The organism is Pseudomonas sp. HPB0071 (assembly GCF_000478505.2).
GTDB lineage: Bacteria > Pseudomonadota > Gammaproteobacteria > Pseudomonadales > Pseudomonadaceae > Chryseomonas > Chryseomonas luteola.
Genome location: NZ_KI517368.1, coordinates 452,850 through 552,505, shown reverse-complemented (window position 1 = coordinate 552,505; position 99,656 = coordinate 452,850). Strand labels below are relative to the sequence as shown.

The following is a 99,656-nucleotide window of genomic DNA, read 5'->3' as shown; positions in this document are numbered from 1 at the left end:
CCTGATCCATCTCGATCAGGAACAATTCCTTACGGGTCTGCTTGCGCTTGCTGGCGTACTCGGCGTCGGCGAAGGTCATCTGCTTCATGGAAAAACTCGGCTGGCGGGATCGGCGTATTTCACCAGATTCGGGAAGTCTTTTTCAGACCTTCCTTAGCCGAAGTGCACTGTTTTCCTACTTCGGACTTTCGAATTTTTACTTCTGGAAGGATACGGATGGCTATTTTTCATCCAGTAGCCATGAAGTCCCTTTGCTACATACCTGGTCACTGGCGGTTGAAGAGCAATACTACTTCGTCTGGCCTTTACTTTTTCTGCTCGGCTACCGTCTATTAGGTAAACGACTGTTCAACTGGGCGATCCTTGCCGTACTGGTCGTTGCCATTGTCATCTCCGAGCTAGGCGCGCTATACAAACCATTGTCCGCCTACTATCTCTTGCCGACACGGGCCTTTGAGCTGCTGATTGGAAGCGCTTTGGCCATGCACTGGAGAACACTGGGTAGTCCCGGCAAACACTTGTCTACCCTTGCAGGTCTGGCAGGTCTTGCTCTGATCCTGATACCGGCGTTGGTACTGGACAAGGCAAGCCCTTTCCCAGGGCTGAATGCACTCTGGCCATGCCTTGGAGCAGCACTGCTTATCTGGTCCGGCGGTCACCATCGTACCGTAGCGTCTCAGTTGTTGTCGTTGCGGCCGCTGGTATTCATTGGCCTGATTTCCTATTCCTTGTACCTATGGCACTGGCCGCTGATCGCTTTTCATAACTATGTTCATGGAAAGATTACGGCGACAGATCAGATCATGCTGGTCAGCATTTCCCTTGCGCTGGCATACCTCAGCTGGCGCTTCGTAGAGCAGCCTTTCCGTACTCAGATCAAATTCAAGCCGCAAAATACCTTCGCGTTTCTTTATCTCTTGCCGGTACTGATGACCACGTCCTTTCTGGTGGTAGCTGCCAAGCTGGAAGGCTTTGCGTCCAGGTACGACAGTACGCTGCTGACAATGGATAAAAACGTCAAGGAAGTCTTCCCCAAGCTAAGGGCAGGCTGTTTCAACGGCGCGGACCTGTTGAATCCATTATCTGCAGATCAGTGCAAACTCGGTGTTCAGGACAAGAAAGAAGTAGATGTTCTGCTGGTAGGTGATTCGCACGCCGGGGCAATTACCGGCATGATCGATGTCATGCTCAAGGAGGCCAACCTCCGTGGATACGACATCACCCGCTCCAACACTATTTATCTGCCAGATGTGGCGGGTGTTCATGTGAACCCACGCCGTAATCATGTCGACAAGTCGATTGAGCTGACCTCCCCAGTCATCAGTAACCTGATTGAAAAGAGTCAGTTCAAGTACGTCATTCTGTCCGGGCGCTGGGCCATGTATCTGTATGGCTTGAACGAGCCGGGGATGACGGATTTCTACCGTATCCGCCCCGACGCGCCTAGTGACGACTTTATCGCCATGAACACGCTGCAGACCGGTCTTCAAAACGCAGTGGCCAAGATTGTGGCGTCTGGTGCTACGCCTGTCATTATTGAGGACGTTCCAGAAATGGGCGAAGACCTGCACCGCTGCGATATCAAGAAGCTGGCCTTCGAACTGGATGGCGACTGCTCTATTCCAGTCGTTGCGGTGAATGAGCGGCAAAAGGACTTCGACACGATTATTGATAACCTGAACAAGGTACATCCAGGCATTGTTGTGATCGACCCGAAAAGGGTGATCTGTGATACCGAACGCTGCTACTCGTCGCTCGAGAATGTACCGCTCTATATGGATGGGGACCACTTGAACACGGTCGGCTCCTCACTCATTGGGCGCAAATACATCACGGCTTATGGCAATCCGTTCAAGGTGCCTCAAGGTCTGCTGCAGACATCCAACGCTGCGAGCAGTCAATCCAGTACCGTTATACGATAGAAAGAAGATGGCCCGCCCAAACGGCGGGCCACTTCAGACACTATCCTTAAAGCTGATTACCTGTTTTTAGCACCGATGCTGTCTTGGTCAGTAGCACTCTTAAATAGGCTGGTATTATTGACTTCTAATGGCCTAGAAGTAGTTATCAAGTCTCGCTTAGCGCCGCTACCCGGTTTTTAAATCAGATAAGCTCAAAGCAAATAATGCGGGAAGGTGTAGGCATACGCAGCTCGCAGGGTCAAAGTTTCGCCTAGCCATGCGCAGCGTGTCGAACACACCAATAAAACGAAACGGGTATTGGACGCAATCAGCCAGAGCACGGCGTGCAACGACACGAATACCAAGCGCTCTCCCCTTACTGTTCGCCCTGAAATTCATCCAGCTGTATCTATAGTTAAAAGGTGTTACCACCTAAGGTACAAACCATGGGGCCAGTCAGGGATGCCAGACCGGCTTTATTTCGCAGCCTGCGGCTGCCTCATCTGGATAACGGGTTGCACATGTCCCCTAAGGATCTGCTTCTAGCCCTGGTCGTCATTGTGGCGTGGGGTCTTAATTTCGTGGTTATCAAGATCGGACTGCATGGCGTACCTCCCATGCTGCTTGGCGCGCTGCGCTTTACCCTGGCTGCCTTACCGGCAGTTTTCTTCGTCAAGCGACCCGCCATTTCATGGAAATGGTTGCTGGCCTACGGCGCCACCATTTCATTGGGCCAGTTTTCCTTTCTGTTTTCGGCCATGTATGTGGGTATGCCCGCAGGTCTTGCCTCTCTGGTACTTCAAGCCCAGGCATTTTTTACGTTGCTGATGGCCGTTCTGTTTCTGGGCGAGCGCTTCCGCCCCCAGAACCTCATCGGCCTTATCATTGCTGCAGGTGGACTGATTTTCATTGGGATGGAAAGTGGCGGTAACCTGAGCGTATTGGGATTTGTCCTCACCCTCTGCGCGGCCGCCATGTGGGGGATGGGAAATATCGTCACCAAGCGTATTGGTCAGGTCGAGATGCTGGGGCTGGTCGTATGGGGCAGCATTGTTCCACCGATCCCCTTTTACCTGCTGTCGTACTGGCTTGAAGGTCCTGATCGGATAGTCAGCGCCCTACAAGGGATCAGCACATCATCGATTCTGGCCGTCATTTATCTGGCCTTCATTGCAACCTTGCTGGGCTACTGCCTGTGGAGCCGTCTGCTCTCGCGTTATCCGGCAAGCCAGGTTGCACCGTTTTCGCTGCTGGTGCCGATTATCGGTATCGCTTCGGCAGCTGTATTTCTGGATGAGCAGCTCACGTCCTTCCAGCTGGTCGGTGCCCTGCTGGTCATGGGGGGCCTAGCAGTCAATGTGTTTGGTGGCCGTCTGTTTGCACCGCGGCAACGTGTATTGAACTGACACACCTGTTCCTGCTGTTTTCTTTAGCGAGCCGTCCTCCAGCGGTTCGCTTTTTTTTGTAAAAACCCGTAAATCCGGCAACAGTTAAACGCACCTTCCGCCGATACCTTTTCATCAAACTGCCACTTATGGCATTGCTGGAAAGGTTTCATGTTCAAACGTTCGAAAGCCACCAGCCAACGTACTCATCGAGTCGTATGGCCCTTCATCTTTATCGTCTGCCTGCAGGCGCTGGTGGCTGTTGCCAGTCTGAATCTGCTGTCGACTGTCAGAGGCTATGTGACGGCTGAGAGCTTATGGAGCAAAAGCCTGGGCAACGCCATGCTGGCGTTGAACACTTACATCGATACGGGCGAGCCGAGCCACTACCAGATGTTTCTGGACTACTTCAAGGTCAATCAGCTCGATCGGCAGGCGCGTGACCTGCTAGCGGCACGTGGCAATCCTGAAGAGGCTTATAGACTGCTGGTTGCGGCGGGCAATCACCCTGCTGACATGCCGGGTATGATCCGCCTGTTTCGCTGGGCTCATACTGTCGATCCACTTCGGCAAGTTATCAATCACTGGCATGTGACCGATCCTCATATGGATGAGCTTCAGGCTTTGGCTCAAACGGTATACGCCCGCTCAGCGGACGCGTCGCTGCGAGACCGTGAGCACTGGAAGCAACAATTGCTCATGCTGCATAACCGTATGCTGCCGGAAACCATTGCCTTTTCTCGTGTGCTAGGGGAAGCCTCACGTCACTTCATTCACGTCCTGCTTCTCATCAATTTGGGAACTGCTCTGCTGCTGGTGGGCCTGACGACCTGGCGGATGCATACGCTGGTCATGCAGCGCCGCGCGTTCGAGCAAGCACTTCAAAAAGAGAAAGAACGGGCACAGATTATCCTCGCCTCTATCGTCGATGCCGTTATGGCAGTCAATGCCAATGGGCGTCTGGAATATCTCAATCCGGCCGCGGCGCGCCTGATTGGTCATACAGCGGAAGCGGCTGTAGGAAAGCCTGTCGATGCGCTACTGGATATCCAGACTGAAGACAGTGGCACCTCGACCCCAGTGCCTGTCAGCACTCGGCTATTTGCAGGCGAATGGCAATCCAGCGACGTAACCACGCACTACACCTTGCGCAGCAGTAACGGCAAGTCACTTCCCGTTGCCCTTGCCAGCGCTCCATTGGGACAGGTGAATGGACAGGCGGGCGCTGTCCTGGTGTTGCATGACCGGACTCGCGAACGGGAATACCTTGATCAGCTGGCATGGCAGGCCGCTCACGATCCTTTGACAGGGTTGCTTAACCGACGCGAGTTCGAGCGGCGACTAACACTGCTGCTGGAAAACACACAGGACAAGCACGCGTCTCTGCTTTTTTTCGATGTAGACCAGTTCAAGATCGTCAATGACACCACCGGCCACTTTCAGGGCGACCGCCTGCTGCTGCAGCTCTGCACCTCTCTTCAAAGCCTCTTGGATGCCAACGACACGTTGGCAAGACTGGGAGGTGATGAGTTTGGTGTATTGCTGGAAAACTGCACCCCTGAGGCTGCCGAGTCCCTTGCCGAGCGCTTGCGGCTGCTGGCCCGCAGTCAGGACTTCCAGGCAGCAGGCCAATCCTTCAAGGTGGGCCTGAGCATCGGTATCGTCCATCTGGGTGGCCGGGAACTCAGTAGTGAAGATGCCCTACGCATGGCGGATCTTGCCTGCTATGCCGCCAAGGACAAAGGCCGCAACCGGATCCAGGTCTACACCTATGATGATAAGGAAATGACCCAGCGTCAGGGCGAAATGACCTGGGTGCAGCGAATTCACAAGGCGCTGGACGAGGATCGCTTCTGTCTGTACGCCCAGCCTATCTATGGAGTTGGCCCACAGACTGCACATGATCGCCATGTCGAGGTCCTGCTCCGGCTTCACGACGAACAAGGCACGCTGATAGGCCCGTTCGCGTTCATTCCTGCTGCCGAACGCTACGGCCTCATGGGGTTATTGGATCGTTGGGTCATCAACGAGGCCTTTGCTATCTGCGCCACCTTGCCGCCGAAGCTGTTAAGCGTATGCGCCATTAACCTGTCAGGCTCGTCATTGGGCGATATGTCCCTGATCGATTACATTCAGGATCGTTTGGCCCTTCACGCAGTTACGCCCAACCGGATCTGCTTTGAAATTACCGAAACCCACGCCATAGCCAACCTCAATGCCGCACGTACGTTTATCGAGACCCTAAGAGAGTTGGGTTTTCGCTTCTCTCTGGATGATTTTGGCGCAGGGATGTCTTCGTTCACATACCTCAAACATTTGCCGGTGGACTATCTCAAGATCGATGGCAGCTTTGTGAAAAACCTGCTGGAAGATCCGGTCGACCGAGCCACTGTTGATGTGATCAATCGTTTGGGTCATCTCACCGGCAAACGCACCATTGCCGAATTTGCAGAGACTTCTGCCATTATCGAGGCCTTGAAAGTGCTCGGGGTGGATTATGTACAGGGTTATGCCGTCTCCCACCCTCAGCCATTCACCCGTCAGATATGCGCTCAATGGGCTAACGAACTATGGGCGCCTGAGGAGCCTCAGGCAGACACAAAGTCTGTTCATTTCAACTGAATCCCTCACTGCCCCAACGGATCGGTTGGGGCACGTTGACTTTTAATCCCCTTCAGGTGCGTGGTTACACTTATAGACTGGCTGCGTAGCTCGGCCTAACTGATCTCGCTACTGTAAAAGGCACAGCTGGAGAAGCATTGATTCGTCCTAAACGATCCTGTATTGTTATGTTATAACATTTGTAGGTTATTTCTTATGAACGAGCATGAGCTCATTGCACAACCTGTAGAAGCCTATATGAGTGAAGCCCAACAGGCTTTTTTCAAACAGCGGCTGGAGACCGAACGGAAAGAGTTGTCTCGCCAGATCGATGCTGAATTCCAGGCCCTACGAACGCTTGAGTATTCTGCAGATGCCGCGGACATCGCCACCCGGGAAGAGCAGCAGCAGTGGCAGCTACGCCAACTGGAGCGCCAGAAAAAACTGATCGACAAGATCGACGCCGCTCTCGATCGCTTGGCTCAAGGTACCTACGGCTGGTGCGAGGAAACGGGTGAGCCTATAGGCCTTGGCCGGCTCCTGCTACGCCCGACAGCCACCCTTTGTATCGAAGCCAAGCAACGACAGGAACAACGTGAACGCCATGTCCGCCAGGATTGATCCTTCCCCTTCTCTTTCTTCATTGCCTGTAACGGTACTGTCCGGCTTTCTCGGTGCCGGCAAGAGCACCTTGCTGAACCATATCCTTAAAAATCGTGAAAACCGGCGGGTTGCGGTCATCGTTAACGACATGAGCGAAGTCAATATCGACGGAAGCGAAGTGCAACGTGACGTCAGCCTCAATCGCGCGGAAGAAAAACTGATCGAAATGAGCAACGGCTGCATCTGTTGCACGCTGCGTGAAGACCTGCTTGAAGAAGTCAGCCGCTTGGCACGTGAAGGCCGCTTCGACTACCTGCTCATCGAGTCGACTGGCATTTCCGAGCCGCTTCCGGTTGCCGAGACGTTTACCTTCCGAGACGAACAGGGTACCAGTCTTGCCGATCTCGCACGGCTCGACACATTGGTCACCGTTGTAGATGGTGTCAACTTTCTGCAGGATTACCAGAATGCCGACAGCCTGGCTTCGCGCGGTGAGACGTTGGGTGACGATGATGAGCGCTCCATTACCGACTTGCTGATTGAGCAGGTAGAGTTTGCAGACGTCATTCTGATCAGCAAGATAGACCTGATCAGCCAGGCCGAACGTGAAGAACTCGTTGCGATTCTGAAGCGACTCAATACGCATGCCCGTATTCATTCAATGGTAATGGGTGACGTCCCACTGGATATGATTCTCAACACCGGCCTTTTCGATTTTGAACGCGCCGCACATGCGCCGGGCTGGCTCAAGGAAATGCGTGGCGAGCATATTCCTGAAACGCAGGAGTATGGCATTGCCTCTACGTCCTATAAGGCACGCCGCCCCTTTCATCCCCAACGTTTCTTCGACTTTCTGAATCAGGATTGGCATAACGGGCGACTGCTTCGCTCCAAAGGATACTTCTGGCTGGCCTCCAAGCCAGAAGAAGCCGGTAGCTGGTCTCAGGCGGGAGGGCTTATGCGCCATGGCCCGGCGGGCCAATGGTGGCGCTTCGTCCCTAAAACGTCCTGGCCTCAGGATGAAGAAAGCCTGGCGAGCATCATGGCTTGCTGGAACCCGGAGGTAGGCGACTGCCGCCAGGAACTCGTGTTTATCGGTCAGAATGTGGACTTCAACCTATTGAAGAATGAGCTTGACTGTTGCCTGCTAACCAATCAGGAGTTTGCACTAGGGTCGCACGTCTGGCGTACCTGGCCCGATCCTTTTGGGGACTGGACAGACGATCAGGCAACCAACTGATCGGCACCACAGTAGATTGTAGAAGCGTGCTTCGCTCTTTCATGCCGAACATTACTTGGTCGCACCGTTGTGCCTGAGTGTAGAACCTGCCTTAAACCCTTTACGTTATTCAGGCTCAAGCATGGATAGCGGCTTGAGGGTTATCATGGGCGTTTAATGGGACGTGTCATCCCTTACAAGGAATATCATGCGGTTTGCTTGCGTTAAATCGGCGATGCCTGCTCGTCGACTCATTCCACTGCTGGGATTACTTCTGGTATCAGTCACCTCATTTACCAGCGTTGCCTTGGCTGAAAACCATACGACCTATCCGCTTACCATGAACAATTGCGGACATACACTGACCTTTGCGGATTCGCCCAAGCGAGCCGTTACGCTGGGACAGGCCAGTACAGAGTTGTTGCTCTCACTGGGCCTGGCTGATCGTATGGTGGGAACAGGCATCTGGTTCGGTCCGATTCAGCCCACCCTCAAGGCCGATAACGATAAGATTCCTCGGCTTGCTGATAACGCACCCAGCTTTGAAGCGGTCGCCAACACATCGCCGGATTTCGTCGCTGCGCAATACACCTACCATGTTGGTCCGAATGGCGAAGTGGCCACGTTCGAACAGCTGGCGTCACTGGGTATCCCTGCCTATATAGCGCCGAGCGATTGCGAGGGGAAAGAGGTAACGGCTACGTCCAATGCCGACGGTAGCCGCACCAAACCGTTCACGCTCGATCTGATAACCCAGGAAATTCACGAGCTTGCACGTATTTTTGATGTCCAGGCGCGCGGCGATGCCCTGGCCCATCAGTTGGATGAGCGCTTGAAGCAAGCTATTGCCCAAGCCGGGCAACACACGCATATGCCTCAGTCGGTCGTGTACTGGTTTTCCAGCTCACGCCTGGAAGGTGATCCATGGGTAGCCGGTCAGCAGGGTGTCCCGGCGTATATTTCAGAGGTGCTCGGCCTGAATAACGTTATCCAGAGCAACGATGAATGGCCCAGCGTCAGCTGGGAGCAGATTGCCGCCCAGGATCCGGATCTGCTTGTCATCACGCGGATGGAGAGACGCCTCTATCCGGCAGACGATGTGGAGAAAAAACTTGCCTTTCTTCGCAGCGATCCCGTAACACGTCAGCTCAAGGCCGTCCGGAATAATCAGATTATCGTTGTGGATGCGCAGTCACTTAATCCTTCGATGCGCGTTCTGGACGGTATCGAGGCGATTTCCAATGCTCTGGAAACGTCTCACTCCAGGCCAGTCCAATGATACAACCGCTGTCCAATGATCGCGGCAGGCCCTGGCGCCTGCTGTTTGCGTTGCTGTCACTGGTTTCGCTGGGCGTTTCGATATTAATGGCGGCATCGCTGGGAGAAATGCAGATTCCCTTCGATATTACGCTGAAGGCCATCCTCAATGGGCTGGGCTGGGGAGACTATGCACTTAACCCAATTCAGCAGGGCATTGTCTGGGAATATCGACTGAGCCGCGCTCTGGTCGCTGCATCTTGCGGTGCCGGATTGGCATTATGCGGTGCGATTCTGCAAGCTCTCCTACGCAATGCGCTGGCCGAACCCTACGTGCTGGGCATTTCGGCGGGTGCGTCTACCGGAGCGGTTGTCGTTATGTTGCTGGGCATAGGTGCCGGCACCCTAAGTCTCTCAGTTGGTGCATTCCTAGGTGCAGTGCTGGCCTTCGTACTGGTTCTGCTTCTGGCAGCAAAGCTCAACAGTGGACCGACCCGCATTTTGCTGGCAGGCGTGGCAGGCTCCCAGCTTTTCAACGCCCTGACGGCGTATATCGTGTCAACGTCCGCCAACGCCGAGCAGGCTCGAAGCGTGATGTTCTGGCTCCTGGGGAGTCTGGGCGGTATCCGCTGGCCGGACGTCACCCTAGCCGTGGGTGCGGTCGGCATTGGCCTGGTAGCCTGTCTGTTTTTTGCCCGTACGCTGGATGCGTTCTCGTTTGGTGAAGAAACCGCAGCCTCTCTGGGTGTTCCGGTAATCGCCGTGCGCCTGATTCTTTTTGCGCTGACAGCACTGATTACCGCTACGATGGTCAGCCTTGTAGGCGCGGTAGGGTTTGTAGGCCTGGTCATTCCCCATGCCGCACGCTTTCTGGTAGGTCCGTCGCACACTCGACTTCTGCCCGCATCCATTTTGCTGGGTGCCAATTTTCTCGTGCTGGCGGATATCGTCTCTCGCATACTGGTTCCCCATCAGGTCCTGCCTATCGGGGTCGTGACCGCGCTGGTAGGTGCGCCGGCCTTTGCGCTGATCCTGTATCGTACGAGGACATCACCATGACCCTGGCTGCACATCGCGTCTCCTGGTCGGTGAGTCGTCGCCTGCTGGTGGATGGCGTAACGCTGGAAATTCCCAAGGGAGGCGTCATAGGTCTGATCGGCCCTAATGGGTCGGGAAAATCTTCGCTGCTCCGGTTGCTGGCAGGCTTGCGCACCCCTACGGACGGCAGTGTCACGCTGGATAACGACCCGGTAAGCCGCCTGCCTCGCCGTACGGTGGCGCGGCGAATCGCTATGGTCGAGCAGCACGCTTCGACCGAGGCTGACCTATCGGTCCTGGAAACGGTACGCCTGGGCAGAACGCCTCACCGAACAGTACTCTCGCCCTGGACAGCTAGGGATGACCAAGTGGTGGAGCAAGCGCTACAGCATGTTGGCATGCACAACAGCCGGCATCAGCGTTGGCACACGCTTTCCGGTGGTGAGCGCCAGCGGGTACAGATTGCTCGCGCCCTGGCCCAGGAGCCAACCGAACTGTTGCTGGACGAGCCGACCAACCATCTGGATATCCAGCATCAGCTCGAGCTGCTTTCACTGATTCATCGCCTTCCACTGACCTGCGTCCTGGCCATCCATGATCTGAACCTGGCGGCTATGTTTTGCGATACGCTGGCCGTTCTACACAAGGGCCGCTGCATTGCCTCGGGACGGCCGCAGGAGGTGCTTACGGCAGAACTTATCCATTCGGTATATGGCGTCAGAGCAGAGGTAGCACCTTCCGCCTATCACGGAAGACTCCATATTCAATACCTGATATGAGTCGCGCCACGTCTCAAGTATCGAGGGGCCGGAATAACGCCTGCCTGTCAGCCCGAACCATAGCCAGTTTCAACAGCCATCTCACCCTGTGTATGTCTTCTTTATCCGACTGATACAGCCAGTACCGTCACCATCGCCAACCCACTCGGCAATGCCGCCTTACTAGATCGCTTGTAAAAATTACGTGAAAAAAATGTTTAACCTTTGTGGACGATTCTGAAAACGGGATCTTTTTGAGTGAAAGGAATCACACTCTCAAAAACATATTGGCTTTGAAAGGAACTAACCCCATTTTTGCCCCCCAATGCAATTCATGTTTGGGCAACTGCCTGCTGTGTTTGCATCGCAGGGCTAGCAGTGTCCAGCTTTAACTCAGTTACCGCTATGCAGTAAGGACACCTAATGGAATGGTTCCACGTATTAATCCTTTCACTCATTCAAGGGATTACCGAGTTTCTACCTGTCTCCTCCTCCGCACACCTGATTCTACCCTCCCAGCTCTTTGGCTGGCCGGACCAGGGGCTCGCCTTTGATGTGGCCGTACATGTAGGAACCCTTCTTGCGGTGGTTCTGGCCTTTCGTCATGAGGTTCTGGCGACAGCCATGGGCTGGACCCGACAAGTCGTAACGCGCCAGTCGAGCCCGGAAAGCCGGCTTGGCTGGGCGATCATTATCGGTACTATTCCAGCGGCACTGGCAGGCCTCATGCTGGAGCATTACATCGAAAGCTATGCCCGTGCAGCCTTGGTAATCGCGACCTCCACCATCGTTTTCGGCTTGATCCTGTGGTGGGCGGACGCCAAAGGCAGCCGTACCCGGGACATGGATAGCCTGAGTTGGCAATCAGCCCTGGTGATTGGTCTGGCGCAAGCACTAGCGCTGATTCCCGGCACATCACGCTCCGGTATCACCATGACCGCAGCGCTACTGCTTGGTTTTACGCGTCAGGCAGCAGCCCGTTTCTCCTTCCTGCTGTCGATTCCGCTCATCCTGGCTGCTGGCGGACTCAAGACCGTTGAACTGATCCAGACGGGCACCGATGCACAATGGGTCGATATTGCCTGGGGTGTCGGGCTGTCGTTCATCTCAGCATTGCTGTGCATCAAGCTGTTCCTGAAGGCCCTCGACAAAATCGGCATGCTGCCATTTGTGATCTATCGCCTCGCGCTTGGCGCAGTGCTGTTCGCCTTGTTCATCTAAATCACTCACACAGGGCGGTCTGCTACAGACGGGCTGCCCTGGTGAAAACTAGATGTTTTCATCGCAAAAACAAAAACCCGCCGAAGCGGGGTTTTTTACTCACTCTCTCTGCATCCTGCAGAGCAGCCATCCTGGCTAATCAATCATCCGTGATCTGATGCAGCACATCCTGTGCTCAAGTGATGCGCATAGAATACAGAGCAATACAGGAACGCCATAGCGCCAACCCTGGACACAGCGTGTAAGCCTTTTGCTATACCGAGCGGGAAATAGGCTGACGCGATCCCCCCGCTCCCAGCATTGGCAGATGGCAGAGCTCAGTTGCCGCTGGGAGCCTGACTTCCCTTTAGCCAGCAGAAGGACTCAGGACGAAGCATAAGTACCTGCCCTTGGGGAATCAGCAGATGTGGCGCCTGTTCGTATGGAATACATCCATATAGTGCCATCAGCGTTCGGATAATGCCCGCATGGGCAACCAGCACGGTGTCTTGCTTCAGATCTTCTCGAAAATAAGCCAGCCGAAGCAGGGCCTGGGCATAACTTTCGCCCTCTTCGAACTGGAAGTTAAAGGCGTCCTTTCTCCAGTGGGTAAAGGCCTCAGGATAGCGGCCCTCAATCTCATCCCAACGAAGCCCCTCCCATGTACCAAACGAAATCTCAGCAAGGCGTTCGTCGGCACGATACTGCTCGGGTGGCAACGTGAGCTGGGCCCGAACGATCTCCATTGTTTCACGGGCGCGAATCAGAGGACTTGAAGCGAAGTCCAGCGCACCAGGACTGGGTAACAGCCAATCGAGCAGAACCCCCACCGCCTGTGCCTGCTCTCGACCCTTGGCGTTGAGCGGTATGTCTCGGCGGCCCTGCATGCGACTCTCAACGTTCCAGTCGGTCTCTCCATGCCGGATCACATAGAGCGTTGGTGCCTGAGCAGTCATCACATGCTTCCTTATCGGATCAGTTAAGCGGCGGGACCACAAGCCTATCACTTCACCTCTTCATATAAACACCTTATGGCCTCTTGCCGTATCGGTAGCCTGAAAGAGCGCTTGATGGATGCGTCTACTATCAAAAGAGATCCAGCTGAACATCGATCAACCTGGCGAACCGGTCATTCACGAAAGGCAGGATAGCGTCAGCGATGGGCTTGAGCTGGCGCTCGATGTAATGGTCATAATCCACCGGCGATCGACGCGCTTCGAGCGGTTCCGGGCCGGCTTTCGTCATCAGGTAACTGATCCATCCGCCGTTCTGGTACTGCCTCGGTCGACCTTTTTCGTCGTTGTAAGCATCTGCCATGCGGGCCGCTCGTACATGCGGTGGCACATTGCGCTGGTAGTCATCCAGGCGACGGCGCAGGCGCTTACGATAGACCAGCAGCTCGTCCAGTTCGCCTGAGAGGGTCTGGCTGACATAGCGCTGGACGTAATCCTGGTAGGGCTCGGCATTGAAGATGCGTAGATAAAGCTCCCGCTGAAAGCGCTGGGCCAATGGCGACCAGTCGGTGCGTACCGTTTCGAGCCCTTTAAAGACCATCTCGTCCGTGCCGTCAGCGCCTTTTATCAACCCCGCATAACGTTTTTTACTACCCTCTTCAGCACCGCGAATGGTGGGCATGAGAAACCGATGGAAGTGCGACTCGAACTGCAACTCAAGGGCACTGGCAAGGCCGTAGGTCTCCTGTAGATGCTCGCGCCACCAACGATTGATGAGTTGGACAAGAGACCGACCTATTTGCTGAGCCTCGGCCTCGGCATGGGGCCGACCGAGCCAGACAAAGGTCGAATCGGTATCGCCGTAGATGACGGTATACCCCTGGGCCTCGATCAACTCGCGCGTCTGGTGCATGATTTCATGTCCGCGCATCGTGATTGATGACGCAAGACGGGTATCGAAAAATCGACAGCCGCTTGATCCCAATACACCGTAAAACGCATTCATGATGATCTTCAGAGCTTGGGAAAGCGCCTTGTTCTGTTCCCGCTTGGCCGCCTCACGCCCTTCCCACACACGCTCCACCATCGCGGGCAGACAATGCCGGGTGCGGGAAAAGTGCGCACCCTTGAAACCAGGAACAGCGTAGTCATCGCCGGGTTGGCGCAGCCCCTCGATCAGCCCCACCGGGTCAATCAGAAAGGTCCGAATAATCGACGGATACAGGCTTTTATAATCCAGTACGAGCACAGAATCATACAGCCCGGGCCGCGAGTTCATGACGAACCCTCCCGGGCTCGCCTCCGGCACCTTTTCGCCCAGATTGGGCGCAACGAAACCCTGCCGGTGCATGAGTGGCAGGTAAAGGTGCGTAAAGGCTGCCACCGAACCACCGCTACGGTCTACCGGCAGGCCCGTTACGCTGGCTCGCTCCAACAGGAAAGGCAGAAGCTCCGTCTTTTCAAAGATGCGGGTAACCAGCTCGCAGTCCTTGAGGTTGTAGCGTGCAAGCGAAGGTTTATCCTGCGCGAACATGCGATTGATCGATGCCATCCGTTGATAGGGATTATCGATGGCTTTGCCTTCGCCCAAGAGGCTCTGGGCAACATTCTCCAGGCTGTATGAGGAAAAGGACCACGTAGCTGAACGCAACGCTTCAATTCCATCGAGTATCAACCGTCCCGGTGCTGATACGAAATAGTGCCTATGTTCGCTCCCCTGCTCCCTCCATTCGACGGCCTCGTCACCACGCCCCAGCATGAGCGGCATTCCGAAGCGTTGCGCATGCTCCCGCAGGATGCGTAGGTCGAACTGTACGAGGTTCCACCCAATAATGGCGTCGGGATCATGCAAGGTGAGCCAACCATTGAGCCGCTCAATCAGCTCGGCACGTGTCTGGCAGTATTCCAGGCAGAAATCGACTGCCTCGGCGTCACCGTTAGCGGGTCCGAGCATATAGACCTGCCGCTGGCCACACCCGTGCAGACCTATGCAATACAGATCGCCTCGTTCATTAGTTTCGATATCCAGGGAGACCAATTTTAAATGCGGTCGGTAGTCAGGGGCGGGCTTGAGCTGGGCCCGCAGGACTACGCCGTGCGCATCAGGAGTACCGGAGAACCAGACAGGAGCTGTAATGAAGCGCTCCATCAGATATCGCTCGGGTGGCCGGATGTCCGCTTCGTAGATATCCAGCCCGGCGTCCTTGATCTGTCTGGCAAGCTGGATCAGCTGTCGATGCTGGTGGCAATAAAGCCCCAGGACTGGCCGATGACGAAAATCGGACAGCGCCAGCGGGCGTAGTTCCACCTCCCGCTCGTGCTCAATCAGTCGACGAATCGGCTCAACCTGTTCCAGCGGCACAAATGCAACGGAACGCTGCATGGCCAGGCGTACCCGCCGTGGTCCCTGATCGGTCGCCAACCAGAACTCTACTTCCGTACCGGCCGCTGTATCACGCCAGTGGCGGGTCAGAACGAAACCCTGTTGTAGATCCACCGCTACTTCCTCAGTACTAACCGCCGCATTCTACCCAGCTGCCGCGTCATGCCTGTATTGGTAACTCACGTGAACAAGGGATAGAGTTGGATACATGCGCCACGTGCGTTGGGAATCTTTTCGCGTCAGGGAGAAGCCAATGATACAAATTGCTGTGATTTCATAGCTCGCCGGTGGTCAGTACCGAAGAGAACACCCTGCACTACACGATCGCCTCGGCGATCATCATCCTGATGTTACACGCGTTAGCGTGGTGGTATTCGTCATAAGGAATCAAGCATGGCTCCAAGACACGTTATCAATGCCTCCGTCAGCCCCAAGGGGAGCCTGGAAACACTTTCGCAACGCGAAGTACAACAACTGAGTGCTGCCGGTTCAGGAAGCGTCTACACCCTGTTCCGCCAATGCGCCTTGGCGATCCTCAACACAGGCGCCCATAGCGATAATGCCAAGACCATTCTTGAGGCTTATCAGGATTTTGAGGTTCGCATCCATCAGCAGGATCGAGGCGTACGGCTGGAGCTGATCAACGCACCGGCAGATGCCTTCGTCGACGGCGAAATGATTGCCAGCACTCGTGAGATGCTGTTCAGTGCACTACGGGATATCGTCTACACCGAAAGCGAGCTGGAAAGCGTTCGGATCGACCTGAATACCTCGCAAGGCATTACCGATTACGTATTCCACCTGCTACGTAATGCCCGCACCCTGCGACCCGGTGTAGAGCCTAAGATGGTTGTCTGTTGGGGCGGCCATTCAATCAGCACCGAGGAATATAAGTACACCAAGCGGGTCGGTCATGAATTGGGCCTACGCAGCCTCGATATCTGTACCGGTTGCGGCCCGGGCGTGATGAAAGGCCCAATGAAAGGCGCCACGATTGCCCATGCCAAGCAGCGGATCTCGGGCGGTCGCTATCTGGGTCTGACCGAGCCAGGCATCATTGCCGCCGAAGCCCCCAACCCGATCGTTAACGAGCTGGTGATCCTGCCGGACATTGAAAAGCGTCTGGAGGCTTTCGTACGGGTTGGCCACGGCATCATCATCTTTCCAGGTGGAGCAGGCACGGCGGAAGAGTTTCTCTACCTGCTCGGTATTCTCATGCATCCCGAAAATGCCGGCCTACCATTTCCGGTGATCCTGACCGGCCCAAGCAGCGCTGCACCGTACCTGGAACAGCTACATGCCTTCATTGGCGCCACATTGGGCGAAGCGGCGCAAAAGCATTACAAGATCATCATTGATGATCCCTCTGAAGTGGCGCGTGAAATGGCCAAAGGTCTCAAAGCCGTCAAACAGTTCCGTCGCGAGCGTAACGATGCCTTTCACTTCAACTGGATGCTCAAGATTGAAGAGGGCTTCCAGCGCCCCTTCGATCCAACCCATGAAAATATGGCGAGCCTCACCTTGAGCCGCGAGATACCGCCCCATGAGCTGGCCGCCAATCTGCGTCGGGCGTTCTCAGGCATTGTGGCAGGTAACGTCAAGGACAAGGGTATCCGGTTGATCGAGCAATACGGTCCCTACACAATTCATGGTGACCCGGCCATCATGAAACCGCTGGATCATCTGTTGCAGGCCTTTGTGGACCAGCATCGGATGAAGCTGCCCGGTGGCGCGCCCTATGTACCCTGCTACCGTGTCGTCACCTGAGCCAGATCTGGGAGAGCAGCCCATGCTCTCCCAGCCCTCGAACAACAGGATGTTCCACGTCCGCTCACCCGTCATCCTTTTGTCATATTCTTTGGCTTTACTCAGCGATTTATTACTCCTCCGTTTTGGGCTGGCATGGATCAATCGCTGCTTTCAGGCGTGCAATACTCTGACCTTTCCGGAATCCTGTATGGATTCATATTCCGCCCCGGCGAGCCTGGCGAACAGATCGACACACTTCGAGTAACGGAGGCACTTGAGCGACTAGAGGAGCGAGACGAGTTTGTCTGGTTGCATCTGAACCTGGCCCATGCCGCTTGCAAACGCTGGATGATGACCCACCTGGATCTGCCCGACTACTTTTTTGAAATCCTGAGTGAAGGGTCACGCTCTACTCGTCTTGAACATGTCGATGCAACCCTGCTCGCGGTTGTCAACGATGTCGTCCTGAACTTCGGACAGGCTTCCTATGATGTAGCCACGCTGTATGTCTGTGCCAACCGGCGCATGCTGATCAGTGTACGGCATCAACCGCTTCGGTCGGTGGACCGCCTGCGCGCGGCGGTCAAGAAGGGCGAGGGTTTTCGCTCCCCGCTGGAACTCCTGATCCACCTGCTGCGTGACCAAGAAGAGGTACTTACCCAGATCGTTCGAGAAACCAACCTGAGTGTTGATCGTATCGAAGACCGCCTACTTTCTACCCGACTTGCCGACAACCGCGCCGAGCTTGGCAACATGCGTCGTACCCTGGTGCGAATCCAACGCCTGCTGGCCCTAGAACCCAACTCCCTGATGCGGCTGCTCAATCGCCCGCCGCGCTTTCTCATGGAGGAGGATGTAAGGGAGCTACGGGCAGCGACCGACGAGTTTTCACTGGTTATCAGCGACTTGGCCGTGCTGATTGAGCGGATCAAACTCATTCAGGAAGAAATCGCCGCACAGATCAACGAACAAACCAGCCGCACCCTTTTCACCCTGACACTGGTCACGGTGCTGGCCTTGCCGATCAATATCGTGGCAGGTTTCTTTGGAATGAACGTGGGCGGCATCCCCCTCGCCGATGCGCCTCACGGCTTCTGGATATTGGTCATCCTGGTTGCCAGCTTTACCTTATTGGCAGGACGCTGGGCCTTCAGGAAAAGAAACGACTATTGAGCGTCTTATTAGCGCGGGCTGACCCCGGCGATCAAAGGTGTTCCGCTAACCGGATCCTTCAATAGAACACAGCGGACGCCATATAAGGTCTCAACAAGCTCAGGGGTGACAATGTCGGCCGGGACACCTTCAGCAATAATACGACCAGACTGCATGGCGACCAGATGATCGGCGTAGCGGCAGGCCTGAGAGAGGTCATGTACCACCATGACCACCGTCTTGCCCGCATTGGCCAGCATGCGAATCAGCTCAAATACCTCCAGTTGATGCCCAAGGTCCAATGCAGAGGTTGGCTCATCAAGCAGGAGTAGCGGCGTCTGCTGAGCAATGGCCATGGCAATCCAGGCACGCTGGCGCTGCCCACCCGACATCGAGTCAAGCGGCCGCTCGGCCAGTTCAATCAGATCCGCTGCTTTTAATGCCGCATCAACAACAGCTTCGTCATCTGTAGACCATTGCCTTAGCAAGCCCTGATGAGGCTGCCGGCCAAAGCGGATTAGGTCAGATACGGTCAATCCATCCGGTGCGCTGGCATCCTGGGGCAGCAGTGCAAGCTGTCGGGCAACCTGCCGGGAAGGCAGCTCACCAATGACCTTCCCATCGAGTAGAACCGCACCCGCACGCGGCTTGAGCAGTCGAGCAAGACCCGCCAGAAGCGTAGACTTCCCGCACCCATTGGGCCCTACAATAGCGGTGACCCGCCCCGGCTGGATTTTAAGATTAAGCCCATTGATAATGGTCGTCTGACCATGAGCAAGCTCGAGAAGACGGGTCTCCAAAATAACCGAATGCTCGTTAGTCGCCATCAGCAACGGTGAAACAGTACTACTCATAACGACTTCCGGACAGGTTGACGCAGTAAAATCCAGAGCAGGTAAGGTCCGCCGATGACAGCAGTCACTACACCTACTGGAATTTCGATAGGAGCAAACCAGGTTCTTCCCACCCAGTCTGCCAGGATCATCAGAAGGGCTCCTGCTAATGCAGAGGTCACGATAGGGACACCGCGTTGTCCGACCAGATAGCGGGCCGCTTCGGGTGCCAGCAAGGCGATAAGCCCAACAGGACCGGCAACCGCGACCGCTAACGCCGTGAGCAGAACAGTTAGCATAAGAATCTGTACCCGGGCCAGGCGTATACGCACGCCCAGCCCGATGGCGACCGAATCGGAAAACCTGAGAACCTCTAGGGTGCGTCCCAAGATCTTGGCTAGCGGTAAACCTATCAGCAAACCAATAGCCAACAATTGAATCGAGGCTGGAGAGCGCGCGTTAAGACTGCCAACCGTCCAGGGATAGGCCTGGTTGGCCGCATCGATGGACGAACGTGCCAGCATCAGATTAGTCAAGGCGCCAAACAATGCACCAACTCCGATTCCAACAACAATGAAGCGATACCCACGTGCGCCTGCACCACCGCCCAAGGCAAACGCCATGGCCGCTGCGGTTGCCGCACCACTCAAGGCAAGGGCTGATGGCGCGAGGCTTGTCGAGACAGCAACGATGGAAGCGACAGCAAAGGCCGTTGCACCATTGTCGATACCAATAACCCCGGGCGTTGCAAGCCGATTACGTGCCAGGGTTTGTAACATGCACCCTCCCAACCCGAATGCGGCCCCTGTCAAAAGTCCAGCCAGGAGCCGGGGAAAGCGAAGCTCTTGAATCAAAAATAAATGCATGGGATCGCCGTGCCCGATGACAGCCTTCAGCGCCAGCCAGGGATTAAGCCCGGTTACGCCATACGCCAGGCTGATACCGCTCATGAGGATCAACAGCACCGTCAGGCACAGCGCAACGACACTGCCTCTCCGCGAGACGAGTACACTCACCTGACGGCCTGCCTGTAGCCACCAAAACCGAGCTGTAACTGGAGATGAAAAAGGTTTGGTCATAGGGAAGGCAGGCGATGTTGACGGACGACTATCATCAGGATTGGCGCACCGATGAAGGCAGTCACAACACCAATGGGAAGCTCGTAAGGTTTGACCAAAAGGCGCGACAAGATATCAGCCAATAGCAGCACCGCGGGCCCCAGGACAAGTGATAATGGAAGGACACGGCGGACATCAGGCCCGACCATTCTCCGCGCCAGGAACGGCACAACCAATCCGACAAAGCCAATAGGCCCAGCTACTGCAGTGGCAGTCCCTACTAAAATGGCAACGCCTAGTAGTGCGATCAATCGGGTCAATTGAGGGTGATGCCCTAATCCAATGGCCATACGCTCTCCCAAGCTCAAGGCGGCCAGGGGTCTGACCAAAGGGGCCACGACCAACAGGCCTGCCAGTGTGCCCGGCAGCGCCCAGGACAGGGTATCTGCGGGCCTGCCTGCCAAGGCGCCAATGACCCAAAACCGAATTTCATCGGCAGTACGCTGGTCATACAGGAGCAGTAAGGTACTGGCGGCGCCCAGAATTCCTGTGAGCGCCATTCCCGCCAGGATCAAGCGAACAGGGTCGGCGTCAAATCCGCGCACTTGAGTCACCGCCACAACGAGCAGGCATCCAAGCATGGCTCCAGTAATGGCCATGCCAAGATTGACAGTAGCTGCGCTGGCGCCGAGCGCAATGGCAACCACCATGGCAAAGGATGCACCAGCGCTAACACCCAGGAGTCCGGGCTCCGCAAGCGGATTGCGGGTTGCCGTTTGCAAAACGGCTCCACCAACGCCAAGGGCCATACCCACCAGAAGTCCCAGTAACGTGCGCGCCCCACGCAGCTCGAGGACAACAAAGCGAGCTTCATCGTCCCCACCCCCAAGCAAGACATTGATGCTACGGAGCACGGAAACTTCCCCAGCACCAAGCAGCAAGCTGGTGAGCAGAATCACCAGCAGCGTTAGACAACAGGCAATGAACGGAACACCCAAACGAGGCGAAGCGGACACCTTCATTTGAGAACGATACGCTCCACGTCATCCAGTACACGCTCAGCAGCCAGCGGACCTGACCCGCTGCTCCACACCTGCCCATCAACCGTGGCCACCTGCTTCGCCTGAACGGCCTTCAAGCGAGTAAAGGCAGGCTGCTTGCGAGCAGCCTCCAAGGCCTCGTCACCCTTCTCATTCAAGGTAGCCAGGAAAATCCAGTCTCCATCAGCGCTTGACAGGTTCTCAAGGCTCAAGATATCGCTATGAGGACGATCTTTGAGCTCTGAGGCCAGTTGCGTACTGGCAAAGCCTAGTTGCTCCAGTAACTGGCCTGCAAAGAGATGGCTCGACATGACCATCGGTCCCTGAGGATTCCAACGAACAACCGACAACACTTGCCCTGGTTTGACTTGCGTCTTCAATTTGGCAACACGCTGGTCTATCTGATCGAACTGCTTTTTCAATTCATCACTACGGTTGAGCGCCTGGGCATAAAGCTCTGCGTTGGCTCGCCAGTCAGCTAACGACTCCCCTCCTTTTGGTACTACCGTCGGAGCAATCAGGCTAAGTTTGGCATATTGTTCTTGCGGTAAATCCTGTCGCGCCAGGATAAGGTCCGGCTTCTGGTTGAAAACTGCCTCCAGATTAATTTCACGAGCCGTACCCACGATAGCGGGCTGCCCCGCCTGATCCTGCAGATAGTTTGATACGCTGGTGCCACCACGACTCGCCAGCGTAGCGACTGGTTTAATACCTACTGCCAGCGCGGTATCCATAGCCGCCTCATCCAGCACCACGACCCGCTTAGGTGTATCCGGGGTTTTCAGCTCGCCGTGGGCAGTGGAAACAGTAGCCGCCAAAGCCGAACCTGCTGTGGTAGTTAGCACGAGACTGCACAAAAGAACACTAAGACGGAAAATACTGGAATCAACACGCTTCATGACACAACTCCACAATAGAAATACGGCACGGGCAGCGGGTTAGCCAGGCGGCCCGATTTAATAACATTAAAACGAGGCGGTAAAGGAAGCAAAATACGCACGACCCGGCTCGTTGTATGTAACCGCACCGGCGCTCGAAGCGTTGCCCTCTCGATAGATGCGCTTGTCGAACAGATTATTCACACCAAAACGCACTTTGTAATGCTCGTTAAACTCATAACCACTGCTGACGCCTACCAACGTATACGGATCAATGTCCTTCTGGGCAGCAGCCTCATAATCCGTATTGGTACGCCGAGAGTATGAAGGAGCCTCCTGCTTTCCATAATGGGTAACATTAAGCTGTGCAGAGAGTTTTTCAGTGACGTACCAGTCCAGCGTACTGTTGATGGTGTATTTGGGAATAATGCTTAAAGGATCGCCTGTCTGCTTGTCCTTGGATTCGATCATATAGGTAAAGTTGGTGTTCCAATCCACGGTATCAGTCAGCGGAATGAACAGGTTGCCTTCAACCCCTTGGACAACCGCCTTACCGGTGTTCTCCCACTCCAGTACACGAGGCCCGGTGTCGCCCAATCGATAGATAAATTCGTTTCCGCCCACGATTTTGTTTTTGTAATCGTTACGGAAATAGGTCGCACTGGCTCTCCATGTTCCGACATCATAAGCCAGACCCAGCTCCTTATTGATGCTGATTTCAGGCTTTAAGTTTTCGTTACCGACCAGATAGCAGCCTCCGTTTCCAGACGTAATCGCTGTACAGCCGTTACCACGGCTGTACAGAAGATAGTTTGGATTGCTCTGATACAGATTCGGTGTTTTGTAAGCACGCGCAATCCCACCCTTGAACGTCAGTCGGTCCGTGATCTCATGGGACAAGTTAAGACTTGGGCTCCAATTATCACCATAGGTCTGATGGTCATCGAAGCGTAGTCCAGGGGTCAGCACCGTCCGGTCTGTAACCTGCACATTATCTTCAACATAAAAGGCGTAGCTGTTGGCTGTCGTCTTGGTCTGGGTGCGATCAAAACCTGCTATCTGGCCAGGCTCAGGATCAGAAGACTGAGCACGCAGAGAACCAGGGTCACTTAGCGACTCGTGTAAATACTCGGCGCCAATGGTTAAGACCTGAGGCATTGCGCTGTCGATAGGCAGATCAAGATTGCCAAAGGCGCGGGTATTGCGCAGGCGCGACATAAACGCGCCATCCCCTTCACTTGGCCCACCCTCTGTACGGCCTGAAAGTCCCTCGTTCAGACGCCAGTTGCGGGTGTAATCATAGGAAAGGCCCAGAGTGGAATTACCCCAGTCCCACGTTCCCTTATGCTTCAACGTAAAGCTGGAGCGCTGCAGTACATTGGTTTCATGGCCATACAGACTTCGAACAAAGGCATCGTTGCCGCCAGAGTTATTGAGCATCGTGTCGCCGGCATAAATGTTGCCCTGGCGGCTGTAGGAAGTTTCAAAATCGAGGACTTGCTGCGGATCAAGTTGCCAGCTGAGTAGCGCATTGATGTCCTTGTTGCGTACGCCTTCCCGACCCGCCGTGACACTACCTTCCGAGGCCTGATGTCCTTCATTGATGCTCAAAGCATCTGCATCAGTCCTGGCGATATTGCCATAGACTCGAAATGCCAGAGCTTCCGTCAACGGACCGCTCAGGTTGAAATTGGCACGGCGTCCGTTGCCTTCGTAGCCGCTTTCGGGTTCCAGGGCATAAAACGTCATCGAGCCATGCCATTGCTCCGTAGGACGCTTGGTAATGATGTTGATGACCCCACCCATGGCACCGGAGCCATAACGGGCCGCCGCCGGGCCACGCAGGATTTCGATACGCTCGACTTCTTCAGCTGGAACCCAGTTCGTCTCACCCCGCGTATCACGGTCACCGTCCCAACCATAGCGGACGGCATTTCGGGAGGTACTGGGCAGGCCATCGATCAGAATCAGCGTGTTCTCAGGCCCCATACCTCGCAAGTCGATTTGCCGATTGTTACCGCGCGCGCCACTGGCACTGTTGCCTGTGAGATTGACACCGGGCTGGCGCCGAATAATCTCCGACAGATCATTGGCCGGTGGTTGCCTGGCAATATCCTCTGCAGTAATCACTGAGGAACCCAAGGCCTGCCTGGCCTCTTCCTCGGCGGTACCCATAACCGTGGTAGCTTCCATCTCAACCGGCTCGCTGGAGCCATACTGGGCAAGCGCAAGGCCGGAATGACTGGCAAGAGCCCCACACAGTACGATGCTCAGTCGCGTGGATGAATGAGGAATACGCAGCATGACCAACTCCTGTTCTACAAATCTCGAAACGAGACCGCTCCAAAGTTGGCGCAAATGCTATTCATTCCCATTTGAGAAGAAAGCTTTTTTACAATCTATACAATTTCAGCAGCAGGCAAGCGCACGGTTACACGAAGCCCTGGATTGCAGTTTTCAGCCCAGATAGCGCCGCCCTGGATCATCAGTGCCGATCGGGCGATGGAAAGACCCAGGCCGAATCCGTCACCGCCAGGCCGGGCACCATTGAGCCGGGTAAACGGCTCGAAGATGTAGTCGAGCGCACCTTCTGCAACCCCCGGACCTTGGTCTTGTATCCACAGCAACCACTCGCTGCCCTCACAATGCCCCCCCAGAATCACATATCCTCCTTCCGGTGAGTAACGAATCGCGTTGCGCAAGAGGTTTTCCAGGGCACGGGCCAGACTATTCAAATGAGCTTGTACACAGCAATTGTCTGGTAAGCGATATACAAAAGCGTCTCGTGACCAACCAGTCTCGAAACAGGCATCCTCAATGAGGATATTCCAGAGCGACTGCATGCTGATCGGCTCGCATAGCAGCGAGGGCCTATCCGTATCCAGCCAGGCCAGCTCTAGTGTGGTCTCGACCAGCTCCTGCATACCGGCTAACTCACGCTCAAGGCGGGCACGCAACGTATTCGCATCCTCGGAGGACTCGCACAGCACACGCAGCCGTGACAGCGGTGTGCGCAGCTCATGGGACATATCTCGCAGAAGTCGTTGCTGGTAGTCGACATGACCTTCCAGCCGCTCCGCCATGTGATCAAAGGCGCGTCCCAGCTCACCCAGCTCATCGCTGCGAGCGCTTACGCCGATTGTAGGCTTTCTGCCTGAGCGACAAGCAGAGGATGCCTGCTCTTGGAGCCATCTCAAAGGCACCATGAGCTGACGATAGAGCAGAATACATAACAGAAACATGGTAGCCATGGGAAACAGCCCATGGATCACCAGACGGCCCAGAACGGAAGGCTTGCCGGACCACATGCGCTCGGGCAATTCCATTGCCAAACGGCCCGCTTCAGGGTGTTGAGGAAATGGAATATCCATTACAGGCAATTCGGTAGCACGGCCACTCAACGGCCAATCCAGACGGCGCATAAAGCTGAACCGATCGGCATCACTAGGCGTCAGAGCGCGCTGACCTAACGGCTGATAAAGACGATCAACTGCTACAGCCCAAACCTGTTCTCCCTCTCGGATACGTCGTAATGCAGTTTCAACGCCCTCCTTGCCTTGTGTCCTCCATGCCTGTTCAACGGAAGCAGCATAATTCAGCAGTTCCTCTTTATCGGCTTGTGCCAGTTCGTAATGACTGTGCTCCATGCTGCGTCCCCAGCTTAAGCTCAGCCAGACGATGACCAGACAGGCGGCGATGGTAAGACCAGACAGCTTCCAGAACAGGGAATGCCGATACGGGAGTCGTATCATGAAGACGAACACACCAGCACGTAGCCTTTCCCCCAGGCTGTACGAACTTCGCAAGCCGAGTAATCAATGCTCTGGAGCTTGCGGCGAATATGGCTGACATGCATGTCAAGACTACGATCGTAGCGTGAGTAGGCACGTTGCAGGGCTTCCTGATACAACACTGGTTTGCTGAGTACCTCTCCAGCGTGCCGGTTCAATAGCTCGAGAATACGAAATTCCGTTGTGGTCAGTTCCGCCCATTGCCCCTTATAAACCACATCGGTCCGGATAAGATCGAAGTACAGCTCTCCCTGCACGGTTGGCGCTGTCTCCATGGCCGAGCGCTCAAACGCAATGCGCCGGAGCAGCGCTCCGATTCGCACATCCAGCTCCGCCATGCTAAAGGGCTTGGGTAGATAATCATCTGCTCCCTTTTGAAAGCCGACGATACGATCAGACTCGCTACCCAGCGCCGAGACCAGGATAACCGGCACGGCACTATAGGAACGAATCTGCTCCAGTAGGTGAAGCCCATTGCCATTGGGTAACAGAATATCCAGTACTACCAGATCGAACACCTGCTCTTTCAACAGTGCGGCGACTCGACAGGCATCACTGCATAGCACTACCGCATGTCCCCTCGCCGATAGCTGAGCCTGCAGGTGCATACCCAACACCGGATCGTCTTCAACGACAAGAATATTGAGCAGGGAAACAAAGGAATTCATAGCGTTTGGGGAACAGCCAAAGGGTTTCAAAAGTACCCGTCCGAGGCTTTTTTCACGTAGACAGGTGTTAACACTGATGTTAACTCGAAAGCAGAAGAAGGGTATTGCTGCTCGTTAAGATACCCGGGCGGATCTTAATTAATGTCTTAAAATCGCCTGGATAAGGATATCGCAGTGCATATCCTTATCCATATAAGCCATGGATAAAGATCGAACTCAAGACTTGCGGCTGGCTTGGTACAAGGGCATCACCTTGGGGACGGCTGCTTGAATCGAGGCCATGCGGCTCTCATCAGAGGGATGCGTGCTCAGAAGCTCAGGTGTCTTATTGCCCATCCTGGCTGAGGCTTGTGCAAATTTCTGCCAGAGGCTCAACGCCGCATTGGGGTTATAGCCCGCCCGGGCAGCCAACTCCAGGCCAATCAGATCTGCTTCGTTTTCATTTGATCGACTGAACGGGAGAGATAAACCAACTTCCGTTACCTTATTCGCAATTTGCATTGACGATTGGTTAAGGCCTAGCAAGGCGCCACCAAGGCTTTGGCCTAGTTGCAATGCATACGCCCGAGACATTTTTTCCCTGCTGTGCTCACGGAGCGCATGGGCAATTTCATGCCCCATTACCGCTGCAAGCTCATCATCGGTAAGTTTTAGCTGTTGGATCAGACCGGTATAAACAAAGATCTTGCCGCCCGGACCGCAGTTGGCATTGAGTTCATCATTTTTGACAAGGTTGACCTGCCAATCCCAGGCAGCAGCATCGGGACGGAAGTAGCTAACCCTATCGATCAGCCGCTTGGCAATCGTACGGACACGCTTGCCCTCTGCTGTCTCGTTGGCGAGCGCACCGGATGATTTGGCCTTGTTGACTGAACTGGAATACGACTCTGCGTACATCTGATCAACCTGCTGGGCAGACAGCATGCTGAACATGTATTGCTTACGCTCGACCCCTACTGCTCCGCCACTGGTTGTATTGACTACCTGGCAGCCAGTAAGAAAAAGCGAAAACGAAAGACCCGTTATGAATAAGACACGACGCATATGCTTTCCCTAGCGTATGTTGAGCCGACCTACTTGTCAGCACGATAAATGAATCAAAAACAGCCTATGGCTGGTGCGTTAGTGTAATCGATTTAAATTCTAGAAACATATACCACCGCCTGATGAATAATTGACGCAGGCGCAAGCGAGGCCGTAAAGCAGAAGCGATACGGCGTCGTGGTATCTGAAAGGTTATCGCTCGATCAAAATCTTCAAGGTTGAAGCGCGCTCCGCATCCCAGTACGGCAGGGCCTGCTCGGCATCCTGGAAGGGAAACACCTTGGAAATCAGATCATCTGGAGAGTGCTCCAAGGTCTCCAGATAGCGAACGACGGCTGTAAAGTCTTCGGCTGTTGCATTACGGGAGCCCATGATGTCCAGCTCCTTCAGGTTGAACAGTTGCGTCTTGTAGGAAACCGGCTCCTTGGCATACCCCACGTACACCACACGTCCAGAAAAGGACACGATATCGATCGCCTGGGTAAACGTGGCCGGCAGGCCCACACATTCGATGACGACATCAGCCCCGTCACCGTCAGTCAGTGCTTCGATCTGCTTGTCCACATGACCAGACGAGGCCACGATAGTATGTGAAGCACCGTATTTACGCGCCATTTCGGTCTTGGTCTCGGAGACATCCATCGCGATGACTGTTGCACCCCGTGACACAGCTCCGGCCACAGCGCCCATGCCTATCATTCCACAGCCAATGACCACCACTCTGTCCCCCTTGGCAACCCGCCCGCGTCTCGCGGCATGGAAACCTACCGATAGGGGTTCAACCAGCGCCAGGTGCCGTGCTGGCAAGGTATCGTTCAGGATGAGCTTCTCGTAGGGCAGTACGATCTGCTCGGCCAACCCGCCGTTCTGCTGAACGCCGAGTGTCCGGTTCGTCTTGCAGGCATTCACGCGTCCCTGACGGCACGAGGTGCAGTGACCACATGCAGTGTAGGGCACCACAATGACGCGCCGCCCTGCACGATAGTCCAGCGGTACGCCCGGTCCTGCCTTGATGATCTCTCCACCGATCTCATGGCCAGGAATACGAGGCAGTGCCACCAACGGATTCAACCCTTTATAGGTATTGAGATCGCTACCGCAGAGTCCTACATGGCGAACCGCTACCTGAACCTCTCCAGGCCCTGGCTCGATGGCCTCGACCTCATGGAAGCGGCATTGCAACTCCTGTTCGATCATGAGAGCTTTCATAGGGATCCTTTCATTGTTGTGATTATCAGAGGTTTCGCCATTGTGAAACGACGTTTCATTTTAGAGTCTACTGTTAGGGGTCGGATCGTCAAGGTGCATATAGCGTTTACATTCAGCCAGGAATATCACCCTGCCTTGCAACATAGTCGTCAAGTTCTGGTCACATGAGTCGATTACCTTCAAGGTAGATCCAAGGGACTGCTGACTTGCCGGGTTGACCTGGCTCAACTTCCGACGAAGTAAGCGATAAATATGCGTTTTTGTAATACGGCCATCATTGAATCGTCATGCATATCGCATTACGCTCAGATGGTCGAAATCACTGGATTAACTCATGCGTGACGAAGCGTGCTCAGAAGGGCTAACGCGACTGGCTACCTCAGCGGTAATGAGAGGACGGCCTGAAAATGAAATTCTGGGTTGGATGCTGAACAACGGTATTCGTCCCTCTGCAGCCATCAAGGCGTTAACAAAGGCCAAGCGCCAGCGTCAGGAGTCAGGCTTGAAAAAGCTTAAACTCTCACTGGTATGCCTTTTTACCCTGATGTTCTCCACTGCCATTCTTAACATGGTGGATCTCTTGAAGTTCTAATGCAGAACCGGTTGGGCCGAATGACAGTGTGATCGACGGCCCACTTCGTACTTTATCGATTCGCCAAATAAAGCTGGCAGCGTGCATTATCTGTATGCATATACAGATTTCGATTGCCTCTGCGCTGCGGTTTTAGCATGCTTACGCTATTGTTGATTTGAATGACGATAGCTATGCGGCTCTTCCTGTGCGAAAAACCTTCCCAAGCCAAAGACATTGCCAAGGTGCTGGGCGCTACTCGCCGTGGCGAAGGCTGCTGGACAGGCCCACAGGCTACTGTAACCTGGTGTATTGGCCACCTGCTTGAAACAGCTCCGCCAGATGCCTATGACGATCGGTATAAGCGGTGGAATCTGCAAGATCTGCCTATCATCCCGGAAAAGTGGAAAATGCTCGTCAAGCCCAAGACCGCAAGCCAATTCAAGGCGGTCAAAAGGCTGCTTGGCGAAGCCCGAGAATTGATCATTGCAACAGACGCTGATCGCGAAGGCGAGATGATTGCCCGCGAATTGGTCGAACATTGTCGCTACAAGGGACCTATCCAGCGTCTGTGGTTGTCGGCGCTGGATGATGCTTCCATTCGTAAAGCGCTGGCTACGCTAAAACCCGGCGCCGATACCTTCAGCCTCTATCATTCGGCGTTGGGTCGCTCGCGTGCCGACTGGCTGATCGGCATGAACATGAGCCGTCTGTTTACATTACTGGGCCAACGGTCAGGGTATCAGGGCGTCCTGCCCGTAGGACGTGTGCAAACCCCTACCCTGCGACTGGTAGTCGACCGTGATCGCAGCATTGCCAACTTTGTGCCTGTACCGTTCTGGGCAATCGATGTGTTGTTGTCTGCCGAGGGCCATCAGTTTACGGCCCAATGGAAGGCTCCTGAGGATATCTGCGACGATCAGGGCCGCTGCCTGCGCCAGGATATCGCCCAAAGTGCAGCAGAGGCGATGCGCCAGACAGACACTGCTCAGGTGATGAAGGTACAGACCGAACGCATGCGTGAGCTTGCTCCATTGCCGTTTGATCTGGGCACGCTGCAAGAGGTGTGCTCGAAAAAGCTTGGCCTGGGCGCCCAGGAAACGCTGGATATTGCCCAGGCGCTATACGAAACCCATAAGGTCATTACCTATCCGCGCAGCGATTGCGGCTATCTTCCCTTGAGCCAGCATGGCGAAGCCCCAGCCATCATGGCGGCGCTTGAGCGCTCCGACTCCTCCCTTCTGCCTCTCAAGGCGCACCTGGACCTGAGGCGCCGCTCGCGGGCTTGGAATGATGCAAAGGTCAGCGCACACCACGGCATCATTCCAACCGCAGCTATCAGCAGCCTGGATCGACTGACGGGCAAGCACAAGGCAGTCTATACCTTGATCCGCGCCCGCTACCTGGCGCAATTTCTCCCAAACCATGAGTACGACCGTACTCAAGCCGATTTTGACTGCGCAGGACAGTTGCTCAGGGCTGTAGGCAAGCGCATCGTCGAGCCAGGCTGGAAGCGAGCCCTGCCGGAAGCACTTACGCCAGCAAAGGGAAAGGAAGCGCCAGCACCACAGCCGCTGCCCATGCTTTCCAAAGACCAGTTATGCGCTGTGGTGGATGTTCAGCTTAAAGACCTTTGGACACAACCGCCCAAGCCCTTCACCGAAGGTGACCTGATCAAGGCCATGAAGAATGTAGCCAAACTGGTGGACGACCCCAAGCTCAAGCAAAAGCTGAAGGACACCACGGGTATTGGGACGGAGGCGACACGCGCCGGGATCATTCAAGGGCTGCTGGACCGCGGTTATCTGACCAAGCAGGGTAAGGCTCTGCTCGCCACGCCTGCTGCCTTCAGTCTGATCGACGCTGTGCCTCGGGCTATTGCCGATCCCGGTACAACCGCTATCTGGGAGCAAGCGCTGGATATGGTTCAAACCGGAGAGATGAGCCTTGAAGAGTTCGTGACCAAGCAATCCGCCTGGATGAGCAAACAGGTCGAGCGCTGCATGGGGCTGAACCTGACCTTTAGCGGGCCGGCTATTCCAGCGGGACGTAAGTCCACGCCGTTCAAGAAGAAGCGCAAGGCGGCCCCGCGCAAGGCCTCAACCAAGACGGCATCAGGTAATGGCAAGCGGTCACGCCAGCCTGTCAGCCCGGCTTGATAAGAGGACACATCCGGTCACCTAGCGCCTAATTGATATCTTTTTAGCCTTACTCTTCCGTAGTAGCATTGCATTCTGTTTAATGCGTTCTCTTCATGCCCGTTGTACGCCATGCGCTTCTTGTCTGGCGTTGGCTGCTTTCAGGATCTGCAATGTCAAAATCGATTGGTATCGGCGCACTGGCACTGGCCACTATGCTGACCGGCCTGGCTGGCTGCTCGAACAACAAGCCTGCCGTGTACGAACACGAAAATTTCGATGACTCGGGTACGTTTTCGCGTAGCTATCCGGTAAACGATACGGCTGCCTGCGAAGCAGCTCGACGTGCGCTGCTCAGTCAGGGCTATATCATTACCAGCAATGATCCAAAGCTCGTCAGTGGCCGTAAGAGCTTTCAGCAGACCGGAGAGAACCACCTCGAAATCAGCTTTAATGTTGTCTGCACGGCCAATACCCCCAACGATCATGGTTCAACCATTTTTGCCAACGCGCTTCAGGACCGTTATGCGCTAAAAAAGCTCAATAACTCGGCGAGCCTGGGAGTAGGTGTGCTTGGATCAGTCTCGATGCCTATCGGCTCGACAAACGACTCCATGGTCAAGGTCGCCAGCGAGACGGTTACGTCAGGCAAGTTCTATAGCCGCTATTTTTCCCTGGTAGAAAGCTTCTTGCCGGCTCAGGCCCAAAAGGCCAACAAAGGAATACATCAAACAAAAGCAGCGCCCGCGCCGAGCCCACTCGCCAGCACGCCCTCTTCTGCACAGCCCAGCCAACCTGCACAGGCGCTGGCACCGAAGCCAGCCTCGGCGGCACCTGCTCCTGAGACACGCCCGGATCATGATGCGGGGTTTTCTTCTGTACCCGTACCATTGCCGCCCCAAGCGCCGCCCATTACACCTATCGACACGTCAGCCTTCGAGCAATTTACTGCGCCAGCCGCCGCTCCAGCCTCTCCCACAACCGAGCCCGCCGCTTCGCCAGCGTCGGCTGACACGCCCACTCCATCAGGTCAGCCTGAAACCCCCACGGCACCCTCGGATGACTTGCTGGAGCTGCTTGAAGAGTGAGGGTCGGGTATGACTCTGGATTGCCGAAAGCCTGCAAGGCGTTGAGGTCAAGAACTCTAACCATGCGCGCTACGTCTATAGCGTAACGCCGTGCAGGCAGTCGATAGAGTGACACCATGAAACAACGCACCGTTCAGGACGAAGGCAATACCACGTGGACCTGTGTAGAGGCTTTCTCGGGAGGAAGCCAGAAAACGGCCAAAGCGGCCAAGAGTCTTACCAAAGATGCCGAAGGCAACGTTACCGTGGTATGTACGCCTAGTGGTGGTGAGCAGTCAGTACGCGTGAGCTTGCCTGAAGCATGGATTGACAAGACGTCTGACCAAGCCCTGCTGGACGCCATTCAATCCGCCAAGGGTTAGTCCTGCCCTATCTTCCTCCAGAAATCGATTGAACTTAGCCTGGAACGCCTGCTTCGAAAGAGCTTCGATGGCAGGCTGATCTAGAGCGTACTTGTTTGCAGCATCGCTATCTCATCATCTGGATGGCTGCAATCCCTGGCGTTAAACCGAACCCAGCCACGTCCTATGCTGCCTTGAGCCATCGATCATTTACTTTGTCAAAGGACGAATCGTTATGGCTAAGATCACCATTGCCCAGCAGTTGGCTACCACACTGGAGCAGGCAGGCGTACAGCGTATCTGGGGCGTCACCGGAGACAGTCTGAATGGCCTGAACGATGCCTTGCGCAAGATGGAAACCATTGACTGGATGCATGTACGCCACGAGGAAACCGCAGCCTTTGCGGCCGGGGCGGAAGCAGCAGCTACGGGCAAGCTGGCGGTATGTGCAGGCAGTTGTGGGCCAGGCAACCTGCATCTGATCAACGGACTTTATGATTGCCACCGAAACCACGTACCGGTTCTGGCAATCGCTGCGCACATTCCCTCATCGGAAATTGGTCTTTCCTACTTTCAGGAAACCCATCCTCAGGAGCTTTTCAAGGAATGCAGTCATTTCGTTGAGCTCGTCAGTAACCCGGCACAAATGCCCGAAGTCCTGCATCGTGCCATGCGGGCCGCCATCCTCCAGCGCGGCGTTGCGGTCATCGTGATTCCCGGCGATGTGGCGCTGCTGGAAGGGGACGTCGGGAAGACCGCCTGGCCGGTTCTCAATCCGCCTCGCCTGATGCCTTCGGAGCAGGATATCAACAGACTCGCCACCCTGCTCGCGGATAGCAAAGCCGTGACATTGATGTGCGGTAGCGGCTGTGCGGGCTACCACGACGAAGTCGTTGCGCTGGCCGATACGCTCGGTGCACCTGTCGTTCATGCGTTACGGGGTAAAGAGCATGTCGAATGGGATAATCCGTTCGACGTTGGCATGACGGGCCTGATCGGCTTCAGTTCCGGCTACCATGCGATGCTCAATTGTGACACGCTGATTTTGCTCGGCACTGATTTTCCCTATCGTCAGTTCTACCCAACCAATGCCAAGATTGTACAGGTCGACATCAACCCTCAGGCATTAGGCCGCCGAACCGCCCTGGACTTGGGAATCGCCGCCGATGTAGGCGAAACCATTCGTGAGCTTTTGCCACGACTGGAGCGTCGTACCGATCGGCACTTCCTCGAAGATTCGCTCAAGCACTATGCCAAGGCTCGTGAGGGACTGGATGATCTGGCCAAACCCTCCCAACCCGGTCGACCTATTCATCCGCAGTACCTGACCCGGATCCTGAGTGAGCTGGCGGATGAGGATGCCATTTTCACGGCAGACGTCGGAACCCCAACGGTATGGGCTGCCCGATATCTGAAAATGAACGGCAAACGCCGCCTGATCGGCTCGTTCAATCATGGCTCCATGGCCAATGCCATGCCTCAGGCGATAGGGGCTCAGGCAGCTTATCCCACGCGCCAGGTTATCTCGATGTCCGGTGACGGTGGTTTCGCCATGCTCATGGGTGATTTCATCTCGCTGGCCCAACTGGGTCTACCGGTCAAAGTGGTGGTTTATGACAATGCCACATTGGGCTTTGTCGCCATGGAAATGAAAGCCAGCGGTTATCTGGATACTGGTACCCAGTTGCAGAACCCGGATTTTGCTGCGATGGCCAATGCGATGGGCGTCAAGGGAATTCGTGTCGACAGCGCCGAACAGCTGGAACTTGCTTTACGGGAGGCCCTGGCCCATGACGGCCCGGTACTGGTCGATGTCGTGACGGCTACGCAGGAGCTTGCCATGCCGCCCGCCATCAAGCTCGAGCAGGCCAAAGGCTTCAGCCTTTATCTGTTACGAGCGGTTATGAATGGCCGTGGCGATGAAGTCTTGGAGCTGGCACGTACCAATCTGGTGCGCTAGCGCCGCTGTGCAAAAAAGTTCACCACGCACACCGTGTGGTGAACTTGAATGTTTCAAAAGATGAGCGAGAACTCAGATCCAATAATGTAAAGGCATTTGGATTGCTCATTGCCGCTGCGCTCCCTATGATCCGCGCCTTTATGAGCCACGCGTGATCGCCGGCAGGTTTTACTCTGCGGCCCGGCCTATTGACTCTCGTCAGTTCTGAGCCCCGGCAAACTCGGCATGCTCTTCCTTATTTACTGACGGCTACTCCTATGACGACCTTGAACCCAACCGACGCACTCAAACTGATTCTGGAAAAACACGGCCTGACCGGTGCTGTATATGATGGCTGGGTAGCGCCCAACAATCAGCTCCCGGCCATACGTGCCCGCTGGTATCCCGGCGAAGGCAGCGGGCGCCTGGATATTCATGTGATGGTCGAAGAGGGCGTGCTGGTCGAAGAGATTTTTGCAGGTATCGGTGAGGGTGATGAGGGGCTGGCAAATGCCTTCGAAAACTTTATCGCCAACTCATTGCATGTCTTGTTGGCAGCGTTCTGGGAAGTCGATGCAGCCGAACACGTTTCGGTTGAAAACTGGCTGATCAATGAGCGCCGCTACCGGGCCTATGTAGGCAACCTCGGAATCCGCGCCGCCAAAGGAAGCACCAGCGAGCTGCCGGAGAATCTGGTGCCGTCGATTCATACCACCATTCAAAACATGCCGTTGAAAGGCAACACCCACTGGTTTCGTACGTTCTTCTGCAACTACAACCAGGAGCACCGCTTTGAGGCACTCAGTGACAATATTCATTGGGAAGAAGGTGCTTCGAACCTGCAGGCGCTTCCGTGGAGCCGTGACGATGGTTACTTCAGCGTACGCAATTTCGTGGTGCTGCGGGCAGTCTAACTCAACAGCCTAGCGCCAGAGCGGTTTATTCAATGAACCGCTTTGGCGCTATCGGCAGTATCGGTGAATCATACCTGTAAGCCATCAAGGATCTCGCTAAGTGATCATCAACGGTGCTTCCCTTGATCAGGTGCCAGTAACTCTCTAGCTAGCTTGGCAAAATGGCGATCCGTTTGCGAAATCCTTTCGTATAGCGATACGCAGAGGGTTCATTTGCCCTTTCGAAACGCGGTTATGCCAAAATTCCCGGATCGCTATCTCAACGAGGCCTGGTACGCGCGACCAACGCCTGGACGGTATTGTTTTTGAGACAATACCTGGATTATCAGGACCGCAACATGCTTGAACCGAACGAATGGATAACCCACTACGGCTACCTGGCCGTCATGGTCGGGCCGCTTATCGAAGGCGACGGCTTGGCCATATTGGCAGGTGTGGCTGCCCGCCATGGTTATCTGAATTTTTTCCTGACCATCCTGATGACGGCCATTGGCGCAATGATCAGTGATCAGTTCCTCTTCTTCATCGGAAGGCGATATGGCGATCCCGTCCTGAAGAAGTTTCACCGTCATCAGCACCGAATCGAGCGAGCACGCCAACTGATTCAGCGCTATCCATCGCTATGGGTAATCGGGACGCGGTTTGCGTATGGCTTCAGAACCATTGGCCCAATCATCATCGGCACCAGCGGCATCCCTGCCAGACGCTTCGTACCACTGAATATCGTTGGCGCCTTTCTCTGGGCAACCATCATGGTCAGTATTGGCTACGGTGTGGGAGAGTTCGTGCAACGGCTTTTTGCAACCCAGCCACATGCCGGACTATGGCTGGCAGGAATAGCCGCCACCTTACTGGCTATCGTTGCCGCAATCTGGTTCGTCCGTCGGCGTCGCCACGCCTGATCCTGTCACCCAGCCTTGGCAAGAGGCTGGGTAATTCGTTTTACGGTTTATCCAATACGTTTTTCAGAAACGCCAATACATCCTCTGTGGCTTGCCGTGTGGCATCGGCATTGGGCCCTACATGGGGATCATGCGCGACGCAGGCGTCGGTATAGCGGAACGGCTCCCCCGTTTCCTCATTGATCAGCGCGCCCTGCTCACCCTCGACAATCTGGCATGCCCGTACCGTCTGACTGCCTTGTGCTACACGTACAGGCTGAGAGGCAGGACTGTCGAAACCATGGTGGGCCTCAGGATAGCGAAACACCTTTACATCGGCGCCTGCCTTGGCCAGGCGATCCAGGTAAGGAGTGCACCGGGACAAGGGATCGTAGTCATCTGCCTCGCCATGAAAGACCCGAATGGGTTTGTTTACCACCTTGTCTTCATCCTTGAAGGAAATGGAGCAGTCAGGATAGAAGGCAATATAGGCCGCGAAGCGGGCGTCTCCGGCCATCCATTCCTTCTGGAAGCGAGCAAGACTGGCATAAAGCGACGCCTGGCCGCCTCGAGAGAAGCCCATCAATACGATACGGGAGGCATCGATACGAGGCTGACTGGCCAACAGCGCCAAGGCTCGGTATTCATCCAGAATGAAATTGAGCCGTCCCAGCTGAGCTTGGTCCTTACCGGTACTGATCAGCTCGCGGCCGGTGAATCCATCGAGCACAAACGTGGCGATTCCCTGCTGGTTAAGGGTGCGCTGCCAATAGGTAATGTTATCGCCAATACCACCGGAGCCATGTTGGAGAATGACCGCCGGAAACGGCCCCTCCCCAGCTGGCAGGCTCAATCCGGCAGTTAAGGTGACAGGCCTGCCTGACTGCCCGGTAAGAAATTGGGTATCACTCAGGGTCTGGGAGGCATAGGCATAAAACTCCTGGCGCGCGGGAATATCCGAGTGCTCCCGGGCCTGGGCAACTGCCACCAGACTTCCAAGTACCGCCAGGGTGGCAAGGGCGGAACGTTTCATTCTTGTTGTCTCGCTTATGGCTATGGCTTGTACCTGACCATAACAAAACAACCCGGTAGGTTTATACCCTGCTCTGCCTTACGGTCCGAGCAGCCTGACTGATCAGTCAGTAACCGAGACCATCAATTTTCATGTGACGCAGATCGCTCTGATTCCAACGTGCCTTCAGGCATGTTTCAGGCATCAAAGCTCAATGGCATCGAAAGCCATCTTCCTTGCACAACGGCACACAAAGGTGTTCGGTTTGCCATGCTTTTCTTCTGAGCGGATCAGCCGAAATGTGTATGCTTGCTGCGGAAGTCATCGAGCCCAGAAAAACAAATGAGCCCTTTATGATCGACAGGCCTTCCCAAAAGCCAAAACGTCTAGCTGAAGAACTGGTTGCCCGTTTGTCGCAATACATTCGCGATGGGGTTTTCAAGCGGGGAGAAAAATTGCCTTCGGAACTGGAAATTTCCAGTAGCGAAGGATTCAGTCGCAGCGTGGTGCGAGAAGCGCTGCTGCGACTGCAAGCGGCGGGTCTGGTCGAAACACGCCGCAGTGTCGGCACCTTTATTGTTGATATGCCGCCTCCGCCTACTCTGCAATTGGGACCAGAAACCATTTCCACGCTGCAGGATGTGTTGAGTCTGCTGGAGCTGCGCATGAGCCTGGAAGTCGAGGCGGCTGGGCTGGCAGCACAGAATCGCAGCCCGCAGGAGCTCAAGGAGATCGAGCTGGCCCTGCTTTCCATGAAAGACAGTGGCCCGAAAACAGGCATTGCCATCCATGCGGACTCACAGTTTCATCTGCGCATTGCCAAGGCATCCGGCAACGCCTATATGTTCGACATCATGAAGCATCTGGGTACAAAGCTCATTCCACGTACCAAGATGAATTCGGCCTATGCCGCTCAGAAGGATCGCGTCGCGTATCTTGATCTGGTGTATCGCGAACATGAAAAAATCTACAGCGCCATTGCGCTGCAGAGCCCTGATTCGGCACGGGCGGCCATGTACCTGCATTTAAGCAACAGTCGTGTACGCCTCTATCAGGCTCACGAGGCTCGCCATACACTTTACGAGTAAGGGCCCTCATGCCCAGCCACTGGCTGGGCATGACATGTCAATCAGGTAAACAACGTGTCGGGCAGCGTTGCCAGATACACGGCGGGCTTGCCTTCGAAATCAGAGCTGAATAACACCTTGCGATTATCCGGCGTGAACGATGGATGTGGATGGGTCACCTGTCTGTCGCCATCCAGTACCCGCCAGGAGCTATTGTGCGCAGCCAGGCGCGCAGTTTGCTGGCGTTTCACGTCGAAGACATAAAGCCAGGGGTCGTTCTCGATTGTATACCCCTGAGTGTCCTTTACATCGACAGGCGTACCGGAACCGTCACCTACCAGCATCGTGCCGTCTTCATTGCTCATCAGGTGCGAGCAGGCCGGCATCTCCATCAGCATCTCATTGGTTTCGGTGTCGGGATCAAATCGCCAGATCTGCCGCGCCTGCTGGCCCTTTGGATAGATGACATAGATCATGGCGGAGCCATCCGGCACCCAGAACTCGTGGGTACAACTCTCCCCCGGCTTCTGCTCCCGCACCTTGCGTACATTGGAGCCGTCCTCATCGACCAGCCACATCCGGGCATCCACCATGTCATGAGGACCTTCATGACAGAACGCAACAGTATGATCGTGATAGGGGCGATAAATGGGATGCCCGAGCCAGATCGTGTTTTCGTGAACGACACGAGCCTCTCCTGTGCCCAAATCGACGCGAATCAGCCGGCAACGGGGGTTACTGGTAAAGAATGTCCGGAACACTTCCCAGTCGGTCAGCGGCGTCCAGTCCGAGCGGGCAATCTCGATTCCAACCAGGCTGGTGCAGGCGCTGTTCGCTACCCATGTACCATACCCAACCCAATCATCGGCTACCTGATAGACCGTTGTTTCCTCCAGCGTTGCCAACTCCACACGGCGTAACTGATGCTCGTTTTTCACATAATAGAGATAATGGTCATCCTGAGATAAAAAGCCGCCAAAAGTATTATCACCAGCGCCTTCCGTTAGCTGTACCGCCTGTTTTTTCTGAATATCAAGTAGATAATAATTACGGTTATTATCAAACTCGGCTGCAAATAACAGCTTGGTACCATCATTGGTAAAACATTTCTGATAAAAATAGTTCCGGTGACACACTGTATCGGTGGGTGTAAGGCGTGTTACTTCAGCACCAGTACCTTCATCACTATACGTATGGTAATCCAGTTCAATATGGGAACCCTTTGCCATAACACACCTCTGTTGTTTTCAATGATGTTCTATTGGACTGTTTATGAGTTGCTCAACAATATGGATTCGCCCTCTTCGCTATCGATAACGAAGTCTTAATTATGAGCGTTAAACACTTATTATCTGCTTATGTTCTACTACTGCCTGCCCAATGTCGCAGTGCTAATCCTGATATCAGTACCGTTCCTACAATAGCGGCATGCAACCAGCGCCCCTGGGGAGCCTCAGCCAATAGCAGAAGCGGAAGTAAAAGCAGCCCCATACCTGTTACCAGGGCGCCTAGCCTCCTGGCTTGGGAAGGATCGACGCAGGCAATCTCATCGGGCTGCAGGGGGCGATACATATTGCGAAAGAATAGCGTGAGCTGTTGCCGCCTCTCGGTGTTACGGGTAGGGCTATACCAGACGCGGGTCCCGATAAAAAAACCACCCGTGAAAACCACATGCGCCAGAACCGTCACCCCAAACTTCAGATCGCTCGCCTCACGTTCGGTGAGCGTATACGCACCCAACCACGCAGGAAGCGCCACGGGGTTGAAGCCAATATAAAAGATCAGCGATACCGCTGCGCCGACCAGCACCGTACTCCAACCCGCCCAATCCGGGGTCTGTCGTACGACCACAGCCAACAGAGCAGGAATGGAAAGGGGCAGAAGAAACAGGGAGCTGACCATCATTGCCAGCTCGAAGAACCCTATGCCTTCCTGCTCGGCCATCCACCACGCTGTCAGGGTGGCCAGGGCGCCATTGAGCAGCGTCACCCAGCGGCCCATGGCAAGCAAGTGGGCCTCCCCATGGGCAGGACGCTGATAAACATTACGAATAAAGATCCCCGCATTGCGATTGAGCGCAGTGCTCATGGGAGCAATGGTCGCAGCCACCATCGCGGCTAATGTAAGCCCGACCGTACCGGCTGGCATTGCCTGTTGAACAAAGTAGAGATAGGCCGCGTTTCCTGCCTGCTCGCCCAGTTGAGGGTACTGCCCCACAAGATCTGCACCTTGCGTGGCGGCTACCCACGGCGGAATAAACCATAGGACAGGGCCGACCACAAAAAGAACCCCGGCCAGAAAGGCTGCCCGCCGAGCCTCATGCTCGTTTCGAGTAACCAGAAAGCGATAGCAGGTAATCGCGTTGTTGGTCGACAGCACCTGCTGCATCAGGATCATGGCAATCCAGAACAACAGGATCTGCCACAAATTCATGTCGTGCCCCTGCCAAAAATCCACGGGAAAGCGCTCGACGATATTGCCTGGTCCACCGCCTGTGTATAGCGCAAAGCAACCGGTTACCAGGGTAATTGCCAAGATCAGAACCAGCTGGATGACGTTGGTTGCGTTGACTGTCCAGGCACCGCCACTGGCGGAAATGAAGGTAATGACCGTACCGGTGATGAGCAGGGTCGGTACCATGCCAAAGCCGGTCATCGAGGCGAGGATGTAGGCTAATCCATTAAGCCAGATGGCGGCCGTAAGGGTTGAGAGCGGGAACTGCAGCCAAGTAAAGAGTTGCTCGGTCGGCTTGCCAAAACGCAGGGCAATCACCTGCATCGAGGTTTCAACCCGAAGCTTGCGGTAACGTGCCGCAAAGAACAGACAGGCGATGAAAAATCCCAGAGCATTGCCCCAGAACAGGACCAGAACGGGAAAGCCATCGGTAAAGGCCTTTCCTGCTGCGCCGGTAAACGTCCAAGCGCTGAACTGCGTCATAAAGGCAGTCGCCCCGGCCATCCACCAGGGCATGGAACCACCGCCATTGATGAACTGACTGCTGCTCTGTGCGTAACGACGAAAGCACCAGGCTGCCCATACGATGAACAGCAGATACAGAGCAATAACGGTGATATCCAAAGCATTCATCTAGACAGTCCAGTTGCAAGGATCAGCACTGTTTACATTTCGGCCCACCAAGCGGAATAGTCTTTTTATGGCGGGCGAATGCCTTGTCAGGAGAGTAAGCAGGCACCGGCACTGAGTACCGGTGCCATAGCGGTTACATGGCTGTCTTGGGCGTTGGTGCGAATTCTGGCGTAATCTGCATCTTCCTGCAGAGTGCATTGTTACCCCAGCACTCTTCGTAAGGATGTCCTACCAGATCTTCAATCACCGCACGGGCATCAGGCTTGATGTCCATAGGGTTGCCACCTGCCTTCACACGAGCCACTTCATCCAGGACCACTTTGTGCGTCTGACGGTTCAGACGCATCTGCGTGCTATAGACGATTGCGATCAAGGCAAGACTGACAACACCGATACAGAACACCAGGGCGATGGCCGTCACAGCCGTTTCCGGCTGGGTCTGAGCCTTGGACTGGAACCCGTAGTAGCTCAGGATAGCCCCCATAATGAAGACAATGATGGAGCGGACGATCTTGCCGCAGAACGTCATCGAACCTGCATAGATGCCCTCGCGACGACGGCCGGTATAGATTTCGTCCACATCCGCCAGGAAGGTATAGACCGTCCACGGGATGTAATACACGCCGCCCGTGCCGATACCGAAAATAACGGTGATAGTGAAGATCGCAATGGTGGCGACATGGGTTGGCAGGTCAAAGAAGTGCAACAGGCTGTAGCAGCCAACGGCAAACATCACGACGGACAAGGCAAGAATGTACGGCTTACTGAAGCCCCACTTTACACAAAACGCTATGAAAAGTGCGGTGGAGAACAGCTGCATGATCGAACTCAAGCTGTTGAGTCCTGCAACGATAGTTGGGTCGTACTGCAAAACAAAGATCACGAAGTACGTGAATACCGTAGCAAACAGCCACTCTGCGCCAAATCCAAACAGATACATGCCAAGGTGCTTACGGAAAATCCTCAGCGCAAAGGTCGAGTACGTGTCCTGCACCAGTGACAGCAGCGTACGGCCCAAGGATTGCTTGGCCTTGCGGATCTGGGTTTCTTCGCTACTGCGTTCCCATGTTGAGAAATACAGACAGGCCACTGCACCCATGAGAATCGCGCCGTAGGTTAATCCAGTCAGGAAAAATGGCTCAGCGGAGTTCTTTCCATAGATCAGGATGTATTGGCCGGGGATGAAGGCGGCCAGAAAGTTGGCAATCTTTCCGAAGATAGCCTTATAACCTGTCAGCTTCGAACGAACAGCGAAGTCGTCCGTCATCTCGGTCGCCAGGGTTTCATAGGGGACCATGATGGAGGTATAGATCAGCTCAAAAATTACATATGTGCTGAGGTAATACCAAAAGCCGAATCCCTCCATCCAAAGTAGTGGGTAGAACACCATCAGCGGTACGCCAATCAACAGGAAAAAGCGGCGACGTCCAAAACGCCTGCCCAGCCAGGTATTACCGAAGTTATCGGTGAGATAACCCATCAAAGGATTACTGATTGCATCGATAACGGTTGCAATGGAAAAGATCAGTGACGCTTGGATCATCGATAGACCACAGAACGTCGTATAAAAATACAATAACCAGGCGCCGCTGATAGCAAGTGCTCCGCTACCCAGTAAGTTGCCTCCTCCATACGCCAATTGATGCCTTAGCGTGATTTTCCGCCCTACGTGGTGCCCAGCAGTATCGCTTCTCATATTATTCACCGAATAAAAGAGAACATGACTTCGTTGTTCTGAAATGATGTTCTTGTTGTTTCAGAAGCACGAATGAAGGCAACGTCAATGAGTTACTTGAGATGCAAACCCGTGGGTCTGTATTTCAAATCATCTTCATTGCAACTTCACGATTATTTATTTTGCGTTTTATAGCGATTACTTTTTAAAAGCTGTAATGCACCCCTACACGTAAGCGCATTTGGCGATCACTATCAGTAGAGTTAACTTTTACATCACCTACTTCGAAGAACGGTTGCCAGCGTTTATCCAATTTATATTTAAAAGCCAATGCCTGTTCATAATCATTTTTCTTACCGTTATAACGGGTATAGTCGGCCTTGAAATAAACCAAGTTATATTCGTATGACCATTTCCCGCCCGGGGCATAGCCCAGCCAGCCATCGAAGCGATGAACGTGCTGGTCACGCTTGGCTCTATCAGGCACGGACTCGTCGATCTGGTTGCGATCCAGCTTGCGAGCCTCATAGCGATAGCGTCCGCTGATTGTCCACTGGTTGTTTACCTTGTAACCCAGGCGCGCGCCGGTTCGATAAGTCGTTGCGTTTTCCACTGCAACCAAACTTATAAAGGGTGCAATCGTCCATTGAGGAGTGAGGGAGTATCGATAATCAGCCGTAAATTCGTGACCATCCCCTACGGTGTTATCAAACGCGACGTCCTTACGGCTGCCTCCGGTCTTGTACTTCAGTTCCCCTTCGAAACCGAGTCCATTGTCCAGACGTATACCGATCAGAACGCGATCAGAGTGAAGCTTCGAGTCTTCCAGATACTGGTGCCGATAGTTGATATAACCCGAATCGGCAGCCTGAGCATTGCCTGCCAAAACGGTGATTCCCAGAGAGGTCGCAACAGCTAGCGTCTTTATTGTTATCTTCATGATCTTATTCTTGTTAATAACGTACAGAGAGATTGAATAGGCTTAAGCGGTAACAGCCCGGCATTCAGGGGTGTACGGCTCCCGATCTATTCGGCGGCACGATTGGTTCAGATGGTTAACACGCGAACGGCAAGCCAGGCCTGCCAGCGGCGCTTAGGCAGGACTTTTGGCCCAGCCGCGCCGACCATTACATCGGCCGGTCATCGCCAGAGGTAATGGCAGAGCAACAAGAGAACAGGAGCGGAAAGCCTGTAGCCGGTTGATACGGCAGGGTATCGAGGCGATGCACGAGGAGGACTGAGCATGAATGTGCGCTGTACCAGCCAGCCCCAGGTTATACAGTTCCGGTACTCGCCTGGAGATACGGGCCAGGCACTCGAAGAAGACATGCGAGAGGCGAAAGGTGTTCAGGTTCATAGCTCAGTCCTTTTTTATAATTGTTCAAGACCTGCCTGGGCATGATTAGCCCAGGCACAACCGTGGATCAGTGCTGGCTCACGATATGGGCTTCGATATAGGCAAAGTTGATGTCCTCACCCAGGCCAGGACGGTCAGGCAGGTGGACGTAACCGTCCTTGTCCATGGGGTCGACGATACTGTTGAGATAGGCAGGTACGTCGTCATACTCCAAGAACGGATGCAATAGCCCGCGCTCGTACCAGGAGCAGTTCTTGATTCCACCCACGACAGCCAGATTGGGTGCACCATTACCATGAACTTCACAATCCAATCCGAACGCCTCAGCCAGGTGAGCGACTTTGACGCATGGGCCAATACCGCCTACGCCAGCTACCCCGGCGCGTAGAATGTCACAGGACTTTCCACTCACCCATCCCGCGCGGCTGTGATACTTGCCGCCCAGGCTTTCAGGCCCCAATACAGGAATGGTGAGGTTTTCAGCCAGCCAGGCATACGACTCTGCGGACTCCTCCATCATAGGCTCTTCAAACCAGGCAAAATCCAGCTTTTCAATTTCACGTCCGATGTAGAGGGCATCAGTACGGTTGTACCAGTGGTAGCCATCAAGCATCAGGGCAATATCCGGGCCTACTGCTTCACGTACAGCGGCACAAGCTTTTACGTCCATCTTGGCATCGGGTGCGAAGGAGATGGGCGGCATCCAGGTATGCAGCTTGATACCCTTGTAACCACGGGCTACGAGCTTTTCGGCAAAACGCGCATATTCGTCAGGTGTTGACAGGCCATCCGGCAAATCATCGCCACACATGGTAGAACCATAGGCCAAGACCTTGTCTCGGTAGCCACCCAACAGCTTGTAGACTGGGACCTGGAACTTGCGGCCAGCCCAATCCCAGAGCGCTTGCTCCACCAGGGCCAGGCTGCGGTCGGTAAGTTGACCTGCACTTCCCCGCTGCCAATGCGCCAGATCCTGCCAGAGTCGTTCACGATCAAGCGCGTTCTGTCCAACCAGTACCTTGCGTACAAAATTGTCAATGATGTATGGGCGAAGCAGTTCCGGAGCGCCAAAGGCATAACCTTCGCAACCGTCCTCCGTGGTGATCTTCAACAATGCCATACGGGCCTGGACTTCATCTCCCGGATGGGAATGCCCTGCGCTATCGACAGCACGGCGAGTGGGATAGGAAAACACATCGACACTGACACGGGAGATATTCATAAGAGGAAGGCTGTCCATGACTATTGTTCTTTTTGGAGCAATTTCCGGTATGTCGTCATACCACGTGACACAGTATTTTTCTTGAGCGCTATTTTGTCAAGGAGGCTACAGCTTCCAGCTTGAGACTTTAATAGAATTGAAAAATGACGCCAAATAGGCTCTAAAAGGCTAATCCTGGCGGATATGTAACCTCAGTAAGCTTATAAGCAGATCAAGTAATTTATTTTTTCAAATCTGAAAAGGTGATGACTGACCGGTCAGCGTCTCCTGCAGAAGACAACATGGTCGTCTTACCACGCGAGGATAGGAAGCCTAGGTGTTGATTGCAGGCTGGTACAGGAGGGAGGACAGAACGAGCAGAGCAATACCGGACGACCTGCACGTGTCGATGATAATGTCCTGCCGACTTCCTGCCAGACATTAAACTTTAGTCTTATTGACCGGAACTTTAAGGTGTGACTTTCCGTCGCGGCTTTTTCGCGATATTCTACTGGACACGTTTCACTGAGCGCCCAGATAAACCTCTCATGATGTATCCGCTACACCCAACGCAATGTAGTGACATTTTCGAGTGGATGTCCTGCCACCTCTTGATCCGGACCTTGAATTTTTTTGGCTGTACGCGTGTTTCATGTCGAATCGACCCGACCTTTCATTCGACTTGATGCGTTACAGATTCAAAAAGAAGTGTGCCTTGCCTACTCAAGCAAATGTGTAGATGGCCGATAAGACAGCGCTATCTGATTTCATTTGCTTGTATGCCTAACTAGAGAAAATCTGCATGAAAAAGCGTGTTCTCGCTGCTCTGTGCTCCAGCATGTTCGCGATGTCCGGATACAGCTGGGCCGACGATAATGCTCCTGTCGATGTTGTGCTGATCGGCGGCGGTATCATGAGCGCTACCCTGGCTACCTACCTGGAAGAGCTTGAGCCCACCTGGACGATCAACATGTACGAGCGTCTGGACAAGGTAGCCGAAGAAAGCTCCAACGGCTGGAACAATGCCGGAACGGGCCATTCTGCCTTCGCGGAAATGAACTATACGCCCGAACTCAAGGACGGCACCATCGATGTCACCAAGCCTCCGAAGATTACTGAAGGCTTTGAGATTTCCCGTCAGTTCTGGTCTTTCCAGGTCAAGAACGGTGTATTGAAGAACCCCAGATCGTTCATCAATACCACGCCGCACATGAGCTTTGTCTGGGGTGACGACAACGTCAACTACCTGCACAAGCGTTATGAAGCCATGCAGAAAAACGCGCTGTATGCGGGCATGCAGTACTCGGAAGACCACAGCCAGATCAAGCAGTGGGCACCGCTGATCATGGAAGGTCGTGACCCTGCGCAGAAAGTGGCAGCGACCTGGATGCCGGCAGGGACTGACGTAAACTTTGGTGAAATCACTCGCCAGCTGGTAGGTTCGCTGGGAAATCATTCGCAGTTCAAGCTTTCAGTGAACAGCGAAGTACGCGATATCAAGCGCAACCCCGATAACACCTGGAAAGTAACCGTTGCAGACCTGGCCAATGGCGGCAAGGAAACCTCGGTAAACACCCGCTTCGTCTTCATTGGTGCAGGCGGCGCTTCTCTGATGCTGCTGCAGAAAACAGGTATTCCTGAAGCCAATGGCTATGCCGGTTTCCCAGTTGGCGGCCAGTTCCTGGTAACTGAAAATCAGGAAATCGCCAAACGTCACGAGGTAAAAGCCTACGGCCTGGCATCTGTGGGCTCGCCGCCCATGTCGGTGCCGCACATTGATAGCCGTACGCTGGATGGCAAGCGCGTCATTCTGTTCGGACCGTTCGCAACCTTCTCGACCAAGTTTCTGAAGAACGGCTCGCTGATGGACCTCATGCATTCCATGACCAGCAACAACACCTGGCCCATGATGCAGGTGGGAATGGACAACTTCGATCTGGTCAAATACCTGGTTGGTCAGTTGATGCAGTCTGATGAAGACCGCTTCGCTGCGCTGAAGGACTACTACCCGAACGCTCGCAAGGAAGACTGGAAGCTCTGGACCGCCGGCCAGCGCGTACAGATCATCAAGAAAGATGCGAACGGCAATGGCATATTGCAGTTTGGTACCGAAGTGGTTTCCGCACAGGACGGTTCCGTTGCTGCGCTGCTAGGTGCCTCGCCAGGTGCTTCGACTGCTGCGCCCATCATGCTTCATCTGATGGAAAAAGTATTCAAGGACAAGGTTGCGACGCCAGAATGGCAGAGCAAGCTTAAGGAAATCATTCCATCCTACGGTCAGTCGCTGGATAACAATGCTCCGCTGATCAAGGAAGTCCGCAGCTACACAGCTGGTGTACTCCAGCTTAAAGATGCTACCGCTACCCAGCAGGCAGCGTCTGAAAACAAGGCTAAAGAAAATCAGCCGACTGAGGCAAAAACGGCTGCGCTTTAAACAGCTCGTTTACCTTGGTTAAGACGGCACCTTCGGGTGCCGTTTTTTATGTCCGTCTGCAAGCGTCTTCATGGCGCATTCCGCCTAGCGTTAGGGCCATCAACCATAGCCCAGACTGAATAGTACAATCCGCGCAAAAAGAATGAGTCCCAGCCAGGAAGCAATGAACTCGATATCGTCTTCGCTCATCTTGAAAACCTTACTTGAAGTCTTTAACGAGATGCAGATACAAGCTTGGTAAGACGAAAGATGAATGAGTTCGCCTGCGAACGGGCTTTTAGGCTGAAAGGGCATTGTAGAGCGTCTATATCAGACTACTGGTACAGGATCAGATACTTGTAACGCGACTGAAGCGGTAAATAGTCGTGAAGCCGATTAACAGTATCGCGCTCTCCCACATAGCCAACGTCTGCCTAGCCTTTCACGCGCATCCCAAAGTCAGTCGTGCGGGTACAGGCATCGAGGATTAAGCGCTCTCAACGCTGAACGGGCAAGCCATTGTCCCAGTAGGGTGGCTGACCGACGTGATGAAACAGGAAATCCAGAAAAACCTTCACCTTGGCTGAGCGCATGCGGTTTTCCGGATAGATCACATGCACTGCATGGGTTTCGAGATCTTCTGACGCTTCCCAGTCCGTCAACACTGCTACCAGTGCACCGCTGCTTAGCGCTTGATGCACGAGCCATGTCGGGAACAGTACGATCCCCTCCCCAAGCACCGCCGCCTCAAGCAGGCATTCGGCATTATTGCTTCTAAAGCTACCTTTGGCCTGATAGGCCTGAAAGGGTGTCTGGCTTGTAGAGCGGAAATACCACTGACGCACACCGCGCATTCCCTTGTAGACCAGGCAGTTATGATACTCAAGCGCCCCGGGACTTTGCGGTATACCCTGCCGTTCCAGATACATCGGCGCAGCACACACCACGAACCGTTGCTCTCCTAAACTGCGCGCCACCAGGCTGGAATCTTCCAGGCGTCCTACTCGGAAAGTAATGTCAGCCCCTTCCTGCACAGGATCAATAAACGCATCCGTTAATGTCAGCTCGACGTCTATTTTTGGATATCGCTTTTGAAACTCTACCAGCAATGGAACCAGATGCAGACGCCCCAGGGCGACGGCAGCATTGAGCCGAAGTGTTCCCTGCGGCTCTGAAGTGTCTCCACCAATCTGCTCCGCCGCCATATCCAGCTGAAGCAGGGCGTCCCGAACATGTTGGTAATAACGCTCCCCTGCCTCGGTCAATCGGACTGCCCGAGTGTGGCGATACAAGAGCCGCTGCCCCAACGTCGCCTCCAACGCAGAGATATGGCGCGAAACGGATGAGGCAGGCAAATTGAACTCTGCACCTGCCTGCGTAAAGCTCTTGACCGACGCGACCCTGACGAACAGCCGCAAGGCCAGCACGGAAGGCGAGTTGCTCATAAAACAATAGTTATTTGTCTGGAAGCCGATTGTTCCAATTATGACAACTTACTAGCGTAGCGCATTGTTTTTTCTTGAGGATAAACATGCAACACGCTCTGATCCTGTTAGTTGTGCTGATCGCCGGCATGGGTCTGTCGATGGAGGCAGGCCTGTTAGGGCCGCTGGGAGGGGAAGTAGGTCACTTCTCCGCTACCTTGTCGATTTTTCTCGTTGGCGCCGCACTGCTCACATTTGCACTGATTTTTGCTCGCCCGAAAATGGCCCAATTATTCAGTCAGCCACGCTGGCTGCTAGTCGGCGGCATTTTAGGACCTATCTATGTTGTCGTACTAACCGTCGCCACGCCGCTGATCGGTGTCGGGATGACCATGGTGGGCATCCTGTGCGGCCAGGTAGGAGCCAGTCTGGTTATCGATCATTTTGGTCTGCTAGGCAGCACACGCCGTCCCGTCGACCGGTATCGCGTAATGGCGTTCGTATTGATCTTGGTCGCTCTCTGGCTGATTCACTGAGGTATATCCTATGCTCCAGTTTCTGGTTCTTTTTGCCGTATTGGGTAGTGGCGCCGTACTCAGTGCCCAGTCCTCTATCAACGGCCGGCTTGGCGCGCAGGTAGGCGTGCTGGAAAGCGCCTGGCTGACTTTTACCAGCGGTGCCCTGCTTACATTTTTGCTGGTGTTTTTCTTCGAACCCCCTCATCCCATGACACTTTTCACTGCTCCAAAATGGCAGCTGATCGGTGCGCTGTTTGGCGTTGTGTATATGCTCGCGATGGTGTTTTCCATCCCTCGCGTTGGCACCGCTGCCGCTACGGTAGCCGTCATTACTGGTCAGCTGCTGATGAGCCTTCTCATCGATCACTTTGCTTGGCTGGGGAATGCCGAGCGACCCTTGGACGTGTCTCGACTGGTTGCTATCGCACTGCTGTTTGGCGCTCTGGTGCTGATCTACCAGAGTAATCGGATACAGGAATGTTCGCCCCAGGCTGATCCCGTGGAGGAGCGTACCTGACAAACTGGCAGGAGGTGTCCTGAGTGATGCCTTCTGCCATCCGCTCCTCCTCCTTCCCTAGAGTTATAGGGATGCTTGTTCGTTGGGTAAGCGCCTAGGGCAGGCTTCTCTCTTTTCTCATCATGGACGATAACCGCACGTTTTTGTATCTCAGCACACTATCTCCTTCTCGACAGAGAAATTCGCGTTCCATCAATAACCTTTTGATTTTTTAGACTTTTTTCCGACCTCTTTTGATGATGCTGTCATTAGTAAGTCGATTCCCCCAGGCAATAAATAAAAAGTACCTTCTGGGCGGATTGACTGTATTAACCAGTTAGTACACTTTGTTATTCAGCGTGCCCAAACATCATAAGAACAACACGGAGTGCTCTGGATGACCTGCTCTCTTCTCATCCTCAACGGCCCAAACCTTAACCTGCTGGGAACCCGTGAACCACAGATCTATGGTTACGAGACCCTCAACGATGTCGCTCAGCTTTGTCATGAAGCAGCCGATACGCTCGGCCTACAGATCGATTTCCGCCAAACCAACCACGAAGGTGAGCTGATCGACTGGATTCACCAGGCGCGAACCGCCCATGCTGGAATCATCATCAATCCCGCGGCCTGGACTCATACCTCCGTTGCGATCCGAGATGCCCTGACAGCGGTAGCGCTGCCCGTGGTGGAAGTCCATCTCTCCAACGTTCATCAGCGCGAAGCCTTCAGGCATCACTCCTTTGTCTCACCCATTGCCGTAGGGGTCCTATGCGGCTTTGGTGTGGCGGGCTATCGCATGGCCATCGAGTACTTCGCTCACGTCTTCACGAACAAGAAGTGACCATTATGTCCACTCTATTTTCTCCTTCTGTCCTGGCCGGTCTGATTGGCTCAGGTATTCAATCCTCCCGTACGCCTTCCATGCATGAGCATGAGGGTGATGCGCAAGGCATTCGCTACCTCTATCGGCTGATCGACCTCGATGCGCTTGGCCTTGAGGCGTCCGCTCTGCCTGAACTTCTCACAGCAGCCGAGCGCATGGGATTCACAGGTCTGAATGTCACCTTTCCCTGCAAGCAGGCCATTATCCCACTGCTGGATGAGCTTTCAGAGGAGGCCTTGGGTATTGGCGCCGTCAATACCGTAGTGTTCAAAGCGGGCAAGCGGATAGGTCATAACACTGATTGTCTCGGGTTTGCGGAAGGATTTCGCCAAGGGCTGCCAGACGTCTCACGCGAGCGCGTTGTGCAGATGGGAGCTGGCGGTGCCGGGGCAGCCGTTGCTCATGCCTTACTCCGCGAGGAGGTAGCTGAATTGACGGTCTTTGATGTCGATAAGGACAAAGCCCACGCGCTCGTCGACAACCTCAAGGCTATTTTCGGTCTTGATCGTGCGTGCGTGGGAACAGACCTGACCGCCGCCATGCAGGCGACTCAAGGGCTGGTCAACACGACACCGGTGGGTATGGCCAAGCTGCCAGGCATGCCGCTACCGGCCGAACTGCTCAGGCCCGAGGTGTGGGTAGCTGAGATCATTTATTTTCCACTGGAAACCGAACTGCTCAAGCACGCCCGCGAGATCGGTTGCCAGACGCTGGACGGTAGCCGCATGGCGGTCTTCCAGGCTGTGAAGGCGTTTGAGCTCTTTACCGGGCAGCACGCTGATTCCCAGAGAATGCAGGCGCATTTCGCCAGCCTGGGTGACTGACAAGCCTTCTATTTCGTGCCAAGCGACACAGGACAATAACAATGCATGCCGATAGTAAACTAGGCCAGATAGCGCAAGCCCCTTCTCATGCTGGAACCACATCCCAAAAGCCAACCCGGGCACGCTTCGTGATTCTTGCCCTGCTAGCGGTCGGAACCATGATCAATTACCTGGACCGGACCATTCTGGGTATCTCGGCGCCGGTCATGACCCAAGAGCTTGGGATTGATGCGGCGGTTATGGGTCTGATCTTCTCTGCTTTTTCCTGGACGTATGTGCTGGCTCAGGTACCCGGTGGCGTATTTCTCGATCGGTTCGGATCGAAATTCACCTATTTTGCCTCGATCACCTCCTGGTCGTTCGCTACGCTGCTGCACGGATTTGCTTCAGGCTTCTATACCCTGCTGGGATTGCGCCTGATGCTGGGGTTTGCCGAAGCACCGTGCTTTCCCACCAACAGCCGAGTGGTCAGTACCTGGTTCCCTCAGCAAGAGCGTGCCCGTGCCACGAGTATTTATACCGTGGGTGAATACATCGGCTTGGCCTTTCTCAGTCCGGTACTATTCATGATTCTCGCGCACTTTGGCTGGCGCGCGCTGTTTATGATCATCGGAGGCATTGGCATCGCCTTCGGCCTGCTCTGGTGGAAGCGCTACCGTGAGCCCCATGAAGACCCTGCCATGAATCAGGCGGAGCGGGAGCACATCCAGGCTGGCGGTGGCTTGTCAGCCCCCTCGCAGGAGCGCGTTCCCTTTACATGGAGCAATGTCAGCCAGTTGCTCAAGTACCGGCAGATCTGGGGAGCGTGCATCGGTCAGTTTGCCGGTAACGCCACCCTGGTTTTCTTTCTGACCTGGTTCCCCACCTATCTGGCCACCGAGCGCCATATGGGTTGGGTAAAGATGGGGTTCTTTGCAGTACTGCCGTTCATTGCCGCGGCCGTAGGTGTGATGTTTGGTGGCTGGTTGTCCGACTGGATCATCAAGCGCACCGGTAACGCCAGCGTAGGCCGCAAGCTACCCATTATCAGCGGGCTATTGCTGGCTTCTACCATCATCGCGGCGAACTATGTCGACAATGACACCCTAGTCATCGCGATTCTCTCCATCGCCTTCTTTGGACAAGGCATGGTGGGCCTGGGGTGGGCAGTCATTTCTGACATCGCGCCCAAGAAGTTCATGGGCCTTACCGGCGGCATCTTCAATCTGGCGGCCAATCTGGCCGGCATCATTACGCCGCTGGTGGTCGGCTTTATCGTAGCCACCACGGGTTCGTTTGTGGGAGCACTGCTGTTTATCGGTGTTCTTGCCCTAATCGGTGCGTTTTCGTACATCTTCATTTTAGGAGAGGTGAAGCGTATAGAACTTTAAAAGGCCCGGCGCAGGGACGCGTGGGGCCTGGCTGTCGTTGTTTCTCGTGATTCATAACAAACACAACACACGCAGAGAAACCTAAAGGCATGGTCATGAAAACAATAATCGACCTGTACTTTCGCTTCATCAAACTTCTACTGGTGCTGTGCATGCTTGGCATGGTGGCTCTGGTGTTCGGCAACGTTGTCTTGAGATACGCCTTCAATTCCGGCATCAGCGTATCGGAAGAACTGTCGCGCTGGCTGTTTGTATTCATGGTGTTCCTTGGGGCTATCCTCGGCCTCAAGGAGCGCTCGCATATCGGCATGGGTAGCCTGCTCGCAGCCCTGCCAGCCCGCGGCAAGCGCCTGTGTCTCACCCTTTCTCACCTGATCGTGCTGTACATGCTGTGGCTGATAATCCAGGGCAGCTGGCAACAGGCAGTCATCAATAAAGACGTACTGGCGCCGGCATCAGGACTGTCCATGGCAGTGTTCTATTCGGCTGGGCTCGTCTTTGGGATCACCTCGGTCGGCATCATGGTGTACGAACTCTATGCCGCACTGTTCCTTCCCCTGCCGTCTGTATCCTCGCCCTCCTCCAAGGACAAGCAGACACCGTTCGTAACCCCGCCCAAGACAGCCTCAGGGGAGCGCAGCTGATGATTCTTTCCGTTTTCCTGGGCTCTCTGGTCGGCAGTATGGTCATCGGCATGCCGATCGCCTTTGCGCTGCTCGTCGCAAGCGCCGCCATGATGTATTACCTGGATCTGTTTGACGCTCAGATCATTGCGCAAAACCTGCTTAACGGTGCCGACAGTTTTCCATTGATGGCGGTACCGTTTTTCATGCTCGCAGGCGAGATCATGAATGCAGGTGGCCTGTCTCGCCGGATCGTGAACATTGCGATGTCCATGGTAGGGCACAAGCGAGGTGGACTTGGCTATGTGGCGATTATCGCCTCGTGCCTTCTGGCTTCGCTGTCCGGTTCTGCCGTCGCCGATGCCGCCGCCCTTGCCGCCCTTCTGGTACCGATGATGGTCTCGGCTGGACACAGCCGCGAACGGTCGGCAGGCCTGATCGCAGCAGGGGGCATCATTGCGCCCATCATTCCTCCTAGCATTGGTTTCATCATTTTCGGTGTCGCCTCCGGTGTCTCCATTTCCAAGCTGTTTCTGGCCGGTATTGTGCCGGGGCTCATGCTCGGTGCGGCTCTGGCGGTTGCCTGGTGGTGGATCGCTCGCAAGGAGGTCGTGGAAACCTCACCCAAGCGTTCCGGCCGTGAAATTGCGCAGGCGCTCATCGAAGGCAGCTGGGCATTGGGGCTGCCGCTGATCATCGTATTTGGCTTGAAGTTCGGCGTCTTTACACCGACCGAGGCCGCTGTGGTTGCTGCGGTCTATGCGCTATTCGTGGCAACGGTGATCTACAAGGAACTGAAGCTCAGCGATCTGTATGAGCTCATCCTGAGTGCGGCAAAAACCACCTCGGTCGTCATGCTATTGGTCGCTGCCGCCATGGTTTCGTCCTGGTTGGTGACCATAGCCGACCTCCCCGGCCAGCTGGTTGACCTGCTCGATCCGTTCATGGACAACCCCACCGTACTGCTGCTGATGATCATGCTGCTGATTATTATTGTCGGCACCGTCATGGACATGACGCCCACCATCCTGATCCTGACGCCTGTGCTGATGCCAACCGTTGTTCAAGCGGGTATCGACCCTGTGTATTTTGGCGTGCTCTTTTTGATCAACACCGCCATAGGACTCATCACACCTCCGGTCGGAACCGTCCTAAACGTCGTATGTGGCGTCTCCGGGATCCAGATGAATGAAATCATCCGCGGTGTCTGGCCGTTTCTCCTGGCGCAGTTGCTGGTACTGCTCCTGCTGGTCATTTTCCCGGTGCTAGTGACAGGTCCAATGAAATTCCTGGCGGGCTAAGTCACTGCACCCCGTTTCGCAAACAACAAAAACAAGATGGAGCTTTCAAGATGACGATGATCAAAACAGCTTTGGCTACCGCCTGCGCAATCGGTGTGTTGTATGCCAGCACGGTAGCTGCCGAGGTACGTAACCAGACCTTACGGTTTGCCTTCCAGAATGTGAAGGAACATCCTCAGGGTCAGGGCGCACAGAAATTTGCAGATCTGGTGAAGGAAAAGAGCGAGGGCAAGATCAAGGTGCGGCTCTTTCCAGGCGGCACGCTCGGCGGTGATCTGCAAACCGTATCGGCCATTCAGGGCGGCACACTGGACCTGACCGTCCTCAATGCCGGTATCCTGGCGGCCCAGGTAAAGGACTTCGCGATTCTGGATTTCCCCTTCCTCTTCAATGACGCTCAGGAGGCTCAGCAGGTCATGGATGGTCCGGTGGGCCAGGCATTGGCCTCACGCTTGGAAGGCAAGGGCCTGCATACCCTGGGGTATTGGGACCTGGGCTTTCGCAACATAACCAACAGCAAGAAGCCCATCGCCCGCTGGGAGGATCTGCAAGGCTTGAAGATCCGTGTCATACAGTCACCCAGCTATCTGGAGACATTTTCCGCATTGGGCGCAAACCCCGTTCCGATGCCCTTCCCCGAAGTGTATACGGGCCTTGAGCAGCGAACCGTTGATGGACAGGAAAACCCTAATACCGTGATTCTGGGCAGCAAGTTCTACGAGGTGCAGAAATACCTATCGGTGACACGCCACGTGTACAACCCGCAATCGTTCATCATAGGCGAAAAGTCATGGAACAAGCTGAACGAGGACGAGCGCAAGGTCATTACCGAGGCCGCCGCTGAGGCTCAGGCCTATCAGCGCATGGTCTCCAGACAGGCTCAGGACAGTGCCTATCAAACCTTGAAAGGCCACATGGCCGTCAATGAAATTACGCCGGAAGAGATGGATCGATTCCGGGAGAAAACGAAGCCGGTCATCGAAAAACTGGCGAAGGATGTCGATCCCGCACTGGTCAAGATGCTGGATGATGAAATACAAAAAGCGCGTAAATCACAGTAAGCCCCTTTCTCGATACCGCTGCATAAATTGATGCAGCGGTATTCGCGCACCAATCAGTCATTTGCAGACATAGCGCAGCACCACGTCGCAAATGAGTTCCTTGTGCCGCTCCCGGTTATCTGCATCCGTCAGGTCGATCTGGTGGATCGAGGAAAAGGTATAGCGGTTGGACACCCGATAGAAGCAGAACGAGCTCATCATCATGTGCAACTCAAGCGGATCCAGCCCCTCCCGAAAAACGCCCTGTTCTACGCCACGCACCAGAATCCTAGAGATGGTCTGAACAATCGACGAGTTGACTGAGGTAATGGCCTGTGACTGGCGAATGTAATTTCCCTGATGGATATTCTCGATACACACGATCCGAACGAAATCGACATTCAGATCGTGGTAATCAAACGTGAACTCGACCAGTCGCCGAATGGCTTCTACCGGTTCGAGCGCATCCAGATGCATCTGCGACTCGGTCGAGCGGATCTCCCCGTAGAGCTTTTCCAGCACTGCAGAGTAGAGTTGATCCTTGCTCTCGAAGTAGTAATAGATCATGCGCTTCGATGTTCGGGTGCGCTCGGCAATGGCATCGACTCTCGCCCCGCTCAGGCCGTTTTCCGCAAACTCGGCAACCGCCGCCAGGAGGATTTCCTGCTTGGTTTCTTCGGGGTTGTTCTTTCGTGGCAGTCGGGGAACAGACTGCGTTTTTACAGCATCGGGGCTAAGGGATTCGGCAGCCATTATTGGTTGTGTCATTGGCAGGTTCAAAAACCTTATGGTAGTTGTTGTTATTGGATTAAGGTAGGGCTATGCCACGTAGGGCACAGCCCTACCTTCAAAGACGTCCGGCCGTCTTTCGGATGCGCGCCTGAGCCATGGCCGCCAGGCGGACCGGCGTATTGGCAGCACCATAGCCACTGTAACTGTTTTTGCGTTGTAGAACTTCGAAAAAGAAGCGATCCGCGAACGGCTCCGTATAAACATGGAACAGCTCGCCTCCCTGTGCGTCCCGATCATAGAGCACATTGTAATAGGCCAACCGGCTCAGGTAGTCATCGTCAAAGCCGTACCGCGCTGAGAGGTCGTCGTAGTAATTATACGGAATCTCCAATAACGGCACTCCGGCCTCCTTGGCCTGGGCAGCGGCCGCAAAGATGTCATCACATTCGAATGCGATATGGTGGACGCCTGATCCACGGTAGCTCGACAAGGCTCGAGAGATGGCTGTATTACGATTTTCCGAAATGTTGAGCGCCATACGTATCGACCCGCAGGGACTGCGCAGCGCACGGCTTTTCATCAGGCCATAGGGATCCGGCAGCACAACTTCATCGTCAGCCTTGAAATTAAGCAAGCTCTTGTAGAACAGTACCCAGGTGTCGAGGCTGTCTGCGGGCAGCGCCATGGCCACATGATCGATGGTGTTGAGCACATCGTCCGTGGACGAGGTTGCGCTCAGGTTGAAGTCTGTTTCGTAGATCGAGCGCCCATCCGTGCCAGAGGCGACAAAGTAGATCAGGCCTCCATCCGGTGCACGCACCGCAGGAATCTCACGCTCGTTCGGGCCTACCAGGCCGCGATATGGCTGCGCACCATACTGGCAGGCACGCTCCATGGCCTTTGCGCTATCACTGACCCGCAGGGCCTTGGCACACAGCGAAGGTCCATGAACTTCGAAAAAGTTATGGGCAAACGAATAAGGCTCGGCATTGAGTACGAGATTGGTGCTGCCTTGCCTGAGCAAGGTAACGTTCTTAGAGCGATGCTGCCCGGCCTGAGCAAAACCCAGACGGGTTAGCCATTGCGTAAGCTCTGCACGAAGTGGCTCGTCTACGGCAAACTCCAGAAATTCGATACCGTCAAACTCGAGCGGCGGCACCGGATCGAACAACAGCTCCGGCGCAACCGGATCGGCAGGCGGTTCATTGGCCAGGCGGTTGCGGGTTTGTTCCTCCAGGTAAAGCAAGGAACGGAAACCATCAGCCGCATTGGCCCGTGGAGGTGCTGCGCGAAAACCATCGTTGAATACTTCAAGTGAGAGCGGACCGGTATACCCCGAGCGCAGGATCGGCGCCAGGAAACCGGCCAGATCAAATTCGCCTTGCCCCGGGAAGCAACGGAAGTGCCGGCTCCACTCCAGTACATCCATATTGAGAATCGGCGCATCAGCCATTTGCACAAAAAAGATCTTGTCACCCGGAATACTGGCGATACCGGCAGGATCATCCTTCAATGACAGGGTATGAAAACTGTCCAGCAATACGCCCACGCTGGGGTGATCGACCTGTTGCACAATCGACCAGACCTGATGCCAGGTCTTGACGTGCCGCCCCCATGCGAGGGCTTCGTATCCTATGCGCATGCCGCGTGCACCCGCCCGCTCACCCAGCAGGCGAAGGTCATCCACCAGAATAGCCTCCTCGCCTATCGAGTCGACCGTTACGTTGCTGCACACCAGTATCAGATCCGTACCGAGCTCCTGCATCAGGTCAAACTTGCGCTCGGCCCGGTCCAGGTTACGGGGCAAACGGTCACGCGGACACCCCTCGAAATCGCGGAAAGGTTGGAACAATGTGATAGCGAGTCCCAGGTCAGCGCATAATCGACGGATTTCTCGCGGCGTTCCGCCGTAAGTGAGCAGATCGTTTTCAAAAATCTCCACACCGTCGAAGCCTGCGGCAGCAATGGCTTCCAGTTTTTCAGGCAGGGTTCCACTCAAGGAAACCGTGGCGATCGAGCGCTGCATAATCAGTCCCTCTTGGCAGGCATATTGTAGGACCCAGGCCGCTCGGCTGCCCGGATCGGTTTTCTTTGCGCCTACAGCGGTGATAGGTATTAACTCTGGATAGCTTTCACCTTCATAGTGCTCCTTTTATAAATTATTTTGTACTCACTGGTTAGTTTATGTTCGATAAACGAACATATCTGCCTTGCTATTTCAGGTACTGCTGGGTAGCGGTAAGCAAACTTAAACATCGATACACGGTATGGCTCGCCCAAGGGAGGTGATCATGTCCCGGGAAAAAGAGGCAGCCTTCTGGTATTGAACAGATTGACAGGGCTAGCTCTTTTCACATGAGGGCGGCTTTTGTACGTTGGCACTTCCTTCAGGGTTCATGCACGACGCCTTTATGAAAGAAGCAACTCCTATGAAGACTGATGTCCTGCTGTTTACGTTACTGGCTACCTCCTATGAGCAACACGTGGGCAAACGCCTCGTGCCAGAGCCGCTCTCTGGGCAAGCTGCAGCCGATTGGTTGTACTACTCCGCCCCTTTCTGCGTCCTGGCCCATAACGCCGAAAATGACCCTGTGTTCATGTACGCCAACCAAGCGGCGCAACAGCGCTTTGGCTATAGCTGGGAGGAAATTACCCAGCTCCCCTCACGCCTGTCTGCCGGTCCACAGGATCGCGAGGAGCGGCAGCGCTTCATCGATCAGGTGAAGCGCGACGGTTATTCCAGCGGTTATAGCGGTGTTCGGGTCATGAAGAGCGGCCAATGCTTTCTGATACAGAACGCAACGCTCTGGCAGCTCCATGATGCGGAGGGGCGTTATCAGGGACAGGCCGTGCTGATTCCGCAGTCAAAAGACCTGTAGAGGTAATCGGCATTTGCTTTCGGATGTAGACGTTCGGATACTAGGTATCCGTTAATGACTCTCATCTGCATTTATGTCTGCACAGCCTCACGTTTTATTGGTTGAAGATGACCCGGCTCTGGCCGAAGGCATCCAGCAGCACTTGTTGTCCCGGGGCTTTACCCTTGTCCACGAAAGCCGTGGTGACAATGGTCTGGACATGGCCTGTACACAGCGCTTCGATCTGGTACTGCTGGATATCCTGCTGCCAGGACTCAATGGTCTAACAGCGCTAGAAAGGCTTAGAACTCAAAGTGCTGCTCCGGTCATACTTATGTCCGCGCTGGGCGCTGAACAAGATCGAATCACTGGTTTTACACGGGGTGCGGATGATTACCTCCCCAAGCCGTTCAGCCTTGCCGAGCTGGATGCCCGTGTAGATGCGCTTTTGCGTCGAGTCTCCCTGGAGCGGCAGCGAAATATTAACCCACCCGTGGCGGCTCCCGGGCTGCCACACACCGATGATCAGCGACAGGATATCCGTCTGGCGGGCCAATGGGCTGAGCTCACACACTCTGAATACCGACTGTTTACAACGCTGCTAAGGCATCAGGATGAAACACTCAGCAAGGCCTATCTTTACCAAGAGGTCTTCAGTCGCAGCTATACCCGACTTGATCGCGGACTTGATGTGCATGTTTGTAACCTACGCCGCAAACTCCAGCGTATCCATTGCCAGCGCGTGGTGATCCAGTCTGTCTGGGGAAAAGGTTACGTGGCACGGATACAGCCCTGATGCGCCTGCGTCATTCGCTTTTCTGGAAACTGGGTCTAATGCTGGCCGCCTTCTGCCTGCTATTGGTATGGCTGGTGTGGACGTGGGGATTGCAGGTTGAGCGAAGCAGTTATTTTCTCGACACTTCCGCTCGGGCACTGCTATCCCGTTATGCTGCCGAGGCAGAGCAACTATGGCTGCGAGATCAGAATGCCGAGGCGATAGAAACCTGGCAACGTCAGCTCGAAACTCAGGAAAACACCTGGGCACGGGTGATAGGGCCGGACCTCCGAGCACTTGGTGAGACACCACTGACACCCCAGGAATATGCTCGCCTTACCTTTATGCGCAAGCTGGACTGGCCCATGAGTCGCCGGCTGCAGGATGAGCTCCCCTACGTCAGCATCGAGTTCCCTCTCCATCCCGAGCAGGGTCGCCTGGTTCTTCAACTACCGCAGCGCTTCTTGCCCACAGGGCTCACCCCTTGGACCCATGTCGTGACTCACGGTGTAATGCCGGTATTGTTGGCGCTCGCTCTTGGCCTGCTTCTGTATTGGCATCTAATCGTACCGCTCTCAAGATTGCGCGAGCGTGCTGCAGCCCTTGAAGCAGATGACCTTGAGGTCCCATTAGGTGCGCCGCTGAGCAGACGGCACGATGAATTGGGCGAGTTGGCCCGCGCCTTCGATCACCTGACGCACCGGCTACTGGATCAGATAGAACAGCAGCGCCGACTGCTTCGCGACCTTTCCCACGAGTTACGTACGCCGCTGGCTCGCCTGCGGGTGGCCAGCGACAGTCATCTAGCCTTGCCTCAACTCAAACGTCGCCTCGAAAGTGATGTGCAAGATATGCAGCAACTCGTAAATGACACACTTGACCTCGCTTGGCTGGATACCGAGCGCCCCCGCTTTCATCAGGAGGACGTATCGCTTCTCGGGATCTGGGAGGCGCTGGTTGAAAACGCCTGCTTTGAAAGCGGCTGGGCACCAGACCGTTTGGTGTACACGGTGGACCCGACCTGTGTAGTCCGTGTACATATCAATGGCATCATGCAAGCGCTGGAAAACCTTTTGCGTAATGCTATCCGACACTCCCCTTCGAGCGGACGCGTGCAACTGACCGGAGCACGTGAAGGCGCTTACTGGTTGATTCATCTTGATGATCAGGGACCTGGCGTTCCTGAACATGAACTGGAAAACATTTTTCAACCCTTTTACCGGCTCGCAGAAGAACACTCCTCCCGCAGCGGCTTTGGCCTGGGGCTGGCCATCGCGCAGCGAAACGTTCGTCTTCAAGGCGGCGACCTTTGGGCCCGAAATACAGGTCGTGGCCTGCGCATGACGTTGCGCCTTCCTGCTGGGCAAAGTGTTTAGATTGTTAATGCGCTTTACTGGCAAATAGCAATGACTATCATTTGCGCAAACACACCGACTGCGTTCTTATCCCATCAGCGCCAAACGCCCAATGGCAGGCATTTTGCTGCTGGCGTGATACGGAAGTCGTTTCTACAGGAGTTTGCGTATGCCCTCGATTCCCGTCCGCCGAACCCGCCTTGGTCTAGCCGTTCTGAGCTGTCTGTACGCTCATGTTACCGCTCTTCACGCTGAGGAAAATATCACGCAGTTAAACGATGAGGTGGTCCTCGGTACCGCCGAACAGGAGCTCAAGCAAGCGCCAGGGGTTTCGATCATAACCGCTGAGGACATCAAAAAGCGCCCTCCCGTCAACGACCTCTCACAGATCATTCGAACCATGCCAGGCGTCAACCTAACCGGCAATTCCAGCAGCGGCCAGCGCGGTAACAACCGCCAGATCGATATCCGTGGCATGGGTCCGGAAAACACGTTGATCCTGGTAGACGGTAAGCCTGTCGCCAGCCGCAACGCCGTGCGTTATGGATGGCGAGGCGAACGTGATACTCGGGGTGACACCAATTGGGTGCCTGCGGATCAGGTCGAGCGCATCGAGGTCATTCGCGGACCGGCTGCCGCACGGTACGGCAATGGTGCGGCCGGCGGTGTGGTCAATATCATCACCAAGGGCACGACCCAGGAGACTCATGGTTCAGCCACGCTTTACCACAGCTTTCCCCAGCACAGCGATGAGGGCGCAACCGAACGGGCCGACTTTGGTCTTAGCGGCCCTCTTACCGAGACGTTGAGCTATCGCGTCTATGGCAACGTCGCCAAGACGGACTCGGATGATTGGGACATCAATTCGGGCCATGAGTCTACCCGTACCGGTAACCAGGTTGGCACACTACCGGCAGGCCGAGAGGGTGTACGCAACAGGGATATCAATGGGCTGCTCAGCTGGCAGCTTACACCTGATCAGACGCTGGAATTCGAGGCGGGATTCAGCCGTCAAGGCAATATCTATACGGGCGACACGCAAAATACCAACAGCAACAGTTACGTAAAAAACCTGATGGGCCACGAAACCAACCGGCTCTACCGTGAGACCTACGCTGTTACCCATAAGGGTAACTGGGACTTTGGAAGCAGCCTGGCCTATCTGCAATATGCCAAGACCCGTAACAGCCGCATTCAGGAAGGTCTGGCCGGCGGTACAGAAGGTATCTTTTCCGGAAATAATGTAAACACTTCCGTGCTGCGAGATATCACCGCCCATGCCGAGGTGAATATGCCATTGCAGACGTCGGAGGTCGATCATGTGCTAACGCTGGGCAGCGAATGGATCCGCCAGGAGCTTGACGACGCCACATCCACCAGTCAGAGCGTTAGTGAAGGTGGCAGTGTCCCCGGCCTTTCGGGTAGCAACCGCAACAGTACCGCATCGGCAGAAATCTTCTCACTGTTCGCCGAGGACAATATTGAACTCAGGCCAGGCACGATTCTGACACCCGGACTGCGCTTCGATCATCATGATGTAGTTGGCGACAACTGGAGTCCCGCACTCAACCTCTCACAAACACTGACGGATACCGTCACGCTCAAGGCAGGTATCGCCCGCGCCTACAAGGCGCCGAACCTCTACCAGCTCAATCCCAACTACCTGCTCTATAGCCGTGGTCAGGGTTGCTATGGACAGAGCACAAGCTGCTATCTACAAGGTAATCAAGACCTTAAGGCCGAGACCAGCATCAACAAGGAGCTGGGACTTGAATACCAGCATGACGGCGTTGTCGCCGGTTTGACCTACTTTCGTAACGACTACAAAAACAAAATCGAGTCCGGCCTGAACCCTACAGGGCGTGCGAACGGTGGTACCGGCAGCTACGCCAACTCTAATATTTATCAGTGGGAAAACATCCCTAAGGCATTGGTAGAAGGCCTTGAAGGTACGCTTACGCTGCCGCTGTCCGAGGACGTGACCTGGCGTAATAACTTCACCTATATGCTGAGATCCAAAAACAAGGAGACCGGGGACGTACTGTCAGTGACACCCAAGTACACCCTTAACTCCACCTTGGACTGGCAGGTGCAGGAAGACCTTTCACTTCAGCTCAACGTGACCTGGTATGGCAAACAAAAACCCAAGAAGTACGATTATCAGGGTAATCGCGTAACAGGCTCGTCCAACAACCAGCTCTCGCCCTATGCCCTTGCAGGTCTCAATGGCACCTATGCGCTAACAAAGAACGTCAGCGTGACGGCAGGTATAGAGAATCTGTTCGACAAGCGCTTGTTCCGTGAGGGTAATGCCCAAGGCGTCAATAACATTGCAGGTGCAGGGGCTGCTACCTATAACGAGCCAGGCCGCACCTTCTTCTCCAGCGTAACCGTTTCGTTCTGACCGTCAGCCCCGCCGCGTAATAGCTCCGCAGCGGGGCCAGGATTGACCTTATGCGTATCCCAATCATACTGGCGGCGGTGCTGGCATGCCTTGTCAGCCTGCCCTCACTGGCCCGGCCTAATCTTGAAGAACCCATGGACAGCCATATCCTGTCGCAGTCTAGCCTTCCCTACGGATTCAGCGACTTCCACCTACGAAGTCAGGATGGAAAGCGCGGCTACCATATCTGGATCGCTACGCCGCATCGGCCTGTTCCCGCGTCCGGCTATCCGTCCCTGTTTCTGCTGGACGGTAATGCTGCCCTCGGAGCATTGAGCGAGGATAACTTGAAGCAACTGGCAGAAGGTAGTTCGCCTGTTCTGGTGATTATTGGACACGACACGCCTCTGCGATTCGACCCGGACACGCGAAGCTACGATTTTACTCTGCCTACCCAGGCGCTTGGACCGACCCACGATAGCCTGACCGGCTCGCCAACTGGCGGAGCTGACCATTTTCTAGACTGGCTGGACCTTACGCTGGCGCCTGAACTGGCAAAGCGGGTCATGCTTGACCCCAACCATAAAGCGATCTGGGGCCATTCGTATGGTGGGCTCTTGGTACTGCATGCCCTGTTAACGCGTCCCGGCAACTTCCGGTCCTACTATGCGGCCAGTCCTTCGCTGTGGTGGGGTAACGGCCAGCTCTTGCAAGAAGAAGCCGGCTTTGACAAACGCCTCGCAGATACCTCTGTATGCCTCTTTGTCTTGCGTGGTAAAGACGAACCCGCCTATCCGTCCAGGCTGCCGGCGGAATCGGCATCTCGGGTAACCACTTCCACAGCAGAAGCACTTACTATGCGGCTGGTTCAGACCCCGGGGGTGAGCGGTCAATACCGTGAGTTTGAGGGGCTAGGCCATGGCGCGATGTTCAACCGATCGCTGAGCTGGACACTGACGCATTATTCAGCAGGTAATGCTTGTAACTGACGAAAGGCGCTAGCTAATAGGTATGAGGCTAGGGTTTGCGTCTTCAAGATAACACCAGATCTGGTTGGTACAGCATCGCCAACCAGATCCGTAGGTATTCCAACACCAAGTACGCCACTAAGCACCCTGCCCCCAATTCATTTCCAGCCCGCCATCAATCGTAAAGTTCTGACCGGTGACGTAGTCGGACTCAGGGCTGACCAGATATAGCGCCAGCTCGGCAATCTCCTCAGGATAGCCGGGACGCTTCCAGGGAATATTGGGCAGCTCTTCCTCGCGCTTCTGGGGATCGTCGACTCGAGCCTCTGTCATCGGGGTTCGGATAAGCCCTGGCGCAATAGCGTTCACATTGATCTTGAGCGGCGCAAGTTCCAGCGCAAGGCTGCGCGTCATGGTAAGAAGCCCACCTTTGGCAGCGCCATAAGGCACATTGTTGGGGCTGGGGATTGAGTCATGAACAGACGTGATATTGAGGATCTTTCCCTGCCCACCGACCTGCTGGCGGCGCCGGATGAACTCACGGGCACAGAAAAACGGCCCGTATAAATCGGTTTTGATCACCAGATCGAATTCCTCAGTAGTCAGTTCGGTAATGGGTTTGCTTTTGCCCGTACCGGCGTTATTAACCAGAATATCGGGTGTCCCCAGCTCCTCGTCCACTGCCTTGAACAGGGCCGACACACTGTGTTCGTCTCTGACATCCACTTGCCTTACCAGACCGCGGCCCCCTGCGTTGCGGACTTGCTCGAGGGTGTCCTGAGCACCCTGCTGATCGGAGTGATACGTGATCGCCACATGAGCACCTTCCCGCGCGAACACGGCTGCCATGGCCTTTCCCATACCCGAATCAGCACCGGTTATAACTGCGATTTTACCTGCCAGCTTGCTCATATCGTCTCCTTATGGGTGGGTTGAGATGTATGAGGGCCATACCCTCACGGCTATTACGATGGACCGTGTGTATCCCACCTCTACTGCCCCACTCGTCAGGCAAAGGAACAAGGCACCTACTGGAACCGCCATTTTGACCATGGTGTCCCCATTAGAGAGAGGCTGGCTTCTGTTATGAGGTTTCTGCAATGAAAGCGCCCCACCGTCTCGAAGCGTATGACAAAGTCACCGGCAAGGCCTGCTACACGGCGGATCTTGCCCATGGGCCGGTAGACGGACCACTGGCTCATACAGCCGTGGTTCAAAGTACGCAAGCAACAGGACGCATTGAGGCTATCGATACGGCCGCCGCGCTTGCACTGGAAGGGGTGCACTGTGTGATGACGCACCTGGACGCGCCAAGACTCAAACCCGTTCATACCCTGCCAGGTGGAGAGCTGACGCGTTTTCAGCCGCTCCAGGATAGCCGGCTGCATTACAACGGGCAGCCTGTTGCGCTGGTGATCGCTGACACTGCTGAGCAGGCACAGCGCGCCGCTGCCTGTGTAACAATACGTTATGCAGCCCCCGAGCAGCCGCCCTTACTGGTTTTGGATGAACAAAAGGCCGAACGGCCACAAATGGTGGGGGTCGGAGAGCCTGGCACAACGGAGCGAGGCGATCCGGATACCGCCTTTGCAATGGCCGAGCAGACATTCGAGCAGGTCTACGAGACGGCTTCTCACCATCACAACGCCCTGGAGCCTGGCGCCGCAATCGCTGCGTGGGATAGCCATGGGCGACTGACACTGTACCTTGGCACGCAATATTCCTATGGCGATGCATATGGCTTGGCTCAGGCCTTTGACATGGGCCTGCAAAAGGATTTCATGGAGGTCATGAAAACCGGCTCACCTGAAGAGGCATTACGCGACAAGGTCCGGATAATCGTGCCCTTCGTGGGTGGCGCCTTTGGAGGCAAAAAGGGTAATGTTCACCCGCTCTTGGCGGCCATGGCGGCAAAGCGGACCGGGCGACCCGTCAAGCTTGCCCTGACACGACGCCAGACCTTTTCCATGATGCCCTATCGCGGGGCCACGCGGCAGCGGGTCCGTCTGGGCGGCGGGAAGGATGGCCGATTACAGGTACTGATGCAGGACGCCTTGATCCAGAACTCCACTACATCTAACTTCATCGAGCCCGTTGGCGAAATGACGCCCAAGCTCTACGCCTCTAAGCATCTGCGCACGCAGCATAAAACCGCGCGGCTCGACGTTAATGCCCCCAGCTGGATGCGTGCGCCTGGCGTGGCGGTAAGCCAGTTCGCGATCGAAAGCGCTATGGATGAATGGGCTTATCAGCAGGGTATCGATCCTCTGGAGGCCCGCCTACGTAATTATGCTGACCAGGAACCGCAGAGCGGTCATGAATGGTCAAGCAAATCCCTCAAGGACTGCTATCAGGCGGCGGCTGAACGTATTGGCTGGCAATCACGCGATCCTCGTCTGGGTGCACAGCAGGAGGGCCGATTCAAGGTCGGCTACGGCATGGCGACGTCCATTTACCATGTCGCGCAGATGGCCGCTTGCGCCCGTATGCGGATAAGGGCAGACGGAACAGCGGTCGCCTCCTCGTCAACCCATGAGATCGGTCAGGGCAGCGCCACGGCCCTGTCACAACTTGCCGCCGAAGCGCTGGGGCTGCCGTTGGGCAGTGTCACACTGGAATGGGGAGACACACGACTGCCCTACAGCTCATTGACGGCCAGCTCGTCGACAACCCTGAGTCTTGGCGCAGCGCTTCACGCCGCAGCCGATGCGTTGCGCCTGAAGCTGGGTACGCTGGCCAGTACAGATCCCGCCTCGCCGCTTCATATGACAAACCCGGCAGAACTGAAGCTCCAGGAAAGCGGCCTTGTTTCACAGACAGGTCGCCAGGAGTCATTCGTATCGTTACTGACGCGTCACCAACTGGATTACCTTGAAGCCGAGGCCGGTACCGCAGATCAGATCAATCCACCCGAGGTAGGACGCGCTGCATTTGGCGCACAATTCGTCAAAGTGCTGGTAGATCCGCAACTGGGTACTCTCAGGGTTGAGCGTCTGGTAGGCGCCTTTGGCTGTGGTCGCATCGTGAATCCAACCCTTGCCCATAGTCAGCTCTTGGGCGGAATGGTATGGGGGCTGGGACAGGCATTGATGGAAGAGACGCGTCTTGACCGGCACAACGGCCGCTGGATGAATGCAGACCTCTCCGAGGCTTTGATTCCCACTCAGGCAGATGTGCCGGATCTGGATATCATCATGATTGAAGAAGATGACCGCCGCGGCCATCCCCTTGGCATCAAGGGTCTTGGCGAGATTGCTGTCGTTGGCGTAGCCGCTGCTGTCGCCAACGCCATTTTCCATGCAACGGGACAGCGGATTCGAACCTTACCCCTAACCTTGGATAAGCGGCTTATTCTGTAAACAAGCTACCAGCCGATAACACTGTCAGGCTTGTCATAGGCGCTCAGACTTGCCCTGCCGGCGTATCAGCAACCGCACGAGGGGGCGTCGTATCAATCACGGGAGAGAATCCACGCACTCGTGTCGGCGCTGGCTTGAGGAACAAGGCAACCAACCAGCTGGCCATGAGACTTAGAACGGCAGGAAGCGCATGATCCGCTTGCATAAAGGCAAAGCAGGCGGCGATACCCAGCCAGATAATAACGTAATAACGCATAATGACTTCCTCACCAAAGTGGACTTCGAGGCCATAAGCAACAAGGCGAGCGGATTTTTCCCTAAAGTGAGACCTATGTCCAAAGATATTTGTAGACCCGCCTCCAATTCGAAGGTAGAGGCGGTCAGCTCCTGTTTTGACTGACGCCCCTTACCCCAAATGCTCAAATTTCCCAGACAATATTCATCGATACATTGCGGCCAGGTTGACTCAGGCGGTCGATATTGGCTGGCGCCAGCATTCCTCCCTCTCCGGTTGTGTCATAACCTCGTAGGTCATCCCACAGCCAGTATTTCCTGTCGGTGAGGTTGTAGAGTCCAGCGTTGACCGTGAGATCGCGGGTGAGCTTGTAGTAAGCCGTAAGATCCAGTACGCCAAACCCCGGCGTGCGAAACTGCGTACTACCGTCGGCAGCGTGATAGCGCGCGTCATCGACACGCTTCTTGCGTTGTACCAGTGTCCAGTCGAGACGACCGCCATATTGACCTGCACGATCGTCGTATCCGAGGCTGAAGCCCCCTGTCAGCGGACTCACGCTATTGAGCGGCTGACCAGTGTCATCGTTGCGGCCCCAGGCGTAGGCGATGGTGCCTTCGCTGTAGGCGCCCTCAGGCAGGCCAACGGTGTCCAGTTCCAGATGCCCTTTGGCTTCGGCGCCTTTGATCGTGGCATGACTGATATTGCTGGACTGGAAAACAGCATAACTGCCCCCTCCGCCCAAGGCATCCTCTTCAATAAAATCGCGATATTTGTTATAGAACACCGCGACACTGAAATTGCCCTGATCGAAGTGTCCTCTAAACCCCAACTCAACGCCACGGCTGGTTTCCGGATCAAGGTCGGTATTGCCCACCACTTGGTAACCTGCGCTTTCATTGGTGAAGTTGCCATATAACGCTTTGGGTGTTGGTGTGCGGAAGCCCTCGGCGTACTGGCCGAAGGCACTGTAATGATCATTGAAGCGATAGGTCACGCCTAGTTTTGGTGAAACGTGGTGCCAGCTCTTTTCGCTATCATCGAAAGCCGTACCGCTGGCCAACCCGGCGAGATAGGCTGTATTGGCATCCGGCTTCAGCGTCGTATGGTCATAGCGTAACGCTGGCAGAAAGGTCCAGGCCCCTATATCGATCTGGTCCTGAACAAACGTTCCCCAGGTGTCCACCGCAGGCGATGGAAAATCGCTGGCATAAAGATTAGCCACACCACGGTTGGATGTCCCTGTCCGCAAGCCGTTGACCTCCTGGTGCTCATAACGCAGTCCATAAGTTACCAGATGCTCGCTCTCGCCCATGGCGAAATGCTTGTCGAGTTTGTTATCGAATGCCCAAGTATGCTCTTCATACGTGGTCTTACGGTAATAGCTGGCGCTGCTATTGGGCTGGTAAGTGCGCTGATCCGTCCCACCGTTTTGGTAGCTGAGCAACGTGGTCCAACGATCAGCGAAGCCGGTAGTCAGGCTCAGTGCGTTTTCCAGACTGAAGCGCTCTCGTTCCTCTACATCAACGACATTACGTCCCAGATAACTGCGCGTCTGTACGCCGAAAATACGGGTCGGTGCACTTTTGATATCACCGTCCAAACGTGAGCGATAATGCTCATAGGTCAATTGCAAACGGCTGTCGTCACCGTAGTGATAGCCTAGTTTCGCCAGCACGTTGTAGCTGTCGTGATCCTCCGGGTTGGCTGCGGTACGGCTGCTACCGAGTCCATGATGGCCCCCATACGACTCCGTTTCGTGCCCACTGCGCTTGCCATAATGCACCAGCGCATCGAAATCGCCGGTCCGGCCTGCCACTGTACCGGAGGTCAACCAACTACGATCAGCGGAGCTGTATCCTGTCTTGAACCGGGCACCATAGTTCCTACCCTCTCTGAGCAGATCTTCTGGATCAAGCGTGAAGTAGCTGACAGCACCACCGATGGCATCACTTCCATACAGAGCAGAAGCCGGGCCACGCAGAATCTCTACCCGCTTGACAAGGTCGGGATCAACATAATTTCGCCGGGTATTGGCATAAGGACCAAACGCATACGCGTCCGGTACCGTCACGCCATCAATCTGGGGCAAGACTCGGTTGCCGTCGATCCCCCGGATATTGAAACCGTTAATGCCAGCTGCGTGCCCTGTACCTCCTACACTGACACCCGGCTCATGCCGCACCAGATCCCTGATGGTATTGATATTTTCCCGGTCTATATCCGTCTGTTCCTTGACCGTGACGGTAGTGGGAACGGCGGTAATCGGCTGTTCGGTAAAGGTTGCAGTAATGGTAGTGACTGGAAGAGCGCTGGCGCTTTCGGCGGCGGCTGTAAAGCCAGGTGTCAGGCACAACAGGACAATCCACGGGCGAAGCGGAAACGGCGGAGACATATTCATAGAGGGCTCGGTGTTGTTTAATGCATTTGATAATCATTACTATCCGAGCGATATCTGTAAAGCCAAAGATGAGAATTAATATCATCTTTATTGTAAATGATTATCGTTTTAATATACTCGCACTGGTTCGCTAGACGGATGTCTAGCCATGCCGCTCTACCCTAACCTTCAAGGAAATCCCCTATGAGCCTGTCTACGTTAGAGCCTGCCGTTGCGTGCGATCTCTTTAAGGAGTGGCAACGTCTGCGCCTGGAAAAACCCTCTATACGTGCACGTGATGCCGCCCAACAGCTGAAGGTCAGCGAGGCGGAGCTTGTAGCCAGTCGAATTGGGAACGATGTGATCCGCCTGCGTCCTGAATGGAAAGCGCTACTGGGTGAGCTTGCCAACTTGGGACCTGTCATGGCGCTTACGCGCAATGAATACTGCGTCCATGAGCGCCAGGGGCCTTACCGCGAACTGGCCATATCAGGAAATGGTCGTATGGGGTTGGTCGTCTCGCCCGACATCGATTTACGGCTGTTTCTCTCAGGCTGGACATTTGCGTTTGCGGTAGACGAAGTGACTTCGCGCGGCCTGTTACATAGCCTTCAGGTCTTTGATGCACAAGGGATGGCGATTCATAAAGTCTATCTGACTGAGAACAGTCATAAGGATGCCTGGGAAGCGCTGAAGACACGCTTTAAGGAAACTGAGCAAAGCTGCGAACTGACACGGGTACCGTTGAAAGCGCGCGTACCGCCCTGTTCCGATCAGAAGGTTGATATCGAGGCCCTGCGCTCAGGGTGGGCGGAGCTAAAGGATACCCACCACTTCCATGCGCTCCTGCAGCGACTGGGCATCGCCAGAACCCAGGCCTTACGACTGGCGGGCAAGGAGTGGGCTGAATCATTGAATGTGGACGCGCTGCCCCAGGTCATGAACGCTGCCGCGGCACAGCAATTACCCATCATGATATTTGTGGGCAACCAGCACTGTATTCAGATCCATACCGGAACCCTCACAACACTCAAGTGGGTAGACACCTGGTTCAATGTATTGGACAGTGCCTTCAATCTGCACCTGCAAACGTCGGGTATCCATACACTCTGGCGCGTGCGTAAACCGAGTGTGGACGGCATCATTACCAGCCTTGAGGTGTATGACCACAACGGAGAACTGATCATGCAGATGTTTGGCGCACGTAAACCTGGCCAACCCGAACGTGCACAATGGACAGCCCTGGCGGAGTCTGCTCAGTGAAAAAGATTCGTCTTGCCATCGGACTTCTGCTCTGGGCTACCGCCGTGGTCGTTTTATCTGCCGAGCAGCCCCAACGCTGGGTCAGTGCAGGCGGCTCGCTGACTGAATGGATCGCCGTACTGGGCGGTCAATCCCGACTGGTTGGCGTAGACACTACAAGCCAGCACCCCGAATCGCTTCAAGCACTGCCCAGGATAGGTTATCAACGCCAGCTCAGCGCTGAAGGCATTCTTACTTTGCGGCCAGACATACTGGTAGGCAGCGAAGAGATGGGGCCGCCTCCCGTGCTTGATCAACTGCGCAGAACAGGAGTGCGAGTAGAGACCTTGTCGGCCGAAGCCAGTCTGGACACCCTGCACCGTACCCTGGAAGCACTGGGTACCTGGCTGGGGAGACCGGAAGAGGCCCAAAGGCAATTTGCCCGCTACAGTGATGCGTTGCACAGCCTGGAATCCCGCATTCATGCAGCTCAGGCGCATCACGCCAGCCCTGGCGTGCTACTACTGATTGGAGGCACGGGAGATCGGCCGTTGATCGCAGGGCCCGGTACACTCGGCGATTGGCTGATCAAGCAGGCAGGAGGTATCAACCTGGCGACGCAGCCAGGATACAAGGCGCTCTCCAGCGAAGTGCTGGCTGGGCTTGACCCGGCGTATATCATTATTGCCGACCGCCGCCTTGAGGGCGCTACTGCTGCGCAGGCGCTGTTAAAGCAGAATCCTGCCCTAGAGCAAAGTCAGGCCGTGCGTGAAGGAAACCTACTGCCTATTGATGCCACCGTACTGGTAGGCGGACTGGGACCTCGTCTGCCGGAAGTAGCGGAGCACCTAGCCGGACAGTTTTACCTGCAAGATCTTCCAGAGCCGGCAGCCGGACAACCATGAGCCTGCGCGCATCGCCTCGGTTATTGCTTATAGGGCTGATCGGCTTGACCCTGCTCAGCCTGTGGCTGTCACTGGCGCTGGGGCCGCTTCGCCTCCCCCTGGGCGAAACGTTGCGCGCGCTGGCTCATCTTTCCGGTCTACCTGTTACCGCCAGTGACCAGGCTCTACTGGTAGTTGGACAGATTCGTTTGCCTCGCACCCTAATGGGCCTGATGGTTGGTGCGGTGCTGGCATTGACGGGCGTTGCCATGCAGGGGCTTTTCCGCAATCCCCTTGCAGACCCTGGCCTGATTGGAGTGTCCAGTGGAGCGGCGTTGGGCGCAGCCCTGGCAATTGTCGGTGGCGAATACCTCTTCATCCTGCCGATTGGGCTCCAGCCTTATCTGCTGTCATTGTTTGCCTTCATGGGCGGCCTGGTGATTACTGCCATCGTTTACCGGCTGGGTTGCCGGCACGGTCAGGCACACGTCGCCACCATGCTCCTGGCAGGTATTGCGTTAACGGCCATGGCAGGCGCTGCCATAGGCCTGCTCACTTATCTGGCTGATGACACCACGCTGCGCCTGCTGACGTCCTGGAATCTGGGGAGTCTGAACGGTGCCAGCTATGCCCGGCTATGGCCGCTGGTGGGGATTGGCCTGGCCGTAGCGCTATGGTTGCCCCGGCGTGCCGACGCCCTGAATGCGTTGCTTCTTGGAGAGTCCGAGGCACGACACTTGGGTATCGATGTAGAGCGACTCAAGGGCGAGCTGATCCTGTGTACTGCTTTGGGTGTAGGTGCCGCAGTCGCAGCAGCAGGCCTGATCGGCTTCGTAGGACTGGTCGTGCCCCACCTGCTCCGCTTGATTACAGGGCCTGACCATCGGGTACTCTTACCCAGCGCACTGTTTGGTGGCGCCAGCCTGTTGCTTCTGGCCGATATCATTGCACGCCTGTTGCTGGCGCCCGCCGAATTGCCAATAGGGATCGTGACTGCTCTTATCGGGGCGCCCTTCTTTTTGTTCCTGCTGTTGCGACGGGCCATGTAATGCTCAAGGCAACAGAATTAAGCGTTCAGCATGCTACCGGGTGGCGTATTCGTGACATTGATCTGGAACTGCGCAGCGGCGAAATCCTGGGAGTTATCGGTCCCAACGGCGCGGGGAAAAGCACACTCTTTGGCGCGTTATGTGGAGACATACGACCGACCTCAGGCAATATCATGCTTGGAGCAACGCCCCTAACAGCATGGTCGCCCGAGGCGAGGGCTCTTAATCTGGCTGTACTGCCTCAAACCTCGACGTTAAGTTTTGCGTTTACGGTAAGACAAGTTGCAGGTTTCGGCAGACTACCCCATGCAACAGGCCTCCATACCGATACCCGAATCGTCGATACGGTACTTGATCTTTGCGACCTGGCCGAGCTTGCGCAACGCCACTATACGACCCTGTCCGGCGGGGAGCGCCAGCGAACCCATTTGGCCCGCATACTCGCGCAGCTATGGCCTGCCACCTCTGACAAGGTGCTCTTACTGGATGAGCCGACGTCAGCCCTCGACCCCCATCATCAGCACAGCATTCTGAAGGTGATCAGGCAGATGGCCAATCAAGGGTTAGCCGTAGCCGTCGTGCTGCACGACATGAACCTGGCGGCCCGCTACTGCGACAGGCTGCTTCTGCTCAAGCATGGTCAAATGGAGGGCTTGGGCAGCCCTGAAGAAGTCTTATGCCCCGATCGCCTCAAGGCAGTGTTTGATCTGGACGTCTTGATTCAAGAGCACCCAGTGCATGGCCATCCGCTGGTGATCTACCTGTAGCCTTGAGCGGAGCCGGCGAAAGGAGTGCCGGCTCGCTATTCGCAGTGTTAGATACCGTCTTTGGCCAGATCCATGGCGAAATAGGTAAAGATCAGATCGGCACCGGCACGCTTGATCGAGCCTAGGCTTTCCCGTACCACACGGTGTTCGTCAATCGCCCCTGCGGCTGCCGCAAACTTGATCATGGCGTATTCACCGCTGACCTGATAGGCGCCCAGCGGTAGCCTGGAGGCTTCACGAATGTCCCGAATGATATCCAGGTAAGCACCAGCGGGTTTTACCATCAGCGCGTCCGCGCCTTCCTGTTCATCCATCAGGGATTCACGGATCGCTTCGCGGCGGTTCATGGGATTCATCTGGTAGGCATTGCGATTGCCTTTGAGTGCGCTGCCACCGGCTTCGCGGAACGGGCCATACATCGCCGACGCAAACTTGGTGGAGTAGGACATGATCGAGGTATTGATAAAGCCTGCTTCATCCAAAGCGCTGCGAATCGCGTGCACCTGTCCATCCATGGCCGCCGACGGCGCAATGAAGTCTGCACCGGCCTGCGCGGCAGCAACGGCTTGCTTGCCCAGGTTGATCAGCGTGGCATCGTTGTCGATGTGGTCATCATGAACGATGCCACAATGACCGTGACTGGTGTACTCGCAGAAACAGGTATCGGACATGACGATCATTTCCGGTACCGCGTCCTTGCAGATGCGTGTCATACGTGAAACCAGACCGTCCTCATGCCATGTATCGCTTCCATCATGAGACAGGTGATGAGACACGCCAAAGGTCATGACCGACTTGATACCAGCGCGAGCATAACGCTCGATTTCGCTGGCCAGCCTGGATTCGGGGATACGCATGACACCCGGCATGGCTTTGATCGGAACGAAATCATCGATTTCTTCCTCGACGAAGATCGGCAGTACTAGATCATTGAGGCTCAGCTCAGTTTCCTGAAACATCGAGCGAAGCTGATCGGACCGGCGAAGACGGCGTGGGCGAGAAAGAGGGAAAGAACTGGGCACTTGAAACCTCGCAATAAACAAAATCTGTAGCAGATTCGACGTCTGACGAGCGGAGGGATGGCCACGGCAATAGGAAGGATTCTGAAAGTCGAGCCGAAGGACTCAGCGGATCGTCATTTCATTAGCATACTACTGAACAGACGTTTTATGTCGCCCCTTCAGCGCGTCATGTTGCCGCGCATCGTTTTCATCGTAGCAAGGTAGATGATAGGCACCACAAGGCCGTGCAGATATCACAAGACGGACGTTCCTCTATTGAACTCGCCCACCCACCACCTTTCAAAGAACGATAGCGAAACGCTTATTTGAACAACAACCCCAGCACTGGAGAACCTTCATGAAAGTGGCAGAATTGACCAAGCATGTGAAGGACGGAGATGTTAAGGAAATCCATTTCGTTTCCATGGAGGGCGGCTCTTTCGTCATACATGCGTTAATGAATAATGAATCCCATCCCGTTGTGAACGATCACGGTGAAACGCTGCATATCGCCTCGGTCGAAGAAGGCCGAAAAACACTGGTCAATCTGAAGGGAGACGTTCAGCTATTCCTGGTTCAGCCTGCAGTCTACGAAGAGATGGTCGGGCAAGACAGCACGCCCCAGGCTTCCAAGCAGCCCATTCCCCTGCATGGCAACTCCATGGGCCAAAGAAACAACTAGGACTGCTGAGCCTGATGTATTCAGGCTCTGTCGTTCCATCCTAGCGACGGACACCACCAGCCAAACAGTTCTTTACGGCCTTAGCATCACCCTCTTAAATACACGCATAGGGTTAAGAGCCGCTAACAAAACCCATTTCTGGTTAGCTGGTATAGGCAAGCACACGCCTGATACTCGCTGAAATTGCCTATTTTAGACCCTCTGCCTGCGCTCACTTGATCAGGTTTTGTTAGCGGCTCTTAAAACGCCCGTACGTGTGCTTATGAGCGCGCTCGTAATGATTTTCCAGAGTGTGAAATTCAAAGGTAGCGGCGAGCCGCGTAACCATACAGAGCTGCTCAGCTGATGCGAGTGTGCAAGCACTTGTCAATCCACTCTTCGAACTATGTTTCTTGAGCACGTCTTGCACCGCTTGCTGCATGTAGTCGACAGGCTTTGCGAGTTCGGGATCTGCCCAGTCTGGACAGGGCTATAGCTTATCTTTTTGGATCATTGAGCTATGACCGCACCACTCTTAAGGAGCATGAACGCCCAAGGACCTATAGGCTTGACCAAATTCACGACGGCATCTTTACTCTCCATGGCTCGCGTTCTCTTCGCGAAGCAAAGTGTTGTGCACTGACCTATATTATTAACAGGGAATAACTATGAAAATAATGGATAGTTCCGTTCTCAAAGAATGGTACCTCAGTGAATACAGCGCCTGTGATCACGGCACTTTGTTTGGTGAATTACGAGGGGAGCTCAAGAATTTTTTTTCCAGGCTACCTGATGGCCCGGGTGCAGCGCTTGAGCTTGGGTGTGGAGACGGTCGTAATCTCACTGCCTTGGCGCGTAAAGGTTATACCTTAAACGGCGTAGACATGGTCGATAGCACGGTTCATAGCCGTGAACTCAATCCTTGGCTACAGGGCATGAACTTTCAGCAGACTGACATTTTGACCTATACGCCTGAGTTCGAAAGTTACGATGTGCTTATATGTTAAGAAGTTCTCCACTTTTTCACGAAAGATGAGCTTCAGAAGGTGATGCCAAAGATAATCAGCGCAGTGAAACCAGGCGGATATGTTTTTCTGGATTTACTGTCGGATCTAACCCGTTTTTTTCAAGCGACTGGAGAGCCTTTCATTTGGGATAAAGAGGCCGGACTATCGATCCAGGACAGCGAAGCCTTTTTCGATGCTTGGCTTAGTGATTTCGATATATTCGAATGCAATCACTTTTTTGATAAACAAAGTTGGCCTTTGAGCGATGCCAAAAGCTTGCCTATAGATCCTTACACATGGCAGGGCACCTATGTCTCGTTGTGTGCGCGAAAACGTAAATGACTTCAGGACGTTTCGCATAAAGGAATGTCGAGCATGCAGCTTTTCCATAAAGTCATTGCAAGTAACGCCAATAGATATCCGACAAAGCCGGCCATCGTTCTCGACGGGCAAGTAACTTCATATCAGGTGTTGCAAAAGCGGATAGACGACATCGCGTCGGCGCTGTCGATGCTCGGTGTCGCGCCAGGCGACCGTGTGGGTTTGTACGCATCGATCTCTATAGACTTAATCGCCTGCTACCTGGGACTGCTGAAAATAGCAGCGATCACCTCTGCGACTCATCACACCCTAAATCGAACAAAGCTAATTCATCAGCTCAAGCAATCTGGCGCCCGGACCCTGATAACCGACTATACCGATGATTTACCTAGCCTGATCGAAGAAGCTGGTCTCGAACTTGTTTTGCTTACCACTCCAATTCCGATAGCGGTACCTCGCGTTATTCAGCTTGCCGAGGCAGTCTTGAGGCATGGGAACAAAACAAATGTAGTTGCCTCATCCCTTATCGACGATGCTGAAAGGCCTACATCGATTTTCTATACCACGGGTTCAACCTTCAATCCTAAGGGCGTGCTCGTCAACCACCGCATAATGCTGGCAGCTTGTAGTCGGGTTACGGAGTACCTGAAGATTGCCCCTAAGGATCGTATCCTCAGCTATTCGACACTAGCATCGGACTACGGCGTCTATAACGTGGTGATGCCATTATACGCTGGGGCCACCAGCGTCATTGAAACTAGGCCCGCACTTAGCGCAGAAGATGTATTCGCGGTCGTCGAACGTGAGAGCGTCACCGCAATGCACGTATTTCCTCCAGTGTTCTTCCTGCTAGCTAACACAGGAACAGAGTGTCAAGTGCGAGTGCCAAGCTTGCGTTACATATCCAGCAGCGGGCAGGCCCTTCACACTCGACACATCCAGCGAATTCGCAAAGCGCTGCCTCAGGTGCAAATCTTTTCCAACTACGGGCTCACGGAATGTAAACGAGTAAGTTATTTGTCTCCTGAGGAAATTGACCGCCGCCCAACGTCAGTAGGTAAGCCTTTACCCGGTGTCAGTCTGTACTTGTTGGACGAGCAAGACCAAGTCATCTATCAGCCCGGCGAGGTTGGTGAGCTTCTTGTGACAAGCGACTACCTGATGCTCGAGTATTGGAACATGCCCGAGGCGAATGCCAAAGCCTTTATCTACGATGCCTTCGGTCATTCACGGTTGTACCGCACTGGCGACCTATTCAAGCAGGATGCCGAGGGCTATCTTTACTATGTCGCCCGCAAGGACGACGTTTTCGCGCGCAATATGTGGAACGTCAATCCAAGAGAAATTGAGGAGTGCCTAGCCTCGCACCCAGCTGTTGCCGAGGTGCTAGTGGTGCCGGTCGCTGACGAATCAGCCGGGCACGTGCCAAAGGCTTACATCGTGCTTGATATCGATCATCGACAAACGAGCGGACAGATGCTGATCGACTACTGCAAGGTGCATTTGGACTGGCACATGGTTCCGACCCAGTGCGTATTTCTCGAAGCTCTCCCAAAAACCGATTCGGGCAAATTTAATGCTAAAGGTCTGATCCGATACTAGAGGCTATGCTATGAAGACGCCACTCCAGAAAATAGATTGCACTGCCCTCGACCGCGACCTGCAACAAAGTGCGATGCTCAAACTCGCGGGACACTTCCACAGTCTGGCCACAGGCGCGAGTCAAGTACCTCTACAGTCCCTGGACAGTCATCTGCGGTCCATGATCCGAGACCCACAGGTCCTCGACTACCACGATCAACTAATCGCAAATGCTGGACCATTATTCTCCCACTTCCTGGCAAGCGTGCCATACATTCTTGAAGAGCTCGCCAGAGTTGGCGTCGCTCTCACCCGCTTAGCTCACGCAGATAGCGCAGAAACAGGCAAAACCTTTAGTCTATTCGAGGTAGACGCGTTTGATGGTAGTAACGGCTGTGCCCTTGCCAGCCATTCGCACGGACTGATCCGCAGTTTTACCTCCTCTCCGAACTTGGCCAATCAAATACCCTTTGAGCGGCACGCTGATCCGGCGCTTTCGCTTTTCTTTCCAGAATCCGTGTTTAAGGTAACCCCCGCTCTGCTGCAAGCCCCAGAATATGGTCAATTCAGCGAGGGTTTTGACTTTATTTATGAGATGGCGGCATTCCAGTTCTATTCAAAGGATCGAGCCAGCCAGATCTCCCATATCAAGCAATTTCTGAAGCCAAGTGGGCTAGTATTTTTTCTAGAAAAGCTCAATCACCCTGACCCAGATGAGTATAACCTACGGGAACGGATCAAGGATGAGGAATTCAAGACCCGATACTTCAGCGAAGAAGAGATCCACTGGAAACGTCAACAGATGCTCGAGCAAATGCATAAATGGCCAAGTCACATTCGAAGAACTTGTCAGCGCTTTGTCCGCACGTTTCAAAAGCGTGCACCTACTCTGGAGCAGCAGTAACTTCTGTGAATTCGTTGCCTCAGACGACCCAGAAAAGGTTAAGCAGTTTGTGGAACTACTAGGCCCGGTAGTTCAGCCATCCGGTTTTTGCTTTGAAGCTGTGCGTCTTGGCGATCTAGGCACCATGCTAAGCGGTGATAAGGCGCTTGTAGATGCTTAACACCGCAGAGCAAGCGATACATCGCAACGCATTGTCCTTGCCCTGTCACAGGGCAGCTCACTACTTGCCTCTATGGCGCGATCGAGCCGTATCCGCTGAAAAAAATCGTCGGCTGAGCAGTGACACATTCGACGAATTGTTTACCGAAGGCTTGCTAGATCTAGTATCGCCACTCGCTCCGATCACACACACCGGTAACTGGCCGACATTAGTAGAAAGCGCGCGTATCGCCGCTCGAGCGTGTCCGTCAACAGGTTGGATGCTTGCGCTAGTCGGCGGTCACGGCTCAATTATACGTCGCCTCCCTTCTACCTGCATCGATCAGCTGTACAACGATGGCCCACGCCAGCTTTTTGTCTCAGCGTCCACCAGCGCCGATAGCCTATTGTCCTTTGAGCCTGAAGGTATACGGGTCGACGGACGATGGCGCTTCAGTTCAGGCATTGAGGATGCTACTTGGCTGATGCTCAACGCACCTTGCCTTACGCACCCCGAAGCTGCTCACACACCACGTTTTCTGGTGTTAGTACCCGCTAATGAAGTTGAAAAGCTTGAGACCTGGGACAGTTGCGGTATGGCGGCAACAGGATCTCACGATGTAATGACCAGCGGGTTAGTAGTGCCCGATGATCGCGTCTTTGCGCTGCATGAGGTGTTCGCCCAGAACCTGTTTGCGCTAACGCCCGACTACATCGATAGGTCGCCCTTGGTTCCCTACCTCACCACATCGATCGTTGGCCCGCTATTGGGCTGTGCCGAGGGTGCTCTTGCGGCGTTTGTAGCGACGTTCAACGGTCCCATGATGATGAAAGATCCTCGGATTTCCGAACAGGCCGCTCACTCGGCCGCGCAGCTATATAGCGCAGAGCTTTTGTATGACTCGCTAATCACTCGGCTGCATGAGGCAGGGGTTAATGACTGGGTTCTAGACACTCAGCATCTATTGCAGCTCAAACGTGATCGCGCCTACTTAGCTCAACAGTGCGTGCAGATTGTACGCCGTCTTGTGGAGAGGCTCGGCGCTTCATCCTTGGCGGCCTGCAACCCGCTTCAGCGCCACTGGCGTGACATCCAAGCGATGGCTGCACACCGCGACGTAGCTTGGTACGAAGCGATGCAGGCCAGCGGTGAAGCCATTCTACGGTCCTCCATTGTAAATGCTCCAGAGACCTGATTTTTCCAATCGGCTATCCCAGAGAGGTTTCAAATGTTCGTTCGAAATAAATCCGATGTTGAGAAAACCCCTTACTTCGTTGAATGGGGCGCCGGGACTAGTCACCGTCTACTTACTGAGCGCGATGCCATGGGCTTTACATTGTGCCACACCGTTGTCCGCGCGGGCACAGAGTCACTTTTGCATTACCGAAACCACTTGGAGGCGTGCTATTGCATCGCAGGAGTAGGTGAAGTCGAGGACATGCAAGGCAATGTATTTCCGATCCGACCTGGAGATATCTATGTGCTTGATCAACATGACCGGCATATTTTACGCGGAGGTAGGGAAGAGGACTTGGTGCTAGTGAGCGTCTTCAATCCGCCACTGCGTGGTGACGAGCGACATAATCTCAATGACAGTTCAGGGTCCGCTTACTAGTGTTTCTTCTGGCCGCTATGCAACATCGCTTACTCTTGAGGATTCTTTATGCGTAAGGATTACCTCGCTTTTTTCATCTCACTTTTTCTATCGAGGTTGGCGGATCAGATACTGTTATTTATTGTGCCGCTGGTGGTGTTCCAGACCACCAACAGTGCTTCATTGGCGGGACTAGCTTTTTTCGTCGAATCACTGCCGCGATTTCTTGTGTTCCCGTTGTGCGGCGCCCTTTGCGACAAATACCCACCCATTAAGATCCTGCACATCAGTCAGATCTACAGGGCGATCCTCTGTGTACTGGCAATGACGCTCTACGTAATCTTTGACGGCATCGGCTGGTTAGTGTTGCTGTCGGCACTGTGCGGAGTACTTACCACGCAAGGCGTCATGGCTCGTGAAGTACTGATGCCGCATATCTTCCAGCACTACAGCTACACTAAGACCTTGTCCTACTCCCAGATCGCCGACCAGACAGGACTGGTGCTCGGGCCTCTGGTAGCGGCATTGATGCTTGAGGTTTGGGCTTGGCATTGGGTAGTGCTTTGGATCGCTGGATTGTTCCTTCTAGCTGACCTGAGCATGCTGGCGTGGCAACGTCTTAGCCGTATCACGCTAGAGGTGTTTGAGCAGCATCAAGACATCTGGCTGCAGCCCTTAAGAATCGCTTTTGGCCATATCCGTAGAATGGCGGAACTGAAAAAGATCATCACTCTAGCGGTAGGAGTTAATCTGATCGTCGGTGTCACTTTGTCTACCTCAGCAGCAATGGTCATTGGCCAGTACGGCGCCGGTAAGGATACCTATGCAGGTCTGCAAGCGGCAGGAGCGGTAACAACAATCGTGATTCTGTTTCTTCTAGCTCGGATTGTTTTGCCTCTGCGAGTACTCGGGGGTGTCGGATATTCAATGATTGCAATTGGGGCATTTATGAGCGCGCTAAGTCCGAACCTGATCGGCTATGTGCTAGGTTTTCTATTGATCGTAGGTTTCGACAAAATGTTCAATGTCTATATGCGCACTATCCGGCAGCGGGTGATCCCAACCCGGGACTTCGGCAAGACGGTAGGCGTGATCACGCTGCTGAACAACATGTCCCAGCCCTTGGCAGGTTTATTGGTAGCTTTTTTAGCTGCGCCATTGGGCACCCAGAATGTCATCTTAATTTTGGCCGTGCTAACTACTCTTCTTGGGGTATTTGCTATGTGGTGGTACGCAAAGGAACGCGGCCGCTTCCCGACCCCGATTTTCGAGGCTGACCAAGAAGCTGGAAAGAAATCCGTATCCGCTAAACGCTAAATCACTCTAGGATATAACCGTAGCGCTTCAGAGCGCTGCGATCCTCGACGAGATCCCTTATACAACATCATCCGAATCTGCGGTTCGTTCTCAGAAAAGATGCTCCCAGTCGCCCGTCATGTCCAAAAATATCACAAGAGCGGCCAAGCCCAGCCGGTCCCGTATCGTGGTCAATGTTTGTAAGCATAGGTACGCTCTACTACTCAGCGATAGCGGCCAAGTCGCTCCTTGCTGTCTACACCCTTACAGGCGATTCGATCGGTGATCTCTCGTTTGCATAGATGCCTGTGACAGCGCTCTATGTCGTAAGCCTCGTCAGCATGAAGTCTCGCGGGCCAACGGCTAACTCCTTCTGGTTTACCTCGAAGCGTTGATAACACATCAACCAGTGGCTCAAACATAACCGAGTCATGCCTATTAGCACCGCTGATATAAAAGGCGAGTGGCGCGCCGTTGCGATCGGTAATTAGGTGCCGCTTGCTGCCAAGCTTGCCCCGAGCCGTCGTGTACATACGTCCCCGGGGCTAGATACGCTGGCGGCATCTATACTGGCTCGGCTTAGATCCAGGCGAACCGCGCCACGCAATTCTTCGAGCAGGACACGGTGCAAGCGGTACCAGACACCACACGCCTGCCATTGCTTAAGACGCCTCTAGCAGGTCATACCACTGCCGTAGCACAGTTCCTGGGGTAGACCTTACCAGGGGATGCCGGTACGCGGGAGAAATATGAGGCCATTAAGGGCAAGCTCATCATCCAGAAAAGGGCGGGCGTCTTTGGGTGAGATTTTATGCTCTGGTAATAGCGGCTTGATGCGCTTCCACAGCGCAGCCGTAATCTCTTTGCGATGTCTCATACCTCTATCGTGGACATAGCCAAGCTTAGATTCAAGAGGGTTTTGTTAGCGGCTCTAAATACTCTTCCGGCTGCAATGCAGAAGTTCTAACCTGGACGCCTCATCTGTCAGGTTCATACATCACAGATATTGCTTGCGAAAGCGCTCATACAATTCATGCAGCTCTCGTGTACAGGCGTCTGCATCATCGAGTTGATATAGCTGCGTTCTGGCAGCGTCTACGGCAGCATCATGGAGCTTTCGTGCAAAGGCCAGATAGTCCGCACGCTCCATATCACCCGTCTTTTCCAACACATCACCAACCGCTCCGCTGGCGTTGTCCGTAGGCATCTGCGCTCCTTAATTTCACTACTTCATTGAATTAAGACACGGTGATTCTAACCATAGCACTTTGCTATTAAGCAACGTTTACGTGACCTTTACGAACGGATACATTGACGTGAGGCAAGGGATACAGTGCTTAAACCATAGAGAAACCTTTGAGTAGGATTGCCCCTCACGGCATGGCAAGCTCAACATGCCATTAAGCATGAGCTGCGTAGTGCTTCATTCAAGAGAAGTTACGGTTCAGAGCAGTGCCGGCTGTCAGACCCAGCCAGTTTCAAAGCTCCTTCTGCGGGCACTGTGTAAGCAGCTCCCGCAGTGGGTAGACCATAACCGGATCGATTGCCCAACCGAGCATGAGTGGTATGGAAAGCCTTGCTAACGCTAGCAATCCAGATGTCTCTATCACTGCTTACTGCTAATACGTAGTAGAGGTTGCTGTTGTTACCTGAGAGGTCTATACACCAGGCTGGCCTAGCGTCGCAATCTCAACCGGCACGCCGCTCAAGGTTTTTACAGCCTCATCAATTCTGGTCCAGTCCACTTGAGCGCTCGGCCCCAGATCCGTCCGCTGAATGAGCGCATTGACCAAGGCAGTTTTCTGATCGATCACCGCTGGCTGCCCTGTTTTTGTCGATAACGGCTGGTGGGCTTGGATATAGAGCTTTCCGCCGCTGACACCAAACTCATAGGGCTCATTGATGAAGCGCACTGGGGTTCCTACAGGAACCATGCCTACCAGTTCCGTTACGTCCTTGTTGAACAAGTGAATGCACCCATGGCTGACCTGCATGCCAATCCCGAATTTCTGATTGGAACCATGAATGAGATAGCCCGGCAGGCCCAGGGTCAGCTTGTAGGGCCCCAGCGGGTTGTCCGGCCCGGGCGGTGCAACCGTAGGCAGGATGTCGCCCTCCGCTGCGTGTTCCGCGCGGATGGACGCGGGCGGATACCAGCTAGGGTCCTTGATCTTGCCGGTGATCTTCGTTGTGGTTACGGGCGATCCCCATCCCTCGCGGCCGATACCGATAGGATAAGTAAAGACCGTATGGCCGTCTTTGGGGAAGTAGTAAAGACGATACTCCGCCAGGTTTATTACGATGCCTCCACGAGGCCCCGGCGGCAGAATGAAACGGGTAGGCAGTACAATCTTGGTACCTGCCCCCGGCAGCCAGGCATCGACGCCCGGGTTGGCAGCAACCATTGCGTTGTAGCCCAGATCATAGGTGTCATCCAGTTCAGCGAACGTGTCTTCGTACTTGGCCTCGATCACCTGAACCTGCCCGATGATGTCTTCACCCGGTGGAGGCAGAGGAAACTCAAGCGCCATAAGCGGACTTGAAAACAGGCTGACCGCCCACGTCATCCCGACCACAGACAAGGCACGTGTCCACATAGGAAGATCCTTCGATAGTACTCGATCAATGAGATGACTATTAGATTGAGCCGGCACGACTTAAGACACACTTGGTAAACAAACATTACTTGACGCTCTTCTACTAAGCCCAACCAGGTGCATCATTTGAACCCCTGTCATTTCATTAATCGGCTCGCAAAGCCGTTTCGCCGGTACACTAGGGCAGTTATTACGCCAGTACGCCTTCATCTTCTCACTCTGTGGCTGGCCGGTCTTAATTCTTTAGCTCAGCGTTTATTCATGTTCTCAAAAATTCCGCTTCAGGATCACGAGCGCAACGCCAAGATGGCAAACCGCCGCGTCTTCGTTTTTTCGGTAATCACGTTCTTTCTGTTTCTCGTCCTGATGGGCCGAATGTATTACCTGCAGGTCATCACCTATGGCTACAACACGACCCTATCGGAAAATAACCGTGTTCATGTTCTTCCTATCCCACCGGCTCGGGGCTTGATCTATGATCGCAACGGTGTCGTGATCGCGGACAACAAGCCAAGCTTTGACCTCACCCTGACCAAAGAGCGTGCCGGAAAGTTGGATGAGGTCCTGCATAACGTCATCAAGACGCTGGATCTTTCTGAGGAAGACCTGGAGGATTTCGAGCACGTTGTGCATCAGGTTCATCGTCCCTACCAGCCCATCACGCTGATTTCCGATCTGTCGGAGGAGCAGATTGCCAAGCTGGCCGTCAATCAGTTCATGCTGCCCGGTACGGATGTCGAAGCGCACTTCATTCGCCATTACCCCTACGGTGATGACTTTGCTCATGTAGTTGGTTATGTCGGGCGCATCAATGATGCAGAGCAGAAGAAACTCGACGAGACCAATTACAGCGGCACCGATATCATCGGCAAGACGGGTGTAGAACACTTCTATGAAGACGAACTGCACGGGCAGGTTGGCTACGAAGAGGTCGAAACCAATGCCCGTGGTCGCATCCTGCGTACCTTGAGCCGCACCAATCCGATACCGGGCAAAGACATCACGCTGAGTCTGGATATCAACCTGCAAAAGGCCGCTGAACACGCCCTGGGTGATCGCCGAGGCGCCATCGTGGCCCTCGACCCGAACACAGGCGAGGTTCTTGCCATGGTGAGCAAGCCCAGCTTCGACCCCAACCTGTTCGTCAAAGGCATCAGCTTCAAGGATTATGCCCAGCTGCGGGACTCCATCGACCGTCCTCTCTACAACCGGGTGCTGCGCGGACTTTATGCTCCCGGCTCGACCATCAAGCCGGAAGTCGCCATCGCAGGGCTGGATACCGGCGTGATCACACCGGCCACGCGCATCTTCGATCCCGGTTATTACGAGTTGCCCAATTACGATCACAAATATCGGAACTGGAACCGTAATGGCGATGGCTGGGTGGATCTGGATGCCGCCATCATGCGCTCCAACGACACCTACTTTTATGAGGTGGCCCATCGTCTGGGTATCGATAACCTGCACGACTATCTGTCGCACTTTGGATTAGGACAGCGTGTGTCCATCGACATGGATAGCGAGGCGACCGGCCTGATGCCGTCCCGGGAATGGAAGCGCGCCACACGCCGGCAGATGTGGTATCCCGGTGAGACGCTTATCCTGGGAATTGGCCAGGGCTATATGCAGGTCACACCGCTTCAGCTCGCCCAGGCTACATCGCTGATTGCCAGCAAAGGCGTATGGCATCGACCTCACCTGGCCAAGCTCATAGGTGACTCGCCAATACAGGACCCAAACCCAGTGCCAAACATCAAGCTGCATGACCCGCGCGTGTGGGATGCCGTGAACGAAGGCATGCAGATGGTGATGCATGCCCCTCGAGGCATCGCACGACAGGCTGCTCAGGGGGCGCAGTACCGTATCGCCGGCAAGAGTGGTACGGCGCAGGTGGTCGCCATACGGCAGGGTGAACGGTACGACCGCACCAAAGTCAAGGAACGTAACCGTGACAATGCGCTGTTTGTAGGGTTTGCCCCGGCAGAAGATCCGAAGATCGTGGTGGCGGTCATGATCGAGAACGGTGAGGCGGGAGGCCGTGTAGCAGGCCCTGTGGTGCGGGAGGTCATGGACGCCTGGCTTCTCAATGCAGACGGTCATCTGAAAGAGCAGTACGCGCACAGCCCCAAAAACTCCTCGGATGTACACGGCTAAATCTGGAGTGACCGGGCCGGTTTACGGCCCGGTTTTCTTATTTAGCGTGAAAAACCGGCAGAACGTACTCTGCAATCTCCTCCATCGTCTGGGCTACAGGACGCTGATTACGCCGGAAATGCAGGCCGATATGCTGCACACCGGCCGCCTTCATGGCCTCAAGCTCTTTGATCAGCTCCCGACGCCCCGCCGCAATACCAAAGCGATGTCGCACCAAGGAGGCGTTCGGGTCCGCCAGCAGGTCCAGATGGATAAAGCTTATGTATGGCTTGTCACCGGCAACGCTGCGCCAGAGTGCGCTGCGCTGTACATGCTCAACGGGTGTTCCAGGATAAGCCAGCAAGCCATCCATCTGCTCACCGATCCAGTCCGGCCGCTGTTGGGCCATACCGGCGACTAACAGCGGTAACGGCTCTGCCGGACGGGGCAGCAACCGTATACCCGCAGGCAGTTTGGTCGCGCCCCAATCGCGGAACATACCGATCTGGGTTCGAAACGCATGGCTGCGGCTGTCATAGCTTTTGCCAAACACCGGATACTCCACTGGCCTGTCGCCGCTGGCGACACCTAATAGCAGTCGTCCCTTGCTCAGTTGGTGAATGGTTGCGGCGGACTTCATGGTCAGCATCGGCTCACGCAGCGGCAACACAATGGCGGCCGTACCAAGCAGAATGCGCTCCGTAATACCGGCCAGATAACCCAGATAACTAAACGCCTCGAATACCTGGGCGGCATCGCCAAACTCCGGATCGTATAGCGGCACATCGCGTATCCACAGGGCCCGGTATCCTAGCCGATCCGCCAGCCTTGCCAGTTCAGCATGCGCCTCAAGGTCAGGCTCGCCGGGTAGGCGGCCGGCGTGCTGCCGTGCCAGCCCACCCGCTGCCGTCCAGTCATTATCCAGAGGAAGCTCGATCCCAATGCTGAAGCCTTCGGCAGTCAATGCTCTCAATGCAGATGACATACAAGACTCCTATCAGTGACTTGGCGTGAGTGTAGTGCGGGATGGCATCGCTGCACTCGGGTTACGCTGATCCAATCGGCCACTGAGTAGGGTCAGCCCCAATGCAACCAAGACCACCAGCCCGCCGATCCAGGCCGTATGAATAAGCCCGACCTGCGCAACGATATGCCCACCCAACCAAGCGCCCCCGGCAATGCCTAGGTTGAACGCGGCAATGTTAAGACCAGAGGCCACATCCACCGCCTGCGGCGTATGCTGCTCCGCCTGCTGGACAACATATACCTGCAGACCCGGCACGTTGCCAAACGCCACCGCTCCCCAGACCAGTACGGTTGCCAATGCCAACCAGATATGGCTTGCAGTAAAGGTCAATACGAACAACACCGCAGCCAACAGTGCAAAGATAATCATCAGCGCACGGATAGGACCACGTTTATCGGCCAGCTTACCGCCCCAGATATTACCGATAGCCACCGAGATACCGTATATCAGCAATACCAGGCTGACCGCATTCGCACCAAGCCCGGTGATGTCTTGCAGTATCGGCGCCAGGAACGTAAAGGCAATGAAGGAGCCACCGTAACCCACTGCAGTCATGGCATATACCAGCAGTAGCCGAGGGGCTTTCAGTACCTGCAGTTGCTGCAGCAAAGACGCAGGCTTGCTGTGCTTGATGTCTGAAGGAACAAACATCAGGCTCCCAATAAAAGCCATTATTCCCAATGCCGAAACAGCCAGAAATGTTTCTCGCCAGCCCACATGCTGCCCAATGAATGTGCCCAGCGGGACACCTGTCACCAGCGCAACCGTAAGGCCGGTAAACATGATGGCAATGGCACTTGCCGCTTTCTCCTTTGGCACCAGACTAGTCGCGATGGTCGAGCCGATGGAGAAGAACACACCGTGGGCCAGGCCAGTCACGATACGAGCCAGAATCAGTGACTCATATCCAGGTGCCCGCCACGCCAGAAGGTTACCTAGCGTGAATAACACCATCAGCGCCAGCAGGAGAAACTTACGTGGAACCCGGCCGGTCAGCGCAGTCAATACAGGCGCCCCTACCGCAACACCCAAAGCGTACAGACTGACCAGCAGACCCGCTGATGGCAACGTAACCTGCAAATCAGCTGCAATGGTAGGAATAAGACCGACAATGACAAATTCAGTAGTCCCAATGGCAAAGGCGCTAAGCGTTAGCGCCAACAAGGCAATAGGCATGAAAAAGACTCCGTTGAAGTAGATGAAGCCAGTGTGCGCGTCTTATTCATGCCTAAAAATAGGGTTTCAAGCATATTATTTTTGATTAAAATTCACGAATGAAAACGACCCTCGATGAATTACTTGCGTTTACCACCGTAGTGGATACCGGTTCCATTACCGCAGCCGCCGACCATTTGGACCAAACGGCCTCTGGTGTCAGCCGGGCCCTCAGCCGACTCGAAGAAAAGCTCGACGTCACCCTGCTCAGACGGACGACGCGCCGGCTTGAGTTGACAGAGGAAGGCGAGACATTGCTGACTCAGGCGCGCAAGATCCTGGCGGCCGTTGAAGAAACCGAAGAGCAGATGGCCATACGGCGGCAACGCCCGGCGGGACGTTTGCGCGTGAATGCCGCCTCGCCCTTCATGCTGCATGCACTGGTCCCGCTTGTAGAAGGGTTTCACAAGCGTTATCCCGAAATCGAACTGGAGCTGCACAGCAGTGACCAAATCATCGACCTGATCGAACACCGTACGGACATCGCCATCCGGATTGGTACGTTGAAGGACTCAACTCTACATGCTCGACCGCTTGGCAGCAGCCGGTTACGGGTACTGGCCAGCCCCACTTACTTGAAAGCGAACGGCCAGCCTCATTCCGTTGACGAACTGGATCATCACCAGCTGCTCGGCTTTACCCAACCCGAAAGTCTAAATCAGTGGCCCCTGCGTCACCCACTGGGAGACAGCCTCTCTGTTAACCCTGCGCTCAAGGCTTCCAGCGGCGAGACGCTCCGTCATATGGCCTTGCAAGGCATAGGGATCGTTTGCCTGTCCGATTTCATGACGCAGCGCGACCGAGTCTCCGGTGAGCTGATAGAGCTGCTCTCCCGGGAAACGGTCGAGGCGCGACAACCGATTCATGCGGTTTATTATCGCAACACCGCCCTCGCCTCCCGCATCACATGCTTTCTGGATTACGTGACCACTGCGCTGGGCCAGGAGCCTTGGGCTCAGGTGGGCACACCGCCTTAGAAGGCTCTAACTCCAGCTGGCAAAGCAGCACCCATAACCAAGAACACTAATCGTGTTCTTCTGGTCCCACATGTTCTAGAGCCAGGCACTTCCGCTATGCCCGACCTAGAACAGCGATTATCGGATCAACGGTGTGCTTGCAGCGGGCACAAACCGCCGAGGCAGTGCTAACGTCGCTGTAAGCCCGGATCGTACTCCAATCTCTAGTCCTGGCTTCGGTAGGCGGGAAGCGCTTCGATAGATCAAGCTGCTTGAATATCATTCTTTGCGGTAGTTGCTATCTAACATGACCGATAAATACAGGACTGCGGTAGACGCGGCTGCCATTTTCTCCGAAACCGATCCAGACGGGACCATTACCTACGTCAACGATCAGTTCTGTGCCGTGTCGGGTTACAGCAAAGAGGAGCTTCTAGGCTCCAACCATCGTATTCTGAACTCGGGCCAGCATCCGCAGGAGTTCTACGATAGCATCTGGGCCACCATCACCCGGGGTGAGATCTGGAAGGGAGAGATCTGCAATCGCCGCAAGGATGGCTCCCTGTACTGGGTAAACAGCACCATCGTGCCGATTACGGACGACGAAACCCAGAAAGTCGTCAAATACATCTCAATCCGCTTCGATGTGACCGAGCATCAGGAGCTGCTTCAAGCACTGCAGTGGCGGGCGTCCCATGACGTGTTGACTGGCCTGCCTAATCGGGCATTGCTGCATGAACGCCTGGGCATGGCTATTTCCTCAGCTCGCCGCCATCACCGCCTACTCGCGCTGGGCATGCTTGATCTGGATGGGTTCAAGATCATCAATGATACCTACGGGCATGCCATCGGGGATCGCCTGCTGGTAGAAGTGGCCAATCGATTGCACGAAACGCTCCGTGAGGAGGATACATTGGCCCGAATGGGGGGCGACGAGTTTGTCCTGATCCTCAACGACATCCAACTGCAAACACTCCCCATCAGCCTGCGCCGCCTACTCGAAACGCTTTCCCAGCCCTACGAGATTGATGGCCAGAGTCTGGAGATTGCCGGCAGCATCGGCGTTACTATCTACCCCAATGATAACGAGGATCCAGATACCCTTTTGCGCCATGCCGACCAGGCCATGTATCAGGCCAAGCAAGACGGACGAAACCGCTTTCAGATTTTTGATGTGCCAACCAACAACGAAGCGCGGGCAGCCTCCCTGATGCTGGCACGTCTGGAGCAGGCCCTGATGAGGCAGGAACTGCGCTTGTATTACCAACCTAAGGTCAACCTGCAGACCGGCAAGGTTATCGGATTCGAAGCCCTGCTACGCTGGCAGAGCCCCTATGAGGGATTGGTTCCTCCGCTTCAATTCCTGCCTTTCGTCGAACGCAATGACCTCATCGTGGAGATTGGTGAATGGGTCATCGATCAAGCCCTGCGTCAAATCAAGCAGTGGAGTCTCCTGGGTCATAGCTGGCCGGTGAGTGTCAATATTGCTGCCCGGCACTTTCAGAAACCCAACTTTGTCGAGCGCCTGCGGACGATACTGGACCGGCATCCGGAAGTTTCACCAAACCTGCTGGACATCGAGATCGTCGAGTCGACTGCCATCGAGAACATGGAGCATGTCACGCATTGCCTGATGGCCTGCCAAGCCATGGGCGTAACCTTTTCACTGGATGACTTTGGGACGGGTTACTCCTCCCTGAGCTACCTCAAGCGCTTGCCCGCCCAGACCATTAAAATTGATCAATCGTTCGTGCGCGACATTTTGACTGACAAGGAAGATCTAGCCCTTTCCGAAGCCATTATCGGTCTGTCCAAGGCCTTTGACCGAGAGGTACTGGCCGAGGGCGTCGAAACGCGCTCTCAAGGCAAAATGCTGCTTGAGATAGGATGCCAGCTGGCCCAGGGATATGGCATCGCCCGGCCCATGCCTGCCGATCAGGTCTTGAAATGGGTCGAACATTATTCCCGGTCGCCTTCCTGGGAAGGTGAGAGCCAGCAAGATTTGAGTCCATAAACAGACCGTACGCTTTTACAGCAGCCAGCGTATCGGAATGTGTTTCACCTCTATGACACCTTCATCAGAGCAGCATGGCACACGCAGTTGCGATATCGGCCTTATAGTTTTAAAAATCGAAATAATCCATTCACTAGCAGCCTAATTATTTCCCAATTCAAAGCATTGCATAATGGACACATCAACCCACACGAGTCACCGCAATGACCATTATGAAAGCTGCCCTTGTCACCACCACGCTCCTTCTCGCTGCTCAAGGTGCCTCCGCTGAAGAATCATCCCTGATGCAGGACAAACTACTGATCAAGAATCAGCAAGCCATCCTAATGCAGAAGGAAAAAGCAGAAGCGTCCGCTACCGCATCCGTCAAGCAGGCTGACCCGCAGAAGAAAAACTGCTGAAGTCAGTACTGTGACCAGAAAGATACGTTGGAGCCAGCGACTGTAGTGCTCCAGTGCTCCAACGTGTCGTTAGTTGCAGGCGTCTAGGCTAATGACGACAAGCGGGCAACAAAGGAATAGGTTCAAAAACTGGCTTTTCATTATTCGCTTTTAATACTGCAATCCCGCTCGGTTTGAGGTAATACCTGCTCACGCTTCTATCTGGTCACCTTTTTGATGGGCACACACACAGAAATAATCGCCTCTTTACCTACCGACCGGTAGGTAGCTATTATGATGGCTTGAACAGCTAGTACTGCCACTATTGAAGGCTCCAGTTATGAATCGCTCTCCCGCTGCCGACCGCATTGTTTCAGCAGCCGTCACTCACTTTGCCCACCGCGGTTATGACGCCTCGTCTCTTGCCGACATCGCTGAAGCGGTCGGTATTCGTAAAGCCTCTCTGTACGCGCACTTCGATAGCAAGGACGATCTGTATATGCAGATCTTTGCAGAGGCATTGCGCATGGAGCAGGACATAGCGCACCAGTGTTTTGTATCGGAAGAATCCAAAACCCTACCCGGACTCACCTATTGCACCAACCTGATCGCGCGCTACGATGAGTCCGATTACCTTAAGTTTCTGTTACGTGCAGGCTATATGCCGCCAGCCGTTTTGGCGGTACCTATCTACAGCGGCCATGAAACTTATCTCGCACAACTGCAGGAAGCCTTTACGGGTCGCCTGAGAGCCTGGACCGATACCCCAGACACTTTGGCAGATGAAGATGTTCGGCTCTATAGCCACGCGTATATCGGAATAGTCGACAGCCTTCAGGTCAAGCTGGTCTATACCGATACTGCCCATGCAGCCGTACGACTCACGGCACTGGAGCGCATGCTATCGAACGCCTTGGCAACTGCAATCAAGTCGGGGGCAGTGGCATGAGCCGGATATCAGCTACACGAGACGCCAACACGATTGGCCTGGCGCTGGTGCTCCTGCTCGCGCTGGTCACTGCCCTGGATGCGATGGCTATCGACATGTATCTTCCTGGGATGCCCGCTATGGCAATGGATTTGCAGGTCTCAGAGGGTCGTATTCAACAAACACTTTCCATCTTCCTGGCAGGCCTGGCGGTTGGTCAGGGCGTTTATGGTCTGCTGCTCGACAGCTTTGGCCGACGTACCCCTTTACTGATCGGTGTCGGTATATTTGTTGCCGGCTCTGCCCTTGCCGCGCTGGCCCCTTCGATAGAGTGGCTCATGGCTGCACGTTTTCTGCAGGCCTTGGGCGCAGCGGCTGGTCTGGTGACGCCACGAGCCATCGTCGCCGACCTTTGCACCGTGAAGGAATCCGCACGCATTTTCTCACTGCTGATGCAGGTGATGATGATCGCTCCAATCACCGCGCCCCTATTGGGTGGGTTCTTTCTTGAGCACGGTAGCTGGCGACTTATTTTCTGGTGCCTATGCGGCCTTGGTCTCGCCGGGTTTGTATGGAGCCTTGCGGTTCTGCCCGACTCTCAGCCCAAAGCCCAACGTGCGCCGCTGAATGTTGGCCGAATCATGTCTGCTTACGTTCGACAGATGCGCCGGCCAAACGTGGATGGAGCACCCGAGCGATTGCATTGGCTGGTATGGGATTACATGCGCTGGCAGGAGCCGGGCTGTTTTTACTGGCTCAGGCAGGGCATGCAACGCTAGAGATCTATGGCAGCCTGCTCGCACTCGCAATCGGTGCGCTGGGTCTGGTCTTTGGCAACCTTACCGCACTGACCATGGCCGATGCAGGTAAGCAAGCCGGCATTGCATCTGCACTGATGGGCGTCATGCACTATCTCATGTCTGCCGGTGTGGGTTATGTGGTGAGTTTTGCAGCCGCCGGCATAACTTCGCTTCCAGCAACCATAGGGATCTGCGGTGCACTGGCGCTGGTCTTGTGCGCGTCTATACGCTCTGGTCATGCCATGGAAGAAGCCTCTTCGCACTGAAGTCGCATGGCAAGCAAAGGGTCTTGTTATTCAAGCTTCACCTGACATCAGGCGAAGCAGCAATAGCGTTCCATCCAAAAGGACATCACCATGAACATTATGTATAAGCTGAGTGTTGCGGGTCTTGGTCTGGTCATGAGTGGCATTGCGTTGGCGCAGCCACCTCGAGACCTGACAGCTGAAGAAGCCAACCGGACGTTGGTCCTTACATTTTACGATCAGTTCTTCAATCGTCATGAAACAGCCGAGGCCGCCACAGTGATTGCTAATAACTACCGGCAGCACAACCCTGAAGTACCGGATGGGAAGGCACCTTTTGTGGACTATTTCACAGGCTTCTTCAAGGACAATCCCAATTCAAAGGCCAAGGTTGTACGCAGCGCTACCGAAGGGGATCTGGTGTATCTGCACGTACATTCCACTAACGGGACGAATGATCGAGGCCAGGCGGTGGTAGATATATTCAAGGTCGAGAAAGGCAAGATCGTCGAGCATTGGGATGTCATTCAGGATGTCCCTGAGCAGGCTGCCAACGAAAACACCATGTTCTAGCGACCGTTAATAGCCGTTGATGAAAGAATCAACGGCCTGCTTGATGAAAAGGGCACACCCGTGCCCTTTTCTACATCGCTGGCTCAGGAAAGATCAGGCTCGAACAGCTTGCGCTTCATGTAGACCTTTACCCAGAACGCCGCAACAAGGCTGACCACCAGCAGAATACCGCCGGTAATCTTGTAGACCTGCTCGGTTATCTCTGGCGAAGGTGAATTATGGAGCGCGACATAGCCCATCCCCAGAATGCCCAGCAATTGAGGCAATGGGTAAAACGGTGTCTTGTAGGGGCGAGCGTGCTCAGGCATGCGCCAGCGAAGAACGATCACATTGATATGAGCTACCATGTAAGCCAGCAACCAACTGGTAGAGGCAGCAATGACCAGGGTGATGAGCGATTCAATGCTGCCGAGCAATACTGGCAGGGAAACAATTGCAGAGAGAAAAAGAATCGCCACCCATGGCGTTCCAAAGCGCTTGCTCACACACTTGAACTGCGGAAAAACCTGGCCGTTCTCAGCCATCCCCTGCAGCATACGTGCAACCGCGGCAAGAACCGTGTTGATGGTACTGCACGTTGCGGCACAAGCCATGACTGTCGCAATCAGCAGACCTGCCTTGCCAAACACCGCATTCGCATAGTCAAGATAAGGCAGCGGTGAAGTAGTCAATGTCTCCACGCCGAGATAGTAGGACGCACCGACGGCAAAGGTCAGAAAGATCGCCAGCATTACCAGCAGCGACAGGAACATTGCACGAGGAATATTGCGTTCAGGTCGATGGACTTCTGCAATCATGGGACAGATGAATTCGACGCCTACCATCAACCACATGGCCAGCGCGACTAATCCCAGAAAGCTTCCATCCCGGATAGAGACAAAGCTCCAATCCACTCCGGTTTCCGTAATATCCGGGTGCGGTGCCACAAACCCCGTTACGGCAGACAAGCCAATCAGGACCAGAGCGCCTACCAAAATAAAGGCCAGCATGTTCTGCACCCGAGCAAACACATCGGCCCCCACCAGATTGGTAATCGTCAGAATGATCAGAATGGCGATAGGCACTACCTTGGGCGGAAACAGGCCAGGCAGCAATTGACCGACAATAGCATCTACCAGAAACATCTCCACAGGCAGTGCCAGCATTGCGACCACGACATAACCAGCAAATACCGCCACGATAGCGGGAAAATGACCAATCGCCTTTTGCGTGTACGTAGCCAACGTCCCGGCCTGAGGATACATCAGGGACAATTCGGAGAACGTCATGGCATTGAATAGCGCAAGCGTAAATGCCATGATCATGGCGGCAATGAACCCCATCCCGCCCAAGCCAATCCCCTGCGTCGCTGAAATCATCGACCCCTGCACGATGACCACACCGACGCAGATCGACATCATGGTGAGAAAGCCCAGCTTTTTCCTTATGGGTACTGTTGTTCCGGTAGAAACATTGGCGTTCGCAAGCACTGAAGCACTTTTCGAATTCATAGTGTCACCCTCTCCGCATCATGGCGTTGAGCATTAACTGCTGCGCTGCAGGACGATGTGCCTACAGATGCCTTCTACTGTGAGGCACAGCCGCCAGGATTACTTGTCTCTGGATGCCGCCCTTTTTGCATGAGGGTGTCAGCTTGATCGTACAGCCGTTGACACGGCCATGAGCCATTACTACGCCTTCAGCGAATCGATGGTGAGCGCGCACGGGCAACAATCTGAAAATGGCCTGGGAGATAGAAGATGCCAAACAATCGACCTGCCTGTTACAGACTGGTCATGCGAGTCTTGCGGCTATTGTCATGTCGAAACCTGATTTTGGAACGTCATGGTCACTCACGGTCAGCACAAGTGCTATTGAAACATTTGCATTAAGGCCTAGAGCTAATTCTTTAAACCAGTAAACCGCATCGTTTCCACCCTTTAGAGCGATAGCCTGATCCTGGCTACAGGCAGAGAATCAGAATTCAGTTCGTCCCGGTCAACTGTCATGGAAAGGATGGAGCGCGCTATGTTTGGCCATAAACCACTTGTCGTCACTGCCCTGTTTTCAATCAGCCTTAGTGCTTTAGCGGAAATGAATACAGCAGAACTTACTCAGGAAGGGGATTATCTTTCTGCATCAATCGAACAAACGGCAACCAACAGCCAAGCCACTGTTTATCAGCAAGGCTCAGATAGCACTGTCACTCTTCGGCAATTACAAGGCGACGGCAATCAAGCCGTAATTGTGGCACAGCAGTTCTACTATAGTCAGGTCGACCTGCTTCAGAGTGGCGATAACAACCGGGCCAATATCCAAAACATCCGCTCTGACAATCGCTTAAGGAAGGTCTGAAGTAGCCCTGTATTTCCGGTCGACTTCAGCCCTCGCTGCTTTTGAAAGCGGGCCGTCGATCAAAATCGACCAGGTAACCC

Annotated in this window: 87 protein-coding genes; 55 read left to right on the top strand and 32 right to left on the bottom strand. The window is 54.7% G+C overall.

What is annotated here, in order from left to right; translation table 11 throughout:
* Positions 1 to 86 precede the first annotated feature (86 nt).
* From HMPREF1487_RS26420 to HMPREF1487_RS21965, 9 genes are all read left to right on the top strand, one after another.
* Complete coding sequence (locus tag HMPREF1487_RS26420; RefSeq protein WP_010798960.1) at positions 87 to 1,922, top strand: acyltransferase family protein; 1,836 nt, start codon at positions 87 to 89, stop codon at positions 1,920 to 1,922.
* Between the two features lie 500 nt (positions 1,923 to 2,422).
* Positions 2,423 to 3,307: an EamA family transporter gene (locus HMPREF1487_RS22000; protein ID WP_037031190.1), complete on the top strand. Its 885-nt coding sequence runs from the start codon at positions 2,423 to 2,425 to the stop codon at positions 3,305 to 3,307.
* 150 nt (positions 3,308 to 3,457) lie between these two features.
* Positions 3,458 to 5,908, top strand: coding sequence for an EAL domain-containing protein (locus HMPREF1487_RS21995; protein WP_010798958.1), 2,451 nt, complete (start codon positions 3,458 to 3,460; stop codon positions 5,906 to 5,908).
* Between the two features lie 195 nt (positions 5,909 to 6,103).
* Positions 6,104 to 6,508 carry an RNA polymerase-binding protein DksA gene (gene dksA, locus HMPREF1487_RS21990; protein WP_010798957.1) on the top strand — a complete coding sequence of 135 codons (405 nt, stop codon included), beginning with the start codon at positions 6,104 to 6,106 and terminating at the stop codon, positions 6,506 to 6,508.
* Positions 6,492 to 7,730 carry a zinc metallochaperone GTPase ZigA gene (gene zigA, locus HMPREF1487_RS21985; RefSeq protein WP_051370266.1) on the top strand — a complete coding sequence of 413 codons (1,239 nt, stop codon included), beginning with the start codon at positions 6,492 to 6,494 and terminating at the stop codon, positions 7,728 to 7,730. The genes dksA and zigA overlap by 17 nt, the downstream gene beginning before the upstream one ends.
* Before the next feature lie 187 nt (positions 7,731 to 7,917).
* Entirely contained in the window at positions 7,918 to 8,988 is a 1,071-nt protein-coding gene (locus tag HMPREF1487_RS21980) for an ABC transporter substrate-binding protein (RefSeq protein WP_010798955.1), read from the top strand.
* Positions 8,985 to 10,025: a FecCD family ABC transporter permease gene (locus tag HMPREF1487_RS21975; RefSeq protein WP_010798954.1), complete on the top strand. Its 1,041-nt coding sequence runs from the start codon at positions 8,985 to 8,987 to the stop codon at positions 10,023 to 10,025. The genes HMPREF1487_RS21980 and HMPREF1487_RS21975 overlap by 4 nt, the downstream gene beginning before the upstream one ends.
* Positions 10,022 to 10,783: an ABC transporter ATP-binding protein gene (locus HMPREF1487_RS21970; RefSeq protein ID WP_010798953.1), complete on the top strand. Its 762-nt coding sequence runs from the start codon at positions 10,022 to 10,024 to the stop codon at positions 10,781 to 10,783. The genes HMPREF1487_RS21975 and HMPREF1487_RS21970 overlap by 4 nt, the downstream gene beginning before the upstream one ends.
* 402 nt (positions 10,784 to 11,185) lie before the next feature.
* On the top strand, positions 11,186 to 11,983 hold the full coding sequence (locus HMPREF1487_RS21965) for an undecaprenyl-diphosphate phosphatase (protein ID WP_010798952.1): 798 nt from the start codon (positions 11,186 to 11,188) through the stop codon (positions 11,981 to 11,983).
* A gap of 317 nt (positions 11,984 to 12,300) precedes the next feature.
* Here HMPREF1487_RS21965 and HMPREF1487_RS21960 read toward each other — a convergent pair whose 3' ends face one another.
* Together HMPREF1487_RS21960 and HMPREF1487_RS21955 are read right to left on the bottom strand one after the other, a co-directional pair.
* Positions 12,301 to 12,918 (bottom strand): histidine phosphatase family protein, encoded by a 618-nt coding sequence (locus tag HMPREF1487_RS21960; RefSeq protein ID WP_010798951.1) that lies wholly within the window; start codon positions 12,916 to 12,918, stop codon positions 12,301 to 12,303.
* 130 nt (positions 12,919 to 13,048) lie between these two features.
* Entirely contained in the window at positions 13,049 to 15,412 is a 2,364-nt protein-coding gene (locus HMPREF1487_RS21955) for a DNA polymerase II (protein ID WP_010798950.1), read from the bottom strand.
* A gap of 279 nt (positions 15,413 to 15,691) precedes the next feature.
* On the opposite strand from HMPREF1487_RS21955, the gene ppnN reads away from it, so the two are divergent.
* Positions 15,692 to 17,065: a nucleotide 5'-monophosphate nucleosidase PpnN gene (gene ppnN / locus HMPREF1487_RS21950; RefSeq protein ID WP_010798949.1), complete on the top strand. Its 1,374-nt coding sequence runs from the start codon at positions 15,692 to 15,694 to the stop codon at positions 17,063 to 17,065.
* 135 nt (positions 17,066 to 17,200) lie between these two features.
* A complete protein-coding gene (locus tag HMPREF1487_RS21945; RefSeq protein WP_010798948.1) occupies positions 17,201 to 18,220 on the top strand; it encodes a transporter in 1,020 nt (339 codons plus the stop codon).
* A gap of 8 nt (positions 18,221 to 18,228) precedes the next feature.
* On the opposite strand, the gene HMPREF1487_RS21940 is transcribed toward HMPREF1487_RS21945, so the two are convergent.
* The 9 genes from HMPREF1487_RS21940 to HMPREF1487_RS21900 form a co-directional block, all read right to left on the bottom strand.
* The gene (locus HMPREF1487_RS21940; protein WP_010798947.1) at positions 18,229 to 19,053 is read right to left on the bottom strand and encodes an ABC transporter ATP-binding protein; all 825 of its coding nucleotides are present in this window, start codon (positions 19,051 to 19,053) and stop codon (positions 18,229 to 18,231) included.
* On the bottom strand, positions 19,050 to 20,111 hold the full coding sequence (locus HMPREF1487_RS21935) for a FecCD family ABC transporter permease (protein WP_010798946.1): 1,062 nt from the start codon (positions 20,109 to 20,111) through the stop codon (positions 19,050 to 19,052). The genes HMPREF1487_RS21940 and HMPREF1487_RS21935 overlap by 4 nt, the downstream gene beginning before the upstream one ends.
* Positions 20,108 to 21,112, bottom strand: coding sequence for a FecCD family ABC transporter permease (locus HMPREF1487_RS21930; protein ID WP_010798945.1), 1,005 nt, complete (start codon positions 21,110 to 21,112; stop codon positions 20,108 to 20,110). Before HMPREF1487_RS21930 ends, HMPREF1487_RS21935 begins: the two co-directional genes overlap by 4 nt.
* Complete coding sequence (locus HMPREF1487_RS21925; RefSeq protein WP_010798944.1) at positions 21,109 to 22,029, bottom strand: ABC transporter substrate-binding protein; 921 nt, start codon at positions 22,027 to 22,029, stop codon at positions 21,109 to 21,111. The genes HMPREF1487_RS21930 and HMPREF1487_RS21925 overlap by 4 nt, the downstream gene beginning before the upstream one ends.
* A 66-nt stretch (positions 22,030 to 22,095) precedes the next feature.
* Positions 22,096 to 24,312 carry a TonB-dependent siderophore receptor gene (locus HMPREF1487_RS21920; RefSeq protein WP_010798943.1) on the bottom strand — a complete coding sequence of 739 codons (2,217 nt, stop codon included), beginning with the start codon at positions 24,310 to 24,312 and terminating at the stop codon, positions 22,096 to 22,098.
* 95 nt (positions 24,313 to 24,407) lie between these two features.
* On the bottom strand, positions 24,408 to 25,760 hold the full coding sequence (locus HMPREF1487_RS21915; RefSeq protein ID WP_010798942.1) for a sensor histidine kinase: 1,353 nt from the start codon (positions 25,758 to 25,760) through the stop codon (positions 24,408 to 24,410).
* Positions 25,757 to 26,467 carry a response regulator transcription factor gene (locus HMPREF1487_RS21910; RefSeq protein ID WP_010798941.1) on the bottom strand — a complete coding sequence of 237 codons (711 nt, stop codon included), beginning with the start codon at positions 26,465 to 26,467 and terminating at the stop codon, positions 25,757 to 25,759. Before HMPREF1487_RS21910 ends, HMPREF1487_RS21915 begins: the two co-directional genes overlap by 4 nt.
* Before the next feature lie 216 nt (positions 26,468 to 26,683).
* On the bottom strand, positions 26,684 to 27,511 hold the full coding sequence (locus HMPREF1487_RS21905; RefSeq protein ID WP_010798940.1) for a M48 family metallopeptidase: 828 nt from the start codon (positions 27,509 to 27,511) through the stop codon (positions 26,684 to 26,686).
* A 192-nt stretch (positions 27,512 to 27,703) separates the two neighbouring features.
* Positions 27,704 to 28,720: a zinc-binding alcohol dehydrogenase family protein gene (locus tag HMPREF1487_RS21900; protein WP_010798939.1), complete on the bottom strand. Its 1,017-nt coding sequence runs from the start codon at positions 28,718 to 28,720 to the stop codon at positions 27,704 to 27,706.
* Positions 28,721 to 29,054: 334 nt separating this feature from the next.
* Here HMPREF1487_RS21900 and HMPREF1487_RS21895 point away from each other — a divergent pair, with 334 nt between their 5' ends.
* The 7 genes from HMPREF1487_RS21895 (at position 29,055) to HMPREF1487_RS21865 (ending at position 36,613) form a co-directional block, all read left to right on the top strand.
* Entirely contained in the window at positions 29,055 to 29,312 is a 258-nt protein-coding gene (locus HMPREF1487_RS21895; protein WP_010798938.1) for a hypothetical protein, read from the top strand.
* A gap of 173 nt (positions 29,313 to 29,485) precedes the next feature.
* The gene (locus tag HMPREF1487_RS21890) at positions 29,486 to 31,450 is read left to right on the top strand and encodes a DNA topoisomerase III (protein ID WP_010798937.1); all 1,965 of its coding nucleotides are present in this window, start codon (positions 29,486 to 29,488) and stop codon (positions 31,448 to 31,450) included.
* A 152-nt stretch (positions 31,451 to 31,602) separates the two neighbouring features.
* Positions 31,603 to 32,517 (top strand): DUF2242 domain-containing protein, encoded by a 915-nt coding sequence (locus HMPREF1487_RS21885; protein ID WP_010798936.1) that lies wholly within the window; start codon positions 31,603 to 31,605, stop codon positions 32,515 to 32,517.
* A 116-nt stretch (positions 32,518 to 32,633) separates the two neighbouring features.
* The gene (locus tag HMPREF1487_RS21880) at positions 32,634 to 32,879 is read left to right on the top strand and encodes a hypothetical protein (protein WP_010798935.1); all 246 of its coding nucleotides are present in this window, start codon (positions 32,634 to 32,636) and stop codon (positions 32,877 to 32,879) included.
* A 214-nt stretch (positions 32,880 to 33,093) separates the two neighbouring features.
* Positions 33,094 to 34,818, top strand: a complete 1,725-nt coding sequence (gene poxB, locus HMPREF1487_RS21875) for a ubiquinone-dependent pyruvate dehydrogenase (protein ID WP_010798934.1) — start codon at positions 33,094 to 33,096, stop codon at positions 34,816 to 34,818.
* Positions 34,819 to 35,075: 257 nt separating this feature from the next.
* A complete protein-coding gene (locus tag HMPREF1487_RS21870) occupies positions 35,076 to 35,711 on the top strand; it encodes a DUF6348 family protein (RefSeq protein WP_010798933.1) in 636 nt (211 codons plus the stop codon).
* A gap of 338 nt (positions 35,712 to 36,049) precedes the next feature.
* Entirely contained in the window at positions 36,050 to 36,613 is a 564-nt protein-coding gene (locus tag HMPREF1487_RS21865) for a DedA family protein (RefSeq protein WP_010798932.1), read from the top strand.
* Positions 36,614 to 36,653: 40 nt separating this feature from the next.
* Here the strand turns inward: HMPREF1487_RS21865 and HMPREF1487_RS21860 are convergent, their stop codons facing one another.
* Complete coding sequence (locus tag HMPREF1487_RS21860) at positions 36,654 to 37,625, bottom strand: dienelactone hydrolase family protein (protein ID WP_010798931.1); 972 nt, start codon at positions 37,623 to 37,625, stop codon at positions 36,654 to 36,656.
* A 332-nt stretch (positions 37,626 to 37,957) separates the two neighbouring features.
* Between HMPREF1487_RS21860 and HMPREF1487_RS21855 the strand changes: the two genes are divergently transcribed.
* Complete coding sequence (locus tag HMPREF1487_RS21855; RefSeq protein WP_019364554.1) at positions 37,958 to 38,692, top strand: FadR/GntR family transcriptional regulator; 735 nt, start codon at positions 37,958 to 37,960, stop codon at positions 38,690 to 38,692.
* Positions 38,693 to 38,733: 41 nt separating this feature from the next.
* Here the strand turns inward: HMPREF1487_RS21855 and HMPREF1487_RS21850 are convergent, their stop codons facing one another.
* The 6 genes from HMPREF1487_RS21850 to HMPREF1487_RS21825 all read right to left on the bottom strand — a co-directional run bounded on the left by HMPREF1487_RS21850 (position 38,734) and on the right by HMPREF1487_RS21825 (position 46,012).
* Complete coding sequence (locus tag HMPREF1487_RS21850) at positions 38,734 to 39,900, bottom strand: oligogalacturonate lyase family protein (protein WP_010798929.1); 1,167 nt, start codon at positions 39,898 to 39,900, stop codon at positions 38,734 to 38,736.
* A gap of 127 nt (positions 39,901 to 40,027) precedes the next feature.
* Positions 40,028 to 41,758 carry a sodium:solute symporter family transporter gene (locus tag HMPREF1487_RS21845; protein WP_010798928.1) on the bottom strand — a complete coding sequence of 577 codons (1,731 nt, stop codon included), beginning with the start codon at positions 41,756 to 41,758 and terminating at the stop codon, positions 40,028 to 40,030.
* Between the two features lie 133 nt (positions 41,759 to 41,891).
* Entirely contained in the window at positions 41,892 to 43,454 is a 1,563-nt protein-coding gene (locus tag HMPREF1487_RS21840; protein WP_010798927.1) for an MFS transporter, read from the bottom strand.
* Between the two features lie 184 nt (positions 43,455 to 43,638).
* Positions 43,639 to 44,373: an oligogalacturonate-specific porin KdgM family protein gene (locus tag HMPREF1487_RS21835; protein WP_010798926.1), complete on the bottom strand. Its 735-nt coding sequence runs from the start codon at positions 44,371 to 44,373 to the stop codon at positions 43,639 to 43,641.
* Positions 44,374 to 44,526: 153 nt separating this feature from the next.
* Positions 44,527 to 44,790, bottom strand: a complete 264-nt coding sequence (locus HMPREF1487_RS21830; protein ID WP_010798925.1) for a hypothetical protein — start codon at positions 44,788 to 44,790, stop codon at positions 44,527 to 44,529.
* 67 nt (positions 44,791 to 44,857) lie between these two features.
* Positions 44,858 to 46,012, bottom strand: a complete 1,155-nt coding sequence (locus HMPREF1487_RS21825) for a mandelate racemase family protein (protein WP_037031186.1) — start codon at positions 46,010 to 46,012, stop codon at positions 44,858 to 44,860.
* Between the two features lie 781 nt (positions 46,013 to 46,793).
* On the opposite strand from HMPREF1487_RS21825, the gene mqo reads away from it, so the two are divergent.
* Positions 46,794 to 48,425, top strand: a complete 1,632-nt coding sequence (mqo, locus tag HMPREF1487_RS21820; RefSeq protein ID WP_010798923.1) for a malate dehydrogenase (quinone) — start codon at positions 46,794 to 46,796, stop codon at positions 48,423 to 48,425.
* Between the two features lie 476 nt (positions 48,426 to 48,901).
* Here the strand turns inward: mqo and HMPREF1487_RS21815 are convergent, their stop codons facing one another.
* Entirely contained in the window at positions 48,902 to 49,849 is a 948-nt protein-coding gene (locus HMPREF1487_RS21815) for a LysR family transcriptional regulator (protein ID WP_010798921.1), read from the bottom strand.
* A gap of 86 nt (positions 49,850 to 49,935) precedes the next feature.
* Between HMPREF1487_RS21815 and HMPREF1487_RS21810 the strand changes: the two genes are divergently transcribed.
* The 8 genes from HMPREF1487_RS21810 (at position 49,936) to HMPREF1487_RS21775 (ending at position 56,907) form a co-directional block, all read left to right on the top strand.
* Entirely contained in the window at positions 49,936 to 50,364 is a 429-nt protein-coding gene (locus HMPREF1487_RS21810) for a DMT family transporter (RefSeq protein ID WP_010798920.1), read from the top strand.
* Positions 50,365 to 50,374: 10 nt separating this feature from the next.
* Positions 50,375 to 50,863, top strand: a complete 489-nt coding sequence (locus HMPREF1487_RS21805; RefSeq protein ID WP_010798919.1) for a DMT family transporter — start codon at positions 50,375 to 50,377, stop codon at positions 50,861 to 50,863.
* A 376-nt stretch (positions 50,864 to 51,239) separates the two neighbouring features.
* On the top strand, positions 51,240 to 51,686 hold the full coding sequence (aroQ, locus tag HMPREF1487_RS21800) for a type II 3-dehydroquinate dehydratase (protein WP_010798918.1): 447 nt from the start codon (positions 51,240 to 51,242) through the stop codon (positions 51,684 to 51,686).
* A 5-nt stretch (positions 51,687 to 51,691) separates the two neighbouring features.
* On the top strand, positions 51,692 to 52,552 hold the full coding sequence (locus HMPREF1487_RS21795; RefSeq protein ID WP_010798917.1) for a shikimate dehydrogenase: 861 nt from the start codon (positions 51,692 to 51,694) through the stop codon (positions 52,550 to 52,552).
* A 41-nt stretch (positions 52,553 to 52,593) separates the two neighbouring features.
* Positions 52,594 to 53,922: an MFS transporter gene (locus tag HMPREF1487_RS21790; protein WP_010798916.1), complete on the top strand. Its 1,329-nt coding sequence runs from the start codon at positions 52,594 to 52,596 to the stop codon at positions 53,920 to 53,922.
* Positions 53,923 to 54,017: 95 nt separating this feature from the next.
* Entirely contained in the window at positions 54,018 to 54,566 is a 549-nt protein-coding gene (locus tag HMPREF1487_RS21785; RefSeq protein WP_010798915.1) for a TRAP transporter small permease, read from the top strand.
* On the top strand, positions 54,566 to 55,846 hold the full coding sequence (locus HMPREF1487_RS21780) for a TRAP transporter large permease subunit (RefSeq protein WP_010798914.1): 1,281 nt from the start codon (positions 54,566 to 54,568) through the stop codon (positions 55,844 to 55,846). The genes HMPREF1487_RS21785 and HMPREF1487_RS21780 overlap by 1 nt, the downstream gene beginning before the upstream one ends.
* Before the next feature lie 50 nt (positions 55,847 to 55,896).
* Positions 55,897 to 56,907, top strand: a complete 1,011-nt coding sequence (locus HMPREF1487_RS21775; protein WP_010798913.1) for a TRAP transporter substrate-binding protein — start codon at positions 55,897 to 55,899, stop codon at positions 56,905 to 56,907.
* 57 nt (positions 56,908 to 56,964) lie between these two features.
* Here HMPREF1487_RS21775 and HMPREF1487_RS21770 read toward each other — a convergent pair whose 3' ends face one another.
* Positions 56,965 to 57,639, bottom strand: a complete 675-nt coding sequence (locus HMPREF1487_RS21770) for a TetR/AcrR family transcriptional regulator (RefSeq protein WP_019364568.1) — start codon at positions 57,637 to 57,639, stop codon at positions 56,965 to 56,967.
* A 94-nt stretch (positions 57,640 to 57,733) separates the two neighbouring features.
* The gene (quiC, locus tag HMPREF1487_RS21765) at positions 57,734 to 59,644 is read right to left on the bottom strand and encodes a 3-dehydroshikimate dehydratase QuiC (RefSeq protein WP_010798911.1); all 1,911 of its coding nucleotides are present in this window, start codon (positions 59,642 to 59,644) and stop codon (positions 57,734 to 57,736) included.
* A gap of 403 nt (positions 59,645 to 60,047) precedes the next feature.
* Here quiC and HMPREF1487_RS21760 point away from each other — a divergent pair, with 403 nt between their 5' ends.
* The 5 genes from HMPREF1487_RS21760 to HMPREF1487_RS21740 all read left to right on the top strand — a co-directional run bounded on the left by HMPREF1487_RS21760 (position 60,048) and on the right by HMPREF1487_RS21740 (position 65,978).
* Positions 60,048 to 60,497 (top strand): MEKHLA domain-containing protein, encoded by a 450-nt coding sequence (locus HMPREF1487_RS21760; RefSeq protein ID WP_037031103.1) that lies wholly within the window; start codon positions 60,048 to 60,050, stop codon positions 60,495 to 60,497.
* A gap of 73 nt (positions 60,498 to 60,570) precedes the next feature.
* Entirely contained in the window at positions 60,571 to 61,272 is a 702-nt protein-coding gene (locus tag HMPREF1487_RS21755) for a response regulator transcription factor (RefSeq protein WP_010798909.1), read from the top strand.
* Entirely contained in the window at positions 61,272 to 62,627 is a 1,356-nt protein-coding gene (locus HMPREF1487_RS21750) for a sensor histidine kinase (RefSeq protein WP_010798908.1), read from the top strand. Before HMPREF1487_RS21755 ends, HMPREF1487_RS21750 begins: the two co-directional genes overlap by 1 nt.
* Positions 62,628 to 62,775: 148 nt before the next feature.
* Entirely contained in the window at positions 62,776 to 65,010 is a 2,235-nt protein-coding gene (locus HMPREF1487_RS21745; protein ID WP_010798907.1) for a TonB-dependent siderophore receptor, read from the top strand.
* 50 nt (positions 65,011 to 65,060) lie between these two features.
* Positions 65,061 to 65,978 carry an alpha/beta hydrolase gene (locus HMPREF1487_RS21740; protein WP_010798906.1) on the top strand — a complete coding sequence of 306 codons (918 nt, stop codon included), beginning with the start codon at positions 65,061 to 65,063 and terminating at the stop codon, positions 65,976 to 65,978.
* 117 nt (positions 65,979 to 66,095) lie between these two features.
* Here HMPREF1487_RS21740 and HMPREF1487_RS21735 read toward each other — a convergent pair whose 3' ends face one another.
* The gene (locus tag HMPREF1487_RS21735; protein ID WP_010798905.1) at positions 66,096 to 66,869 is read right to left on the bottom strand and encodes an SDR family NAD(P)-dependent oxidoreductase; all 774 of its coding nucleotides are present in this window, start codon (positions 66,867 to 66,869) and stop codon (positions 66,096 to 66,098) included.
* 188 nt (positions 66,870 to 67,057) lie between these two features.
* On the opposite strand from HMPREF1487_RS21735, the gene HMPREF1487_RS21730 reads away from it, so the two are divergent.
* Positions 67,058 to 69,316 carry a xanthine dehydrogenase family protein molybdopterin-binding subunit gene (locus HMPREF1487_RS21730; RefSeq protein WP_010798904.1) on the top strand — a complete coding sequence of 753 codons (2,259 nt, stop codon included), beginning with the start codon at positions 67,058 to 67,060 and terminating at the stop codon, positions 69,314 to 69,316.
* A gap of 43 nt (positions 69,317 to 69,359) precedes the next feature.
* Here HMPREF1487_RS21730 and HMPREF1487_RS21725 read toward each other — a convergent pair whose 3' ends face one another.
* Positions 69,360 to 69,572 carry a hypothetical protein gene (locus HMPREF1487_RS21725; protein ID WP_010798903.1) on the bottom strand — a complete coding sequence of 71 codons (213 nt, stop codon included), beginning with the start codon at positions 69,570 to 69,572 and terminating at the stop codon, positions 69,360 to 69,362.
* A 163-nt stretch (positions 69,573 to 69,735) separates the two neighbouring features.
* Complete coding sequence (locus HMPREF1487_RS21720; protein WP_010798902.1) at positions 69,736 to 71,949, bottom strand: TonB-dependent hemoglobin/transferrin/lactoferrin family receptor; 2,214 nt, start codon at positions 71,947 to 71,949, stop codon at positions 69,736 to 69,738.
* Between the two features lie 183 nt (positions 71,950 to 72,132).
* On the opposite strand from HMPREF1487_RS21720, the gene HMPREF1487_RS21715 reads away from it, so the two are divergent.
* From HMPREF1487_RS21715 to HMPREF1487_RS21700, 4 genes are read left to right on the top strand one after another with little or no spacing between them, the layout of a single operon-like run.
* Positions 72,133 to 73,191, top strand: a complete 1,059-nt coding sequence (locus HMPREF1487_RS21715; RefSeq protein WP_010798901.1) for a hemin-degrading factor — start codon at positions 72,133 to 72,135, stop codon at positions 73,189 to 73,191.
* The gene (locus HMPREF1487_RS21710) at positions 73,161 to 74,075 is read left to right on the top strand and encodes a heme/hemin ABC transporter substrate-binding protein (protein ID WP_051370265.1); all 915 of its coding nucleotides are present in this window, start codon (positions 73,161 to 73,163) and stop codon (positions 74,073 to 74,075) included. Before HMPREF1487_RS21715 ends, HMPREF1487_RS21710 begins: the two co-directional genes overlap by 31 nt.
* 50 nt (positions 74,076 to 74,125) lie before the next feature.
* On the top strand, positions 74,126 to 75,103 hold the full coding sequence (locus tag HMPREF1487_RS21705; RefSeq protein WP_167670402.1) for a FecCD family ABC transporter permease: 978 nt from the start codon (positions 74,126 to 74,128) through the stop codon (positions 75,101 to 75,103).
* Positions 75,103 to 75,870 (top strand): heme ABC transporter ATP-binding protein, encoded by a 768-nt coding sequence (locus tag HMPREF1487_RS21700; protein WP_010798898.1) that lies wholly within the window; start codon positions 75,103 to 75,105, stop codon positions 75,868 to 75,870. Before HMPREF1487_RS21705 ends, HMPREF1487_RS21700 begins: the two co-directional genes overlap by 1 nt.
* A gap of 47 nt (positions 75,871 to 75,917) precedes the next feature.
* On the opposite strand, the gene hemB is transcribed toward HMPREF1487_RS21700, so the two are convergent.
* Positions 75,918 to 76,892, bottom strand: a complete 975-nt coding sequence (hemB, locus tag HMPREF1487_RS21695) for a porphobilinogen synthase (protein ID WP_010798897.1) — start codon at positions 76,890 to 76,892, stop codon at positions 75,918 to 75,920.
* 337 nt (positions 76,893 to 77,229) lie between these two features.
* On the opposite strand from hemB, the gene HMPREF1487_RS21690 reads away from it, so the two are divergent.
* From HMPREF1487_RS21690 to HMPREF1487_RS21660, 8 genes are all read left to right on the top strand, one after another.
* A complete protein-coding gene (locus HMPREF1487_RS21690; RefSeq protein WP_010798896.1) occupies positions 77,230 to 77,553 on the top strand; it encodes a DUF6482 family protein in 324 nt (107 codons plus the stop codon).
* A 647-nt stretch (positions 77,554 to 78,200) separates the two neighbouring features.
* Positions 78,201 to 78,539, top strand: a complete 339-nt coding sequence (locus HMPREF1487_RS28075; RefSeq protein ID WP_010798895.1) for a class I SAM-dependent methyltransferase — start codon at positions 78,201 to 78,203, stop codon at positions 78,537 to 78,539.
* Between the two features lie 42 nt (positions 78,540 to 78,581).
* Positions 78,582 to 78,881, top strand: coding sequence for a hypothetical protein (locus HMPREF1487_RS28070; RefSeq protein ID WP_010798894.1), 300 nt, complete (start codon positions 78,582 to 78,584; stop codon positions 78,879 to 78,881).
* A gap of 33 nt (positions 78,882 to 78,914) precedes the next feature.
* Positions 78,915 to 80,462 (top strand): class I adenylate-forming enzyme family protein, encoded by a 1,548-nt coding sequence (locus HMPREF1487_RS21680; protein WP_010798893.1) that lies wholly within the window; start codon positions 78,915 to 78,917, stop codon positions 80,460 to 80,462.
* A gap of 10 nt (positions 80,463 to 80,472) precedes the next feature.
* On the top strand, positions 80,473 to 81,345 hold the full coding sequence (locus HMPREF1487_RS21675) for a hypothetical protein (RefSeq protein ID WP_010798892.1): 873 nt from the start codon (positions 80,473 to 80,475) through the stop codon (positions 81,343 to 81,345).
* A 152-nt stretch (positions 81,346 to 81,497) separates the two neighbouring features.
* Positions 81,498 to 82,679 (top strand): acyl-CoA dehydrogenase family protein, encoded by a 1,182-nt coding sequence (locus HMPREF1487_RS21670; RefSeq protein ID WP_010798891.1) that lies wholly within the window; start codon positions 81,498 to 81,500, stop codon positions 82,677 to 82,679.
* 33 nt (positions 82,680 to 82,712) lie between these two features.
* Positions 82,713 to 83,099 carry an ectoine synthase gene (locus HMPREF1487_RS21665; protein WP_010798890.1) on the top strand — a complete coding sequence of 129 codons (387 nt, stop codon included), beginning with the start codon at positions 82,713 to 82,715 and terminating at the stop codon, positions 83,097 to 83,099.
* A 48-nt stretch (positions 83,100 to 83,147) separates the two neighbouring features.
* Positions 83,148 to 84,395, top strand: coding sequence for an MFS transporter (locus tag HMPREF1487_RS21660; RefSeq protein ID WP_010798889.1), 1,248 nt, complete (start codon positions 83,148 to 83,150; stop codon positions 84,393 to 84,395).
* 203 nt (positions 84,396 to 84,598) lie between these two features.
* Here the strand turns inward: HMPREF1487_RS21660 and HMPREF1487_RS28575 are convergent, their stop codons facing one another.
* The 4 genes from HMPREF1487_RS28575 to HMPREF1487_RS21645 form a co-directional block, all read right to left on the bottom strand.
* Entirely contained in the window at positions 84,599 to 84,907 is a 309-nt protein-coding gene (locus HMPREF1487_RS28575) for a transposase (RefSeq protein WP_073449911.1), read from the bottom strand.
* Between the two features lie 185 nt (positions 84,908 to 85,092).
* Entirely contained in the window at positions 85,093 to 85,251 is a 159-nt protein-coding gene (locus tag HMPREF1487_RS27460) for a transposase (RefSeq protein WP_112297996.1), read from the bottom strand.
* Between the two features lie 120 nt (positions 85,252 to 85,371).
* Positions 85,372 to 85,581 (bottom strand): hypothetical protein, encoded by a 210-nt coding sequence (locus HMPREF1487_RS21650; RefSeq protein ID WP_010798888.1) that lies wholly within the window; start codon positions 85,579 to 85,581, stop codon positions 85,372 to 85,374.
* Positions 85,582 to 86,032: 451 nt separating this feature from the next.
* Complete coding sequence (locus tag HMPREF1487_RS21645; RefSeq protein WP_010798887.1) at positions 86,033 to 86,971, bottom strand: L,D-transpeptidase family protein; 939 nt, start codon at positions 86,969 to 86,971, stop codon at positions 86,033 to 86,035.
* Between the two features lie 306 nt (positions 86,972 to 87,277).
* Here HMPREF1487_RS21645 and mrdA point away from each other — a divergent pair, with 306 nt between their 5' ends.
* The gene (gene mrdA, locus HMPREF1487_RS21640; protein ID WP_371106405.1) at positions 87,278 to 89,125 is read left to right on the top strand and encodes a penicillin-binding protein 2; all 1,848 of its coding nucleotides are present in this window, start codon (positions 87,278 to 87,280) and stop codon (positions 89,123 to 89,125) included.
* 37 nt (positions 89,126 to 89,162) lie between these two features.
* Here mrdA and HMPREF1487_RS21635 read toward each other — a convergent pair whose 3' ends face one another.
* Together HMPREF1487_RS21635 and HMPREF1487_RS21630 are read right to left on the bottom strand one after the other, a co-directional pair.
* Complete coding sequence (locus HMPREF1487_RS21635) at positions 89,163 to 90,089, bottom strand: TIGR03571 family LLM class oxidoreductase (RefSeq protein ID WP_010798885.1); 927 nt, start codon at positions 90,087 to 90,089, stop codon at positions 89,163 to 89,165.
* 12 nt (positions 90,090 to 90,101) lie between these two features.
* Positions 90,102 to 91,307: an MFS transporter gene (locus HMPREF1487_RS21630; protein ID WP_010798884.1), complete on the bottom strand. Its 1,206-nt coding sequence runs from the start codon at positions 91,305 to 91,307 to the stop codon at positions 90,102 to 90,104.
* 98 nt (positions 91,308 to 91,405) lie between these two features.
* Between HMPREF1487_RS21630 and HMPREF1487_RS21625 the strand changes: the two genes are divergently transcribed.
* The 7 genes from HMPREF1487_RS21625 to HMPREF1487_RS21600 all read left to right on the top strand — a co-directional run bounded on the left by HMPREF1487_RS21625 (position 91,406) and on the right by HMPREF1487_RS21600 (position 97,242).
* On the top strand, positions 91,406 to 92,323 hold the full coding sequence (locus HMPREF1487_RS21625; protein WP_010798883.1) for a LysR substrate-binding domain-containing protein: 918 nt from the start codon (positions 91,406 to 91,408) through the stop codon (positions 92,321 to 92,323).
* Between the two features lie 286 nt (positions 92,324 to 92,609).
* Positions 92,610 to 94,316, top strand: coding sequence for a putative bifunctional diguanylate cyclase/phosphodiesterase (locus HMPREF1487_RS21620; protein WP_010798882.1), 1,707 nt, complete (start codon positions 92,610 to 92,612; stop codon positions 94,314 to 94,316).
* A 203-nt stretch (positions 94,317 to 94,519) separates the two neighbouring features.
* On the top strand, positions 94,520 to 94,717 hold the full coding sequence (locus tag HMPREF1487_RS21615; RefSeq protein ID WP_010798881.1) for a hypothetical protein: 198 nt from the start codon (positions 94,520 to 94,522) through the stop codon (positions 94,715 to 94,717).
* Positions 94,718 to 95,036: 319 nt separating this feature from the next.
* Positions 95,037 to 95,645, top strand: a complete 609-nt coding sequence (locus HMPREF1487_RS21610) for a TetR/AcrR family transcriptional regulator (RefSeq protein ID WP_010798880.1) — start codon at positions 95,037 to 95,039, stop codon at positions 95,643 to 95,645.
* Positions 95,642 to 96,403 (top strand): MFS transporter, encoded by a 762-nt coding sequence (locus HMPREF1487_RS21605; RefSeq protein ID WP_010798879.1) that lies wholly within the window; start codon positions 95,642 to 95,644, stop codon positions 96,401 to 96,403. Before HMPREF1487_RS21610 ends, HMPREF1487_RS21605 begins: the two co-directional genes overlap by 4 nt.
* Complete coding sequence (locus HMPREF1487_RS28065; protein ID WP_051370264.1) at positions 96,337 to 96,690, top strand: MFS transporter; 354 nt, start codon at positions 96,337 to 96,339, stop codon at positions 96,688 to 96,690. Before HMPREF1487_RS21605 ends, HMPREF1487_RS28065 begins: the two co-directional genes overlap by 67 nt.
* A gap of 90 nt (positions 96,691 to 96,780) precedes the next feature.
* On the top strand, positions 96,781 to 97,242 hold the full coding sequence (locus HMPREF1487_RS21600) for a nuclear transport factor 2 family protein (RefSeq protein ID WP_010798878.1): 462 nt from the start codon (positions 96,781 to 96,783) through the stop codon (positions 97,240 to 97,242).
* A gap of 83 nt (positions 97,243 to 97,325) precedes the next feature.
* Here HMPREF1487_RS21600 and HMPREF1487_RS21595 read toward each other — a convergent pair whose 3' ends face one another.
* The gene (locus HMPREF1487_RS21595) at positions 97,326 to 98,732 is read right to left on the bottom strand and encodes an APC family permease (RefSeq protein WP_010798877.1); all 1,407 of its coding nucleotides are present in this window, start codon (positions 98,730 to 98,732) and stop codon (positions 97,326 to 97,328) included.
* Positions 98,733 to 99,249: 517 nt separating this feature from the next.
* Between HMPREF1487_RS21595 and HMPREF1487_RS21590 the strand changes: the two genes are divergently transcribed.
* Positions 99,250 to 99,576 carry a hypothetical protein gene (locus HMPREF1487_RS21590; RefSeq protein WP_010798876.1) on the top strand — a complete coding sequence of 109 codons (327 nt, stop codon included), beginning with the start codon at positions 99,250 to 99,252 and terminating at the stop codon, positions 99,574 to 99,576.
* The last annotated feature ends 80 nt before the right edge of the window (positions 99,577 to 99,656 follow it).

Excerpts from the sequence above, each read along its gene's own strand:
- HMPREF1487_RS26420 (WP_010798960.1), top strand. The coding sequence starts at position 87 with ATGGAAAAACTCGGCTGGCGGGATCGGCGTATTTCACCAGATTCGGGA.
- HMPREF1487_RS22000 (WP_037031190.1), top strand. The coding sequence starts at position 2,423 with ATGTCCCCTAAGGATCTGCTTCTAGCCCTGGTCGTCATTGTGGCGTGG.
- HMPREF1487_RS21995 (WP_010798958.1), top strand. The coding sequence starts at position 3,458 with ATGTTCAAACGTTCGAAAGCCACCAGCCAACGTACTCATCGAGTCGTA.
- dksA (WP_010798957.1), top strand. The coding sequence starts at position 6,104 with ATGAACGAGCATGAGCTCATTGCACAACCTGTAGAAGCCTATATGAGT.
- zigA (WP_051370266.1), top strand. The coding sequence starts at position 6,492 with ATGTCCGCCAGGATTGATCCTTCCCCTTCTCTTTCTTCATTGCCTGTA.
- HMPREF1487_RS21980 (WP_010798955.1), top strand. The coding sequence starts at position 7,918 with ATGCGGTTTGCTTGCGTTAAATCGGCGATGCCTGCTCGTCGACTCATT.
- HMPREF1487_RS21975 (WP_010798954.1), top strand. The coding sequence starts at position 8,985 with ATGATACAACCGCTGTCCAATGATCGCGGCAGGCCCTGGCGCCTGCTG.
- HMPREF1487_RS21970 (WP_010798953.1), top strand. The coding sequence starts at position 10,022 with ATGACCCTGGCTGCACATCGCGTCTCCTGGTCGGTGAGTCGTCGCCTG.
- HMPREF1487_RS21965 (WP_010798952.1), top strand. The coding sequence starts at position 11,186 with ATGGAATGGTTCCACGTATTAATCCTTTCACTCATTCAAGGGATTACC.
- HMPREF1487_RS21960 (WP_010798951.1), bottom strand. The coding sequence starts at position 12,918 with ATGACTGCTCAGGCACCAACGCTCTATGTGATCCGGCATGGAGAGACC.
- ppnN (WP_010798949.1), top strand. The coding sequence starts at position 15,692 with ATGGCTCCAAGACACGTTATCAATGCCTCCGTCAGCCCCAAGGGGAGC.
- HMPREF1487_RS21945 (WP_010798948.1), top strand. The coding sequence starts at position 17,201 with ATGGATCAATCGCTGCTTTCAGGCGTGCAATACTCTGACCTTTCCGGA.
- HMPREF1487_RS21940 (WP_010798947.1), bottom strand. The coding sequence starts at position 19,053 with ATGAGTAGTACTGTTTCACCGTTGCTGATGGCGACTAACGAGCATTCG.
- HMPREF1487_RS21935 (WP_010798946.1), bottom strand. The coding sequence starts at position 20,111 with ATGACCAAACCTTTTTCATCTCCAGTTACAGCTCGGTTTTGGTGGCTA.
- HMPREF1487_RS21930 (WP_010798945.1), bottom strand. The coding sequence starts at position 21,112 with ATGAAGGTGTCCGCTTCGCCTCGTTTGGGTGTTCCGTTCATTGCCTGT.
- HMPREF1487_RS21925 (WP_010798944.1), bottom strand. The coding sequence starts at position 22,029 with ATGAAGCGTGTTGATTCCAGTATTTTCCGTCTTAGTGTTCTTTTGTGC.
- HMPREF1487_RS21920 (WP_010798943.1), bottom strand. The coding sequence starts at position 24,312 with ATGCTGCGTATTCCTCATTCATCCACGCGACTGAGCATCGTACTGTGT.
- HMPREF1487_RS21915 (WP_010798942.1), bottom strand. The coding sequence starts at position 25,760 with ATGATACGACTCCCGTATCGGCATTCCCTGTTCTGGAAGCTGTCTGGT.
- HMPREF1487_RS21910 (WP_010798941.1), bottom strand. The coding sequence starts at position 26,467 with ATGAATTCCTTTGTTTCCCTGCTCAATATTCTTGTCGTTGAAGACGAT.
- HMPREF1487_RS21905 (WP_010798940.1), bottom strand. The coding sequence starts at position 27,511 with ATGCGTCGTGTCTTATTCATAACGGGTCTTTCGTTTTCGCTTTTTCTT.
- HMPREF1487_RS21900 (WP_010798939.1), bottom strand. The coding sequence starts at position 28,720 with ATGAAAGCTCTCATGATCGAACAGGAGTTGCAATGCCGCTTCCATGAG.
- HMPREF1487_RS21895 (WP_010798938.1), top strand. The coding sequence starts at position 29,055 with ATGCGTGACGAAGCGTGCTCAGAAGGGCTAACGCGACTGGCTACCTCA.
- HMPREF1487_RS21890 (WP_010798937.1), top strand. The coding sequence starts at position 29,486 with ATGCGGCTCTTCCTGTGCGAAAAACCTTCCCAAGCCAAAGACATTGCC.
- HMPREF1487_RS21885 (WP_010798936.1), top strand. The coding sequence starts at position 31,603 with ATGTCAAAATCGATTGGTATCGGCGCACTGGCACTGGCCACTATGCTG.
- HMPREF1487_RS21880 (WP_010798935.1), top strand. The coding sequence starts at position 32,634 with ATGAAACAACGCACCGTTCAGGACGAAGGCAATACCACGTGGACCTGT.
- poxB (WP_010798934.1), top strand. The coding sequence starts at position 33,094 with ATGGCTAAGATCACCATTGCCCAGCAGTTGGCTACCACACTGGAGCAG.
- HMPREF1487_RS21870 (WP_010798933.1), top strand. The coding sequence starts at position 35,076 with ATGACGACCTTGAACCCAACCGACGCACTCAAACTGATTCTGGAAAAA.
- HMPREF1487_RS21865 (WP_010798932.1), top strand. The coding sequence starts at position 36,050 with ATGCTTGAACCGAACGAATGGATAACCCACTACGGCTACCTGGCCGTC.
- HMPREF1487_RS21860 (WP_010798931.1), bottom strand. The coding sequence starts at position 37,625 with ATGAAACGTTCCGCCCTTGCCACCCTGGCGGTACTTGGAAGTCTGGTG.
- HMPREF1487_RS21855 (WP_019364554.1), top strand. The coding sequence starts at position 37,958 with ATGATCGACAGGCCTTCCCAAAAGCCAAAACGTCTAGCTGAAGAACTG.
- HMPREF1487_RS21850 (WP_010798929.1), bottom strand. The coding sequence starts at position 39,900 with ATGGCAAAGGGTTCCCATATTGAACTGGATTACCATACGTATAGTGAT.
- HMPREF1487_RS21845 (WP_010798928.1), bottom strand. The coding sequence starts at position 41,758 with ATGAATGCTTTGGATATCACCGTTATTGCTCTGTATCTGCTGTTCATC.
- HMPREF1487_RS21840 (WP_010798927.1), bottom strand. The coding sequence starts at position 43,454 with ATGAGAAGCGATACTGCTGGGCACCACGTAGGGCGGAAAATCACGCTA.
- HMPREF1487_RS21835 (WP_010798926.1), bottom strand. The coding sequence starts at position 44,373 with ATGAAGATAACAATAAAGACGCTAGCTGTTGCGACCTCTCTGGGAATC.
- HMPREF1487_RS21830 (WP_010798925.1), bottom strand. The coding sequence starts at position 44,790 with ATGAACCTGAACACCTTTCGCCTCTCGCATGTCTTCTTCGAGTGCCTG.
- HMPREF1487_RS21825 (WP_037031186.1), bottom strand. The coding sequence starts at position 46,012 with ATGAATATCTCCCGTGTCAGTGTCGATGTGTTTTCCTATCCCACTCGC.
- mqo (WP_010798923.1), top strand. The coding sequence starts at position 46,794 with ATGAAAAAGCGTGTTCTCGCTGCTCTGTGCTCCAGCATGTTCGCGATG.
- HMPREF1487_RS21815 (WP_010798921.1), bottom strand. The coding sequence starts at position 49,849 with ATGAGCAACTCGCCTTCCGTGCTGGCCTTGCGGCTGTTCGTCAGGGTC.
- HMPREF1487_RS21810 (WP_010798920.1), top strand. The coding sequence starts at position 49,936 with ATGCAACACGCTCTGATCCTGTTAGTTGTGCTGATCGCCGGCATGGGT.
- HMPREF1487_RS21805 (WP_010798919.1), top strand. The coding sequence starts at position 50,375 with ATGCTCCAGTTTCTGGTTCTTTTTGCCGTATTGGGTAGTGGCGCCGTA.
- aroQ (WP_010798918.1), top strand. The coding sequence starts at position 51,240 with ATGACCTGCTCTCTTCTCATCCTCAACGGCCCAAACCTTAACCTGCTG.
- HMPREF1487_RS21795 (WP_010798917.1), top strand. The coding sequence starts at position 51,692 with ATGTCCACTCTATTTTCTCCTTCTGTCCTGGCCGGTCTGATTGGCTCA.
- HMPREF1487_RS21790 (WP_010798916.1), top strand. The coding sequence starts at position 52,594 with ATGCATGCCGATAGTAAACTAGGCCAGATAGCGCAAGCCCCTTCTCAT.
- HMPREF1487_RS21785 (WP_010798915.1), top strand. The coding sequence starts at position 54,018 with ATGAAAACAATAATCGACCTGTACTTTCGCTTCATCAAACTTCTACTG.
- HMPREF1487_RS21780 (WP_010798914.1), top strand. The coding sequence starts at position 54,566 with ATGATTCTTTCCGTTTTCCTGGGCTCTCTGGTCGGCAGTATGGTCATC.
- HMPREF1487_RS21775 (WP_010798913.1), top strand. The coding sequence starts at position 55,897 with ATGACGATGATCAAAACAGCTTTGGCTACCGCCTGCGCAATCGGTGTG.
- HMPREF1487_RS21770 (WP_019364568.1), bottom strand. The coding sequence starts at position 57,639 with ATGGCTGCCGAATCCCTTAGCCCCGATGCTGTAAAAACGCAGTCTGTT.
- quiC (WP_010798911.1), bottom strand. The coding sequence starts at position 59,644 with ATGCAGCGCTCGATCGCCACGGTTTCCTTGAGTGGAACCCTGCCTGAA.
- HMPREF1487_RS21760 (WP_037031103.1), top strand. The coding sequence starts at position 60,048 with ATGAAGACTGATGTCCTGCTGTTTACGTTACTGGCTACCTCCTATGAG.
- HMPREF1487_RS21755 (WP_010798909.1), top strand. The coding sequence starts at position 60,571 with ATGTCTGCACAGCCTCACGTTTTATTGGTTGAAGATGACCCGGCTCTG.
- HMPREF1487_RS21750 (WP_010798908.1), top strand. The coding sequence starts at position 61,272 with ATGCGCCTGCGTCATTCGCTTTTCTGGAAACTGGGTCTAATGCTGGCC.
- HMPREF1487_RS21745 (WP_010798907.1), top strand. The coding sequence starts at position 62,776 with ATGCCCTCGATTCCCGTCCGCCGAACCCGCCTTGGTCTAGCCGTTCTG.
- HMPREF1487_RS21740 (WP_010798906.1), top strand. The coding sequence starts at position 65,061 with ATGCGTATCCCAATCATACTGGCGGCGGTGCTGGCATGCCTTGTCAGC.
- HMPREF1487_RS21735 (WP_010798905.1), bottom strand. The coding sequence starts at position 66,869 with ATGAGCAAGCTGGCAGGTAAAATCGCAGTTATAACCGGTGCTGATTCG.
- HMPREF1487_RS21730 (WP_010798904.1), top strand. The coding sequence starts at position 67,058 with ATGAAAGCGCCCCACCGTCTCGAAGCGTATGACAAAGTCACCGGCAAG.
- HMPREF1487_RS21725 (WP_010798903.1), bottom strand. The coding sequence starts at position 69,572 with ATGCGTTATTACGTTATTATCTGGCTGGGTATCGCCGCCTGCTTTGCC.
- HMPREF1487_RS21720 (WP_010798902.1), bottom strand. The coding sequence starts at position 71,949 with ATGAATATGTCTCCGCCGTTTCCGCTTCGCCCGTGGATTGTCCTGTTG.
- HMPREF1487_RS21715 (WP_010798901.1), top strand. The coding sequence starts at position 72,133 with ATGAGCCTGTCTACGTTAGAGCCTGCCGTTGCGTGCGATCTCTTTAAG.
- HMPREF1487_RS21710 (WP_051370265.1), top strand. The coding sequence starts at position 73,161 with ATGGACAGCCCTGGCGGAGTCTGCTCAGTGAAAAAGATTCGTCTTGCC.
- HMPREF1487_RS21700 (WP_010798898.1), top strand. The coding sequence starts at position 75,103 with ATGCTCAAGGCAACAGAATTAAGCGTTCAGCATGCTACCGGGTGGCGT.
- HMPREF1487_RS21690 (WP_010798896.1), top strand. The coding sequence starts at position 77,230 with ATGAAAGTGGCAGAATTGACCAAGCATGTGAAGGACGGAGATGTTAAG.
- HMPREF1487_RS28075 (WP_010798895.1), top strand. The coding sequence starts at position 78,201 with ATGAAAATAATGGATAGTTCCGTTCTCAAAGAATGGTACCTCAGTGAA.
- HMPREF1487_RS28070 (WP_010798894.1), top strand. The coding sequence starts at position 78,582 with ATGCCAAAGATAATCAGCGCAGTGAAACCAGGCGGATATGTTTTTCTG.
- HMPREF1487_RS21680 (WP_010798893.1), top strand. The coding sequence starts at position 78,915 with ATGCAGCTTTTCCATAAAGTCATTGCAAGTAACGCCAATAGATATCCG.
- HMPREF1487_RS21675 (WP_010798892.1), top strand. The coding sequence starts at position 80,473 with ATGAAGACGCCACTCCAGAAAATAGATTGCACTGCCCTCGACCGCGAC.
- HMPREF1487_RS21670 (WP_010798891.1), top strand. The coding sequence starts at position 81,498 with ATGCTTAACACCGCAGAGCAAGCGATACATCGCAACGCATTGTCCTTG.
- HMPREF1487_RS21665 (WP_010798890.1), top strand. The coding sequence starts at position 82,713 with ATGTTCGTTCGAAATAAATCCGATGTTGAGAAAACCCCTTACTTCGTT.
- HMPREF1487_RS21660 (WP_010798889.1), top strand. The coding sequence starts at position 83,148 with ATGCGTAAGGATTACCTCGCTTTTTTCATCTCACTTTTTCTATCGAGG.
- HMPREF1487_RS28575 (WP_073449911.1), bottom strand. The coding sequence starts at position 84,907 with ATGTACACGACGGCTCGGGGCAAGCTTGGCAGCAAGCGGCACCTAATT.
- HMPREF1487_RS27460 (WP_112297996.1), bottom strand. The coding sequence starts at position 85,251 with ATGAGACATCGCAAAGAGATTACGGCTGCGCTGTGGAAGCGCATCAAG.
- HMPREF1487_RS21650 (WP_010798888.1), bottom strand. The coding sequence starts at position 85,581 with ATGCCTACGGACAACGCCAGCGGAGCGGTTGGTGATGTGTTGGAAAAG.
- HMPREF1487_RS21645 (WP_010798887.1), bottom strand. The coding sequence starts at position 86,971 with ATGTGGACACGTGCCTTGTCTGTGGTCGGGATGACGTGGGCGGTCAGC.
- mrdA (WP_371106405.1), top strand. The coding sequence starts at position 87,278 with ATGGCAAACCGCCGCGTCTTCGTTTTTTCGGTAATCACGTTCTTTCTG.
- HMPREF1487_RS21635 (WP_010798885.1), bottom strand. The coding sequence starts at position 90,089 with ATGTCATCTGCATTGAGAGCATTGACTGCCGAAGGCTTCAGCATTGGG.
- HMPREF1487_RS21630 (WP_010798884.1), bottom strand. The coding sequence starts at position 91,307 with ATGCCTATTGCCTTGTTGGCGCTAACGCTTAGCGCCTTTGCCATTGGG.
- HMPREF1487_RS21625 (WP_010798883.1), top strand. The coding sequence starts at position 91,406 with ATGAAAACGACCCTCGATGAATTACTTGCGTTTACCACCGTAGTGGAT.
- HMPREF1487_RS21620 (WP_010798882.1), top strand. The coding sequence starts at position 92,610 with ATGACCGATAAATACAGGACTGCGGTAGACGCGGCTGCCATTTTCTCC.
- HMPREF1487_RS21615 (WP_010798881.1), top strand. The coding sequence starts at position 94,520 with ATGACCATTATGAAAGCTGCCCTTGTCACCACCACGCTCCTTCTCGCT.
- HMPREF1487_RS21610 (WP_010798880.1), top strand. The coding sequence starts at position 95,037 with ATGAATCGCTCTCCCGCTGCCGACCGCATTGTTTCAGCAGCCGTCACT.
- HMPREF1487_RS21605 (WP_010798879.1), top strand. The coding sequence starts at position 95,642 with ATGAGCCGGATATCAGCTACACGAGACGCCAACACGATTGGCCTGGCG.
- HMPREF1487_RS28065 (WP_051370264.1), top strand. The coding sequence starts at position 96,337 with ATGGGATTACATGCGCTGGCAGGAGCCGGGCTGTTTTTACTGGCTCAG.
- HMPREF1487_RS21600 (WP_010798878.1), top strand. The coding sequence starts at position 96,781 with ATGAACATTATGTATAAGCTGAGTGTTGCGGGTCTTGGTCTGGTCATG.
- HMPREF1487_RS21595 (WP_010798877.1), bottom strand. The coding sequence starts at position 98,732 with ATGAATTCGAAAAGTGCTTCAGTGCTTGCGAACGCCAATGTTTCTACC.
- HMPREF1487_RS21590 (WP_010798876.1), top strand. The coding sequence starts at position 99,250 with ATGTTTGGCCATAAACCACTTGTCGTCACTGCCCTGTTTTCAATCAGC.